The sequence below is a fragment of the Pedobacter sp. genome (assembly GCF_965227205.1).
Classification (GTDB): domain Bacteria; phylum Bacteroidota; class Bacteroidia; order Sphingobacteriales; family Sphingobacteriaceae; genus Pedobacter.
This window is the reverse complement of record NZ_OZ245727.1, coordinates 3921667-4037009: the sequence shown is the minus strand read 5'-3', so window position 1 is coordinate 4037009 and position 115343 is coordinate 3921667. Positions and strand designations below refer to the sequence as shown.

The following is a 115343-nucleotide window of genomic DNA, read 5'->3' as shown; positions in this document are numbered from 1 at the left end:
CTTATTCTATCTAAAATTTTACACGAAAGCCTTCAGCCTAGCATTCTGAATCAGAGTAGAATGCGTTTTTTGAATGATTTTCAAATAAAAAGCCCCCAAAACTTTAGTTCTGAGGGGCTTAATTTTACACGTAATTTTATCTGCGGATGATATTACATCATGCCGCCCATGCCGCCGCCACCCATTGGTGGGTGTGCTGCTGCTCCGCCTTCTTCAGGCTCATCAGCTAAAACAACTTCTGTAGTTAATAACATTGCTGCAATCGAAGCTGCGTTTTCTAAAGCTACACGAGAAACTTTAGTTGGGTCGATAACACCAGCACCAATTAAGTTTTCGTAAACATCAGTACGAGCATTGTAACCGAAATCTGCAGTTCCTTCTTTAACTTTTTGAACTACGATAGAACCTTCAATACCTGCGTTTTCGCAAATTTGACGTAATGGCTCTTCAATAGCACGACGAATGATTTGAATACCAGTATTTTCATCTTCATTGCTACCTTTTAAGTCAGCTAAAGCAGCTACAGCACGAATGAAAGCAACACCACCACCAGCAACAATACCTTCTTCTACAGCTGCACGAGTTGCATGTAAAGCATCATCAACACGGTCTTTTTTCTCTTTCATTTCAACCTCACTAGCAGCACCAACGTAAAGAACTGCAACACCACCAGCTAATTTAGCCAAACGCTCTTGTAATTTTTCTTTATCGTAATCAGATGTAGTAGTTTCTATCTGAGCTTTGATTTGGCTAACACGAGATTTAATATCTTCTGAGTTACCAGCACCATTGATTACAGTTGTATTGTCTTTATCAACAACAACTTTCTCAGCAGAACCTAAGTAAGTTAAATCAGCATTTTCTAATTTGTAACCTCTTTCTTCTGACACAACAATACCACCAGTTAAGATTGCGATGTCTTCTAACATTGCTTTTCTTCTATCGCCAAAACCTGGAGCCTTAACAGCAACAACTTTTAATGAACCACGGATTTTATTAACTACTAAAGTAGCTAAAGCTTCGCCATCTAAATCTTCAGAAATAATAACTAAAGGCTTACCAGTTTGAACAGTCTTTTCTAAAACAGGCAACAATTCTTTCATGTTGCTGATTTTTTTGTCGTAGATTAAAATGTATGGGCTATCTAATTCAGCTTCCATTTTATCTGCATTGGTAACGAAGTATGGAGATAAATAACCTCTGTCAAACTGCATACCTTCTACCGTTTTAACTTCAGTTTCAGTACCTTTTGCTTCTTCAACAGTAATTACACCATCTTTACCAACTTTGCTCATTGCCTCAGCAATTAACGAACCGATAACCTCGTCATTGTTAGCCGAGATAGATGCAACTTGTTTAATTTTATTGTTATCCTCACCAACTGTTTGAGATTGCTCTCTTAAGTTAGCAACAACAGCAGCAACAGCTTTATCAATACCGCGTTTTAAATCCATCGGATTTGCACCCGCAGCAACGTTTTTAATACCAGTAGTAATAATTGCCTGAGCTAAAACTGTAGCAGTTGTAGTTCCATCACCAGCAATATCAGCTGTTTTTGAAGCTACTTCTTTAACCATTTGAGCGCCCATGTTTTCAACCGCATCTTTCAATTCGATTTCTTTAGCAACCGTAACACCATCTTTAGTAATTGCCGGAGAACCGAATTTTTTATCGATGATTACGTTACGGCCTTTCGGACCTAAAGTTACTTTTACTGCATTCGCTAAGATATCAACACCACGTTTCAGGGCGTCACGTGCTTCCACGTTATATTTTACTTGTTTTGACATTTCGAGATTTGTTTTAATGTTTTAGTGTTGGAAAGTTGAAAGATTCAACCATCCGTTTTATAACGTTGCAACATTTAATGTTACAACATTTTAATATTTACCCAACAACAGCGTAGATATCAGTTTCACGCATAATTAGGTAATCTTTACCTTCGTAAGGGAATTCGGTACCACCGTATTTACCATAAATTACAACATCACCAACTTTTACACTAGCTTTTTTACCTTCAGAATCTTCTTCAGAAACAGAAACTACAGTTCCTTTAGATGGTTTTTCTTTTGCAGTATCAGGGATATACAAACCCGATGCAGTTTTTTCTTCTGCCGCAGCTGGTTCAACAATAACTCTGTTCGAACTGCCAGCAATTGGTTTTAGGTTTAACGCCATTTTTTTTATTATTTATTTTGAGTTTACTTTTAATTACTAAGCATACAATTAACACTTATTATGCCAAGTGCCATTGAGGGACAAATTTGCCAATTTTTTAAACAATTGCAGAATGTTGCGTGTCAGCTTGGCAGAGCTCCAGAAATAAATTCGTTCTTAATAAAGATTTGAAAAGGAACATCAGTAGCATTTCGGTTTGGGTTTGCCCCGCTTTCACCGCAAGTCCTCGTTACACTCCGGGCTTTACGCTACAATCGGGTTTAGAAACAAAGGTTGCTTCGCACCTCGCAACAACCACCGTTCAAGAGCTTCATTGCGAGGCACAAAGCAATCTCCTTCTTATAAGTAAGCCATAGCCTATCAACAATTGAGAATCTAAAGCAGCCTATAATGAATGCGAATTCTGTATAAAAAATGTGTTAAAGGAATTTGCTATTCATGCCGTTGGTTGAAACCAATGGTATATAGAAAAAACCAAAGTGCCTTAAAACAAAAAAAGCTTTCCCATTTGAGGAAAGCTTTTAAAATGTTTGGTTTGGTTTAAACTATTTTTTGGTTGTATCTGCTTTTGCAGGTGCAGCCGGAGTTGCATTATTAGTTGCGCCACCACCAATTGGAGAAGGTGTAGGCATTTTATTTAAACGCTCCTGTAATTCTGTGTTACCGGTTGCAGCTGTGCTTCCAGATTTGCCCATTGTAGTAATACCTAATGTTAAAACAACAATAACGGCTAACAAAATCCACGATCCTTTTTCTAAAACATCGCCTGTACGTTGCACACCAAACATATTGCTGGTGCCACCACCTGTTGCTAAACCACCACCTTTAGGATTTTGTACCAATACAAATAAACCTAAAGCTACACACGCAACGATTAATAAAATGATTAAAAGGGTTATCATGATAAAATATATTTTATAATTTCTTTTCTATAGATTGGATAAGGTCGGCAAAGTAACCACTTTTTTCTGGATATTTCAAACTTAATTTTTTATAAGTATCTATGGCCTTGTGGAAAAGCATTTGTTCTATATAAATCTTTGCCAATGTTTCAGAAACTAAGTCGTAATGGTCTTCAGCGCTTTTCTTAGCCTTATTTTCATTATCAATTTGTTCAGGTTTCGGTGGCCTTATACTTGGGTCTTCCTTTAAAAACTTCTCAATAATTTCTGCACCCTTAACATCTTTAACCTCAGCCGAAGGATATTCTGCTAAATGGTCAGCAACTTCAAAAGGCGTTTGAATGTGAAAAATATGCTCTACATATTGCTGCTGAAAAGTTGCCTGTTGTTGTGGTTTTGCCTCCTGTTGCTTTGCAACTGCAGGCGCAGGTTGTGCATAAGGCTGAAATATCTGCTCATGTTCTTTCCTGGTTTTGGCCAGCCACCACAAAAACGTGTATGGCATTTTATCATCATCATATTTTGATAAATAGCTGTTTTCAGGCTCATCAGGAATTACAGTTTCTATGTTGGGTGCAACAGAAATCACATCTGTACTCAACTTTTGTTCAAACGCAAAAAAATCAGCTGATACTACACTTTCAATGTAATCATCATCTTTTATTTCTGTTTGTAAATCTTCTGGCTGTTCTGTTTTTTTCGAAACAAAATCATATGTAATTGGCTTAACAAACGGTTTTACTTCACCAATCTCTTCATAAACTTCTGGTTCTTCTTCACCTTCAATGTATTCGGCTTCCAAAGTTTCAATTTCCGGTAAATCCAGACTTGAATCCGTTTCGTTTAATAGAATTTCTTCTTCAACGGCAATTTCGTCCTCAACCTCCGCTTCTTGCAAAATATTGTACAAAACATTTCCATTGCTGTAAAGTGCTGCCTTCGAAACGAAATCAGCGTCAGCCTTGGCTAAAAGTAAATGAATGGGCTGTGCGTAAGGAAATTGCGCTAACAAATCCAACAAAGCCGGCACATGTGCCTTCCTTACTTTTCCGGGTTGAGCCAATAAATCTGTAAGAAGTTGTTTGTTATTCATTGTTGAGGTTTGCTACTAAGTTAAAAATTGCAGTCGATTTTTAAAATTTTTAGCTACCACTGCGCAAAGGCACGGTTAAAAATATCTTCGGTTAATTGCTTATTTATATTCTCTATTGCCTGTGGCTGAACCGCCTGCAAAGAACCTCCTAGCGGAAAATCAAAAAAACGTGTAAAACTTTCTTCAAAGCTTTCTTTTTCGTGCCCCTCGATATTATTTTTGTATTTAACCGAAATGGTAATGGTTAAGCGGTTGTTAGATGCTGTTGGCGTACTGCTAGATGTTAAAGCCACAGGCTTTATATCGTAACCCGTAATTCTACCCTCAAAAATAGCATCGCCATCGTTTGGCGTAATGCTTAGTTTAGTTTGTGTTCTAATACGTGATTTCAAGGCTTCTGTAAAATCCTGACTTAAAGTTGGAACCACCAAAGGCGCTGCATTTTCAAAAAAGCGTACCGTAACCGTTTTTAAACCTTCGGTTGATGCCCCACTAAATGTATAAGCACAAGAGCTTAATACAGTAATAAGTAGAAATGCAAATATTTTAATTTTCATAAATTCAGTTTCAAACCCAAATGAAAAATTGGCTTATAAATTTAGTTCCTTAATTTTTCTGTAAAGCGTTCTTTCAGATATACCCAATTCCTGAGCGGCAAATTTTCGTTTGCCTTTGTGTTTTTTCAAAGCCTTTTTTATCAAATCAGATTCTTTATCTACCAGAGATAACGATTCTTCAACTTCTTCAGCATCATGCGCAAAATAATCTGAATTATTATTGCTGTTGATGTTATTATTTGATGTTGGGTGTTGAATGGTAAAGGCGTGCTCTTGTCCAGCAGGCAATTCTACATCTCTGTAAAGTTGATTAATATATTGTGGATTATCAGCCAGAACTGTTGCGGTATTACCACCATGCTGGATAATTTCGGCAACAAGCTTTTTTAACTCAACCATGTCTTTTTTCATGTCGAAAAGCACTTTATACAGAATATCTCTTTCCGTAAAATCTTCTTTCGATTGAGCATTTATCGCCATTGGTAAATTACTTCCGGCCTCGTTAGGGATGTAGTTTAAAATTGCTTGTCCGCTAACGTTCCTATCCTTCTCCAACACACAAATTTGCTCAGCAATATTTTTTAACTGACGAACATTTCCCGGCCAGCTGTAATTGGTTAAAATCTGAATTGCTTCTGATTCTAACTGCAATCCTGGAGAACGATATTTATCACTAAAATCGGCAGCAAATTTTCTGAACAACAAATAAATATCCTCTTTACGTTCTTGCAAAGCAGGAATACGCAATGGAACGGTATTTAATCTGTAATATAAATCTTCACGAAATTTTCCGTTTTTAACACGGGTATAAACATCAACATTTGTTGCAGCAATAATACGAACATCTGTTTTTTGTACTTTCGATGAACCTACACGCAAATACTCTCCACTTTCTAAAATCCTTAATAAACGGGCTTGTGTTCCGAGTGGTAATTCGGCTACTTCATCTAAAAAAATTGTTCCGCCATTAGCAACTTCAAAATAACCTTTACGGGCTTCATGCGCACCTGTGAACGAGCCTTTTTCGTGCCCAAATAATTCTGAATCTATTGTTCCTTCTGGAATGGCGCCACAGTTTACAGCGATAAAAGCACCGTGTTTGCGGGCGCTCATTTGATGGATAATTTGCGAGAAAACCTCTTTACCACTTCCACTTTCACCAGTAATTAATACCGACATATCTGTTGGCGCAACCTGACTGGCAATATCTATAGCACGATTAAGCAGTGGCGAATTGCCGATAATACCGAATCGTTGTTTAATATTTTGTGTATCCATTCTTTAGATTTCAATTTTTAGACCAGCCCCGTCATTGCGAGGCACGAAGCAATCTTACAAATTAGGTTAAAGCAACCGCATTAAGATTGCTTCGTGCCTCGCAATGACGAAAACACTAAACTATTTTTCCAATCAGCGTAGCTGAAGTACATCTTTCGATGTAAACATTTGCATATTGCCCAGGTTTAACACCATCAATTGCAGGGAAAATTGCCATCGCCCCGCTATCGCCTCTTCCGCAATAATCTTTATCCGATTTTTTTGATGTGCCTTCAATTAATACACGAACGGTCTTTCCAACCCATTCTTGTAAACGCATTAAAGAGTGTGCTTGCTGTTTTGCTAAAATCTCAGCTAAACGACGTTTTTTAACATCTTCAGGAATATCATCTTCCAATTTACGGGCAGCTAACGTTCCAGGTCTTTCTGAGTAAGTGAAGTTGTAAGCAAAATCGTATTGCACATAATCCATCATACTCAAAGTTTCCTCATGTTCTTCTTCAGTTTCAGTACAGAAACCTGCGATAATATCCGTAGAAATTGCACAACCCGGAATGATTTTTTTAATTGCGTCAATTCGGTTAATATACCATTCGCGGGTATATGTTCTGTTCATCAACTCCAAAACACGTGTATTACCAGACTGAACCGGCAAGTGAATGTAATTGCAAATGTTATCGTATTTGGCGATGGTGTGTAGAACCTCATCGGTAATATCTTTTGGATGCGAAGTAGAAAAACGAACCCTTAAATCTGGACTAACCAAAGCAGTTTGTTCTAATAATTGAGCGAAATTTACCGTTTCTGTTCCGTCTTCAGATGTCCATGTGTAAGAATCTACGTTTTGACCTAAAAGTGTTACTTCGCGATAGCCTGCTTCGAACAAACTTTTTGCTTCTTCAATTATCGAATGTGCATCGCGGCTACGTTCACGTCCGCGGGTAAAAGGAACCACGCAGAACGAGCACATATTATTACAGCCACGCGTAATAGAAATAAATGCTGTAATACCATTGCTATTTAAACGAACCGGACTAATATCAGCGTAAGTTTCCTCACGGGATAATAATACGTTTACGGCTTTATGTCCGCTTTCTACCTGCTCAATTAAGTTCGGCAAATCGCGGTAAGCATCTGGTCCGACAACAACATCTACCAAACGTTCTTCTTCTAAAAATTTAGATTTTAAACGTTCTGCCATACAACCTAAAACACCAACAATTAATTTCGGATTACGGCGTTTTTCTACCCCAAATTGCGAAAGGCGATTTCTAACCCTTGTTTCTGCATTTTCGCGGATAGAACAAGTGTTAATGAAAATCACATCTGCCTGATGATAATCTCCAGTAGTTTCAAATCCAGTTTCTGAAAGAATAGAGGCTACGATTTCGCTATCAGCAAAATTCATCGCACAACCATAACTCTCAATGTATAACTTACGGGCGTCGGCTTTAATTGGTGTATCTAAAATTAAAGCCTCACCTTGCCTAGCTTCATTGTGTGTTTTATCCTGTACTTGTAAATCAATCATTCCTGTAAAAACATTTGGGGATTGCAAAAATACATAAATAAAATTAAAAGTGACAAATTGACATATTTACTTTAAATGTTTACAAAGGGATTATTTTATGTTGATTTAAAGCCGTAGAATTTTAAATTTGTTGGTATGCTAAAAGCCGAAATTAGAAAGCAAGCGTTAAAAGAAAGGTTATCTTCTAGTGATGATGATTATCAGAAACTTAATAAGATGTTACTTAGTCAATTTCAAGCATTGGATTTTAGATCAATTGCAACCATTCATGTTTTTTTACCAATAGTTGAGAAGAACGAACCAAATACATTTTTATTGATTGAATGGCTTGCTGAAAATAATCCTCACATTAAAATAATCGTTCCCAAGGCTGATTTTGAAACCGCTTTAATGACTAACCATGAGTATTTAGGTGTAAATGATTTGCAAAAGAACCTTTACAACATTCTTGAACCGCAAAAAGGAAGCATACATAATCGAGAAATTGATATGGTTTTGATCCCACTTTTAGCTTTTGATAAAATGGGTTACCGGGTTGGTTATGGCAAAGGTTTCTATGACCGTTTTCTGGAAAATATAAATGCTCAAAAAATAGGCTTATCTTTGTCTCCTGCGATTGAAAAAATTGATGATGTGAACGAACATGACATTAAATTAGACTTTTGCATTACGCCAACAGAAATTATAAAATTTTAAGCTTAGCAAATCATGCCACAGGAAATCGTTATTAAAACCGAAAAACAATACGAAGACAACATGATTGCTGTATTTGAATTGCAGGAAAAAGAAGAGCTTACTGCTGAAGATTTAAAGCAAATCGAATTGATGCTGAAAGCCGGAGAGAAATACGAAGCAGAGCATTTGTAATTTAATTGCTTTATTAGGCATATTTACATTTTGACCAGTCGTCATTCCCAATTAAATTGGGAATCCTAAAGCGGCTTGTATTTTGCTTTAAGATTCCCGCCTTCGCGGGAATGACGAGAAACGAAAGAAAATCTGCGAATCTGTGGCAAAACAAACTTAAACCTGTGCTTTAACAAAATCGCTTACCAAATAAGCAATTAATTTCGAAGTTAATTTGCTCACTCTCCCATCTAATAGTCGTGTTGCACCCTCACTTATGTGCAAATAAGAAAATTTGTTTTTGTTCGTTAAAATCAACTTCCTAATATCATTCACAGAAAAACCCGATGGTGTTTCGGCGCTGGCAAGTACGTTTTGAATGCAATCTAAATCTATTTCCAAACCAGCTGTAGAACCAATTGCAGAAAAGAAATCTTCATAGCCCGTACCTTTTAAAATATCATCAAAAAATATTGCCTTTAGCTTTGGGCTTGTTTCAATTTGAGTTAAAATAGCTTCGTTATTGTAGTTTTGATGCAATCCATACATGAAATAATTATCCAGATATTTTTCGCTCAAAGCGTAAGTAAACCCATTTCCACTATGTCTTCCCTCCGATTCTCTTAAATCGGCATGCGCATCGATATTTAAAACATCAATTGGATTTTTTTTTGCTAACGATGTTCCTCTAATAATTGGATAAGCATTGTTATGTCCGCCGCCAATTACGATTGGAATTTTACCTTCTGCAACAATTTTTTCAATTACCGGATGAACCAAATTATCAATTTCACTTACTTTTTTTCTTAAAGCATTAACAGTTGAATCTTCAGGTTCTTCAATTTCAAAATGGCCCAAAACCAAAATTTCTTCGCCAGATAAAAAGCGATTACTCTGAATATTTAAAAAAGCCATTAAAGCTGGTCGCCAGGTTGTAGAAGCGCCCGCAATACCCGAGTTTGCCCGAATCCCAATATCTTCAGGAATACCCAAAAGCACAAATTCAGCATCCGATGATTTCAGCGAATCCAAAGAAGCTGTTACTTGCACCTTTTCGCCAAGTTTGGTTTCTCCATCGCGGTAAATAATCAGATTATTGACATCGCTTTGCGAATATATTTTAAGGCTATCCATTGTAAATTTCGCCATTTAAAATGATGGTCTCTACTTGCGTTTCGCCGAAGCTATAAGGCAAATAGGCAATTGAAGGCATTGGTTTAGTAATAAATAAGTTTGCTTTTTTGCCAATTGCTATGCTTCCGTAATTATTACTGATTTCCATAGCAGCTGCGCCATTTAATGTTGCAGCGTTTATGGCTTGCTCTGGTTGCATTTTTAGTTTTATACATCCTAAAGAAACCACAAAATTCATATTTCCTGATGGCGTTGAGCCCGGATTATAATCGCTTGCTATTGCAACCGGAACGTTTTCAGCAATTAAACTCTTTGCATCAGCAAAAGGTATCCCTAAATAAAACGAACAGGAAGGCAAAAGTGTTGCAATGGTATTTGATGTTTTTAAGCTATTTATGGTTTCTTGGTTGGTTTCTTCAAGATGATCGACAGATACCGCATGGTTTTTTACACCGATTTCAACCGCTCCCGAAACTGAAAGTTGATTGGCGTGAATTTTAGGTTTCAAACCATATTTTGCACCTGCCATTAAAATTTGGTCGGTTTCTTCAACAGAGAAAAATCCTTTTTCGCAGAAAACATCGATGTAATCGGCTAATTTTTCAGCGGCAATTTGTGGTAACATTTCATTAATAATTAAATCGATATAACCTTGATGGTTATCTTTGAATTCCTTCGGATAAGCGTGAGCAGCCAAAAATGTTGCTTTTATCGGAATCGGAAAGTTCCCTTTTAATCGTTGGATTACCCGTAGCATTTTAATCTCACTTTCTACCGTTAAGCCATAACCACTTTTAATTTCAACTGCTCCAGTGCCTTGCAAAATCATATTTTTTAAGCGAAAAGATGCACTTTCAAACAACTCATCTTCTGTAGCTTTTTGAAGTTTACTTGCCGAATTTAAAATTCCACCTCCGGCAGCTGCAATTTCTTCATAAGTTTTACCCTGAATTTTCATAGCAAACTCTTCCTCGCGAGAGGCCGCAAAAACAATATGCGTATGACTATCACACCACGATGGAAAAACATATTTGCCTTTAGCTGAGATTTGAGATGGGAGATTTGAGATTTGAGACGGAATTTCGCTCATCTTCCCAAAATCTTTAATTAAATCATATTCAATTAAAAGCCATGCATTTTCCAAAACAGGCAAATCTTTCATCTCGCTTCCGCGAAGAACTAATTTATCTTTTGGATGCAAGCCAACGAGACCTTTTATATTTGTGATTAGCATTTGGTTAGCGTATTGGTGAATTGTTTAAATTGTTGCAATCGGTTAATCTGCTTTGCAAAACAGTTAACCATTTAATCGATTAACCGTTCAACCAATTCATTCCATTTCCAGCAAAACCGGACAATGGTCTGAATGTATTGCATCGGGTAAAATCCTAACATTTTTTAATCTGCCTTCCATTGGTTTTGTAACTAAGTGATAATCGATACGCCAACCCAAATTTTTACCTCTTGAACCTGCACGATAACTCCACCAAGTGTAATGATGCGGGTCTTTGTTAAAATGGCGGAAAGCATCTACAAAACCATTTTCTAAAAATAATTGCATCCATTCGCGTTCTTCGGGTAAAAAGCCTGATGAATTTGCGTTAGATTTTGGATTGTGAATATCAATTGATGTATGGCAAATGTTGTAATCTCCGCTCACAATTAAGTTCGGAATTTCTTTCCGCAATTCGCCGATATAAACATCAAAAAACTTCATGAAGGCATATTTTTTCAACTGTCTTTCATCTCCACTCGAGCCCGATGGCATGTATAAACTCATCAACGAGAAATCATCAAAATCGGCTCTTAAAATTCTTCCCTCTTTGTCAATCCATTCTTCGCCGCAGCCATATTCTATGTGATTGGGTTTTATTTTTGTTAAGATAGCAACGCCACTGTACCCCTTTTTCTCCGCCGGAAACCAATAATGATGATAGCCCAATTGCTCAACCAAAGCAATAATTTCAGGTATTTGTGATGGCATTGCCTTTACTTCTTGCAGGCAAACCATATCGGCATTTGTAGCCTGCAACCACCCGAAAAAGTTTTTTGTACTTGCTGCCCGAATTCCATTAACGTTATAGGATATGATTTTCATAGTTGATTACCACGATTGAAATTATGGTTTATGTTATTTTCCAAAAGTCCATATAATTTTAAGAACCCATCATATTCATCTTGGAAATTTTTCTTCCTATGGTGTTCTTTTTGATTTTTAATGTAATGATACACTCTTTCTAAAACGGATTCACTAACAGAAAATGTTGCATAACCAGTTTGCCATGAGAAATGGTCTTCTATTAATTTCTCCTGATTTACAAAGTTAGATGTGCTGCCTTTAACTTGCTTTATTACATCTGAAATTGATTTATTTGGATTCAACAAGAAAAGACAATGAATATGATCGGGCATTCCATTTATAGCACTAATTACACAACCTAAATCTGTAAACTGCTTATAGATAAAATCGTAAACTTTACGCTCAATATGCGGAGTGATGTAATGTTGTCTATGTTTTGTTGCCCAAATTGCAGGTACCCAAATCTTGTTGTATGAGTGCGGCATAAATCATCGATAAAATAATGGTTCATGAATTTAACATTTTTTCTTCTACTAATTGCTTCCCAAGATTGAAATCTTGGGCAATATTGCAGGAACGATATTGCTCGTAAAACCTAGTATTTTATGGTTTTGCAGCTTAATCTACCATTTTTATCTTCCAATCACATTCCCAAGATTGAAATCTTGGGCAATATTTCATGAGCAATACTGATAGTGGATTTAGGCTTACGGTTTTGCAACTCAACCCACGGTAATTTTTTTACTAATCACATTCCCAAGATTGAAATCATGGGCAATACTACATAAACAATACCGCTCTTAAATCTAGGGCGATATGATTATGCGTCTTGCAACTCAACCCACGATTTCAATCGTGGGAACATGGCAAGAACATAAAACTATACCTTAACTCCTTTCGCCAACTCCCGCTCCAGCTTCTTCGCTTCTCTCCTTTTCAAAATGGTAATATCCATTTTTACATCACTTTTAGGTCGGTTATTTTTACCGGTTTCTAAAACAGCAATTTTATCAACCATATCTAAGCCAGAAATAATTTCTCCATAAACAGTATAATTCCTATCTAAATGTGGTGTTCCACCGAGGGTTTTATAAACCTGCCTTTGCCACTCCGGAATTTTAAACTTCAACCTTTTTTCTTCTAAACTATTTAATTGCTCATCTGTAAAAACCTTTCCTTGCACCAAATAAAACTGACTTCCGCTTGATGCCTTTTCAGGATTATTATCTCTAGCGGCAGCTAAAACGCCTTTTTTGTGAAATAAGCTATCTCTAAATTCTGCCGGAATGGTATATTTCGGCCCGCCCTCGCCTAATAAAGAATCTGGCCTTGCATTTTTAGAATCCGGGTCTCCGCCTTGAATCATAAAATCTTTAATCACCCTGTGAAATAGAGTACCATTGTAATAGCCCTGCTTGGCAAGTTTTATAAAGTTATCGCGATGCAATGGCGTTTCATTATATAGCTTCACAATGCACTCGCCAAACTCCGTTTTAATTCGGATATATTGATTTTTAGGCTTTGCGGCATAGGCAGATATTACAGAGAAAATGCAGATAAACAATAATAATTTCTTCATTTAAATAGTGTTTAGGGCTAAATTAAGTTAAAAAATGAAATTCAATAAATAAAGAGGTTTAATATTCGGTTTTTTTTGCCTTAACTTTGTAATAATGAAGTTAAAACAAAAAATAGCACTTTCTTTGGCCGTATTCTATGCGGTTAGTGTTATGGGTTTGGCTTTAAGTCTGCATTTTTGCGGCGGCAAATTAGAAAATGTAAAGTTGTTCAGTAGTGAGCTTGCTTGTAACCTTTGCAAAGATATTCCGGCAGAGAAAATAAAAGACGATGGTTGCTGTAAAAACACGCAGGTAACAGTTAAAGTAAAAGATAGCCATCAAACTGCGGCAAAAGTAGAAATGCCAAAGTTATTCTCTATTCAACTTTTTCTTCACCCACAGGTTTTAGAATTTTTGAGCAACATTACTCCCGCATTTTTTAGCAAAATCAGCAACAAAGCGCCGCCACTTTCTACGCGGGTTGCCTTGCATGTTTTCAATTGCATTTTTAGGAATTAGGATTTATCATTTGCCTTTCGGTGCATAAGCATTTCGACACAGGCTCAATGTGACATTTTCTTTAAATTCTAATTCAAAAAATCATGAAAACAATAAAAATATTCAGCATTATTATGCTTCTTTTTGCCGTTAAAGTTTCGGCTCAACAAATATCAACAGCAGATTTACAAGTAACTGGTTTAACCTGCTCAATGTGCTCAAATGCAACACAAAAATCATTAGAAACCTTGGGTTTTATCAATACTGTAAAACCAGATTTAAATAAAAACATCTTCGTTTTAACGTTTAAAAAAGGTGCAGATATTAACATCGATTTAATCCGCAAAAAAGTTCAGGATGCAGGTTTTTCTGTTGGTGGTTTAACTGCTGATTTTACTTTCAATCAGGTTAAGGTGGATGATAAAGGTCAGGCGACAGTGGATGGTAATGTTTATCGTTTCGTAAATGCAAAAAGCAAAACTTTAAACGGAACGGTAAAAGCATCAGTTGTTGATAAAAATTTCATTTCAGGTTCTGCATTTAAAAAACAAGCTGCTTCGGTAAATTCTGATGCTTATGCAAACGGAACGGCAATTGTAAACGGAAAGAAAACTCGTGTTTATCACTTAGTTCTTTCTTAAAATGAGAAGAATATGGATAATGGCACTGATTTTAATTAGTGCCTATAACAACGTGTTTTGCCAGGAATTATATGTTTTTACTGAGCCCGCAAGTAACATGCCCACCAAATCAATTGGTATACGTTTAACCAACGAAGGCATGTTTAACAATCCGGGCTTTGTAAGCAGAACGATTCCGGAAGTGATGTTTGGCTTCAACAAGAACTTGATGGCGCATGCACAAGCGTTCTTATCAGATATGGATGGGCGGTATCGCTTGGAGGGTGGAAGCTTGTATGCAAAATATCGTTTCTTATCAATAGATGAAGCTCAAAGCCATTTTCGAGCTGCCGCATTTGGAAGAATAAGTACAAGCAAAAGACCTGGTTTTAGCAAAGATATCAATCTAGAAGGCGATAACTCTGGTTGGCAAGCTGGATTAATATTTACTCAACTGCTTCATAAGCTTGCGCTTTCTGCAACGTTAGGTTATGCTGATGCTTTCGGGCCATCGGATAAGGTTAACAGATTCAACACCCCGAAGCCAGATAAAATGCTTTCGTATAGTTTATCATCAGGCTATTTAGTTTTACCCTTTGTTTACAAAGATTATAATGAACCCAATTTTAACCTTTATTTCGAAATGTTGGGCAAAACCGACCCTAGTTCGGGTGAATCTTATTTAGATTTGGCTCCCGCAGTTCAGGTTATTTTGAATAGCCGAACCAGAATTGATCTAGGTTATCGCTTCCAGGCAACGGGCAATATAACAAACCGATACTTAAAAAACATGTATCTGCTAAGGGCAGAATTTAACTTTTTTAATGTTTTAAAATAAAATATACAAGATGAAAAAAATCATGATAATGATGGCTATAATTGCCATTGCAACTACAAAATTAACTTTCGCACAAAGTAAAACTGATGCAGCTTTTAATCAATTATTAACTGCTTATTACGATGTAAAAAATGCTTTAGCTACTGATAAAAAAGATTTAGCTGCTGAGAAAGTGAAATCACTATCTGCTAAAGTTGATGCAATTCCGCACAAAGATTTACCAGCAACACAACATACGCTTTGGATGGAACAAGCCAAAATAATCAAAGCTAAAGCGACTGAACTGGCCGCTGGAAAAGACATCAAGGCACAAAGAAAATCTTTTGAATTGATTTCTTCTGCGATGATTAAAACCGTTAGAAATATCAAATTTAATACTTCAACAGTTTACGTTCAGCATTGCCCAATGGCCAAAGCAAGTTGGTTAAATGAAAAAGAAAACATCGAAAATCCGTACTACGGAAGCATGATGTTTGATTGTGGCGATGTTGCCGAAACAATCAAATCGAAATAATGAATCTGCATATCAAAAATATGGTATGCAACCGTTGCAAAATGGTGGTTAAAGCTGAGCTCGAAAAACTTGGCTTTAACCCTATTTCGGTTGAACTAGGTAAAGTTTCACTTTCAGAGAATATTTCTAACGATGATAAATCGAAAATTGCTGAGAAGTTAAATCACTTTGGTTTTGAATTATTGGAGGATAAAAAAACTCAAGTTACCGAGCAGATTAAAACCTCAATTATCGATTTGATTCATTACTCAAAAGAGCCTTTAAAAATTAATCTTTCTGCTTATCTAAGTCAGCAGATTAATATAGAATATAACCAACTAAGTGCTATTTTTTCTGAAGTCGAAAATCAAACCATCGAAAAGTATTTCATCGCTCAAAAAATAGAAAAGGCGAAAGAAATGCTCACTTACGGCGAATTAACGCTTAGCGAAATTGCTTATCAACTAAACTACAGTAGTGTTGCTCATCTTTCTGCTCAATTTAAAAAGGTAACAGATTTAACGCCATCAGCTTATAAAAACCAGACATCAGATAAAAGGAAAACTTTAGATGAGATATAAACTGATATCATTCCGTCAGTTGAAACTGACGGCAAAGAATGCCATGCAAGAAAAGAGGATGGCCGATGATGCGCCATCCATTTCATTGCCGTCGACTTCAGTCGACGGATAAAAATGAAGACAGATGGAGTTTCTAGCCTTTTCTTAACATAAATCAAGCGTCAAAAAACGGTGATGCTGTAACTTTACATTAAAATTCAGCATCATGTCAACCTTAGCACAATTCAGAAGTTTTACCCAACGTTTGCCACAAACGGATTTAATGCCTACTCTTTTTATTGGTCATGGTTCGCCGATGAATGGCATTGAAAATAATGAGTTTAGCAGAAGCTGGACAGAATTGGCAACACATATTCCTGTTCCGAAAGCGGTTTTAGTTGTTTCTGCACATTGGTACACACACGGAACTTTTGTTACTGCGATGGATTTTCCATCAACCATTCATGATTTTGGTGGCTTCCCACAAGCACTTTTCGATGTTCAATATCCAGCACCTGGAGATGCAAAACTTGCAGCAGAAATTCCATCGTTAATTCACTCAACGCATGTTGGCTTAGACCACGACTGGGGTTTAGACCATGGAACGTGGACAATTATTCGTCACATGTATCCAGAAGCAAATATTCCAGTTTTACAATTAAGCATTGATTATACAAAATCGCCAGAACAACATTACGAAATTGCGAAAGAGATTTATGCACTTCGTAAAAAAGGCGTATTGGTTATTGGAAGTGGAAATATGGTGCACAACCTGCGTATGCTAAGCTGGGAGATGATTAATGGCGGCGGCTACGATTGGGCAAATGAAATGAATGATAAATTCAAAAATTTAATCGCCAATGATGACCATAAACCATTAATTGATTACAGAAATTTAGGAAGCGAAGCGATGTTGGCTATCCCAACTCCGGAACATTACCTGCCATTGATTTATACTTTGGGATTAAAAAACGATAAAGAAGAAATTTCGTTCTTTAATGATAAGGCTGTTGGTGGCTCGTTAACAATGACTTCTGTTTTGGTGGGGTAGTTTTAAACGCAAAGGATGCGGAGCTAAGTACAAAGTAAACGAAATTGGGTGTAAAACATATATTTCCAGCCAACTAAGCCAACGCACTATTTCTTCGTTCTACTTTAAAACGGCCTAACATCCCGTACGTACGGGATTGGAGATACACCGTCAAAGCCAAACCACTAACTTCAATACAAAAATTTTCAGCCGGCAATTTTGTGTTTTCACTGGTTTATATTTTTTAATCGGAGTTCAAGCTTGCTTCGCAGGTCTTTTGTTGTCAAAAGAAAAAAGCCTGTCTGGCCAAGACAAATAAACACCCCGCCCTGCGGGCACCCCTCTAGGAGAGGGGAATGCATATCGTATAAACAAAGCCCATAAAAAGTCACGACATCCGTTTAAAATTCTATAACATTTTATGATTATTCTGTAACGCTATTAACTCTTTCAAAAGGTAAATTTGTATTATGACACATACCTATCAACTTACCGGCATGACTTGCGGTGGTTGCGAAAATAAAGTAAAAAGTAATCTTTGGGTTTTGCCTGATGTTACCTCGGTTGAGGTTTCTAAGGATACAAATTCGGCAACCATCAGCATGGATAAACATATTGGTTTAGATACTTTGCAGCAAGCTTTAGGCGGGGCAGAAAGTAAATACCAAATAACGGCGAACAGCCATAGTGAATTGGTGGAAGAAACAAAATCATGGGCAATAACTTATAAGCCAATTTTGTTGATTTTTGGTTATGTAACAGCCGTTTCCTTGCTGGTTTCGTGGCAAGATGATACCATAAACTTAATGACTTTCATGCGCATTTTCATGGCTGGATTTTTCTTAACGTTTTCTTTTTTTAAGATGTTAAACTTAAAGGCTTTTGCCGAAAGCTACATGATGTATGATATCGTGGCAAAGAAATTTGGTGCCTGGGGCTACATTTATGCTTTTATCGAACTCGGTTTGGGTTTAAGTTTTGCACTTAACTTATCACCTGTTATTGTAAATTGGGTTACTTTAATTGTAATGACAGTTAGTATTCTTGGCGTATTGGAAAGCGTTTTAAACAAGAAAAAAATTCAGTGTGCTTGCCTTGGTGCCGTTTTTAATTTACCGATGAGTACTGTTACCATTGTTGAAGATGCAATTATGATTGCAATGAGTGCCACAATGTTGATTTTGATGTAGTCATTTTCGCATGAGGAGTGTGAGGAAATATAAGCTAGGGTATCGAAATAGTATTTGTGATGTGTGCTAAGTGATGTTTTCCATGCCAGGCATACATACCCAACATATTCGCTAATGTAAGTTCTTTTCCCTGAGCCGGATGAATATATCTACGTTGATAATCATCCAATTTCAATGTTTTAAGAAATGCCACCCAACGTTGGTGTAAGCTCACCAAAAGTGCAACAGACATCTGAATGCCCCCATTTTTTGCTTCCTCGGTTTCAGCCCAACGCTCTTCGTAGTAAGGTCTAATGATTGGAATGTCTTCTGTTAAGGCCTGCTTAAAACGGATATATGCATTCATATGGCTATCGGGAATATGATGAACCACTTGCTTTAACGTCCAACCATCCGGACGATAAACCTGATTTAATTCTTCATCACTTAAATTTTCTGTTGCTTTTTTGATTTGATTGGGTAAAGCTTCAATTTCCGAAATCCAGATAGCAGCTTGTTCTTCATCGAATATTTCTGGCATTACAAATTGCCCGATTGGGTATTTAAGTTTTTCTAAATCCATGTGGGAAAAATAGGAATTTTATCATAATTGTCATACTGAGCTTGTCGAAGTACTTAAGTGGTCTTCGATAAACTCAGACTGACATATTGAGCTAATAGAATTTTTCTAAAAACCCTTAAATCCTGTTCTACATCAGCTTCTTCAACCATTTTAGCAATCCCAAATTATAAGGAGGATAAATCATTTTGGTCATGCCAAACTTCGATTGGAAAACAACTGCTCTTTCATGAGAGAAGTTTTTGAAGCCAAATATTCCATGACTACTTCCTATCCCACTACTATTTACACCACCAAAAGGAAGATTGGGATTGCTGATATGTACCAAAACATCATTAACACAAGTACCTCCAGAACTGGTTTCATTGATGATTTTTTCTTGATTCTTAGCACTATCAGAGAAAATGTAAAGCGCTAGTGGCTTATCTTTTGAGTTCACAAAATCTATAGCATTCTGTAAGTTTTTGTATTTAATTATAGGTAAAACCGGACCGAATATTTCCTCTTGCATAATACTATTTTCGGCGCTTACTGAAGTCAAAACGACTGGATTAATGGTTAAAGATTCTGGGTTTGTTTCTCCGCCAAATTCTAGTATAGCGCCCTCGATTACCGCCTTTTTTATTAAGCCATCCAACCTATTAAATTGTTTCTCGCTGATGATTTTACCAAAAACCTCGTCGTTAATTTTTCCATAGTTAAAAAACATTTTATCAGCCGCTACTGTAAAATGGCTTACAAATTCTTTTTCCAGCTTTTCATCAATTAAAACATAATCCGGAGCGATACACGTTTGCCCAGCGTTAACCAGTTTGCCCCAGGCAATCTTTTCAGCAGCCTTTTTTAAATCACAAGAATCATCAATGATTGCCGGAGATTTTCCACCTAATTCTAAAGTAACCGAAGTAAGATTTTTTGCCGCAGCTTCCATTACAATCTTTCCAATGGCTGTACTTCCGGTAAAGAAAATATGGTCGAATGGGAGTTTTAATAATGAAGTTGAGGTTTCGGCATCGCCCTCAAAACAAGCGATTTCTCTCTCTTCAAAAGTATTTGATATAATTTTATGGATAACGCTAGCTGTTGAATTACTTAACTCCGATGGTTTTAAAATGGCACAATTTCCGGCTGCAATTGCAGAAATCAACGGACTCATAATTAATTGTAAAGGATAATTCCATGGGGCAATAATTAAACAAACGCCTTTTGGTTCGTAATAAATCTTATTGCCTGCAAATAGATTACTCATGGTTTTACCAACAGATTTTGGCTTCATCCAGCCACTTAGTTTTTTTATCGCATGGTCTATTTCAGCATAGGTAAAAAACAATTCGGTTACGGCAGTTTCAAACTTACTTTTGCGCAAATCTTTATCCAAAGCAACATAAATTTCCTCTTCAGCAGATTCTAGAGCTTGCTTAAGTTTTTTGAGTTTAGCAATTCGTGTTTTTGAATCCGTTTTCCGTAACTCAAATTTGTATTTTTGTTGTAAATCGAAAACTGATTTTATTTTTTGATCCATTGAGTTGTTTGTCATCTTGAGCTTGTCGAAAGGTAATGTTAAGTCTTCGATAAACTCAGACTGACACAATATTCCCTTGTTAAATTTAGTTAAAATCAATTCATTTCATCAAAAACTCATCCATTTAAACCATATTGCAAATAATTTTAAACATCAGCAATGAAGAAGTTGTTTCTCCTTTTCACGTTCTTAATTCCAATTGTTACTTATGCCCAAACCATTAAAACGGATGTATTGGTTTTGGGTAATTCAAATGCCGCATTTGCTTCAGGAATTCAAGCATCAGAATCGGGTGTTAACGCTATAATTTTAACACAAAGTGATGGATTTAAATTAAGTAATTATAAAAACTTACCACAAACCGGAGTAACCAAGGCTTTCGAAAAAAGGGCAAGAAAATCTTTAAAAATTGCAGATAGTGTTGCGCTGCCTGAAATAACCAATCAAATTTTAAATGCTGTAGTTAAAAATTGGTCGGATAGTTCTAAACTTTTAGATGTGATTAACAACACACCGTATTATGAGTTAAAACGCTCAGGAAGTGGCTGGGAAGCAAAACTTAAAAAAGAAAAAAGCATTAGAGCAAAGGTTTTAATTGTTGCAGATGATATTGAGAAAATTCTTCCAGCATTAAAAGTGGCTAGTTTAAAAGCGGCAGAAGCTAACGAACTAAATTATTCAGAAAATTTATATCGCACTACAATTGGGGGATTAAACGGAACATCAGATTTTCTATCGCTTTACAATTTGCTAATTCCAAATCAGGAAAATATCCTTTACATAAAGCCTGATAATCTGGAAATTGGACAAGCAGCTGGAGCAACCGCAGCTTATGCGGCGTTTTTTCAGACTAAAACCAGCTTATCTAACTTAAAAAGAATACAAGGTGAACTGTTAAGTTACAAACTTCCGTTATTACCTTTTGAAGATGTAAAAATTGCAGACTCTAATTGGTTAGCAATACAAAAAGTTGGCATAACCGGGATTCTAAAAGCGGAGATTAAGGGCGGGAAAGTATTTTTCAATCCAGAGAATGTAGTTACTTATGATGAAATTAAGCAGCCAATTAAAGATTATTATTACAAAGCGCAAATTTGGTTTGATGACCATCAAAATATTCCATTCAATTTAGAAAACACAATCTCGATGGTTTGCTATGTTGGCAATAAAGCTGTTGATGCCACAAAAATTGAAATAGAAAAGAAATGGAATAAAAACTATAAGTTTTCTTCCAGATTTGATTTAAAAAAGGTTTTAACGCGACGAGAATTTTCAATTATCATCAATGAATATTTGAAACCTTTCGATGTGGTAAATGTGGATAGAACAGGAAGAGTGATTCGATAATTTTTTAACCACAGATGCACACAGATAAACACGGAAGACACGGAAAATCTTTTCAGTCCCGTTCGTGTAAACCTGTGTTTCCGTAGCAACCTTTTTGATAAATAACTATCGGATAAAACCTCTCCCAGTTGGCGTAAGTGAAGCTACTTCCGTCCTTTGTTTCCCTCTCCTTAAGGAGAGGGATTGAACAGTTCTTGCTAACACCTCAACCTTTCCTAGGGAGAGGTACTTGTAACATTTCCATTTCCTTCTAGTTTTAGCAACTGCATTATCTAAATTGCGGCATCCAAACTAAATTCATGAAGAAATATTTACTTTTTCTACTGTTATGTACAGGAGAATATGCTTTTGCGCAACAAATTGCACCGTTAACTGTCGAAAAAATAATGCGAGACCCAAAATGGATGGGAACTTCACCAACAAATTTTCGTTGGACAGCAGATAGCAAAACTTTGTACTTCAATTGGAATCCTGAAAATAAGACTAAAGAAGAATTATATAAAATTTCAGCTTCATCTACAAAACCATTAAAAGCTATTGATAAGGAAGACGAGAAATTATTGGGCTTAAACTATATTTACAACAAAGATAAATCTTTAGGTCTTGTTGAAAAAAGTGGCGATATCTACCTTCAGAATTTCAAAACCAAAAAAGAAACGCGATTAACCAACACTATGGAAAGGGAAAGCAGCCCTGTCTTTTTAACCAATGGTGATATCGCTTACCAACTAGGAGATAATATTTTTCAGCTGGATTTGAAAACAGCTGAGACCAAACAAGTAACCAACTTTGTTAAAGGCAAAGCTGCAGGTAGAACACCTGCAAAACCTGCAACCGAGCAAGATAGCTGGCTAAAAGCTCAACAAACAGAGTTATTCGATATTATTAAAAAAAGAAATGCTGAAACACGTGGTGGTGGTGCTCGTGGAGGAAGAAGTCGATTTGGTTCATCCTCTACTGATACAAAATCTTTAAAACCACTTTACACTGATGATAAGTTTCTTAACGGTGTGGTAATTAGTTCTGATGGGCGGTTTGTAACTTATAAATTGACTACTCCGGCACAAAATAATCACAGCACCATTGTACCAAATTATGTTACTGCTTCGGGTTATACGGAAGACATTCCCGGAAGAACAAAGGTTGGTGAAAATGAAAACATTTCTCAGGGATTTATTTTCGACACACAAAGAGATACCGTTTATGCCATTCAAACTGCAACCATTCAAGGAATCAAAGACATCCCAGATTTCTATAAAGATTATCCGAAGCAATTAGATTCACTGAAAAAGAAAAATGCCGACAGGCCTGTGAACTTTTTTGGTCCGCTTTGGAACGAAAATGGCAGTACTGGAATTATGGTTGCAACTTCTGCGGATAATAAAGACCGATGGATTTTAAAATTAGATGCATTAACAGGAAAATTTGATTTAATCGACCGTCAACATGATGAGGCTTGGATTGGAGGCCCCGGTATCAGTGGGTTTTTCCAAGGCAGCACTGGCTGGGTTGATAATAACCGTTTTTATTATCAAAGCGAAGCAACGGGTTATTCGCACTTATATGTTGTAAATGTTTCAACTGGAGATAAAAAACAACTGACCTCTGGTAAATGGGAAGTTCAATCTGTTCAACTTTCTAAGGACAATAGCACTTTTTATTTTAAAGCAAATAAAGAGCATCCAGGAATTACCAATTTCTTTAAGATTAGCGTAAACGGCGGTGAACCTGTTCAAATTACTACCATGAAAGGTTTAAACGACATTACGCTTTCTCCTGATGAAAAGTATGTTGCCATCAATTATTCATACCTAAATAAACCAGGAGAATTATACATTCAGCCTAATAAGGCTGGAGCAAAAGCCGTAAAAATTACCGAATCTGCCTCTGCTGAATTTAATTCTTATAAGTGGCGTGAGCCAGATATGGTTTCGTTCAAAAATCGTTACGGTGCTGATGTTTATGCAAGAGTTTATAAATCTGAAAATCCTCATCCAAATCATCCAGCAGTTGTTTTTGTTCATGGTGCGGGTTATCTTCAAAACGTTCATTTTGGCTGGAGTACTTACTTCCGTGAGTTTATGTTTAATAATTTACTGGCTGATAATGGTTACACAGTCATTGATATCGACTACACCGCAAGTTCAGGTTATGGCCGCGACCACAGAACCGGAATTTACCGCCACATGGGCGGAAAAGATTTAACTGACCAGGTTGATGGTGTTAAATTTTTGGTTGAAAAGTATGGCGTTAACCCAAAGCATGTTGGTTTGTATGGTGGTTCGTATGGTGGTTTTATCACGTTAATGGCGATGTTTAACGAATCGGATGTTTTTGCAAGTGGTGCTGCTTTGCGTTCCGTTACCGATTGGGCACATTACAACCATGGCTATACTTCGAATATTTTAAACGATCCTTTTAACGACCCTATTGCTTATAAAAAAAGTTCGCCGATTTACTTTGCTGATAAGTTAAAAGGAAACCTATTAATGGCACACGGAATGGTTGATGTGAATGTTCATTTTCAGGACATTGTTCGCATTACACAGCGTTTCATTGAGTTAGGCAAAAACAACTGGGAACTTGCAGTTTATCCTGTAGAAGACCATGGTTTTATTGAACCCAGTAGCTGGACAGATGAATATAAGCGGATATTTAAATTATACGAAAATACTTTGAAGAAATAATTTAAGAGGTTGTGTAGTTAAACAATCTCTTCTTACTATGTCACGTTGAGCTTCCCGAAATATCGGGACGTGTTGTCGAAACGCTCAAAGGTATTTTTATATGTCCTTCGACAAGCTCAGGATGACTAGGTTTATAGAAATAAAAACTATCTTATAAAAGAAATGCCTTTGGGAACCACTCCAAAGGCATAATCAACCTAAACCTCAAACTAAACTATGAAAAATCTTTTGTCGTTTCCGACTATATATTTTGTTTCCGCGAAGCGGAGAATATTAACAATTTCAATAAGAGAATAAATTAAATATTGTTTCTCTTTTTGGTGGTGCAAAGGTAAGAACAATTATTTAATTACAAAATATTTTTTTAAAAATATTTATATAATACAAATCTATGACAAAAGCTTGTGCTACGGAAGGAAAGAAAAACGAGACAAACTACTTAAAATCAGATATTTGAATGTGTTCTTTGCAGAAATCATATTCCTGAATTTGGTTTGAACCAATTATTGTTAAGCGCTCTTTTGTAAAGTTTTCTATCAATTCAAGATACCAATTAATACCCTGAACGTCTAAATTACTGGTTGGTTCATCTAAAAATAGAATTGGAGAATCAGAACAACATGCCAATGCAAGCTTAGTTCTTTGTTTCATTCCCGAAGAAAAATATTTAATTTGTTTATTAACAGATTTTTCTAAGCCCAAAACGGAGACTAGCGATTGTGCATCAACACCCGGAACGAAATTTTTAAACTTAAAGTGGAAATCAATAATTTCTCTTAGGGTAAAAGTTTCAACCAATTCCAGATACGGAGCTGCCAAACTGATGTATTTGTAAATGTCCTCAACCGCAATGTCTCCAGTATCAAAGAAAGAAATATTTCCTTCAGATGGTGTTAGACTTCCTGTTAAAACACTTAATAAAGTAGATTTCCCTGAGCCATTCGGACCTAAAATAGCGTAACTATTTCCTGTATTAAATTCAGCACTCAGATTTCTAAAAATCCATTCTTTATTAAACCTTCTACCAACGTTATCTAAAACTATCTTCATTTATTGAGTATCAGGATTTGGAAAGTGTTTTAGACATGCAAACGCTATTGTCTACACCAATATATTGTCCGTAATTAGGTGTAATCTGGTATCCAACTTTTTGATAAAGCGAAATGGCTTCTGGTTGCCTTTTTCCGGTTTCTAAAACGCATTTGGAAAAGCTCAATTCAGCAGCCCAATTTTCCAATTCAGTTAAAATTTTGGCAGCATAACCTTTTTTTCTGTAATCAGGATGAACAAACATCCGCTTAACTTCAACTGCAGTATCTGAGAATGGTTTTATTGCTCCGCAAGCTACAGGAGTTTGATTTTGATAAGCAACAACAACTTCTTTAATTGCATCAACTTTGTTAAATTGAGCATAGAAAGTATGTTCAGCGCCATCTCTAATCGCTAAATCTTTATCCAACAAAATCACCAATTCTCTAAAATCGGTATTATTTGAATCCGTTCTGATTAGCGTTAAATCACTCATGAACATTGCTTATTTACCACCTTAGACACCTAAGAAAATTTAAGATTGTGCCTTCTAACCTTTGCCTCCTAAACTAGCTACCCATGCCAAAGCCTTTCATTACACCTCTGTTAGAGTTGCGAATGAAATCTACAATCTCATCACGAATTTCAGTTGGCTTGAACTCCGCTTCAATCATATCTAAAGCTTTGGTTACGTTATTATGTTTTACGAAAAGTACACGATAAATTTCCTGAATCTCATCAATCTGTTCGTTTGTAAAACCTCTTCTTCTTAAACCAACAGAGTTGATACCTGCATAAGAAAGTGGTTCGCGTGCAGCTTTAACATATGGAGGAACATCTTTACGAACCAATGAACCGCCTGTTACGAAAGCGTAAGAACCAACTTTAACAAATTGATGGATTGCTACCAAACCAGCCAAAACAACATTGTTTCCAATGGTAATGTGACCAGCTAAAGTTGTGCTATTTGAGAAAATACAGTTATTTCCAACCTCACAATCGTGAGCAATATGAGAATACGCCTGAATTAAGCAATTGCTACCAATTACCGTTTTCCATTTGTCTTTTGTACCACGGTTAATGGTTACACACTCACGGATGGTTGTATTATCACCAATTTCTGCAGTGGTAACTTCTCCGGCAAATTTCAAATCCTGTGGTTCGCCAGAAATTACTGCACCTGGAAAAATACGACAGTTTTTACCAATGCGAGCACCATCCATAATGGTTACATTAGAGCCAATCCAAGTTCCTTCGCCAATAACAACATCTTTATGTATTACAACAAATGGTTCAATTACTACGTTTTCGGCAATTTTTGCCTGGGGATGTATGTATGCTAAAGGTTGTATCATTATTGAGCAGGTTCTGTTTGTTTAACTTTTGAAATTTGAGCCATCATTTCGGCTTCCACAACTATTTTCTCGCCAACCATTCCAACACCTTTCATCTGAGCAATTCCTCTTCTGATTGGTTCAAGTAAATCGCAACGGAAAACAATTGTATCGCCAGGAGAAACCTGAGCTCTGAAACGTACGTTATCTATCTTTAAGAAATAAGTAAGGTAGTTACTCGGATCTGGAACAGTACTTAAAACTAAAATACCACCAACCTGTGCCATCGCTTCTATTTGGATTACACCCGGAAAAACAGGTGCGCCCGGAAAATGGCCTTTAAAAAACTCCTCGTTCATGGTTACGTTTTTAACGCCTACAACGTGGTTTTTAGAAAGTTCAAGGATTTTATCAACAAACAAAAAAGGTTGACGATGAGGCAAAATGTCCATAATTTGAACAATATCTAACAATGGTTTTGCGCTTGGATCGTACACTTTTTGGATTTTCTTATTTTTTTCTTTTTTAATCGCTGCCTTTATCTTTTTCGCAAAAGCAACGTTTGCAGCATGACCAGGCCTCGCTGCCATGATATGGCCTTTTAGATGCATACCTACCAAAGCCAAATCGCCAATCATATCCAACAGTTTATGTCGGGCTGGCTCATTTTGGTAACGCAACTCCATATTATTCAGGATTCCCTGTGGAGCAACATCAATATCTTTACGGTTGAAAAGCTTTGCTAAATGATTTAATTCATCTTTAGTTACTTCTTTATCAACAATTACAATGGCATTATTTAAATCGCCACCTTTTATTAGGTTATGCTGTAACTGATATTCTAACTCGTGCAGGAAACAAAAAGTTCTGCAAGAAGCGATTTCTTTTTTAAACTCGGCAATAGTATTAATACCAGCATGTTGACTACCTAAAACCGGGGAATTATAATCAATCATACAAGTAAAACGGTAGTCATCCAAAGGCATGGCTACAATTTCTACTTTCCTATCAGATTCTGTGTAAGTAATGTTGTGCGGAATGGTAAAGTATTCACGATCGGCATTTTGCTCAATTGTTCCAACTTCTTCCAATAAATCAATAAACTGGATAGAGCTGCCATCCATAATTGGCGTTTCAGGTCCATCTAATTTTATTAAAACGTTATCAAGATCCATTCCTACTAAAGATGCCATAACATGCTCAACAGTACTTACACTTGCACCATTTTGGGTAATGGTTGTTCCGCGTGAAGTATCGGTAACATTATCTGCATCTGCATCAATAATTGGCTGACCTTCCAAATCTACACGCTGGAATTTGAAGCCATGATTTTCTGGCGCAGGGCAAAAAGTTAAGGTAACATTAGCACCGGTGTGTAAACCCACGCCCGAGGCTGATATCGCTTTGTTAATCGTTCTTTGTCTAACGTTCATTGTTTATTGTATTCTTTTCGATTTCAGATGTAAGTCTTTTTATTTCTTCTTCGAGTACGTTTATTCTTTTCTCAACATCTGGCAGATGTTTAAAAATAACTGAAGCACGCATCCAATTACGCAAAGGTTGCGCCGGGCTGCCATGCCATTGTTTGTTTTCTTCGGTAATGTTAAAATTGATTCCGGCTTGCGCACCAATTTGTGTTCCCTTTGCTAACGTTAAATGTCCGGCAATACCAACCTGTCCACCAATAACGCTGTTTGGACCTATTTTAGTACTACCAGAAACGCCGGATTGAGCTGCTAAAACAGTATTTTCTCCAATTTCTGCATTGTGGGCAATTTGGATTAAGTTATCAATCTTTGCACCTTTTTTAATTATTGTAGAACCCATTGTCGCTCTATCAATAGTTGTATTCGCACCAATTTCTACATCATCCTCGATAATAACATTACCAATCTGAGGAATTTTATTGTAGGTGCCATCTTTTTGGGGAGCAAAACCAAAACCATCGCTACCGATAACCGTATTTGAATGGATGGTTACTCTATTGCCAATAACTGAATTATGATAAATTTTAACACCTGGAAAAAAAGTGCTGTTCTCTCCTATTTTAGAGTTTGCGCCAACAAAAGTTTGTGCGTTTAATTTACAACCATCGGCAATTTCTACGTTTTCAGCAACGTAAGCAAAAGCATCAATAAAAACATTCTTACCAATTTTTGCTGTCGGATGAACAAATGCCATTTTATCTATCCCCGTTTGTTCAGCCTGAGCATTCATTGCTTCGTTATACTTATCTAACAGCACAGTAAAAGAACTGTACGGATTTTCTACACGAATTAAAGTACTTGTATATTCCTGAGTCGGACTAAAAGTTTTAGATACGATAACTACCGAAGCCTTAGTGGAATATAAAAAATTCTCGTACTTTGGATTAGAAAGAAAGGACAAAGAGCCTTCTTTACCATCTTCTATTTTAGAGAGTTCGCTAACGGTTACATCGGGGTTACCATCTATGGAACCATTTAAAAACTCGCTTATCTGCTTGGCAGTAAATTGCATCGTACAAAGGTAAATGTTAAATTGATATGAACAAAAAAACCTGTAAGGGTTAAATGGTGTATATTTTACACAATAATAAGACTTAAAACGGCTCTAAAAACTAAATATTTTGTTAAATAAACTTAAATCCCACGAGGATAACAAAGAATATATTTTTCTACAGTTTTTTGTAACGACTCTAAGTTTGATAAATCTGAAGCTTTGGCTATATCAACAATATCGTTATTTTTCATTAGAATTTTAATATTGCCAACGCCTGCATTATATGCTCTATTTTGTATAGAATCGGTAAAAACAAAATAATTAGCCTCATCAGCACTTATACCCAATAAATCTACGGCAGCATTTTGTAAGAAAGAAACCCTGTCTTCACTTGCTTTCTCATTACTCATTTCAACCTTATATAGATTTCTGGAAGTAAGCATTTTACATAAGGTAGATAAAATTTTATCAGGATGCTGAACCCAAACTTTTACCGCAGCATAAATATCCTGATCATCTAAATTGGTAAAATGCTCCAAATTCTCAGGGTTCTCAAAAAAGTTATTTTCATTGATATCATTCTTCAGAAAATAATTTAACGATGGCGATGCAAATAATTCCTTTCCTGCGGCGGCCAAATACTTTGCTCTTTCTAAAAGCTTAACCAAAATCATCTCGCCAGAAATAACCGTTTTATGCAAATAAACCTGCCAATACATCAACCTGCGGGCAATTAAAAATTTCTCGATAGAGTAAATGCCCTTTTCTTCGATAACCAAATCGTCATCATAAACATTAAACATTTTAATAATTCTATCGAAACTAATTACCCCTTCGCTTACTCCGGTAAAAAAGCTGTCGCGATTTAGGTAATCCATTCTATCTAAATCCAGCTGACCAGAAATTAGCTGATGCAAAAATCTTTTAGGATAAGTGCCATTAAAGATTTCTATAGCATGAGTTAATTTTCCGCCAAAATGCTGGTTTAAATCATGCATCAGCTTTGCTGAAATATCTTCGTGCTTGATTCCGGTGACTAAAGAATGCTCAAGTGCATGAGAAAAAGGACCGTGACCGATATCGTGTAGTAAAATAGCCAGTATTGCCGATTCCTCTTCACCTTCGGTAATTACATGCCCTTTACTTTTTAAAAGAGCGATGGCAAGGCTCATTAAATGCATGGCACCAAGCGCATGATGAAATCGAGTGTGCAAAGCGCCTGGATAAACCAAATGCGTCATCCCAAGTTGCTTGATGTATCGCAATCGCTGAAAACTAGGATGCGAGATTACATCGTAAACCAGTTCGCTATGAATACTTATAAATCCGTAAACCGGATCGTTTATTATTTTTTTCTTATTCAATCGTTAAAAATAGTTAAATAGATAGATACGGTACAAAAATTGCTATTTTTATTTATAGTTTGATTTACCTGCCAGAATATAAAGGCACTACTTACCCTATTTTTACAAAAACATGCAAGAAACTAAAATATTGTGGGCCGATGATGAAATCGACTTGCTTAAACCTCATATATTATTACTAAACGATAAAGGTTATACTGTTGATACTTTTACCAATGGAAATGACGCTTTAGAAGCATTTGGAAAATCGCATTTTGATTTGGTTTTTTTAGATGAAAACATGCCAGGAATGACGGGCATTGAAACTTTATCGGCCATTAAAAATCTAAATCCTGATGTTCCGGTAGTGTTGATTACCAAAAGCGAGGAAGAAAATTTAATGGAAGACGCGATTGGTAGTAAGATTGATGATTACCTGATTAAGCCTGTAAATCCAAAACAAGTGTTGCTAACCATTAAAAAGCTGATTGATAATAAACGCCTGGTTAGCGAAAAAACCTCAATGGCTTATCAACAGGATTTCCGCAGGTTGGGAATGACTTTGAGCGATAAGCTGAATTACGAAGAGTGGGTTGATGTTTATAAAAAAATCGTTTTCTGGGAATTAGAACTTGAAAAATTAGACGATCCGCAAATGCATGAAATTTTAACCATGCAAAAGCAGGAAGCAAATACTCAATTCTCGAAGTTTATAGAAGAGCATTACTTAGGCTGGATTAAAGAAAAAGATAAAGCACCGCTACTTTCTAACGAATTGTTGAAGAAAAAAGCTTTTCCTCATATTAATGACACAACTCCGGTATTTTTTATATTGATTGATAACCTTCGTTACGACCAATGGAAAATCATTAACCCGCTGATTTCAGAATATTTCCGCATAGATGAAGAAGATATGTACACGAGTATTCTTCCAACAGCTACGCAGTATGCTCGTAATGCTATTTTTTCTGGCTTGATGCCTTTAGATATGGAAAAACGTTTCCCTGCATTATGGCAAAATGATGATGATGAGGGCGGAAAAAACATGCATGAGGAAGAATTTTTAGCAGACAACATCAAACGTAGTTTACGTAAGGATTGCAAATTCAGTTACAATAAAATTTTAACTTTTGAACAAGGTAAAGAGTTGGTAGACCAAACCAATAATTTATTGAAAAATGACTTTAATGCTATCGTTTTCAACTTTGTTGATATGTTAAGTCATGCCCGTACAGATATGCAAATGATTCGTGAATTGGCGAATGATGATGCGGCTTATCGTTCACTAACATTATCTTGGTTTGAGCACTCACCTTTGTTTGATTTGTTGAAGAAAATTTCTCAAAAACAGGTTAAAGTTGTTATCACAACCGACCACGGAACAATTCGTGTTAAAAAACCAGTTAAAGTAATTGGCGATAGAAGTACAAATACTAATTTGAGATATAAACAAGGCAGAAACTTAAACTTCAATGCAAAAGAGGTGTTTTTGATTAAAAACCCACATGATGCTTTATTGCCAAAGGTTAACATCAGCAGCAGTTATATTTTTGCTCGTGAGGATAGTTATTTCGTTTATCCAAATAACTACAACCAATTTGTTAATTATTACAATGAAACGTTCCAACATGGTGGAATTTCTTTAGAGGAAATGATTATTCCGGTGGTTACTTATTCACCGAGATAAACCTTGTCTTCCTGAGCCTGTCGAAGGACGAATAATAATAATCTTCGACAGGCTCAGATTGACAAGTTGATAAAAGGCAAAAGCAATGCAATTATGTATTACTTTTGCCTTTATTTTTTTACAATGGAATTAACAGTTAACAGTTTAGCAGATTTACCAAAAACAGCTCAACAGCTTTTAGATTTTGCCGGAGATGAAAAGATTTTCATTTTTAACGGCGATATGGGTGCAGGTAAAACCACATTTATAAAAACATTTTGCGCTGTTTTAGGCGTTGCTGATGTTGTTTCTAGCCCAACCTATTCTATTGTTAACGAATACGTAAGTCCTAAAGGTTCTGTTTATCATTTTGATTTCTACAGAATTAAAAACATACAGGAAGCTTATGATTTAGGTTACGAGGAATATTTCTACGGCGGTGGAATTTGCCTGATTGAATGGCCTGAACTTGTAACTGAGTTACTGCCTGATAATTTAATTAGGGTAGATATAAGTATTATTGATGATAATCAGCGAATATTTCGTTTTTCTAAAGGATAGAATTATATATCAATTAATTAACAGTTTTTCCTTATCTTGAACAACCTAAAACAATAAACATTTTTTACAACATCATGGCTACAGGATTACGCGAAGGAATGGCCGATATAGCTCGTCAGGGTTTACTACAAACTCAAGAGGCAACGCTAGAAACCCGAAATAGAAAGAATAATCTAAACATCGGAATCCCCAAAGAAATCTCTTTTCAAGAAAATAGAATTGCTTTAACACCATTATCTGTTGCATTATTGGTAAACAATGGTCACCGGGTTATTTTAGAAAGTGGTGCGGGAAAAGCAGCAAATTTTTCTGATACAGAATATGCGGAGCAAGGTGCTAAAATTGCCTACGATAAAAAAGAAGTTTTCGATTGTGATATTCTGGTTAAAATAGCTCCGCCCATGTTGGAGGAAATAGCCTTGATGCACAAAGGGCAAACGCTAATTTCATCTTTACAAACCGGAACCTTAAAACAAGAATATCTTAAAGCTTTAATGCAAAAAAAGATAAATGCTTTATGTTTTGAACATCTACGGGATGAGGGAAATGTTTTAAGTGTAGTTAGGGCAATGAGCGAAATTGTGGGCTCTACATCAATATTAATTGCAGCTGAATATTTAAGCAATGTAACCGGAGGAAAAGGCTTAATGCTTGGTGGTTTTACAGGGGTGCCACCAACAGAAATTGTAATTTTAGGTGCTGGGACCGTTGGCGAATATGCCGCCAGAACTGCGCTTGCTTTAGGTGCAGAAGTAAAGGTTTTCGATAGCTCGATTTATCGTTTACGACGCTTACAAAATAACTTGGGCAACAGCCGTGTTTTTACTTCGGTTATGCAGCCAATTGTTTTAAATAAAGCAATTGTAACCTGCGATGTTGTAATTGGCGCCATTCGTGCAAGCCACGGAAGAAGTCCGTGTATTGTGATGGAAGAAACCGTTGCAAGAATGAAACCGCATTCAGTTGTTATTGATGTGAGCATTGACCAGGGTGGTTGTTTTGAAACCTCTGAAGTTACAAACCATACGAACCCGGTTTTTAGAAAGTATGATGTAATTCATTATTGTGTTCCAAATATTGCATCGCGTGTTCCAAGAACAGCATCTTACGCACTAACAAATATTTTTGCCCCGATTTTATTAGATATTGGTGAGTTTGGAGGCCTAATGAATATGGTTTGGAATAATCCAGGCATTCGTGAAGCGTTATATATTTATCAAGGGAACGTAACTAATAAAGATTTGGCAGATATGTTTAATTTGCCTTTTAAGGATTTAGAATTGCTGGTTGTTTCTAATCAATAATGTTTCCTTTCCGTCATTGCGAGGCACGAAGCAATCTTAAAACAAAGAATAACAACTGGAAAAGATTGCTTCGTGCCTCGCAATGACGACCGATTTAAGCTAGTGTAACTATGAAATTAAAATTCTTCATTTTTCTTCTATTCACCTCAATATCTGCTTTAGCTCAAACTAAACCCGAAGTACCACAAAAACTTGTTGTTGTAAATTCTTACAATCAATATCTGGCCTCTATTAAAATCAATCCAAACAATGAGCTTGTTGAGATTAAAAAAGCCATTCCTAATATAAAGCTTGACATCCGCTATGCGACTAAAAATAATTTTATGCAGCAGGTTATGTATAAGCAAGCAAGAGCTTTTGCCCGTAAACCTGTAGTCGAATCTCTTAAAAAGATACAGCAAGAACTAAATAAAAAAGGCTTAGGTCTGAAAATTTTTGATGGTTATCGCCCTTATAAAATTACAGTAGAATTTTATAAGAAAGCGAGTGATAAAAACTTTGTGGCAAATCCTGCAAAAGGCTCAAAACATAACAGAGGTTGTGCGGTAGACTTAACTGTTATCAATTTAAAAACGGGTAAAGAAGTAGAAATGGCTACACCTTACGATAGCTTTTCGAAAGCTGCTGCCACAAAATATGAACCAGTATCAGATGTGGTTCGAAAAAATCGTGAATATTTAATTTCAGTTATGAAGAAAAATAAGCTAAACGTTTTAGATAACGAATGGTGGCATTACGATTTTCAAGGCTGGGAAAATTACGATATTATGGATATTCCGTTTGAGAAATTGTAGATAACTACAAATGATGCGGAACGCCATATTGATCCATTTTAACTTTCGCTTTATCGCCTTTTACATTTAGGCGAAAAATAAAGTCATAATCATCATCAGTTAATTCTTCTCTCGGGCGTTTTCCGCCAAAAGCCTCAATAATCTCTAAAACTGTATTTGAGTGGCCGGCAATTATAATTTTCTTGCCTGCATAGTTTGTTTTAACGCTATCAACAAGTGCTTTAATGTCGTTATACTCGATAACTTTTGGGATAATCAGCGAATCTAAAGTTTGTCTGGTTCTTTTGTATGGCGTGGTGTAAGCTGCATCAAATTTTACTTTTGATAAAAATTTTGCCAAATCTCCAGCTCTTCTTGTTCCTTCATTCGATAAATCAGGATTTTTCTCCTGTGGATTCGATTTATCTTTTTCTGCATGTCTAACTACCCAAACTTCGGTAGTTTGAGCCTGTACATTTATCAGAAATAAAAATGATAATGATAAGAGGAAAAAAAACTTTTTCATTGCTTTTGATTTTGGTTATAAATATTGAAAAAATTATCGGCTTGAAGAAAATAATATTCTTTAGAGAAACTAACCGATAGCCGCTATCAACTTCCTGATTTGTTCTTCAGAATGCCAGCTAGAAATAATTACTCTGTTAATTGATGTATTATTCGTGCCCGGATAAGGAAAAGAAGAAATTAAAATTTGTTTCTGCAGAAGCTTATTGGCTAAATCAGCATCGTTAAATAAAAATGCCGGAAAATTTGGCTCGAAAGTGCAGTTTGTATTTATCCCATTCTCAAATACAGCAATGTTTTCATAAAGCTTTGTTTGTGCATTTCGATAAATTTCTGCGCCATTTGTAAACGCAAACAAACCGGCGGCGGATGGTGGCGATGCACCAATAAATGTATTTGTTGATTTTAGCTGATTAACTATTTTTTCTGAACCGAGAATTAATCCTGCATCAACGCCCAATGCTTTAGCCATTGATGCAACCACTACATTTTCTACATTATTAAGTTTTGGAAGTTTAATGTAGGCACCAAAACCGTTATTATTTACACCAATTCCATGAGAATCATCAACTATTAAAATAATGTTTTTGTCTTTCTCAATTTCATCTAAAAAGTTAAAATCATAAACCTCTGGAATAAGATTATTCATAGAGTTGCTAATTAAAACCCAATTTTTTTCCGGAGCAGCATTTATTTTCTCAACTACATGTTTCGACCAATCTGTAAAAGTTCCAACCGCATCGGGTTGTTTTTCTTGCCAAAGTGCCGGATGTGTAGAAGGCGCATAAATTACCGAACCAAAATTTGAGAGTTCTTTTACCGTTAGTTGTGCAGCCAAATAACCGCTTGATGTAATTAATGCGGCTTCTGCATTAAATCTATCGGCAGCTTCTATTTCTGCATCATTATAAATACCAAGTTGAATGTTATTACTCCTGCTTGTACCATTGTTCAAACCAAATTTCTTTATCCCATCAACATATAATTTAATGAAATCTTCGTTTTGAGGAATACCAAGGTAAGCCGTTCCGCCAAAGTATAAATATACCTTGCCAGATAGATTTATTGTACTGGATAAGGGTTGATTAATGCCCGTAAAATCTAAATTCATTTATTTAATAGCTTCTGCCTAAAGTATCATTTGCCGCTTTAATAATAGATTTTGAGCCACCATCATCGTGGTAAAACTCCCAAAACATTATTCCGTTTGCAACATCTTTAGCAAGTTTAGCTTTTTTCTTTGTAGTTGTAACACCGTTGTAATAATATTTTGTGCTGCCAACAACAGCCGAATCGATATTCACATTAGCATTAGCTGCAACAATATCCCGATACGCAAGTGCAGAATTTGAGGTATTTTTACCATAAGCCGGAATTCCGAGAACAGCTTTCTCTTTTGGCATTCCTCTGGTGGTTAACCAATAATTTAAGCTTGCAACCGCCATATTGTAAGATGCATGCTGAAAAGGCTCTGTTTTATCCCAACCAATTCCATCGTAAACCATAATATTAAAAAAATCAATTAGTGGAAAAACCTCTGATTTCATACCATCTCTAACGCTACCCGCATAAACTCCGGGTGTAATGGCGGCACTTAAAAATTTGTTGTATTTATGGAGTGAATCAGAAAGTTCTTTAATTAATAACACAAAATTATCAGCAGAACCATCTGCCGTGCTTGGATATTCCCAATCCATATCTACACCATCCAAATTATTTGTTTTGGCAAAATTGGTTACATTTTTTACAAATAAGCTTCGTGATGTTGATGTAGAAGCCATTGTTACAAAAATACTTCTTGTCCCAGAAACAGAAATACCAAATTTTAATCCGTTAGATTTTGCTCTTTGCATAACCGTATTGAAACGTGTTGGTTGCTCTAAAGCAGCTAAAGAACCATCGGGATTGGGATTTAGAAACGCGTAGAATAAGTGGGTAATCATCTTATACTTCGCTGGGTTAATTGTTTCCGGATCGCGGTAGCTTGGAAAGTAAGAAACAATCTTGAAAGAGTTATCTGGCGTGTAAGGAACAAGTGGTGCAGTCGGCTCAGGCGAAACCGATTCTCCTTTTTTACAGCCGCTAATTCCGAGTATCAAAATCAGCACATGCCATAGTAATATTTTTTTCATAGGTTAGGTTTTTAGGTTTCTGTTACATACGCAATGCGATTAAATCATTAGTAATTGGTTTTATATTTTGATTAGAAATTATCGTGGATATAAGTCACAATCCTTACCATTTCTGCTCTTACTTCAGCCGTAGGCTTAATAAAATTATTGTTCATGAAAGAATAAATGTATGTTTTGCCTTTTTTGGTGATAACGTAACCACTTTGATTATGAACGCCACCTAAAGAACCGGTTTTGCCAAAAACAAAAGGCTTATCAGTTTTAGGATATGCATTTTTCAAAGTTCCGCTTTTTCCGCCTGCAGGCATCATATCAAAAAGTTTTTCCGGATTATTAACTAAATGATAAATGGAATCCAACAGGTAAACATTATCCCTTGGCGTAAATAAATTCTGGCGAGATAATCCCGAACCATCAATCCATTTAACTTTATCTGGTAAAAAAGATAAATGATTTTTTGTTACATGCTGAATCGCTTTTGTGGTACTTAACGTGTCGCCAATTTGATTAGAGATTACCAAAAGCAAATGTTCGGCTATGAAATTATCGCTTGGCAACATCATGTGTTTTAAAACAGAATCTCTTTTAGCTCCGGCTAAAGTTTTAGCATTAGCAGGCATTTTCATTTTTACTATACCTACAGTTTTGTGCAAAGTATCAGACAACACCTCTACAGTTGTTTGTGGACTAGTTTTATAAGGGTTTTGTTGATTGTAATTTGGTTTTACCGCAACCGCTGAGTAATGAAAATCGTTTGTAAGGAAATCTCTGGTTACCCTAAAATCTCCGGTTGTTTTGGTAGAATCTACAGCAAAACAGTGTGCAAAAACCTTTGGTACAATATTTATTTTATTCGGATTAACATAGCTTGAAGTAACCATGTTATCCATAATTGGTAACTCGGTAATTTCGGGTTGGTAATAAAAATCATAATCATCCCAAGCCCAACCATCGCCAAAAAAAGTTCCTGAATACCTACCTGGTGCAAAAAATAATTTTTTAGTTGATGATTGCAGGAAATTGTAAGCTGATTTATCCTTTACATTAAACTGTAAAAATGAAGGATCGCCAGTTCCCCAAAAAATTAATGAATCGTTTTTTTCGATGTAGCGTAACGCAGGCATAACATCTGGAATCATTTTTAAACTTGCAAAAAACGTGTAAAGTTTTGTGTTAGATGCTGGTGTAAAATACTTGTCGGCATCTTTCTCAAAAATCATTTTTTTCTCGCCTAAATTATACAGCGCAAAACCAACCTGATATTGCTTTATTACATCATTGTTTTTAAACTCTTTAGAAACCTTGCGGGCGATGATTTTATCGGCAGAACAGCCAAATAATAAGCTTGTTAACAGTGTTGATGTAGCTACGACAATATTCAATAATCTGGTGGAAATCATCTTTAAAGTTATTATAAATTATACAAACTAATTCGTTAAATTTAATATAATGTTAACCAAATGTAAATCGGCTTTAATTTTAAGGTTCTGCGCCTTAGTTATTTGCATGCTTTTTTTGCTACCAACAAACAAAAGCCATGCACAGGATTTTCATTTTATGGATAAGCAGAAAAAAATGTCGTTTGCTTTTAAACTTATTAAAAACCTTATTGTAGTTCCGGTTTATGTAAATGGTAAAGGACCGTATGATTTTGTGTTGGATACAGGCGTTGGTCCGATGATAATTACCGACCCATCAATTATCGATTCATTGGATTTTACCCTAATGAGAAAAATTAAAGTTTCTGGCTTGGGGCTAGAAACGGTTGAAGCTTTTGTATCGCAAAATGTTAGCGCCCGAATTAGCCGGGCAAAGATGGATCATATTCCAACCGCAATTTTAAAAGAGGATTTATTTAACCTTTCGGGCCATTTAGGCACCAAAATTTACGGATTACTGGGTTTTAGCTTTTTTAACAGTTTCGTAGTAGATATCCGGTACACCACAAATAGAATTTTCATCAGCAATCCAGATGTGAAAATAAAATATAAAGGTAGCAAGATTCCAATCTCAATAGAGAACATGAAAGCTTACGTGTATGCTGATGTGGAAGTTCCTGATAGTGGAATTGTACAGGCTAAGTTTTTGATAGATACTGGTGCAAGTCATGCTTTATCAATGGAAATGTTAAATGGAAATATGTTTCCGCAACCCTTTGTAAAAATAAAGGCCAATTTAGGCATGAGCTTAAGCGGGCAAATTAAAGGTTATTTAGGTCGGATAAAACAGTTTTCAATCGGTAATTACGATTTTAAGGATGTGATTTCAGGCTTTCCGGATTATCACGTTATTTCAGAAAAAATTGACTTAAAAAGCCGCAATGGAAACCTTGGCGCAGAGCTTTTAAGGAAGTTCAATATTCAACTAAACTATCGTGATGGTTTTATGTATGTAAAACCAAATAGCTTTTATAATACTCCGTTTGAGCATGACATGGTCGGAATGGTAGTTTATCTCGACCAAAAAAATTATACCAGATACATTATTGGCGAGGTTGATGAAAATTCTCCAGCTGAGAAATCGGGTATTTGTCCAAATGATGAAATTATTGGGGTAAACTTTAGGTCGATGGATACTTACACCTTAAATGACCTTGCCAATCTTTTTAAGTCTGGCTCTAACCGAAGTGTGATATTAGAAATTTACCGCGATGAAAAAGTTATCTATAAAGTAGTTCACCTCGAGCGTCGTATTTAATTGGTAATTTTCAGGTTACAACACCAAAGCTAATTTTATTGCCTTTAAATTAGCGGCTCAGATTTTCTCCTATGTTTAAAAAGTTAATCCCTCTTGTTTTACTTTGCGCATCAAGCTTTTTCGTTAATGCTCAAAATGTCGATTCGCTAACCATTGTTAAAACAAAGTGGCAAAAAACAAGGTTGGCGAAACAGGTAAAATTATTTACACATCATTTTAATACCAATAATTTATTCTCTGCAAACCAAAATATTTCTTTCGTTGAAGTAAAAAATAGTGGTAAAAAAGCGGTATTTGTTATCGGTGCTGAAGAAAAAACACTTGTAAACACCAGCGATTTTGCATTGAGAGGTACAGCAATTGCTGCCATTAACGGAAATTTTTTCGATGTAAAAAACGGAGGCTCGGTAGACTTTGTTAAAGTTGATGGCAAAACCATTAATACAAACCGACTGGAAAAGGATAACGCAAGAGCGAGACATCAAAAAGCGGCAATTGTGATTCGCGATGGAAAAATTTCTGTAAAAAAGTGGGATGGGACAGCTGACTGGGAAACCAAATTAACAGAAAAAGATGTGATGCTTAACGGCCCGCTTTTAACCTTTAATGGCGAAGATGAAATTTTGGATTCGGCTGCTTTTAACCGTTTGCGTCATCCAAGAACTTGCATCGGCATAAAACCCAATGGTAAAATTATACTGTTAACTGTTGATGGAAGACATGAAAATTCTGCCGGATTAAGCCTTTTCGAGCTAACGAAAATTATGAAATGGCTAGGTTGTAAAACGTCAATAAATTTCGATGGCGGTGGTTCAACAACTTTATGGACAAGCAAAAATGGTGTAATTAATTATCCAAGCGATAATAAAAAATGGGATCATGAAGGTCAGCGGAAAGTTGCCAATGTAATTATGGTTAAGAAAAAATAAATTATTTTAGCCCAAAATTCAGCTTCATTCGTTTAATAAATATGATAAAATACTTTTGGCTCGTTATAATTTCATCAACTCTGTTTTTAGCATGCCAATCGGGCAATAAAAGAACCAACCCCAAACTTAGAGATTTTACTTTCGAACCAGTAAAAGGTATTCGTTATGTTGAAGCAAAAAGACGCTTTAGCGGTGGCTTATCTTTTAACGAGCAAGGTTTTATGCAAAAACCATCATGGATTATTGAAGTTGCGGCAGAAGATACAATGATGGCTTGGAGCCCGCAGAAGCAAATAATGCAAAAATTTTACCTGCAATACGATCATGGCAACTTATATAATTTTGCCGAAGAGTGGTTTAAGGTAAAAGCAATTACTAAAGATAGTTTGGTTTTTCAACGCGTTCAGGTAAATAATAAGGTTGTTGCTAACGATTTCCGCTCGGATGTAAACATGACGTTTTATGCTCAGGATTACATTAAAAATAAGCTTAAAAAATCGGTAGAAGATTTGCAAAAACCAACAAAAGCAGACACTGCATTTATTAAGAAATTATCAGCAAAAACGAATCTGAATAGCGATAGCGCTTTCGCGGCTACTGAGAATGTTCAGTTTATACCAAAAAGCAAAATTGTTAAGGTTACTAAAACTGAAGAGGGTGCCGATAAACTAAGTGGCAGAACAGCATCTTACAACTATATGTTTCCAAAATACCGCATTGAAATAGATAGGGCTTATAAAGATTTTACCTATCAGTTTAGTGCAATTGTTGATGTTAATGGAGGCATTCATGTAAAAGCCGTTCATGGTATTTTAGAAGGACAAGAAGAACAGAAAAAAGAGGTTGTTCAAGGTATTGCCGATATCTACATCCGTAACTTGTTTTATGTAGTTCCAGGTAGCACTTTAGGTATCCCACATAACAGCGAAATTACAATAGGTGTTTTAGGCAAGGCAATTAAAAAGCCCTAATAATCATTCGGTTACAAATTTTTAACGTTAAAAAAATGTTAAAAATTTATTTTGATTTTAAAAATTAAAACCTACCTTGCGTTCTTAATTTTAATATTTAATACAATGCAAGAAGGCACAGTAAAATTCTTCAATGTAACTAAAGGTTTTGGCTTTATCGTACCTGCTAACGGCGATAGCGAAATTTTTGTTCATTCAACAGGTCTTATCGACGAAATCCGTGAAAACGACAAAGTACAATACGAAGTTGCAAACGGTAAAAAGGGCTTAAATGCCGTTAATGTGAAAGTAATTTAATTAACTATCATATTTACAAAAAAGCCTCGACAACATCGGGGCTTTTTCATTTTTAAATTTTTCTAATCAAATTCCTTTCAAGAATTCAATGCTTTGCTAAACTTTTTGATTCAAGTTCTTTCTCAAAAGGTAATCCATAAAAATTAGAGCAAGTATTACATCAACACCAATAAATACATATACAGTTGTTGGTGTTAAGTAATCCTGAATATTAAAATTTGTAGAAAAGTATTTACTAAAATTAGGCATTGTAAAACTCGTGGTCGAAACTACGTATCCAAAAATTGCCAGTAAAGGAAGCAGAAAAAACAAAGAAACACCATAAACAATTCGGGTATCTACCTTTGTTCTTAATGCAACCGGGGCTGGTTCTAACGCAACACTTTCCATAACATTTCGCGTAAAAGACATCGATGGCGCATCAATTTCAAGCTCATTTAAAGTATTGTTAATGCTCAACAAATCTTCATACTGCTGCTTAATATCGCTATTGTCAGCTATTTTTAGTTCAATATCTTTTTGCTCGGCCTCCGTTAAGTTGCCGTCAATATAATCCCAAAGTTGTTGTTCTATCAAGTTCATAATAACTCCTTTACTTCATCTTTTAACAAAAATTGCAATTTTTCTTTAAGTCGTTGCCTTGCTCTGTATAATTTTACTTTTACTGTATTGGCTTCCATGTTCAAAACCTCTGCAATTTCCTCCAAGCTTTGTTCGCCTTTATAAAACATGGTTATTATTGCTGCGTCGTCGGGTAATAAAAGCTTAATTGCTTCATTTAAAAACCCGTGACTATCTTTCTGCTCGTAAACATTTGCACTGAAACCTGATATATGATTTTCCAGCTGTAAAAATGTTTCTTCGTCATTTATAGATGATGTATCTAATCTTTTCTTCCGCAGAAAAGTCATTGCTGTTGTATATGTAATTGTATACAACCAAGTGCTAAATTTAGCAGTTTGTTTAAAACTACCCAAAGCTTTATAGGCTTTTACAAAGCAATCCTGAGCAATTTCTTCTGCATCTTCCCTGTTTTTTGCAAATCGCAGCGCAAGTGTAAACACAAATCGTTGATGACGCTTAACCAACACGGCATATTGCCCCGTGTTTCCAGTTAATACATCATTTATCAATTCTAAATCTGTAAGCTCTTGCTTCATGCTTTTTGTAAGACAACAAGATAAGCAACCAGGTTACACATCAATTTTTAAATTTTACTTTTTTGATTTTTTTTGAAAATGAAAGTTTGTGTCTAATGGCTTCCTTAGCCCCGCTTTTCGTTACAAGTCCGCACTCGTACCTCGCTTGCGGGCTTTTCACTTCAATCGGGTTTAAATAACTTCTACAGAAATTCTTGGGAAAGCTTAACCACCCCTTGCCCCCAATGTCATTAACTAAAGGAGAAAACAAAAAATAGTCATCCTGAGTGTAGTCGAAGGACAAATATTTTTGTTTTTCGACTATGAAGAAGGTCTTCGACTACGCTCAGACTGACAAAGGCTTTTCATAAGTTAATGACATTGCCCTTGCCCCTCCTAATTAGGAGGGGAGTAGTATCTGCAATTATAAACTGTATCTGTCATTTTTAAGTTTATGCTTTTAACCCGTTGCCATTTGCTCAATTTTATATCACTACTACCCAACTCCCACCTTATTTTCAAGGAGGGTTGGGGGTGGTTCTTATAAAAAATGCTGTTAAGATTTGCTATATTCATTACCATTGTTTTCAACCAACGGATATAAAAAGCTAAAAATATTTAATGTGCTGCAAAAAATTTCAATCCGGCAATTGAGCCAATTAACGTACAAATAAAAAATATACGCCAAAATGTTGCGGGCTCGTTAAAGTAAATTATGCCAATAATTACGGTGCCGACAGCGCCGATGCCCGTCCAAACCGCATAAGCGGTGCCCATTGGTAAAGTTTGCGATGCTTTGTTTAAAAGCAAAAAGCTTAATGCAATACAAATGAAAAACCCGATACTCCATTTAATATTGCTAAAGTTGTTTGATAATTTTAAGCATGTTGTAAACCCAACCTCCAATAAACCTGCAATAATTAATATAATCCAATTCATAATAATGTGTTTTGGGCAAATTTACCGCACATTATTCAGGCAGAGTTTTACAAATGTTAAATAATGAATTTATTTTACGGCAGCTCTTATCCTGCTAAGTGTAACTTGCGTTACGCCTAAATATGAAGAAATGTGTTTTAACGCAACACGTTTAATAAGTTCTGGAGATTGAGTTAAAAAATCTTTATAACGTTCTGCAGCTCCTTTAAAAGATCGGTCGATTAACCTTCTTTCGGTTGCGATTAATTCTTGCTCAGCAATTTTTCTACCCCAATTTGCAATTTCTAAATCCTCATTATAAAGCAAAAACAAATGTTTAGTATTAATTTGAATGAGAACAGAATCCTCTAACAACTCAATGTTTTCGTAGCCCGGCTTATTGTTTATATAACTATTAAAAGAAAAAAGGATGCTCCCACTCTGCCCAAACCAAAAGGTAATTTGCTGGTTTTCGCCATCAGAATAAGCCCGGGCAATACCGCTTTCCAGAATATAGAAATTAGATTCAATTTTATCGGAATGGATTAATATAGATCCTTTTGGATAATTTACAACAGAAACATAAGCTGAGATTTTCTCGACCGCAGCTTTACTTAAAGAACCGAAAGCCGCTAATTTTTGTAATTGATTAACCAAAACGATTTAATTTTTTATAAAGCTATAATTTTTTTGCAGGCTTGCTGTAACCTGATTTAAAAGTGTGTTGTCATAACACACAGAACACGGTTCAAGACGAAAGAAATTAAAATATCCACAATAAAAAATAAAAATCATGACAGGTATATTAGTCCCAATTACAATGTTTATAGGCGCATTCGCAATGGTATTTGGAATTCGCTATTTATCAAACAAAGAAAAAATGGCAATGATCGAGCGAGGTATCGATCCGGGAATTGGAAAGTCAACACCGCGACCATATTTAAGCTTGAAGTTCGGCTTGCTATTGGTTGGTTTAGGTATAGGATTATTGGTTGCCTTATTTACGGTTCGCAGCGTTTTCGGTCCAAATATGTCGCACCAGGAAGAAGGCCAATCAGTAGCTATTTACTTCGGATGCTTAGGCGTTTTCGGCGGATTAGGTTTGATAACTTCATTCCTTATCGAAAAGAAAGCCCTTGATAAGTAAACGCATAAAACAGCCATTTACTACAGTTATCCTCATGTTTCGGATGTATTTTCTCTTACTAATGCTAATGTCTTCGACATTGGCATTAGTTGCACAGGAATCAAATTTCACTATTAAAAATGTTAAGTTTAAAAGTGAAGGAGTTTCTTTATCGGGCACAATTTTTACACCCAAAAAGCCTTATTCGGCAGTAATTATTGTTCATGGTTCTGGTCAGGAAAAACGGATGACTGAGTTTGCTACGAAATTAGCAAACAACGGAATTATAGCTTTTACCTATGATAAACGTGGTGTTGGTGAATCTGGTGGGGTTTACGCCGGACCAGAAGTTGGAACCAATAACATTGATTCTGCTAATCTAAATCTATTGGCGATTGATGCCAGTTTAGCCACGAACATTTTATTAGCGCATTTGCCAACTAAACATTTACCAATTGGTCTTATAGGATTCAGTCAGGCTGGTTGGGTAATTCCACTTGCGGCAGAAAAGAATAGTAAGGTAAACTTTATGGCTTTGTTTAGTGGGCCTGTAGTTACTGCCAGAGAACAACTTAGATTTCAATTCTTTACACAAGGAAACGCTAATTTTTGGGAAACACATAGCGAAAGCGAAATGCGTAGTTATATATTAAATGCCCCAGATAAATACCAGTTCGTTGATACTGACCCTCGTAGCGCATTATCGAAACTTTCAATTCCAGGATTGTGGATTTTTGGAGGAAAAGATATTCAGATTCCAACGCAATTATCAATAGAAAACATTGAATACCTCAAAAAGAGTGGTAAAGCTTACGAATACCAAATATTCCCTGCTTTGGGCCATAACACCACACCAGCAAGAAATTCAGAGCCTTTTGATATGGCGATTAACTGGATTAAAACTAGGGTTGGTAAAAAATAAATGTAATGGCTTTTACTGAGGTTTATTAATCACCGCAACCGTTAACCGACTTATACAATTCATTTTCCCACGTTCATCGTAAATTTTAATATCCCAAATATGGGTTTTCGCTCCGCGATGAATTACGGTACAAATTCCTTTTACTAAACCACTTTTAACCGGACGCAAATGGTTCGCATTTACCTCTAAACCCACTGCCACATATTTTTCTGGATCGATACACATATATGATGCAATGCTACCAAGGGTTTCCGCTAAAACTACAGATGCGCCTCCATGTAATATACCCGCTGGCTGGTGCGTACGTTCATCAACAGGCATGGTTCCAATAATAAAATCTTCTCCTATTTCGGTAAATTTAATATCAAGCAAACCGCCAATATGGTTTTTTGGACGGCTGTTTAATTCATCAACAGTAAAATTTTTAAACCACATGGTAACGCTCTTTTAATATGCTTACATGATGGATTACATGACCGGCAATGATAAATAAAATAGACTTAACATTAATTTCTCTTGATGATGCAGTTCCTTTGCGATTTAATTCTTCATCATTTAAACTGCGAAAAAGATAAAGATTTGCTTTCCTCAAAGCCGCAAATTCTTCAATCATATCTTCATAATTACGTTCGCTAAAACGGGCATTTAAAACATAATCGTCTTCATCAAAACCAGGCAAATGCTGCTTTTCATTTCTGGCGAAACACGTAAGTCTATAAGTTAATATGCGTTCAGTGTCGATTATATGACCAAGCATTTCCTTTAAAGTCCATTTACCTTCGGCGTAAGCAAAGTTTTCTTTTTCTTTGTTAGATTCGAATAAAACCGGAATACTGAAAATCTGTTCCTCGAGTATTTCAAAAATATCTTTATCTACTTTGCTAATGTAGGTTTCGCCCCAAATTGGGTATTCATTAGGCTGTGGTCGGTTCATATCTTAAACTGCTTTTTAATATAATTCTAAAGGTTGTGCCTTTACCTAATTCTGAGTCTTTTACAAAAATTTCTCCGCTATGGTAATTCTCTACAATACGTTTTGTTAAGGATAAACCTAAACCCCAACCTCTTTTTCTGGTGGTGTAACCGGGTTGAAAAACAGCATCGAATTTAGAACGAGGTATACCTTTTCCTGAATCGGTTACATCAATAAACACCTGCTCTTTTGCTAAGTTTTCGATAATGTTTACTGAAATTGAACCTTCATTTTCAATTGCATTTGCTGCATTTTTTAATAAATTTTCTATAACCCAATCAAAAAGCGGAATATTGAGCATCGCCCTCACCTGTTCATCTCCGGTGATGGTAAATTTTACTTTATCCGAAGTTCTCACCTTAAAATAATCAATAAAATTATTGATGACGACATACACTACATGGTCTTCGAGTATCGGTTTAGAACCTATTTTAGAAAAACGGTCAGTAATAATTTCAAGGCGTTTAATATCATTCTCCATTTCAGCAATTAATGGATCGTCTTCCGCATCGAACTTCGATTTCATGAGTTCTACCCAAGCCATTAATGATGATATTGGCGTACCAAGTTGGTGCGCAGTTTCTTTTGCTAAACCAACCCAAACATGGTCTTGCTCATCTCTTCTTGCCGAACTGAAAGCCGCGTAGGCAGTTAAAAGGAAAAGAAAAATAACGCCCATTTGTATATATGGGAAATAGCGAAGTTGGGTTAAAACAAAAGAATCTTTATAATATGCTTTATATTCAAGGCCAAAAACATTCATGATTGCAGGTTTATGCTGCATTTTCATTTTGGTAAGCTGGTTAACAAAATACAGGCTATCATAAACCAATTTGTCATTATCAGGGTACATGGTCTTTGTGCTATCTAATCCCGTAGCTGAAATAATTAAGCCTTCATTATTGGTTAGTATTACTGGTGTTTTGGTGTTTTGCCTAATAGTTTCTACCATTCCAACCAACAAATCGTTATCCATTAAAAGCATAGAACGCTCTTGCACTTTAACCCATAACTGAAACTGGTTTGCTTCCTCTCGCTCCATTTTCTTCACGAAAGAATCGGTGTAAAACACTGAGGCAATGCCGATTAAAATGGCAAAAATGAGAAGGAAAAACTTCCAGCGGCGTTTCTTTTCGTATGGATTCATGCTTTGGGTAGCCAAATTACAAATAACAAAACGAAAAAAACATAAAACCATTATGCTTTTTCTAAAACCAACGGGCAATAATCTCAAAAGCAAAATAGCTTCATCAAAGATGAAAATACTATAAAACGAATGAAAAACCTATCTTTGTGCCAAGTATAGTGCTTAAAGCTTAGCGCAAGGATTACCCTCCTATTCTTTGCTATTAACACCCTGCTATTTGCTTAATCATGGAGAAAAAAGTTAGAGTAAGATTTGCGCCAAGCCCAACTGGAGGCTTGCATTTAGGCGGCGTTCGTACAGCCTTATTTAATTATCTGTTTGCTAAAAAACACAACGGAACTTTTGTTTTACGTGTAGAAGATACCGACCAAACTCGTTTTGTAGAAGGTGCAGAAGAGTACATCGCAAACTGTTTAGATTGGTGTGGCATTACCCCAGATGAAAGCCCTAGCAAACCAGGCAATTATGGCCCTTATCGTCAAAGCGAACGCAAACCAAGTTACCGTAAATTTGCAGAGCAATTAATTAGTGATGGTTACGCTTATTATGCCTTTGATACTCCGGAAGATTTGGATGCAAAACGTAAAGAAATTGCTAACTTCCAATACGGGCAGGCTACGAGAATGCAGATGCGTAACTCTTTAACACTTACAATAAGCGAAGTTGAAGAATTACTTGCTGCAAAAATACCTCATGTAATCCGTATAAAAGTTCCAGAAAACGAAAACGTACATTTTAACGATTTAATTCGTGGTGATGTAAGTTTCGATACATCAATTGTTGATGATAAAGTTTTGCTTAAAGCGGATGGAATGCCAACTTATCATTTAGCTGTTGTAGTAGATGATAAAGCAATGGAAATCAGTCACGCTTTTCGTGGTGAAGAATGGTTGCCATCTGCACCAGTTCATATCTTGCTTTGGAAATACTTGGGTTGGGAAACCGACATGCCGAAATGGGCGCATTTACCACTAATTTTAAAACCAGATGGACACGGAAAATTAAGTAAACGCGATGGAGACCGACTTGGTTTCCCGGTTTATGCAATGAACTGGACCGACCCAAAAACCGGAGATGTTACCAAAGGATTTAAAGAACTTGGTTTTTTACCAGAGGCTTTTATAAACATGCTTGCGCTTTTAGGCTGGAATGATGGTACTGATCAAGAGCTTTTCCCGCTTGCAGAACTTGAGCAAAAATTTGATGTTGAAAGAATAAGTAAAGCCGGTGCAAAATTCGATTTCGAAAAAGCAAAATGGTATAACCATGAGTGGATTAAGCAATTTCCGGTTGCCAGTTTACAGTTGCCTGTTAAAACGGAATTGCAAAAAGCAGGTATTGAAGTTAAGGATGATTCCTTTTTAAGCACTGTAATCGATTTGATAAAAGACAGGTGCACACTATTACCTGATTTTGTTACTCAAAGTCGTTACTTTTTTGCAACGCCTGCTGAATATGATGTTGCATCTGTTAAACCAAAATGGACGCCAGAGAAAGCTGCCTTTTTCAATAGTTTTGCCCAAAGTTTAGAACTAAATGATGCGATTTCTGCAGAAGCAGCTTTTAAAGCATTGGCAGAAGAAAAAGGATTTAAGCCCGGCGAATTAATGTTACCATTTAGAATCATGTTAGTTGGTGGTAAGTTTGGTCCAGGAGTTTTTGATATTGCGGTTTTGCTTGGTTTAGCGGAAACTAAAGCGAGAATTTCAAAAGCCATTGATGAATTTAATAGCTAATTAGAACTTAAATATTTGGGAGCCCGGAAATAAAAATCTGGGCTTTTTATTTTTAAGATTCCCGAAAGGAATAATTCAACACAAAATATTTACTTTAGTATTCATTTTAGAGTTAATTTTAATCATAAAATATATAATACATGCAGTGGTTTGGTAAAGGTAGCAACAACGTTGAAGACGGACGAGGTGGCGGAGGCGGAAGAACCGTTTTAGGAGGTGGTGTAGGTATCATCATCGTGGTTTTAGGTTTAATATTTGGCAAAGATTTAACAGGCTTAGTTAGCCAGTTGCCACAAACAGAAAACACGCAAGCAAAACAAGGCGTTCCGGCAAATGATGCTCAGGCTCAATTTATTTCTGGTGTTTTAGAATCAACTGAGCAGGTTTGGGATAAAGAATTTCAAAACATGGGCAAAACTTACAAACAGCCAAAGTTGATGTTGTTTGAAGGACAGGTTCAAACTGCTTGTGGCGGGGCAAGTTCTGCAGTTGGCCCATTTTATTGCCCCGGAGATCATAAAGTTTACATCGATTTATCATTTTATGATGAATTGAAAAACCGTTTTGGTGCTGCTGGCGATTTTGCCCAGGCTTATGTGATAGCGCATGAAGTTGGTCACCATGTTCAAAATCTTTTAGGTATTTCTGATAAATTACAGCAAGCTCGTGGAAGATTGAGCGAAACCGAATACAACAAACTATCAGTTAAGTTAGAGCTACAAGCTGATTTTTTTGCTGGTTTGTGGGCACATCAAGCACAAAATCTTAAAGATTTTAGGTTAGATGCAGGCGATATCGAAGAAGCTTTAACTGCAGCTAACGCAATTGGTGATGATAAATTACAAAAACAAGCTACAGGAGAAGTTACGCCAGATTCTTTTACTCACGGAACTTCCCAACAACGTATGTTCTGGTTTAAAAAAGGTTTTGAAACCGGAGATATAAGTCAAGGCGATACATTTAACAGCCGGGAATTATAAACGATTGCGGTCATCTGTAAAAACATCCCAAATAAAAATTATTTTTAAAACTTTTTTAAAACAGGATTGTTTGTTTACAGTTAATGGCAATTTTATGCATAAACCAAGCAAAATATTCAGGCTTGCCTAATGAATTTTAAAAGATGATCCTTATTGTTGATGACAGGCCTGAAAACCTAATTTCTTTACAAAAAGTGCTTCAAGCTCACAATTTTGAGGTTGAAACCGCCTCTTCGGGAGAGGAAGCACTAAAAAAAGTTTTAAAGAATAATTATGTACTGATTATTCTTGATGTTCAAATGCCAGACATGGATGGCTTTGAAGTTGCTGAAGCCATTTCGGGTTTTAGCAAAGCAAAAGATACTGCAATCATATTTCTTTCGGCTGTTAATACAGAGTTGAAGTTTATCACCAAAGGTTATTTAAGTGGTGGCTTAGATTATATAACCAAACCGGTTGATATTAATGTTCTATTGCTTAAAATAAAAACCTTTTACCGCATTTACGAACAGAACAGAAAGCTATCGGAAATTCAGGAAAAACTGCTTGAAGAAATTGAATTCCGTAAGCAAGCTGAACATAAGAAAGATGAATTTATCAGCATTGCGAGCCACGAATTAAAAACTCCATTAACCAGCGTTAAAGGTTATATCCAATTACTGCAGCGAAGCTTAAACCGCGACGATAAAACAATGGCTCAAAACCATTTGGAAAAAGCAAGCATTCAACTGGAAAAACTAAATGAACTCATTGTTGATTTGTTGGATATCTCAAAAATTGAAAGCGGCAAACTAAAGTTTAACATGCAATCATTTTGTGCAGATAATATGCTAAACAATGCAATTGAGATGTTGCAGCAATCTAATCCCGACTTTAAAATACACAAAATTGGCCAAACCAGCGAAATGGTTTTTGCTGATGAAATGAGGATAGAACAGGTTGTAATTAACTTCATTACAAATGCAATTAAATATTCTCCTGGCACAAATCAAATTAATGTAACCATCAACATTATCGATGAGAAGCTTTACCTCGCTGTTAAAGATTTTGGCATCGGCATCCCTAAAGAACAACAAAGCAAAATTTTCGATAAATTTTATCGCGTAGAAGAAAACAGCAATCGTTTTAATGGTTTAGGCATAGGTCTTTACATCTGTTCAGAAATAATTAAACGCCATGGCGGAACTATAGGTGTAAAAAGCGAGAGAGATGAAGGATCTGAATTTTACTTCATCATACCAATAAAACAACACGAAGACACAACAAATAATCCCGAAGACATCAACAATAATGAAAACAACTCTTAAAAATAATTTACGTTTAGGTCTTGGGCTTTCGTTAATTATTCTTTTCATAAGTTCTCTTGCTTCTTATGTTAGTATTAGTAACCTTATTAAAAGCACAGAACTGGTCAAACACAGCGATGAAGTAATTTTGGATGCTGAAAGAATTATTTCCTCACTTAAAGATGCGGAAACTGGCCAACGAGGATTTTTATTAACAGGAAATAAAGTATTCTTACAGCCTTATTATGGCGCAAGTGATACCGCAGCAGCAATTCTAAACCGTATAGAGCTAGCCACAAAAGATAACCTGATACAACAAAAAAATGTTGCTGTGCTAAGGGAAATCCTGCGTAAGCGTATGGGCATCATTAAATCTACGGTAGAAATTAAAAGTGTAGGCGGGCAAATCGATCCAACTGTTTTATTCCAGGGCAAAGTTTACATGGACAGCGCAAGAGTGACCGTTTCGAAAATGGTAAAAGAAGAAAAGCGTTTACTTGACTCCAGAACGGCTGAGCTAAATAAACTTACATCCTATACACCTATTCTAATTCTTATTGCTGCAATACTTGCCATTTTAATTACGCTATTCTTTTACAGAAAAGTTTCTGTTGATTTTGATGAACGCGTTAAGCTTCAGCAAGAGATAGAAAGCAAGAAATATGAAATGGAAAAACGCATTATTGCCATTAAAGAAATTGCGCATCAAATTTCTGAAGGTAAATACGGCGTTAAGATGGAAGGCCAGACAAAAGATGATATCGGAGAATTAGCCGAATCGCTTAATACAATGTCGTTTTCATTAAAGAAATCTTTTGATACGCTTGCCGAAAATGAGTGGCTTCAAACTGGTGTTGCTAACCTAAATGTAAAAATGGTTGGGGAAAAGGATGTTTTCCACTTGGCCGACGATATTATTGACTTTTTGGCCGGCTATACAAACAGCCAAATTGGTGCAATTTATTTGTTTAAAGATGATGGCTATTTGCACTTAAAAGGCCAATACTCGTTAAGGAAAGACCAATTGCCAGCAATGCTTGAAATTGGCCAGGGACTTGTAGGCCAAGCCGTAAAATCTGGAAAACCGATTTTATTAGATGAGGTTCCGGATAATGACTTAACCATCATTTTCTCATCAGGGAAAATTACACCTAGCCAATTGTTAATATTACCGATTATTCGAAATGGAATTACTATTGGCGGCTTAGAATTAGGTTCTATTACACCTTTTGGTGAGATACAAAAGCATTTCCTAAATTTAGTATTATCTGATGTTGGTTCTGCCCTGCTTGCGGCTCAGAACCGGATGAAATTGCAACAGCTTTTAGAAGAAACGCAAGCTCAATCTGAAGAATTACAAGTTCAACACGAAGAACTTGAAGGTATGAATGCCGAACTTGAAGCGCAGGCACAAAAACTACAGGCATCTGAAGAAGAATTACGTGTTCAACAGGAAGAACTGCTGCAAAGCAATCAGGAATTGGAAGAAAGAAGCAGCTTGCTCGAAGAGAAAAACGAACTGATTGAAGAGCGCAATGTAGAAATTCACCAAAAAGCAGAAGCACTAGAATTAAGTACTAGATATAAATCTGAATTCCTTGCAAACATGTCGCACGAGTTGCGCACACCTTTAAATTCAATTTTGCTATTATCAAGATTAATGGCAGAAAACGAAGCGATGGATAGAGAACATCAGGAATATGCAGAGGTTATTCAAAGCTCTGGACAAGGTTTGCTTAGTTTGATTGATGAAATACTGGATCTTTCTAAAATTGAGGCCGGTAAAATGGAACTTGACAGAAGCAATGTTAGTGTTGATAGCATTATTACCAACTTAACTTCGCTTTTCAATCCGGTAGCTAAAGAAAAAAGTTTAACCCTTATTATTGATAAAACGAATACAGTTCCAGAGTTTTTCCATACCGATAAAATGAGGTTGGAACAAATCTTGAAAAATCTGCTATCAAACGCTATAAAATTCACAGCGAAAGGTTCGGTTAGATTAAACATTGGAAAGAACGAAAAATTAAACGCGTTAACTTTTAAAGTTACTGATACTGGTGTAGGCATTTCGCCAGATAAACAAGCAATGGTATTCGAGGCTTTTCAACAAGCCGATGGCTCTACCAGACGTAAATTTGGTGGAACCGGATTAGGTTTATCAATAAGCCGCGAACTGGCTAAACTTCTTGGCGGTCATATAGAACTAAAAAGCGCCGAAGGCGAAGGAAGTATATTTACCCTGACCTTGCCAATTGATAAAAACAAAGGTTTGGACATTACTCAGGGTATTATTGAAAAACCTGTAGTTACTACGCATGAAATTCAAGCTCCAAAGATTAGTAATCTTACCGTTGCAAACATCCCACAAGAGGTTGATGATGATAGAGATAACATTCAGCCTGATGATAAGGTAATTTTAATTGTTGAAGATGATACCCCGTTTGCCAAAACGCTTTTAGATTTCACCAGAAAAAGAAATTATAAGGGTTTGGTAGCGGTACGTGGAGATGTTGGTATTGAACTTGCAAAAGCATACAAACCGATTGCAATTTTATTAGACATTCAGCTGCCAATAAAAGATGGATGGCAGGTTATGGAAGAACTTAAATCTGATCCGCAAACACGTCCGATTCCTGTTCACATTATGTCTTCTTTGCAAGTTAAAAAAGAGAGTTTACTGAAAGGTGCTGTTGACTTTATAAACAAACCTTTTGCATTTGAGCACATGCAGGATATTTTCCAAAAACTGGAACATGCTTTAAGTCGCCACCCTAAAAAGGTTTTAATTGTAGAAGAAAATGAGCAGCACGCCAAAGCGTTGAGTTATTTCCTTAGCAATTTTAACATCCAAACAGAAATTGTAAACCAGGTAAGCGAAGGCGTTTCTGCTTTACACAAACCCGATGTAAACTGTGTTATTTTAGATATGGGCATTCCTGATAAAAATGCTTACGAAACTTTAGAAGTTGTTAAGAAAACACCTGGTTTAGAAAATTTACCGATTATAATTTTCACCGGGAAAAATTTATCCAAAGGAGAAGAAAACAGAATTAAGCAATATGCTGATTCGATAGTTGTGAAGACTGCGCATTCTTATCAACGGATATTAGATGAAGCTGGTTTATTCTTGCATTTAGTTGAAGAAAAAAGCAAGGATAAAGTTAAGAAATCATCGAAATTTACTGAACTACAGGATGTTTTAAAAGGCAAAACGGTTTTAGTTGCCGATGATGATGTGCGGAACATCTTTTCGCTTACTAAAATGTTAGAGCAGCACAATATGCAGGTAATTGCTGCAACTGATGGAAAAGAAGCGCTCAAATTATTAGATGAAAACCCATCTGTTGATGTGGTGCTTATGGACATGATGATGCCGGAATTAGATGGATATGAAACCACTACAGCAATCAGGCAGAATCTAAAATATCGCAATTTGCCTGTTTTAGCCGTTACTGCTAAAGCGATGATGGGCGATAGGGAAAAATGCATCGCCGCAGGAGCATCAGATTACATCAGCAAACCTGTAGATATGGATCAGCTGGTTAGCTTGTTACGTGTTTGGTTATACGAAAATCATCATAAATCTTAATACTATTTACATTATGCCTCAAAAATTAATACTTATAATTGATGATGATAATCGAAACATTTTTGCACTGAAAGCTGTTCTAAAATCGAAAGGTTTTGGCTGTTTATCTGCTCCAAGCGCACAGGAAGGCTTTTCAATTATAGAGAATAGCGGAAAGGTTTCTGTTGTATTGATGGATATGATGATGCCAGATATGGACGGATACCAGGCAATGGCAGCCATGAAAAAATCAGAGAAAATGAGAAATATTCCGGTTTTGGCTGTTACAGCACAAGCAATGGTAGGCGATAAAGAACGTTGCCTTCGTGCAGGTGCATCAGGCTATGTGTCTAAACCAATTGATGTTGATGAGTTAATGTTGCAAATAGAAGAGGTTACAAATAGGTGATTGGTGATACAATAGATAATGAACAAGTAGAATTGTTGCTTAATGATGTTCTGGAAGTTTATGGTTACGACTTTCTGGAATACTCACATGCATCGATAAAGAGAAGAATTTCCAGACTTTACGCCCTTGATAATTTTGTAAGCTTTGCTGAGTTTAGGTACACAGTTAAAAGCGATAAGAAATACTTTAAACGCTTTTTAGAAGAAATTACGGTTAACGTTACAGAAATGTTTCGCGATCCATCATTTTACAAAGCGCTCAGAAATGATGTTTTACCAGCTTTGGGCACTTATCCTTTTATTCGCATTTGGGTGGCTGGTTGCTCTACTGGCGAGGAAGCATTTTCGCTTGCAATCTTACTTAAAGAGTTAAATTTGCTCAACAAAAGCTTAATTTATGCAACTGATATTAATCCATCGGTTTTAGAGAAAGCCAAAAAGGGCATGTTTCCAATAAATTACTTAAAAGGTTACTCTGAAAACTATCTTCAATCTGGCGGAACAAAAGATTTTTCATCTTATTACACAGCGAATTATTCATTGGCAAAGTTTGATGAAACTTTAAGTTCTAAAATGATTTTTTCTACGCACAACCTTGTTTCCGATCGTTCTTTTAACGAATTTCAGTTAATATTATGCCGAAATGTTTTAATTTATTTTGATAAAGATTTACAGCATAAAGTGTTTCAACTATTTGATAGTAGTTTAGAAAAATTAGGTTATTTAGCATTGGGAAGCAAAGAGAGCTTAGATTTTTGGCCAAAAGCGAAAGGATATAAAAGAATCAGAACTGAAAAAATATGGCGCAAACTGTAAATCAAATTACTTGCAGTGCTTTAGTTATCGGTGGCTCTGCCGGTAGTTTAGATGTTTTGCTTGAGATTTTTCCCCTGCTTGATGCTAACCTCGATTTCCCAATCATTTTGGTTACGCACAGAAAATCGGGAAGCGATTCTTTGTTAAGCGATTTGTTGCAAAGCAGAACAGCATTAAAAGTTCACGAAATTGATGAAAAGCAGGAAATTTTGCCTGGCAATGTTTACATTGCGCCCGCCGATTATCATTTGCTTATCGAACAAAATCATACTTTTTCTTTAGATTATTCTGAAAAAATAAATTATTCACGACCGTCGATAGATGTTACGTTTCAGTCTGCAGCTGAGGTGTTTAAGCAAGAATTGGTTTGTATTTTACTTTCTGGTTCAAATGCAGATGGGGTTGCCGGATTAAAAATTGTAAACAATTTCGGTGGTTTGGTGGTTATACAGAATCCTAAAACAGCAATTATGCCTTATATGCCGCAACAAGCATATAATGAAGTTAAACCAATTATAGTTTTAGATAGCTTTGAAATGTCATCCTTTATAAATTCCTTAAATAAAAAAGAAAATTAAACCACAATTTAAAAATAATTATGGGCGTAAGTAAAAAAGTATTTGTATTCGATGATAACAGAGATATTTTAGATCTATGCACCTTCATTTTAGAGGATGCTGGTTATGAAATTAAAACCTCTGAAAGTGCGGATGAAATTGAGCGACAAGTTTCTGAGTATATGCCCGATATAATTTTTATGGATAACTGGTTGCCAGAGTTAGGTGGCGTTGAAGCAACTAAAGCCATTAAAAGCCATCCGGAACTAAAGCATATTCCTGTTATATATTTCTCTGCAAATAACGATATTTCTTCACTTGCAAAACAAGCTGGTGCGGATAGTTATTTATCTAAACCTTTTGATATTGCTTCATTAGAGGCAATTGTAAAGAAACATTTAAGCTAAGGTTAGCTCTTTCCCCAAATTCTTGTATTTAAATCAAGTTCCTGTACTATTTCGTACATAAATTTAATTGCATCAATATCCTGATTGAGCAATTCAGGGTTGAGCAAAGTTTTAAATACAGGTGCTTCAAAATAATTTCTATCCAAAGGGAAAGCAATATTCATTCTGTTATTAATAAAGGATAACGAAATGGTATTTTTCGAATTACTATTCAATTTTAAAATCCGTTCCATCATTGCCGGTGTTAAAATGTAACGGGCTTCTACCTGGTCAGTAGAGTTTGTTATAAAGTTTTGATTAAAAAAGCTATTTTCAAGCTCTACTAAGGTATTATTGCCGAAAGAGAATAAATTTTTTGAAAACCAAGCACCCATTTTGCCAAATAAATCTTTAGGCCTAACTACAGTAACAGCCTTAAAGTTTTTATTAAAATCAGCTACGAAAATTATTCCTCTAAATATGTCGTGCCACTCTGTTCGAGTACCGTTTTTTGTTTGTACTTCTGTTTTATATTCAGCATGTATTTCGGCAAAGTAGAAACTTGTTTTATCAACTTTGCCGCTAATTAAATCTTCGGTGTGGTAACGATCTGGTTCTTGCGTAAAAAGCTGTGTGATTTCGAACTCGCTTGATGAAATACCCAACCCAGGCTGAATTGTCAAGCTATCGTTTATATGCTTAAGCGCACCGCCAATTACATCAATTTTAAAGGCCTGTTTATATGCAGCAAGTTCATCAGAAATTTTATACAGCAATACGCCTGCATAAATACCAGGAACTAGACCGATGAGTATAGAAAAGCCTCCTAAACCAAAATAAAAACCAGCAAAGATTAATATTGCCGCTAATGCGATAAATAAATAACCTTTTTTTTGGGTTGAAGCAATTTTCTGGCGGTTAACCTCTAAAGCAGCAAGTACATTTTGTAGTGCTGCATTATTTGCAACATCTACCATTAACTATTAAAAAGTTCTTTTGCGCTGATGTTTTTGCGTTCCTCTTCAGCAGTTGCTAGCACAGGAGTTGGATGGAAATTCAACATACCGGCAAACATATTGCCCGGAAACATCATAATTGCATTATTGTAATCGGTTACCGCAGAGTTGTAAGTTCTTCTTGCCGCAGCAATTTGCTCTTCACTTTCGGTCCAAGTGGTTTGTAAATTAATAAAGTTTTGGTTGGCTTTTAAATCCGGATAATTTTCTACATTAACCATTAAGCCTTTAACGCTAGAGCTTAATTGCGCATCTATCTGTGCTTTTTCTGCATCGCTAACATTTGGCGAAGTCGCTTTGCTACGCAATTCTACAATTTTTGTTAAAGTAGATTGCTCGTAGTTGGTATACTGTTTTACTGTTTCTACAAGATTCGGAATTAAATCAAATCGCTTTTTAAGCATTACATCAATCGCTGAAAAAGCATTAATAACTTGATTTTTTTTACCAATTAGTGAGTTATAAAAGAATATTCCGAAGAAGATAATTACGGCAATAATAATGAGGGCAATAATCATAGGTTTTTAGTTTTACGTTTGTGATATAAATATATGAAAAGGATTTATTTATAACTGATCCTTTTTAAGCTGTCTTTCTCTTTGTTTGCGGCGTTCTAATCTCTTTTTTTTACGTAAGTCATGACTCGCTTTCATCGCCTTAAAATTATCGATATGAGCCTTCATTACCCTTTGTTTTTCTTCGGTTATGCCAACACTGTGTTTTATACCAATAAAAAGGCTTTTCCAAATGAGGTTGAAGAAAGATGTATTTTGTGGGCGATGATAATCAACAGTTGCAGAAATAAATTTTCCATCCGGCCCAGGATTTTCAGAGTTAATAATTAATGCATTTGCCAAAATCGAAAGCAAACCTCTCGTAACCAGGTGATCCTTTTCCGGATCATTTTTCATCAAAGCAACCGATAAATCAAAATATGAAAAATCTACATTTCCTTTCGATCCAAAATCATCGGCCTTAAAATTAAACCGAAGTCGGTTAACATTGCCACGATTAATTCTAACCAAGCCTAAAGGTTTTGTAATTTGATTTAATACTCTTGCATTAAAATTCTGCAAAATTCCAGAGTAAGAAAAATCACCCACTCGAGAAACTAAATCGAATTTAAAATTCAAATCTAACTTTCCCTGACCAAGTAAATATGTACTTAAATCTGCCTGCATCACTGGCTTTTTCGCTTTTACGTTTTCAATGTTTGTAACATTCGAGATTTCTCCAGCTGTATGCTCAAAAGAAATTCGGCCTCTTTGCTGGCTCTCCTCATTATAAACCGCATAGCTGATGTCAATATCCTTCAATTTAATTTTATCTATTAAAACTGGCGCTGGAATATTTTGCAAAAGCTGATGCGGATATTTCCCAATTCTGCTTTCCTTCTCACGATTAGGCAAGCTATTATCATTAAAAACGGTAATGTAACCGTTTGCAATATCCATCTCTTTAGCTCTTAATTCTTGTTTGCTGATGTAGAGTGGCAGATTTATACCATTCAATGCAATATCATTCATCAGAATATTAAACCTATCCTTTGAATAACCTGCAACTTTACCAAATTTCATTTCATCATACTTCGGCTCGAGCGCAAATTTATTTACACTTAATTTTCCTGTTGATGCTGTAAAATCTAATTGGTTCAGCTTGATGTTATACATACTATCCGGCGTGGCATAATCGTAGTTTTTCAGATTTAGCAATACATCTTTAAGTAAGTAAATCCTTGTTGAGTCTTCGAAAGAGGTAGAATCGACCAGTAAATCAACTAAAGTAATATTGAAATCATCAATAGAAAAAATATCAAACTTATTTACATTTTTATTTACATAATTAAAGCTGGCATCTCTAAAAAGGATTTTTTTTATGCTGAATTCTTTTAAGCTTTTGGAGATAAATGTATACGGCGACTTTATAGGCTTTGGTGCTCTATTTTCATTAAAATCCAATTGTCTGTTAACCATATAAACTTCAGGGTTATCAAACAAAATTTCGTCAATCTGAAGTTTTTTTTCCCGATAAAGCGTAATAGGATGAAAATGTTTAACAGCAAGTTTTTTTAGAGAAACCGTGTAAAGATTATTTGGCGCACGTTTTAAAGCAACCAATTGATTGTAACGAGTGGTATCGGCAGTAATTTTTACGTCTTGCAAAGTTGCGCTACCGGTAAAAATATTTGTGCTTACTTTAGTAAATGTTATTGTGTAAAGGCTATCGGTAGAATTGTATAATAACGTTTTAATTTGCTGCGTAAGCAGCGGACGAGATTTAACATTCAGAAACCAGGCAATGCCTGCAAGTACAGCAAAAAGAATGAGTAAACTTACTCCAACCCATTTAAAAATTGTAAAACGTCGTTTTTTTGTTGCAGGCATTTAAAAATTAGTGGGATAGTTTGTCGTAGCAATATACATTTAAAACATATTGCTTAAAAGCATCAGCCTAATTTTTTTGATTTTTTGCTTTACGAGCCTCACGGCGATCTGCTCTTTTTTGTTCTCTCACTTTTTTAGCAACTACCTTTTGCTGCTTAACCGGATCTTTTTCTGGTACAATACCAACGCCCACAATATCTTTTATACCAACGAAAATGGTTTTCCACATCAGGTTAAAAAAGGAAGCCGAGTTTATTCTGGTATTCGTCATTGTAGCGGTTCTTGGCGCCTCACCTTTTTTTGGATTTTCATCCTTTACCAAAATTGTATTCGCTAAAAAGGATAATAAGCCCTTTTTCTTGATTCCTTCTCCATCAATATTATCAGATAATAATTTCACTTTCAGATTACTGTAAAGCATACTCATAGAGCCTGATGCTGAACGTAAGTTTCCGTTTGCCTTGAAACTAACCTGCTGTACGTTGCCACTTTCAATTTCTATTAAGCCAAGATTTTTCGATAATGAATTTAAATTTCTAAAATCGAATTTGCCCAAACTTCCGCTGTAAGTAAATGCACCATTGTTATCAGCTAGGTTAAAATCAATCTTAACGTTTAATTTTCCGCTACCCATTAAGAGGGAGTTAAAATCTGCAACTGCATGATGGTTTTTCGTCAACCTTAAACTATCATTGGTTACATTTAAAATATTTCCGCTAAGCGATTTAAAATCAACAGCACCAATTTTTTTACTTGCCGGATTGTATTCTGAATATTTTAAATCGACATCTCTTAAACTTACCGTATCTATAATTATCGGGATATTTAGCCTTTTTAAAGCCATGTGCGGAAAGTTTTTTCCTTTATCAAATCCTGGAGGCGGCGGCGATTCGCGACTCATGAAAACTTCAACAATTCCGGGTCCGATTTTTAAAGATTTGGCATATATTTTTTGCTCCGTGTTTAATCCGATAAAATCTACACCGTTAAATTCAATTTTATTAAAAGATAAATTATAGCGGTCTTTCTGAACTTTGTATTTTCGGGCAAAAGCCAATTCTGGGTAAAGCGGTATAAGCTTTAAACCCTTAACAGTTATTTTTTTCGTTGCGGCAGAACCGGAAATTGTATCAACTTTCATCGAGTACATTTTATCTTTTGTTATCGATTTATAACCCGCCAGTTTGAATGAAATATCTTTTGTATAGTAAAATCTTGTGGTATCGTTTCCAGAGAGAGAGTCTAAAAGGAAATCTTTCACATTGATATCTAAATGCTTAATAGAGTTTTTGGTTTTCTTTGGTCCGCTTTTATTGACGTAGTCGAAATCTGCATCAACAATTTTTACAGAATGAATCTGAATAGATTTAAGCGATTTTGAAATTTGTTCATATAACGTTTTTTCAACCTTTGCCGTATCGGTTTTTTTAGGCACTTTATTAAAAATCATATTGATGGATGGTTTATCCAGCAATATTTCGTTAACATCAATTCGTTTCTTAAAATAAGCCGTTAATAAACTAACTCGTGTTATTTGTAATTTCTTAAGCTTTAATTCAAAAGTGTGTGCGGGTGCGAGTTTTAATGCTTTTAAACTATCAAAAACAGATGTATCGGGCGTAAGCGTAACATCACGAAGTGCCAAACTGCCTGTTATTACATTTAAATTGATACTCTTAAAATCAATATTGTATAAATGATGAGAACCATTATAAACACCTTCCTTAATTTTTTCAGTAAGAATTGGTTTCCAACGAGCGCTGATAAACATAGCTGCGAAAGCTAAAATCAAAATTAATCCACCCAGAATACTGGCTATCCAAATCCCAATTTTATTTCTGCGTTGTGCTGTCATTTGTAATGGTTTATCGATAAGTAACAGATTTACGGCAGAAAGGTTTTTTTACGGATTCTGTAACAAATGTTTTAAACTTCATTTAAAGGCTAGAAAAACAAAAAGCCCTTGAAAATTAATTCAAGGGCCTTAAGTATGATATTATTTATAGTTTACTTTACACGCTCAACGTATTCGCCTGTACGTGTATCAATTTTAATTTTATCGCCTTGGTTAACAAACATTGGCACTTTAACTTCTACCCCATTTTCTAAAGTAGCAGCTTTTAATGCATTTGTAGAAGTATCACCTTTTACTGCTGGCTCTGAATAAGTAATTTCAAACTCGGCAAAATTAGGTAACTGACCCATAATAGCTTCATCACTTTCCATAGAAACGATAACGCTCATGCCTTCTTTTAAAAATTTAATAGCCGAACCGAATAAAGATTTCTCTACGTTATATTGTTCGTAAGTATTGTTATCCATTACAACTAAGTAATCACCATCTTCGTACAGATATTGATAATCACTTGTTTCTACGCGGCAAATTTCTACAGCCTCGTCGGTATTCATACGGGCTTCAACAATTCTACCCGATTTAATGTTACGGAATTTACCTGTGTAAAAAGCTCCGCCTTTACCTGGTGTACGGTGATTCCACTCATCAACAGTAACCAATTCGTTGTTTACACGCAGAATGTTACCTGTTTTAATTTCTGATGCTTTTGCCATATTATGTTATCCGATTTGGATTTATATTTTAATTTTTGTGTCGCCAAAGGTAAAATTATTTTGGCAAAAACCTATAAAGGTTTAGAGGTTTAAGGTTTGTGGAATAAGGTATTATTCTTACTTCACCCTTTCCATATAATCACCGGTTTTGGTATCAACCTTAACCTTATCTCCTTGATTAATAAATAACGGAACCCTGATTTCTGCACCGGTTTCTACGGTTGCGTACTTTTGGGCACTTGTAGATGTATCGCCTTTTACAGCAGGCTCGGTGTAAGTAACCTCAAGCTCTACGCTATTTGGCAATTGGGCAACAATAGGTTCTTCGCTTTCGAAAGCAACGGTAACATTCATTCCTTCTTTTAAAAACTTAATAGAGCTACCGAAAAGTAATTTTGGGATGTTATATTGCTCGAAGGTGTTATTATCCATCACAACTAAATAATCGCCATCTTCATACAAATATTGGTAATCGTTGGTTTCTACTCTACAAATGGTTACTTCTTCATCTGTACGAAAACGATATTCTACAATTTTTCCGGTTTTTACGTTACGCATACGAGCCTGATAAAATGCTCTTAAATTCCCGGGTGTGCGGTGAATGTATTCTTCTACGCTTACCAACTCTCCGTTAAAGCGCAATACATTTCCGCTTTTTACTTCTGATGCTTTTGCCATTACTTAAATCTGTTCTGTTAATCGAACATCAAAGTTAAAAAAAGGATTGCTGATTTGAAATTAAACCATAATTAATCGATTTGGTAGAAAGATTATTGTTCGTAGTTCTTCCAAATAAAAAACCACCCTTCCTCAATGTCAATAACATAAGAAAACCCATTGTCAGTCTGAGCCTGTCGAAGACTCATTACATAGTCGAAAAACAAAAATATTTGTCCTTCGACAAGCTCAGGATGACAATATTTTTGTTTTCTCTTTAAGTTAATGACATTGAGGGCACAGAGTGGTAAATTTTGGCCGCTTGCTTTTAAAATTAACCCAAGAACTACAAGCTTCTGTTAAATAAACCCGACAGAAGTGGAAATACTTTTAATATAGCCGCAACCGTGAATTTACTGTTAATGCTGAGGCACGAAGCATCTGAAACCTATAAAACAGATGCTTCGTGCCTCAGCATAAAAGAGGTTTATTAAAAGATTATAACGAATGGCGGGGCCGAAAACCGCCAAAAGCATCATCCATTCCTTTCCAAATAATTAAATAGCTGAAAATTATACATTTTAATATGATTATAGTTTTTGACTATATCGTTATCAATAAATACAATGAACAATTAGTAATTCCGGGTTGATTGAGACTTCTTTTCGCCGTACCTTTGTGGCACAAAATTAAAGACGAAAAATTATGGCAATAGTAGGTAAAAAATTCCCGAGTGTTAGTATTGATGCAATGTCAGACATGGGCGATGACTTGAAAATCAACGTATTTGAAGAAGCGGTTAGTAAAAACAAAAAAGTTATTTTATTCTGGTATCCAAAAGATTTTACTTTCGTTTGCCCTACAGAATTACACGCTTTCCAGGCGGCATTACCTGAGTTTGAGCAAAGAAATACAATTGTAATTGGTGCATCTTGCGATACTAATGAAGTTCACTTCGCTTGGTTAAATACTCCAAAAGATAACGGTGGTATTGAAGGTGTTACTTACCCGATTTTAGCTGATACACACAGACAATTATCTGGTATTTTAGATATTTTGGACCAAGAAGTTAACTACGACGAAGAAGGAAACGAATCTTTCTCTGGTTCTAATGTTTCTTTCAGAGCTACTTATTTAATTGATGAAACTGGTAAAGTTTTCCACGAAAGTGTAAACGATATGCCTGTTGGTAGAAACGTTAAAGAATATTTACGTTTAATTGATGCTTATGCTCACGTTCAAAAACATGGCGAAGTTTGTCCTGCAAACTGGGAAGAAGGAAAAGAAGCAATGAACGCAAACAGAACTGGCGTTGCTGAATATTTAGCGGCTAACTAATTAAATAAAACGTTATGTTTTTAGAATTAACAGAAGATAATCTTCAACAGTATTTAGCCGATAACTCGAAAGTTATGGTTCAGTACGCCGCATCTTGGTGTGGTAACTGCAGAATCATGAAACCGAAGTTTAAAAAACTGGCTGCTGAAAATGAAGATGTAGCTTTCTTAATTGTTGATGCCGAGAAACTTCCAAACTCACGCAAATTTGCAAACGTTGATAATTTACCAACTTTTGCAGCTTTTGAAGGTGGTAATTTGGTAGACCAAGTGCAAACCAACAAAGCGGAAGGTTTAATTGACCTTTTTAACAAGATAAAATAATGAAGATTCCGGTTATTAGACAATTATTTCAAAACACCACTCCACAACAATTGGAGACAACTTTAGAGGTTTTAGAAACTTTCTGCGAATTCAGAGGCGTTAGCGAACACGAAGTTGATGTTGCTGGCGAAATGATTACCAATATTTGTGGTGCACTTGAGGTGCATCAAATGGTAAGCGAAGGCACTGCTGAAAAAGATGCTCTTAACGCTTTTGGCCAAAAAGTAATGGGTTCGATTGATAGATAATTTTCTTTAATCAGGCTCTTTAAAATACAACCCCTTTGCAGAATTGCAAAGGGGTTTTTGTTTTTTTCTCTTCGCCATGCTGTCCCGAATATTCGGGATCTGCATCTATAATGCTTTGTCAACTTACATCATTAAGACCCTGAAATAAATTCAGGGTGACGACCGTATTAGACATGATTCATAAGAAAATTTTAGGCATCACGTCATTGCGAGGCACGAAGCAATCTTACAACGGTAGCTGCTAAACCCATCGCATTAAGATTGCTTCGTGCCTCGCAATGACGACCGTTTCAAAAAAAAGGTCTGTGGATGACACAGACCTTAGTAACTTAAATAGGTTTTCAACTTAGATGTTCCTAAGTCTTCTTAGATGGCAAACTACGCCAAATTCCTACCAGCGTTTACGATACCAAATACCGTTCTTACCGCCAATTTCTCTAAAGCCGTTTGGTCTTTTTCGTTTTGGTCGTGCTGTAGTTTTTCTAAAGCGAAATGCTGAATTAAAACCAATGGCAAAATAATTTTTTCGCGGGTGGCGATAGATTTTTTATCAACTGGATAATTTGCCATTAAAACTTCTTGTCCTGACAGTTTTAAAAGCATCTCCTTCGTTAATTCAAACTCGTTGTGTAGTTGAGTCCAGAAAGCACCAAATTCCTTATCATTAGCTAAATGAGCTGTAATTACAAAGTCTGATTTGCTCATGCTCATCATACAGTTATCAACAATGGTTTTTAAATAATCAGAATCTTCGTAAACCTTAACTACTTTATCCCAGTTGCCGGCTTTCTCCTGGTTCTTCATTGCGGTTCCCATGCCGTAAAAACCAGGAACATTTTGTTTCAACATACTCCAAGCTGTTACAAAACTAATTGCTCGTAAATCTTCCAGTTTCATTTCGCCGCCACCATTTCTTTTTACCGGACGACTGCTGATATTGGCCTGAGAAAGTAATTTCAAAGGAGAAAGTTTTTCAAGATAACTTACGAAAAGTGGGTGCTCACGTAAATCGACAAATGCTTTATAACCATCTTCTGCCATTGCATCAAGCAAGGTTTTATTCTCCGGGTCTAAAAGTACATTGTGTTTTTCCTTTAAACCTGATGAAATACCAGCATTAATTAATTGTTCGATGTTAAACTCAGCGCTTTCAACCGAACCGTATTGAGAACTAATCGTCTGACCCTGAACAGTTAACTGGATATTTTTATTTGCAATTTCCTTACCCATTGAGGCATAAAAACGATGCGTTTTGCCTCCACCGCGAGAAGGCGGACCGCCGCGACCATCGAAAAACGCCAATTGGATATTGTGCTTTTTTGCCACTTCAGAAAGTGAAGTTTTTCCGTTAAAAATAGACCAGTTTGCCATTAAATAACCGCCATCTTTTGTACTGTCAGAATAACCAAGCATAATATCTTGTTTATTACCACGACTTGCCAAATGCGCTTTATAAAACGGATTGCTGTAAAGTGTATCCATAATTGCTCCAGCACCTTTTAAATCGTTTACGGTTTCAAACAGCGGAACAAAATCAATGGTTAAGGCATCTTTACTCCAGCCATTCCAAAGGAAAAGTTCTATAAGCTGCAAAATATCACTCGCTTGCTGACAATTACTAATAATGAACCTATGGCAAGCTTTCTCGCCGTTGCGTTTTTGAATGCCTTTAATTTCTTTAATCGTTTGGATGGTATCTTCAATCAAAGCATCAGCTTCTGTAACATAAACTGGTGTTGCCTCTTTAAACGAAATCAAGTTCAGTTTTTCAGCTTCAGATAGTTTATCGTAATCTTCAGGATATAAAGAAGAAATTGGTTTATTCTGGCGGCAATAAGCGTGTACATTTCTCAAAACACGGCTATCCTGACGAATATCTAACGAGGCAAAATAGTTTCCGTATAAATCAATTTTACGGATCAAATCATTCACTAAATCAACAAACAGACCATCGTGCTCTTTTAACAAAGTGTCTTTAATCTGATTAAGATTTTCTCTTAATTCATCAGATATATCATGGAGTTCGCAGGTTTGATCGAATGCATTTTTGTAAAGCACGTCATGAAGCTTTGCAATGTTTTCTTCCACCCCTCTAAAAGTAATACGGCGCTTAATTACCCTAAAATCACGATAGTAACAACGGAAAAGGATTTGGCGCAACATTTTAGAAACCTCTAAAGTTGTATCTGCGTGGATGTTTGGATTTCCATCCCTATCGCCACCCGGCCAAAAACCCAATTCTAAAATCTTCTTGGTTTCTAAATTATATTCATCAAGATTCTGATCAATTTCTTCCTGAATATTTGCCGCAGCGAAATAGAATGTATTTTCCAAAAACCAGGCTAAGTTTAATGCTTCATCAACAGGCGTTGGCGACTTCTTGTTAAAAAACGGTGTTTTACCCAATTGCTGCAAAAGAGAATTCATCGATATAATATCGTTATCTCTAATTGCCTTTGTTAAATCGGTAATAATTGCTAAAACGCTACCCGGATAAAACTGAGTTGGATGTGCTGTTAAAACCAAACGTAATGAAAGCTCATCTATAAGTTTCTCAATTTTAGCCAACGTTGGTTTGTTATCAGCGTTCTTTTTTAAGATAAAAGCAAGCGTACTTTGCTCGTCTGTAGTGTTTAATTTTGTAAAAGAAGCATCTTCAACGGCATCAAAAAGTACAACCTGACGCTCTATGTATTGGATAAAACGGAACAGCAAATCGATAATATCTTTGCGTTCAGTATAGCTGGTAAACTTGGCAAAAAACTCTTCAATAATTTGAGCTGGTTTTTGTCCGTTTGCAATGCCATCTTCGCAACTTTTGAAAAATAAAGGCAACAATGTACCTGTATCTTTAATTTTGTAAAATGGAAGAGTTAAAAACAGACTGTTAAAGAGTTCAAATTTTGAGATAACCTCATTATTGAAAATGGATTCACGCTGTGTTGTTAAACGGAGTTTAGGCATAACTTAAGCAATAGTTTTGTATATGGTAATACTACAAAAAATGCGTAAGGTATTAAAATTCTAAGGCTTACAATTTGGATAATTGTAGAATAAATTTTAATTTTAGAATCTTATTTGGCTACTTAGTAGTTGAGTAAGAACATTTGCAATGTTTAAGGGCATTGCATTGATTGTTAATTTTTTGGGTTAAAACAGCCGATGTAATAAAATACACCGGCTGTTTTTGTTTTTTAGCATTATTTACATTGTTGTCTTGCGAATTTTAGTGCGCATCGGTAACAATGTTTGCATTTTTCTTAAACTTTTGAAGATACAATAGCGGAATTGAGAATAACATTATCAAACCTGCAACCCAATAAGCATCGTTGTAAGTAAGTAACATGGTCTGTTTAATTACAGTGCCTTCAATTGCTTTCATTGCCATTAGTTTCGCATCGATAAATGAAGAACCCTTAGCCATAAAGTTGTTGGTTAAAGCACTCAATTTCTGAACAAAAACCGGATTGTATTCATTAATGTTTGTAAGCAGGTTACTTCTATGGAAACCCGAACGGATATGGATTAAAGTTGTTAGTGCCGCAATACCAAACGAACCTCCCAATTGTCTGCTCATGTTGTTTAATCCCGAACCCTGACCAATCTCAGCACCTGATAAATCCTGCATCGCTAACGTAGTTAACGGAACGAACAATAAAGCCATACCGAAACCTCTGATTACCAACGGCCAGAAGAAATCGCCTGTTCCAGATGCTAATGTAGATTTGCTCAACATCCAACAGAAAACGAAAAATAAAAACATTCCTCCTGTTGCCATAAACTGAGCCGGAACTCCTTTTTTAAGCATAATACCGATAAAAGGCATCATCGCAATTGTACAAATACCGCCCGCTATAAATAGCTTTCCAGTTTGTAAAGGCGTAAATCCTAAAAGGTTTTGTGCAAAAACCGGGAACACGAAAACAGAACCGTATAATCCAAAACCTAAGATAAAAGAAGTAAACATACCGATAGAGAAGCTTCTCTTCTTCATAATGCGAAGATTTACAATTGGGTGGTCGGTTGTGGTTTCTCGCCAGATAAATAGTAATAGTCCAAAAACTGATGCAACCGCTAATGCTGTGATGTATGGTGTAGAAAACCAATCTTCGCTCTCTCCTTTTTCTAATACAGTTTGCAAACTACCTACAGCAATTGCCAAAAGCGCAATTCCCCACCAATCAACAGGTTTTCCCTGCCCGTCTTTGGGCGTTTCTCGAATATAGGTGTACGTACAATAGGCGGCGAGTATTCCGACGGGAATATTTACGTAGAAAATCCAAGGCCAATCGGCAATTTCTAAAATATAACCACCAATTGTTGGGCCAACAGTCGGGCCAACAACGGCACCTAAACCAAATAATGCTGTTGCAATACCTACATCTTCACGTGGCCAGGTTTCAATTAAAATTGCTTGTGCTGTCGAAATCAAACCACCACCAGCAACGCCCTGCAAAATCCTGAACAAAATAAGCTCATTTAATGATGTTGCGTTACCACATAAAAATGAAACGAGCGTAAAAACGATAATAGAGGTTAAGAAATAATTTTTACGTCCGAAACGACTGCCTAACCAACCCGACATTGGCAGGATGATTACATTCGCAACGGCATATCCAGTAGATAACCAGGCAATATCCTCTAAGGTAGCGCCCAGGTTTCCCTGTATTTGAGGGATTGCCACGTTTACGATGGTTGTATCAATCAGCTCCAATAATGAGGCTGTGATTACCGTAAAAGTAATAATCCACTTTTTTAAACCTACTTCGGCCATTTTTAATATTAATTAGTAGAAACTGATGCTTTTACACTCATTCCCGGGCGTAACTTAGCTAACAATTCTTTTGATGGATGAATTTTGATTTTTACAGGAATACGTTGAACAACTTTTACAAAGTTACCTGTAGCATTATCTGGAGGTAATAAAGACCCTTTTGCACCAGTAATTGGAGAGAAATTGTAAACTTCGCCTTGAATTTTTTCATCAGGATAAGCATCAACTTCGATTTCTACTTTTGAACCAGATTTTATTTTCTCTAATTGAGTTTCTTTAAAGTTAGCCGTTACGTAAATGCTGCCATCGTTTACAACAGAGAATAAAGACTGACCCGCTTGAACCAATTGGCCTTTTTGAACATTCTTTTTAGAAACAATACCTGTAGCCGGAGCTTTAATATCTGTATATGATAATTGAAGTTTTGCAAAATCAATATCGCTTTGGCGTTGGCTAATTACATTACTGCTAACTGCTAACTGCGATTGAGTTGTTCCAACTTGTTTAACAGCAGCATTGTATTGGTCTTGAGCTGCCTGAAATGCTGCCTGTGCAGATTGTCTTGCTGCTTCTGCAGATTCTTTATTGGCTTTTGCCTGGTCGAAAGCTTGCTGCGTAATCGAACCATCTTTTACCAAGTTTGCGTAACGAGCGTAATCCTTTTGGGCTAAATTAACTTTAACATTTGCTGCCTGTACATTTGCTCTGGCCGATTCTACATTTGCTTTAGCCGTGCTTGTATTGGCTTGTGTTGCTACAATTTGCGATTGCGCAACGCCTACACCTGCATTAGCTCCTTTTTGACCAGCCTGAGTTTGCTCTAATTTAATTTTAAAATCAGCATCATCAAGTTTAACTAAAATTTGACCCTCAGTTACGTGTGTATTTTCTTCGAAATTAATGTCTTTTACATAACCACTAACACGAGCAACAACCGGACTGATGTCGCCATCAATCTGTGCATCATCCGTATCTACGTGTTTGCTAAAATAATTCCACTCCGTGATACCAAAAACGATACCTATTATAAGTAAAACACCCAAAATTATAGGTACTACTTTGCTTTTCTTTTTATTTTCAGTTGTCATTGCTGTATTTATTGCGTTATTTTTCCTGTTGATTTTAGTAATGTATAGTAAGCCAAACCTGCATCAGCTTTAGCTATTTCTAAGTTTATTTTTGCCTGATATAATAAAGTTTCAGCATCAATTCTATCTGTAACAGATGCTACATTGTTTTTATATTTTGAAGCCAGTAACTTATCATTCTCAGTAGCCTGGGCAATAGAAGTTTCTAAAACCTGAATCTTATTCATCGCTACCTGATAATTTTGGAAGTTTTTATTGATATCCGTTTTTACGTTATCAGATAAAATATCTTTTTGAATGCTGATTTCGCTTTGCTGAATTTTAGCCTCAGTAACTTTATTTCTGTTGGTCCAAATACTACCAATATTCCAGCTAACCGTTGCGCCTAAAGTTATGGGCATTAAGTATTGGTTTACTGGCGGAATAAAACTACCACTTGGGTTAATGTAGTACAAGTTTGCACCCACACCAACAGTTGGTAATGTATTTGCCTTTATGGTTTTAATGCTGTAATCAGCAACTTTGTTCTGAACATCGAGTTGTTTCAACTCCTGGCGATTTGCCATTGCCAATGTAATGTAATCGTTTAAAGAACTTGCTGACTTTAAACCAGCATTTGGGTCGCTGATTTTAACTTCAGTGTCTTCCGGTAAACCTAAAAGGATATCAAGATTGTAGTTGATAACCTTGCGATTGCTTTCGATATCCAGCTGCGTAAGCGTAACATTTGCTTGTTGCAATTGAAAACGCAACACATCGTTTTTAGTTACAATACCTTGTTCGAAGAAACGTTGTGCTTGCTTAATTTGAGCCGCAATTGATTCTAAATTCTGACCAACCACTTTTTTACTTTGCTCTACTTTATATAACGCGTAATAAGTGCTAATTACGGCGTAAGTGATTTCTTCCTTGCTTTTATCTGCATCTAAACGAGCGACATCAGCTAATAATTTGGTCGATTCTTTTGCGTATTTTAACTTTCCGCCACCGTAAACCAATTCTTGCACTGCCGCTGTTCCAACAAAAGCATCCGCTCTGCGTGGTAATTGTAAAGATGAACCACCGCCAGGCAAAGTAAAAGTACTCGTCGGAATTTCTGCGTGATTATACATAAAACTCGCATTTGCTGTTGGCAGTACATTATCTTTCACAATCGCTAACTGTGCCTCGGCTTGCTCTATTTTATTTTGAGATAATTTTAAGTTTTTACTATTGGCTATGCCAAGTTCAATTGCCTGATTGATATTTAGTTCTTTTGAGCTTTGTGCAAATAAAGCCGCCGGAACTAATGATGCCACAAGCATTAATCTAATCGATTTGGGTATCATTTTTTTGTTGTTAAATAAACTGTTACAAGATTTTGTAAATGAGCAATGGCTCGCTCTTTAATAAGTTTGTTATCCTTCGGGTTGCTTAAATCAATAACCTCGCCCTGAGAAATTTTATGTGGCGCAATTACAACATTGGTCAGCGTACCCATAATTGTCGAAATCACCATTCTTACATCCACATTATTAAAACTACCATCCTCAATTCCATCAATAATGATTCTATCCAAAATCAACATATTGTGGCTCATGGCATTTTTAATTTTGTCGTACATTTCAGGCCTCTGCGTAAGCGAAAGCTCTCTATGCATCATTTTATGAAAGGCAATGTTTGAGAATATTCTATTAGCATAACCCTCTATCACTTTGTGTAATTTTTGTAGCGATGAAATTTTGTCTTCGTTAATGATTCTTAACTGAGATGCAAATCCTGCAATCCTGTTATTCATTATCTCTACAAAAACTCCCTCTTTCGAACCGAAGTAATAATTAATCATCGCCATATTGGCGCCTGACTCTTTCGAGATTTGTCTGGTAGAAGTTCCTTCATAACCAGTTTCGCAAAACAACTTTTCAGCTGCTTCTAAAATGGCTTGCCTTTTGTCTACTTTTTCTGTTTTCATTTCTTTATTAGATGGCACAAAATTAATCAAACGATTGATTAATTTCCAAATGTTTACATACATCTTTTACATTATCTTGATAAAAGCTTAATTTTAAGAGAACTAAATTTTTCTAAAATGAAAAAACGCTCAATTTTTTGTGCTGTAATTGTCTTCCTAGCTGCTTATTTACTATCATTTCAAAATGTAAAAAATGTTAATCAGCAAAGCTGGATAAGGATAAATTTATTAGGTTATTCCCCTACCGGGATAAAAATTGCGATTTGGGCAAGTAAAGAAAATGTTAGTCCTACATCATTCGAGATTTTGGAAAAATCTTCAGGAAAAGTTGTTTACACTTCTAAACTGATAAAAAATTTTGGCGCTTACGGTCCGTTTAATCAAACTGCTCGACTAAATTTTTCGGATTTTAAACTTAAAGGCGTTTTTCTAATTCGGGTAAATAATATCACATCTCCTGATGTTATTATAAATGATGAAGTTTATAGAGGCGCTGCGGATTTCTGTCTACGCTACATGCGCCAACAAAGAAGCGGGTATAATCCATATTTAAAGGATAGCTGCCATACTCATGATGGTTTCGTATTATATGGCGAAAAAGCGGGTATTAAAGATAGTACTCATTTCGATGCTTCCGGTGGTTGGCACGATGCAAGCGATTACTTGCAATATTCAACAACCTCTGCAAATGCAACTTATCATTTGCTTATGGCCTATCGGGATTTTCCTCAGGTTTTTACAGATGAGAAAAAAGCAAATGGATTGGATGGAAAAAATAATATTGCCGATGTTTTAGATGAAGCTAAATGGGGATTAGATTGGTTGCTCAAGATGCATCCTAAAAAGAACATTATGTTTAATCAACTTGCCGATGACCGTGACCATATTACCATGCGTATTCCGAAGGAAGACAACCAATACGGCAAAGGCTTTGAAAGACCTTTGTACTTTATATCTGGAGAGCCGCAGCAACGTGGAAAATTTTTAAATAACACTACCGGAACAAGTTCTACGGCAGCTAAATTTAGCAGCGCATTTAATCTTGGAGCTTATTTATTCAATAAAACTGACGTTAATTATTCAAAAAAACTTAGAGACAAGGCTGGTACGGCAATACGATTTGCCTTGAAAAAACCTGGAGTTACACAAACCGCGTCGGTAAAATCACCTTATATCTACGCAGAAGATAATTGGGTTGATGACATGGAACTTGCCGCCGCAGCTTTGAATTTCAACAAAGCCAAAACGGTTAAAAATAATTTATTGGCTGCTATAAATTTTGCAGAGAAAGAGAAAGTTACGCCCTGGATGGCAAAAGATACCGCAGCTCATTATCAATATTACCCATTTATAAATATTGGGCATTACGAACTTGCAAAACAATTGGATGGTGAGGAAAAACTCAAAATAACGGATTATTATAAAGCCGGAATAAATGAAGTATGGAATCGAGCAAAACAAAATGCTTTTTATCGTGGTGTTCCGTTTATTTGGTGCAGCAATAATTTAACGGTTTCATTTGCCATTCAATGTTCGTGGTACGCAGATTTAACTGGTGATAATAGTTTCGCAGAACTTGAACAAGCGAACTTCGATTGGCTTTTTGGTTGTAATCCGTGGGGAACAAGCATGGTTTACGGTTTGCCAAGCTGGGGCGATACACCTACCGATCCGCATTCAGCTTTTACACATTTAAAAAATTATCCTATTGATGGAGGTTTAGTTGATGGTCCGGTTTACACCAACATTTACAAGGGTTTAATTGGAATTAAGCTTGCAGATGAAGACGAGTATGCCCAATTCCAAAGTGATTTGGCTGTTTACCACGATGATTATGGCGATTACAGCACCAATGAACCTACGATGGATGGAACTGCCTCATTAATTTATTTACTTGCGGCCAAGGAGGCTGCGTTGAAGCCAAAAAAGTAGAAGCCTCCGACATTGGAGGCCAAACCAAATACTTAGGCGCAATTGTTCGTGGCGATACTACCAAAAAACAAATTGCCTTAGTTTTTACTGGTGATGAATTTGCAGATGGCGGAACATCAATACAAAAAACCTTAAAAGATAGAGGTATTAATGCTTCATTTTTTCTAACTGGAAATTTTTATCGGAATAAATCTTTTAAAAGCATTATTAAAAAAATAAAAGCTGACGGACATTATCTCGGAGCGCATTCAAATAAACATTTATTGTATTGCGATTGGCAAAAAAGAGATAGTCTATTGGTTACACAAAGTGAATTTAAAGATGATTTATTAGCTAATTACAAAGAAATGGAACGCTTTGGCGTTTATAAACAAAATGCGTTGTACTTTCTTCCACCTTACGAATGGTATAATCAATCTATTTCAAATTGGACTAAGGCTCAAGAACTTCAACTAATTAACTTTAGTACGGGTACACGTTCAAATGCCGATTACACCTATCCTGAATTAGGTAAGGCGTATAGAAATAGTGATGAGATTTTAAAGTCAATCAAAACATATAATGAAGTCCAATCAAATGGTTTAAACGGATTTATATTGTTGCTTCACATTGGTACAGACCCAAGAAGAACCGATAAGTTCTATAATCACCTTGATGAGTTAATAACTTATTTGCAGCAAAACGGTTATGATTTAGTTAGAATTGATAATTTATTAAACCATTAAACGCCTAACGCCAAGTAAAATTTAAAATAAATATTAACTTTGCCTCAAATATTAAAAAAATGAGTGTACAAGAAAACAGCAACAATAATTTCAACTGGCTTTATTACGCATTAGGTTTATTCTTCGGTATTTTAACAGGAGCTATAATAACTCAAAGTTATATTTTTGCTCTTTTAGGTGGTGTACTTGGATTATTAAGCGCTGGCTTATTTCTAAACGCTATTGTTAAAGGCAGAAAATACTAAATCGAGTTTTCGGTTTTACCTTCTGTTTATTATTAAATTTCTAAAACTCAGCAAATGAGGAATATTTTCATTGTTGTTTTCGCTTTACTATGTTTTACAGTAAAAGCTCAAGATGCTTCAACAAGTGAAGTAAAATTTCCGGTTGCAGATCCAAGTCCTGCGGATATCGTTTATTACCCATTAAACGCCGCTAAAGTAAAAGCAGACGATGCAACCAAGCCAATTGTTAAAGTAATCTATTCTCGTCCGCAAAAAAAAGGACGTGATATTTTTGGTGTACTAGAGCAGTATGGAAAAGTTTGGCGTTTTGGCGCAAACGAGAGTACAGAAATTCGCTTCTTCAAAAAAGTAACCATCGGTGGCAAGAAAATTAAAGCTGGGGCTTATAGTTTATTTGCCATTCCAAATAAAGATAGCTGGACAATTATCGTAAACAAGCAAACTGATAAATGGGGTGCTTTTAGTTATGATGAAACAAAAGACGTTGTACGTGTAAATGTACCTGTTAAAACCCCTAGTAAACCAATTGAATATTTTTCTATCACCTTTAATTCAAAAGAAGGTGGAATAAATTTAGTAGCGGGTTGGGATAAAACTCAAATAGAGCTACCAATAAATTTTTAAGAAATTACATGAAGGCTTCAGAAAATTCTGAAGCTTTTTTTTGCCTTAAATTTCTGAAACTATATCGTAAAAATTTGCTGTAAAAATAAAAAGCAAACTCCAATCCTGGAAGCTTGCTTTTTTCTATCATTATTAACCTATCAGGTAAAACTTCTACAAAGTCTAACTTGAAAGTGTCTGTAAAAATAGCGTTCAGTACATATAAAAAATATGTAAAAATCACTTTTTTGTATTTTAATTTAGTCTACTTTTCTTGTATTTTGAAGGCGTAATTTTAAAATTATTTTTAAATAATCTGATAAATGAGCTTGGGCATTCAAACCCGATCATAGTCACAATTTCATTTAATGAATAGTTCGAATACTGCAATAAATCCTTTGCTCTTTTTAACCTAATCTGAACCAGATATTGATAAGGAGTAATATCGTAAGCCTCTTTAAATGTTTTTAAGAAATGATTTACAGATAGACAGCAATGTTCAGCAACACCTTCTAGCGTTATGTTTTTATTAAAATTGCTGCTCATGTATTCTTTCGCAATCGTTAGTCGCTTTAAAACATCTTCTTTTGTTTTTGTCCGAACAAAACTTAACTTATTAATACGCAGGTTAAACTCCTCATCATAAATTTTATAATAATTTAAAAGCGTATCGTGCATGTACTCGTTAATCAACCGCTCATCGTTTAATCCTTCATCAAGATAATTTTTAAGCTGGTTAACGTTTTGCTTAATATCCTCAGAAAAAGGAAAAATTGACTCATTAAATGTGTGTGCATCAAATTTTCTGCCTGTCTGATATTGGTTATCGTTTACAAGTGATTTATTAAATTCGTTTATAAAAGTTTCTGTAAATGATAACGAAAATGTTCTAACCGGAGTTGGAGATTCTATTTTACTGCTAAATTTAGTTCCTGCATTAAGAACAGCAAAGCTATCCGGGTAAATGTTTAAACTGCTGTTTTGTAAACCAAAATTTTCACTTCCTCCAAAAACAAATTTTATTGTGTAATTGGTGTTTTTATGTTGGTAAGAAGCATCACAGGAAGTTTCACTAACAATCATATTTCCGTTAGTTAATACTTTAGAGTATTTCATCGATTTGGAAAGAAATTATTTGTGCAACAATTGATTTTATAAAATTGAGGCGTGCGAACATTAAACCACAAGGTTTCTAATGAGCAAATCAAATAATGATTAGAAAGTTGGTTTAAGTGGTTCACAAATATGATTTAGAGTTTGGTAAAATTAAACGCTAAAGCAAAATAATGCACCACCCAAAAAGGGGGATATTTTAGAAAAGATTGGAAATCAGATAAATCGCTTTTGTTTAGCTGCTTTTATCGCTTCTGATTTGGAATTTACATCAAGCTTAATGTAAATGTTTTTTACATGGCTCCTAACCGTTTCCTGATCGATAAATAATTCTTTGGCGATTTGAGGTTTTGTTTGTCCATTTGCAATGCGATCTAAAATCTCAGTTTCTCTCTTTGTTAATGGAGAATTAAGATTTTTTTGAAAGGAGTGCATCACAATTCTTGCTACGTTCGTGCTCATGGCCCCACCGCCTGTGCTAACCTCTCTAATCGCATCAATAATTTTTGAAGAACTCGAATTTTTGGTCAGGTAGCCTCCTGCGCCTAAAGTTAAAGCCTCAAAAACTTGTTCAGGAGAATCAAAAACGGTTAAAATAATGATATTACTCTTAGGTAAGGATTTCTTAATAAGTGGAAGCGCTTCAATACCGCTGGTTCCAGGCATTTGCAAATCGAGTAGAATTACATCCGGATTATCTTCTACCAATTGTTTTTTAGCTAAATCATAAGAGGAGTAGGAATTTATTACATCAAAATCCACCTCATCGTTTAAAATAGATTCATAACCCATTCTAAGAATATCATCATCTTCAATTAAAATAATTCTTATCCTTTTGCTCATTTCTCTGTTAGTAAACCTATTTGACGCTAATTTCCGAAATTTGTAACACAAATATTTGTAGAAATTAAAATATCTGTGCCTTTTCCTGGCTCTGAAATAATTTTAACCTCAGAGTTTATTCTGTTGCTCCGCGTTTTTATGTTGTTTAATCCCCTACCATCTTTAACTTGTTGTAAGTTAAATCCTATTCCATCATCTTTGGTTAAAATATCGATGTTTTTTTGATTATTTCGGGTAATTGAAACAATAATATTTTGTGCCTTAGCATGCTTTAGAATATTATTTAGCATTTCCTTGAAAATAAGCGTCAAGTTTCTGTTGAACTCCATCGAAAGATTTATCTTTTCATGTTCTGGCAATATACCTTCTACTTTAAAGGTTATACCGGTATTTTGAAACAAATCAATACCAAAGTTTTTAATATGATTTAAAATTGCCAACAAATTATCACTCTTCGGGTCTAAAGCCCATAAAATATCTTTCGTGCCGCTGTATAATTGTCCGGTATTTTCTCTTATCAAACGAATAAGCTCCTTTTGATCGGTTTGTTTATCATCAACTTTTTTATCTAAAATCTCTGATAAAACATTAATTCTGGTCAGCTTATTCCCGATATCATCATGAAAATCTTCGGCTGTTTGCTTTCTTATTTTTTCCTGTTCCTCAATTTTTATCCTTTCTAACTGGATTTTCTTCCGCTCCTTCGCTTTAAAGGTTAAAAAGAAAATGAACCATATTAAAAGGATTAACAAAACAAAAGCAAGGATTTTAAATAAAATTGTATCGTAAAACGGAGAAACTATAGTAAAGCTGAAACGTTCTATGTTTGATGCCTTTCCATCGGCAATAGCGTAAACTTCAAAAGTGTAATTACCCGGTTTTATTGATGAATATTCGATTTCGTTACTGCTAATTGGTGCGCTAAAATCTGCATCTACACCAACCATTTTGTAGCTATACAACACATTATCTGGGTTGGATAAATAAATGGCTTTAAAATTAATGGAAAGATGATTTTGGTTATAGGTAAGCGTTTGGGGTTTCCCCTTAATTATTTCTGGTGTAATGTAGATATCTTTCTTTTTATCGCTTTTATGAAAAACCTTTATAAAATCTAAATAAATGTGCGGTCCGATTTTGCCTGCAGAACTTGTATTGGTTTGGCAACGAATTAATCCGTTTACGGTACCAATAACCATACTACTTTTATAATTGATTATTGCTCCCTGGTTGCACTCAATAACCAAAGGACTGTTCCCTAGAACTTCGTATTTATCCGTTTTTTTATTAAAACTAAGTTTATTTATGCCTCGTCCGGTTCCAATCCATAAATAGTTGTTACTATCAGGCGCCATGCTATACACATCGTTTGAGTTTAAACCACTGCCTACGGTGTACTTTTCTACCGCTTTAGTATTAGGATTCCATGATACAATCCCATCTCCAAGAGTTGCAAATAAAATTTTATTATTTTGCTTAGTGATGTTTAATACATAAACGCCATCAAGTTCTTTAATTTTAAAATTCTTATCTACCTTTTTGTTTTTCAGTAAATAAACACCTGTTGATGTACCCAGAAAAATGCTATCGCCCTGTAAAGCGTAAATGCAAGAATTGTAACCGCTAAACCCTTCTATCAACTCTGTTTTACCATCTTTTATGTACAGGGTTTGCATAGAACTGTTAATCAAATATGCTCCATGGCTATCTTGCGTCATAGAGTGGAAATCGGATGTACCGGGTTTAAGTTTTTGAGTAAACTTTAAACCATCGTATTTCCACAGCCCTTTATCCTGAGCAGAAACCCAAACGTTTTTATCTCTATCTGTATAAGTAAAAAGGATATTTCTATTTCTTAGTTCCGGATTAGAAACGGGTTCTATTTTCGTTCCATCGTACTTTAAAAGGCCTTTGGTAATAGTCCCAATCCAAAGGTTATTCTTTTTATCAGCAGAGAGACTGCTTATCGGGAAGTTTAGGTTTTGTCCTTTGAAGGTAACGTATCGTATAAATGCATCACCCTCATATTTATAAAGTCCATCGCTAAAACACGAAACCCACATGTTGTTTTCATCATCCTTAAACACATCGTGAACACGGTTATCGCTTAAACCATTGGTATCATTAAAATAAATAGTGGTTTTATTTTTATTCAGTAAGTATACGCCTCTATCTGTTCCTACCCATAAACCTTCTTTACTATCTTGCGCTATTGTGTAGTAATTAAATGAATTATCGTGAACGAATATCCGACTTAATTGCTTGTTAATTAATGAATAAACCCCCATCTTGTTTGAAAGAACAAACATTTTATTTGAATCTTTTTCATCAAAGAGAATTTTAGAAATATATGTGGATGCAATATCTGCAGGGAATTCCTGATATAATTTCCATGATGTATTTTCTCGTTTGTAAATGCCTTTTTCCCAAACAAAGGCAAATAAGTCTCCTTTTTTGTTTGTTGATAAACAAGTTAGATTAGCATCTTTCAGCTCAGAAAAAACAGGTTTGCCCTTAAAAATTTTAAATAGTTTACGATTGCTTAAACCCCAAACCGTTCCGCTTTTATCTTTTTTTAGTTGAGATATATAACTGTTAGATAATATGGCTTTGATTTTTCCTTCGGATAAAATATTCAATCCGAATTCGGTACCGATGTAAACTTGGCCGTTATCAGCCTCAACAATACTGGTGATTGAGTTAGAAATCAATCCATCAGCTTTGCTGTAAGAAGTAAATGTTTTGCCATCGAAATTACTAACGCCGCCAAAAGTGCCTAGCCAAAGGGTTCTGTTTTTAGCCTGATAAATTACACTTACCTGCGATTGTGGCAAACCTTCTTTCAGCCCATATCTGGTAAAATTATAGCTCTGAGCATAAATCTTAATGTTGCAAAACAAAAAGAAAATTATGATTTTGATTATAAAGCCTTTACTTCGCATGGGGATGCAAAATAAGCATAATTTATTTCAATAAATGAGTGGAGTTAAAGGCTAATCTCTAAGCGCCACCCATGTATGGATCGGTTTGCGTTACCATTCCTGTTTCTATTTTTCCAGCGTAGCGATGCTTGAAAACACTATTACCTGTTTGAATAACACTGAAATCGTACCAGTTTGCGTTTTTTGATGAATTCAGCACTACACTTGTAACCGACTTAGGTTTTAAACTAACTGTTTTTAGCTGGGCTTTATATTTGTTATCAATAATTTGAATATTGATTGGTGATGTACCACTATTTTCGAGTGCAAAAATTAAATTTCCACTTACTTTTTTAGTTACAAGGCCTGTAATTTCTGGCTTAGCATTGATAACTAAATCTGCGTTCTTGTTGTTTCCTTTAAAGCTTCTGTAGAACCCATTTGGTCCGTGAATGGCGAAATCATAAATTCCGTTATCAAAATCATCAATGCTGATTTTATCGGTTAAAACATCGCCACTTTTAACTGCATAAGCCCACGTTTTACCAATTACACCTTTGTAACTGGAAATTGTATTCATGTTAAACGGTGCACCAACAGTTTCAACTTCGCTACCAAACAACGTTTTAGCCGACTGAAATTTAAGCTCAACGATATTATTTTTAATCGATGCGTCTACATTTAACTGATATGGTAATGCGCATGCCGGTTTTGTTCCGCTTTCTTGTTTCGGAGCAAATTTAGATGTTTCTGAATCGAAATTTTCGTATCGGTTTATTTTAGCAACCTCGATCTTGTTTAATGCGGTTGGACCAGCCTGTGCAGGTTTGTTTTTGGCATTTACAATATTTGTAACTACCGTTTCACGCTTTAAAGGTTCTGGCGATTTTATTTCCTCTCCATTGTAAGGCCTGAAAACAGATGTCAGGTCACCGCAGAAATTCCTTCTCCAATCACTAATATTATTGCTTTTGATAGTTTTTCCCGTTTTTTTAGAAAGCCATTTCTCCATAAACATTAAGGAAGAGGTATGATCAAAAACCTGAGAATTTACAAAACCACCTTTGCTCCAAGGCGATGCGACAACCATTGGCACTCTGTATCCCAAACCAATCGGACTACCTTTTCTATTTTCGTAATCAGGGGCAAAATTTATCCCTTCAGATACTTTTCCGCTTGAAGGATCATCTGGATTTGGAACTACAAATGGCGGTTGGTGGTCAAAATAACCATCATTTTCATCGTATGTGAGGACAAAAATCGTTTTCTTCCACACTTCCGGATTTTTGGTTAAAATATCGAGCGCTTCGCTAACGTACCAGGTTCCATAAAGTGGCGAACTTGTATGATCTGAAAAGCGTTGCGGCGCAACCAACCAAGAAACTGTTGGCAATTTTCCGCTATCAACATCTTTCCTAAACTGATGAAAAATATCTCCTTTCGGGATGTTAATTGTTTCCTTATTTCCTTTGTCGTTTGTAAAGGTGAAAGGTTCAACCTCAATGTAATCTTTTTGAGAAATGTTGGTTGTAAATGCCTTGTCGATTAGATTTTTTTCTCTTTGAGATAATTTATCGTACTTTGACTGAACTTCGGCAGGTGTTAATGCTGGTTTTACGGTATTATCTCCATTTTTTCTAAAATAAGCCGATAATTTCACATTATGACGGCTTACATATTCAACAGGATTATCTCCATAGTTGCCGCACCAATCATCAATTTCTCCTTCTGGGAGTTTTGAAGTCCAGAGTTCGTTTTGATAAATGCGCCATTCTATTCCGTTATCTTCTAATTTTTCCTGGAAAGTCGGCCAATCTACAAACACATTATTTTGCGATTCTGCCTGATCGTTATTTACAACAGCAACTCTGTTTTGATTTTGTTCTGCTCGCACCGTTCCGGTAAAAAAGAAAAGGCGATTCGGCGTAGTTCCAGTTAACGATGAGCAGAAATGTTGATCGCAAACGGTAAAAGCATCGGCTAAAGCATAGTAAAATGGAACATCATTTCTATCATAATAAGATAATGTCATTGCTGTTTTTACAGGAAACCATTTATCGTATCTTCCACCGTTTCTTGCCGCAACCTGATCATTCCACGAATGTGGCAAACCACCTTGCCAGGTTATTTTAGTTTTATTTATATCTACATGAAATGGTGCATAGGTATATCCCTGACCGTCTTTTTGCAGCCAAACCTTATTTCCATCCGGCTGAATATGTGGGTGCGGATCGTTGAAGCCACGCACACCTTTCAATTTACCGAACATATGGTCGAAAGAACGATTTTCCTGCATTAAAAAAACGATATGCTCTGCATCATAAAATGTGCTGCCCGGTTCGGCATTAATTGCCATTGCTTTAAGCACCGAGGCATTTGCAAGCCCGGTTGTACCAGCTAATAATGCTGCTTTTTTTAAAAACGCTCTACGAGAATCCATTGGTTTTAAAATACTTAAAATGGAGGATGGAAAGGCACCATTATCCCTTTTCCATCATCCATTTACATTTTCAATTACTTTTGATAAACCCTAACATAATCTACTTTCATTGTCGCCGGGAAAACGGTTTCATCGATTCCTTTTTTACCACCCCAGCCGCCACCAACGGCCAAATTTAAAATTAAGTGGAAGTTTTGGTCAAATGGCCAATCGCCTGCGCCTTTGCCGGTATTTTTAAAGGTTAAATATTTCTGATCATCTATGTAGAAATCCATTCTGTCTTCAAACCACTCAACCGCGTAAACATGATATTCGGTGTAAGGGTTAGCAACTTTTAGTGCTTTGCCAACCTGAGTATTTTTTATGTGATTAAATTTTTCTGTATGTACGGTTCCGTGTACGCTATCCGGATCGTAACCAACGTGCTCCATAATGTCTATTTCGCCGCTTTTTGGCCAGCCACCATATTTTCCATCGGTTGATAAACCCCAAAACGCCGGCCATAAACCTCTGCCTTTTGGTAAAATCATACGGGCTTCTGCCCTACCATATTTAAAATCGAATTTACCTTTAGTAACCAAACGAGCAGAAGTATATTTATTTCCCTCCTTTTCGGCTTTTAAAGCGGTAATATTTAAGTTGCCCTTTTTAACAATAGCATTTGCACTATCTGCATCGGTGTAATATTGCAGCTCGTTATTTCCCCAGCCTTTGCCGCCAATATTGTAAGACCAGTTTTTTGCCAAAGGAAGTCCTGCATCGTTAAATTCATCGCTCCATTTAAGTTTCCAACCTTTTGATACAGGTGTTTTCTTCAATTCTTCAAAAAGTAATTCTGGTTCGTTGGTTGTAATAAATTCTACATTATGAGCCAATAACCATTGCATTTCTGGAGCAGTATTTACTGTCCAAGCGTTTACAGTTAAGCCTAGTTTCTGTGCATTTTCTATCCAGTTATCTTTTTGGTAAACGCTGTAATGGTAATCTGCACCTGTTAATTTATCAGCTTTCATTTGCTCGGCGCTAACATCACCTCTTAAATATGCAACTTTTGCTTTTGGGAGCAATTCTAAAACACGTTTACAATAATCGTAATCGAAACTGATGTATTCTGTCCAGTCTGTAACTTTTAGTTTTTTTACCATTTCAACGCATTTGTTTGTTACTTCAATTCCGCGTTCTTTGCTAATTAGTGATGGTTTTATTTCTAAAATTAGCTTTGTGGTTTTTTGCTTCTTTCCGGCTTGCAGATAGCTTTCTAAAGTTGGAATTTTCTCGCCATTGCTCATGGTTTTGGTTAATAACTCCTCGTATTTAACCGTTTCAATTTTCAATCCCTGAAATTCAGGATCGTGATTTACAACTAAAACGCCATCTGCAGTCATCCAAACATCAAACTCAGAACCATAACAACCTAAGCGAACAGCCTCATTTAATGCTGCAATAGAATTTTCTGGCAGTTTATTCTTTTTCCAGGCACCGCGGTGTGCAATTACCTGATTTTTGTTCCAGTTAAATTTTTGTGCGAAAGAGGCTGTAAAGATGAATACCATAAAGGCTGAAATAAATATTCGTTTCATATCTGATTTTGACGATTTTTTTGACCCAAAAGTATGGGTTTGTAGTTAAAGTTAGTTAAGTTTTGTGTAACCATAGTATTAATCAATTATTTTTTGACAACCATGCTATTGCGAAAAACCGTTGTTAAATAAACCCGATTGTAGCGGAAATAAAAAGCTTTTTCTGCTTTATTGGAGCAAAAAGCGGGGCTTAAACTGCTATGAAATGCTGAAACCTTCATTTTCAAATAAAAATAGAGCAACTAATAAACAAATTATATTATTCGCGTTACCATATTAGTGGTTTAGCGCAATTGATTGGATTTATTTTTACATTTACGTTGATATGGTGAGCAATAACTATAATGAGCTAATCAGAAAAATAGATGAATTTATCCGTAAGTTTTATTTGAATAAAATTTTACGGGGAAGCATTTATTGTGCGGCGATTTTGCTTGCTCTATATGTGCTCATTTTTATAGGTCTTTACTATTTGAATCCCGGTGCAGGGTTTAAAACTTTTGTTTTCTTCTCGTTTTTGATAGTTGCCATTGTTATAATTGGTTTGCTGATTATTAAACCTTTGCTTGCAATGCTTAAGTTAGGCAAGCATTTGTCTTTTGATGAAGCTTCGGTAATTATTGGCAACCATTTTAGCGACATTAAGGATAAACTTCTGAATACGCTTCAGCTGCATAGATTATCTGAAAATTTACCCGAGAACAAACTTATTCTGGCGAGTATAGACCAGAAAATTTTTGATTTAAAACCGGTTCCTTTCAGTACCGCAGTACGAATTAACGATAACAGAAAATACCTTAAATATTTATTTATTCCTTTATCGATTATTTTATTGATAGCTGTTTTAGCGCCAACAATTTTAAAGGAAGGCACAAATAGTTTTTTTAAATATGATGAATACATTGCGCCTAAAGCACCTTTTAATTTTACCGTTTTAAACAAAAATTTAACGGTTACACAGGGTGATGATTTGACTATTAATTTGAAACTTGAGGGCGATGAGCTTCCGGCGGAAGTTTATGTAGAAGACGGAAAAAATACTTATAAGCTTACTAAAGAAAATATTAGCCGATTTAATTATAACGTTAAAAATATTCAGGGCGATAAAAAACTTATTTTTAAAGGCGGCGGTTTCAGCTCGGCTGAATTTACGGTTAGCGTTAAACCTCGCCCGGAATTGTTAAATACTTCGGCTACTTTAAATTTTCCCGCCTATCTTGGCAAAAAACCTGAAACTGTTAATAATGTTGGCGATATTCTTTTACCTGAAGGCACAAAAATAACCTGGAACTTTAAAACCGGACAAAGTAATTCGGTTCTTTTTACCTTAAATGATAAGCAGCAGGTAATTAAAGTTTCTGATAACAATGCTTCTTTTATTGCTACGATTAGGAATAACGCTAAATACAGCATTACGCCACAGAACGATTTTGTAACCATAAGGGATTCACTTTCTCACCAAATTACGGTGGTTAAAGATCAGGTTCCGGCTATATCTGTTGATGAAAAAAAGGATTCGATAAGTAATAAAGCATTGTATTTTAGCGGACAAATATCTGATGATTACGGCTTTAGCAGATTGAGTTTTAAATATAATATTAAAGAACGCAATAAAATTATTAGCACGGTTTCTAAAAATATTCCGATAAAAACCAATGTTACTGAAAATAGCTTTTTCTATTTCTGGGATTTAAAAAATGTAACGGCTAAACCCGGACAAGAAATAGAATACTATTTTGAAGTTGCTGATAATGATGGTGTTAATGGCGCAAAAATTACCCGTTCAGAAATAAAAGTATTTAAACAACTTACCAAACGCGAAACCGCTGAACAAACGAATGCTAATAATCAGGCGCTTAAGCAAAAAATGCAATCGGCCATTAGATTAGCCGGAACGATAGAAAAGGAAAGTAAAAAAGTTGCTCAAAGTTTGATTGATAAAAAACAGATTTCTTTTGAAGATAAAAAGCAGATTGAACAGCTGTTGGATAAACAAAAGCAACTTGAAGAAGCCGTTAAAGAGATTAAAGATTTAAATCAGAAAAACACACAGCAACAACAAGAAAATCAGGCAGAAAACCAGGATTTGCAAGAGAAACAAAAACAGATTAATGATTTGTTTAATAATGTTTTGGATGAAAAAACTAAGGAACTTTTGCAAAAGCTTCAGAATTTGATGAATGAGCGAAATAAAGATCAAACGCAAAACGAACTATCGAAAATGCAGCTTGATAATAAAACCCTTAAAAATGAGCTTGATAGAATTTTAGAACTTTACAAACAGCTCGAATTTGAGCAGAATTTGCAAAACGATATTGATAGATTAAGTGATTTGGCGAAGCAACAAAAAGAGCTTGCGGCGCAAACAGCTGATAAAAAACAGGATAATGAATCTCTGAAACAAAAGCAAGATGCTTTGAATAAGGAGATGAAAGACATTAAAGATGATTTAAAAAAGCTGGAAGACAAGAATCAATCGTTAGAGCGGCCGAACCCTTTTGAAAACCCTGAAAAAGATATACAGGATATTCAAAAACAGCAGCAAGATGGCAAAGATGCTTTAGATAAAAAAGACAGCAAATCTGCAAGCCAAAAACAGCAAAAAGCTTCGGAACAGATGGAAAAACTTGCTCAGAAAATGAGTGAAATGCAACAGCAGGGTGAAGAAATGGAGAACAATCTGAATGCTAAGGAGTTGCGAAGATTGTTGGAAAATTTGCTGAATACATCTTTTGATCAGGAAAAAGTGATGCTTGCGTTAAAACGAATGAATGCTTCTGATCCATCTTACACAAGCAACGTTCAAAAACAGCGCAATATTAAAGATAACCTTAAAACGATTTCTGATAGCTTATATAGTTTAAGCAAGCGTGTTCCTCAAATAGAATCTACTGTAAACGAGGAAATGAATAAGATCAATTTTAACCTTGATAAAAGTTTGGAAAGTTTAGGGGAACGCAGAACGCCTGAAGCAAATAGGTATCAGCAATTTACCATGACCTCGATAAACAACCTTTCTTTAATGTTAAGTGAAGCCTTAAATCAGTTGCAAAACATGCAAAAAAATTCAAAAGGTGGAAAAGGAAAGCAGAAACAAGGGATGAAGCAATTGTCGCAAATGCAAGATCAGCTTAATAAGAATATGCAAAAAGCGAAGGAGCAAATGCAAAAATCTGGCGGTAATCAGGGCACTGTTGGCAAAGGAGAAATGAGTCAGGAGTTTGGGAAAATGGCGCAGCAACAACAAATGATTAGGCAAGCTTTGGAAAAAATTAATCGTGAAGAGAATAAAGATGGCAAAGGCAAACTTGGAAACTTAAATGAAGCCATTAAGGAAATGAAGGAAACTGAAAGTGATTTGGTTAACAAAAAGCTTCAGCAAGAAACGATGAACAGGCAAAAAGAACTTTTAGTTAAGTTACTTGATGCTGAAAAAGCAGAAAAAGACCAGGAAGAGGATGATAAACGTGAAAGCAAGGCTGCTAAGGAATTTCCGCCATCGTACAAAAAAATGGTTGATGATTATAAAAAGCAATTCCAAAATGGAAGTGATGTGTTGCAAAAGCTACCTCCAACCTTAAATTACTATTATAAAAACAGGATTGCTGAGTATTTGAAATCTTTGAATATGGTGAAGTAGGTTTTTATCATAGATTATAAACCAGCTCGTCATGCTGTCCCGAATGTTCGGGATCAGCATCTACTCTATATAAGACCTTGAAATGAATTCAGGGTCACGATCGTTCATTCTAAACGGCTATTCGTGGGTAACTATTATTTCTTAAATTTGCAGCCTTAAACACTTCGAAAATGCCTGCAATTTCTTTTTTTACTGAATCAATAAGCTATAACTTACCTCAAAAATTAAAGGTTAAGAAGTGGATTAAAGCAACAATCGAAAAAGAGGGGTTTAAGCTGCAGGAACTTAATTTTATTTTCTGTAGTGATGAATATTTGCTTGGTATAAATCAACAATATTTAAATCACGATACTTACACTGATATTATCACTTTCGATAATTCGGAAGAAGAGAAACAAATTGTTAGCGATATCTTTATTAGTATAGAGCGTGTAAAAGAAAATGCTAAAACTTTCAAAACTAACGATTTTGATGAGGTTTGTCGCATCATGATACACGGAACGTTACACCTACTTGGCTATAAAGATAAAGGCAAAGCTGCTAAAACACTTATGACTCAGAAAGAAGATGAGTATTTGGCTTACAGAGCTGACATTGGCTTAATTTAAATAAGTAAATACCATTTCAGCTTTTCCAATACAGATTTCAGCACTGATTTCCCGAATGGTCGGGATAAACAGTTCATGGCAATGACCTAAAACGCTAGCAAAAGCTACTGTTAAGATAAGTTACTGTACCACAGTTAATTAAACCCGATTGAAGCGTAAACCAAAAGCTTTTTCAGCTTTTGTTGTAGCAAAAAGCGGGACTACATTCTCCTATCCTCACAGGAATTTGCTTTCCAAATTCAATTTTTATTTCGGTTTCGTCTAATAATTACGGGCGTTCGTCTATAATATTTCCAATCTGGTATAATACAGCGATTTACTGTGCAACGTTTTTGCCCAATTGCAGTCTTATATTCAAACAACAACAAAAGGATTTAAGAAATTTAAAATATAAAAATCATGAAAAACTCTATTAAAAATTTATTCGCAGCAGCTTTAACAACAATTATTTTAGGTGCTACAGCTGTAACCGTTAGCGCAGCTGAAAAAGGTAATAGCTACACAAATTTAACATCGGTAAAAAACATCAGCAAAATTAAAATCAGTGGAAATGTGAAATTGATTTTGATTCAAGATGCTAAAGAAAGTGTTGAGGTTTATGATAATTACTACACTAAAAATGCACTTGTGCAACAGCAAAATGGTGAGTTAAGAATCAGCTCTTTTAATACTGAAGCTTTAACAGTTATTGCACACGTAAATAACATCACTAATATCGAGGCATCAAACAGTGCATCTGTTAAAACTGCTGGAAACTTCAATTTATTAAACCTTAATTTGGTTTTAAATGATAAAGCAACAGCAGATATTACTGCAAATACTTTAAGCTTAACAACCAATGTTAATGGTGCAAGCGCACTTAACTTAAAAGGAAATACTGAAAGTTATAATGCGGTTTTAAGTTCATCGGCAAAGGTTGGTATGAATGATTTTACTGCAATTGATAGCAATGTAAGCGCAGCTCCAACTGTAGTGTACAGCGCAAATCGTTTTGAAGATATAAAATTAGAATTATTGGAAACGATAATCTAAATAAAGATAAAGTTTAGTTTTAGTTAATGATAGAAGCAGCGGCGGAGCGATTCCTCCGCTGTTTTGTTTTATAGTGGTTTTTAATAATCAATATTCTGCCATATTTAGCGCTAAAATTATGCTTTAGAAACACAATTTATTCTCACAAATATTTTATCCGTACTTTTGTAGCAATTTTCCTTTATAAATTCGAAACACAAAGAAATTGAGCACACTAATTGCGGCAGAAGGCTTAGGTCATGGTTATCATGATGAATGGCTATTTAAAAATTTAACCTTAGGTATTAACTCTGGTCAACGTGTAGCGTTGGTTGGAATTAATGGCGCTGGTAAGAGTACACTTTTAAAATTATTAGCAGAAAGATTCCCTCCGCTTGAAGGTAAAATTGTAAAAAATAAAGCTGTTAAAATTGGTTTTTTAGATCAGGAGCCACAATTTACCGAAGGTTTTTCTATTAGTGATCATATATTTTCTTTGGAGAATAAACAACAACAGTTGATTAAGGAGTATGAAGAATTAATTGAAGACCCGAATCCTGATGAGAAAACGCTTAATCGTTTATACGAGGAACTAAGCGAACACAATGCCTGGGAATACGAACATGAGATTAAGACCATTTTGAATAGAATGGGCATTACTCATTTGCAGCAAAAAATATCTACCCTTTCTGGCGGACAAAAGAAACGTTTGGCTTTGGCTAAGTTACTGATTGAAGATCCTGAAATTTTAGTTTTAGATGAGCCAACCAACCATTTAGATATAGATACGATTGAATGGTTAGAAAAACTTTTAACTACTGGACAAAAAACAATTCTTTTAGTTACCCACGATAGATACTTTTTAGATAATGTTTGCAATACAATTGTTGAGTTAGATAGAGGTAAGATTTTTAACTACAACGGAAATTATGCTTACTTCTTAGAAAAGAAATCAGAAAGGGAAGCTTTAGACGCAACGGTTTTACATAAGAACCAACAGCTATTAAAGAAAGAATTAGAGTGGATGAGGCGCATGCCGCAGGCTCGTGGTACGAAATCTAATGCCAGAATCAATGCTTTTTATGATTTAGAAGAAAAAACTAAGAAAAAGTCTGATAATCAATCTGTTAACCTTCAAATGAAGATGTCTCGTCAAGGTGGAAAGATAATTGAACTTGAAAATATAGCAAAAGCCTTTGAAGGTCGAGAGATTATAAATGATTTTAGTTACACCTTTAAAAAAGGTGATAGAATTGGTTTGGCTGGAAAAAATGGAACAGGCAAATCTACACTTCTTAATATTATAACTAGTCAATTAACCCCCGACGCAGGTACGGTTGATACTGGAGAAACGACAGTTTTTGGTTACTATAAACAAGGCGGTTTAACATTCGATCCGAAAGAAAGAGTAATTGATATTGTGAAATCGGATGCTGAATATATTAAGATGGCAGATGGTTCTGTGATTACTGCTTCTGCCCTATTAACACTTTTTCTTTTCCCGCCAAAGAAACAACATGGCATGGTAGAGAAATTAAGTGGTGGTGAAAAGAAGCGTTTGAACCTGATGAAGGTTTTAATGCAGAATCCAAACTTCTTAATTTTAGATGAGCCTACAAATGATTTAGACATTGATACATTAAATGTTTTGGAAGAATTTTTAGAGAATTTTCCAGGTATATTAATGTTGGTTTCTCACGATAGATATCTGTTAGATAAAATGAGTGACCAGTTATTTATCATGGAAGGCGAAGGTGTTGTTAAAATTTATAATGGAAATTATTCTGAATATAGATTGAGTTTAGAACAACCAAAAAAGGTTGAATCTAAAAAAGCACCCGCTCCTATTGCAGAAAATATTCCTGCCAAGGCAACTAAAAAATTAAGTTATAAAGAGCAAAAAGAACTTGAAGAATGTGAGAAAGGTATAGAAGAAACAGAGGTTGAGATTGCAAAATTAACAGATATTTTACTTTCAATCGACGCATCTAATTATGTAAAAATTCAAGAGGTTTCTCAAGAAATAGAAGTCTTAAGAAAACGTTTGGATGAATATACATTTAGATGGTTAGAACTTTCTGAAAACTAATAATACACTTTAATAATCCGCGTTGTTTCACGTGGAACATTATTGTTTAAAACAGATAAAATTTACGTTCCACGTGGAACATTAATAAAAAGATTACGATGTTTTCTAAATATGATTTGATTGTTGTTGGTGCAGGACACGCAGGATGCGAAGCTGCTGCTGCTGCTGCCAACTTAGGATCGAAAGTTTTGCTAATTACCATGAACATGGGAACTATAGCTCAAATGAGCTGTAATCCAGCAATGGGTGGCGTTGCAAAAGGGCAAATTGTGCGTGAGGTTGATGCAATGGGTGGTTATTCTGGTATAATATCAGACAAATCGACCATTCAATTCAGGATGCTTAATAAATCAAAAGGGCCTGCGATGTGGAGTCCAAGAGCGCAAATTGATAGAATGAAGTTTGCTGAAGAATGGAGGTTAGCTTTAGAAAACACGCAAAATCTTGACATGTGGCAAGACAGTGTCGTTGGATTATTAGTTAAGGATAATACCGTTTACGGTGTTAAAACATCTCTAGGAATTGAAATAGAAAGTAAAGCCGTTGTCCTTACAAATGGTACATTTTTAAATGGAATAATCCATATTGGAGAGAAGAAATTCGGAGGCGGTCGTACAGCAGAAAAGTCATCAACAGGTATTACAGAACAGTTGGTAGAACTTGGTATGGAAGCTGGTAGAATGAAAACCGGTACCCCACCCCGAGTTGATGGAAGAAGTTTGGATTATACCAAAATGGAAGAGCAATGGGGAGATAATGATAAAAGCAAATTTTCATTTACAGATACTGTTGTTTCTACAGACCAACGTTGTTGCTGGATAACTTATACGAATAGTGATGTACACGAAACTTTAAAAGAAGGCTTCGAAAAATCACCAATGTTTACTGGTAGAATTAAAGGTTTAGGTCCGAGGTATTGCCCATCTATTGAAGATAAAATCAACAGATTTGCAGAGCGAGACAGACATCAAATATTTGTAGAACCAGAAGGATGGAACACTTGCGAAATTTATGTAAATGGATTTTCAACATCACTTCCAGAAGATGTTCAATTTAAAGCTTTGCGATTAATTCCAGGTTTTGAACAAGCAAAAATGTTTAGACCAGGTTATGCCATAGAGTATGATTTCTTCCCACCTACCCAATTATCTTTAACATTAGAAACCAAACTAATTAATAATTTATTTTTAGCTGGTCAGATAAATGGAACGACAGGTTACGAAGAGGCAGCTTGTCAAGGTTTCATGGCTGGTATAAATGCACATCAAAAAATTAATGATAAGCATGAATTAATCATGAAACGTTCTGAAAGTTACATCGGCGTTTTAATTGATGACTTAGTAACTAAAGGTACCGAAGAGCCATACAGAATGTTTACTTCAAGAGCAGAGCATCGTTTATTATTAAGACAAGACAATGCTGATATTCGCCTCTCTCCTATTGGTCATCAGTTAGGTTTAATTTCTGATGAACGTTTAGAAAAGGTAAATCAAAAAGTTGCAGCTGCTGATGCTTTAGTTAAGTTTACCAGAAACCAGGGAATAGAAATGGGAGATGCTAATCCTATGTTAGAAAGTTTAGGTTCTAGTGCATTAAATCAAAATGTAAAAATTCATAGTTTGATTGGCAGACCACATGTTGGTTTAAAGGATATAATTAAAGTTAGTAAACCTTTGGCTGAAGCAACAAAAGATTTAGACGAAGAAACGATTGAACAAGCCGAAATTAAAATTAAGTATGAAAGCTATTTTGAAAAGGAAAATGAAATTGTAGCGAAAATGCTAAAGATGGAAGACAAAGAAATTAAACCAGATTTTGATTATAATAAAATTGTATCCATTTCAAAAGAGGCCCGAGAAAAATTATTTAAGATAAAACCGAGAACTTTAGGTCAAGCTTCTAGAATTTCAGGTGTTTCTCCATCAGATATATCAGTTTTAATGGTTTATATAAATAAATAACTGATAATCAATAAGTTATCTTAAAAATATTCAGCTTTAAATAAAGCGACAGAATCAAATAAAAAAGTTTTTTAATGTTATTATTCAAAAAACACTAAAAATCTATTAGAACGTTTAAAATATGCCAAATTTAAAACCTCAGTATTTTAACTTAATAATTTTAATTGCGCTCGTGGTAATTTTAGAATTTTTAGGTTGTGCTTCTCCCCAACCCATAACTGGAGGTCCACAAGATAAAATACCGCCGAAGGTTTTAAGTATGACTCCGAAAAATTTAACGAGAAATTTTAATGCTAAAAAAATTGTAATTCAATTTGATGAATATTTTAAAATTGTTGATGAATCTAAGGAATTTTCAATTTCTCCAGAATTAGAGAAAGCTCCAATTTTAAAAATTAAGAAACGAGCTTTAGAAATTTCGATAGCGGATACACTTGAAAAAAATACTACATATACTTTAAACTTTGGTAAGGCAATTGCCGATATAAACGAAAGCAACGTTTTAAAAAACTTCTCTTACGTTTTTTCAACTGGTCCAGAGATTGACTCTTTATCACTTAGTGGAAAAGTAACAAATGGATTTACTGGAGAAGATGAAATGGATGTAACTGTTTTTATTCTTCCTGTAGAACGAGATACACTCTTTGGAAAGAAACGTCCTTCAATTTACACATTAACGGATAGCTCAGGAAACTATAAATTAAACAATTTAAGAAAAGGAAAATATAAAGTTTACGCTTTAAAAGAGATTAAAGGTGGTGGAGATAAAATATATCAGCAAATAACAGATGAAATTGGTTTTTTAAAAGAACCCGTTACCATTGATAAAAATGTAGAGAATATTAATCTTACTGTTTTTAAAGAATTAGCTCCAGAATTTAGAGTTACAGAAAACAAAATAAATACGGATGGTAGCATTAGCTTAAACTTTACACAGCAGCTTAAAAAACCAGAAATAACAGTTACAGACCCACCAGCAATTGATGCTGGGAAAAGAGTTGTATTCAGCAAAAATAACGATACAGCTAAAGTTTGGTTAAATGATTTAAGTTTCGACTCCGTAAAAGTTGCTATAAAAGATGAAGGTAAGATATTGCAAACTGTTAATTTAAGCCGTTCGAAAAGAGATACTTATACAAGAGATTTAACACCAACGGATAATGCAGGAACCGGAAAGCTTAATCCATTTCAACGTTATACATTAAAATTTCCTGTCCCTATAACTGGTGCAGATGCTTCAAAAATTACCTTGTTAGATGATTCTATAAAAAGAACTAATTTTCAGCTAGTAAAGGACAGCACAGATTTCTTGAAATACTATATAACTTTCCCTTGGAAGGCGAAAAGAAATTACGATATAAAGTTTGCAGCTGGTGCTTTTACAGGCATTTTTAACTCCAAAAATAAAGAGTTTACCAAGAAATTCACTTTAGATGCTACAGATAATTATGGAAACCTGGCACTAAATGTTTCCATTCCAGACACAAGTAAAAGCTATATTGTAGAAATTTTAAACGATAAAAAAGCACTGATTAAATCATACGTTATCAGGTCAAATATTAAGCTAAATTTTAATAATTATCCGGCAGCCAAGTATTTAATAAGAGTAGTTTATGATGAAAATAAAAATGGTATTTGGGATACAGGAAATGTAAAATCTGCAATTCAACCTGAAAAAATTTGGTATTCAAAAGATGAGATTTCTTTAAGACCAAACTGGGATATTGAAAATAACTTAGCTATTCCTCCCCCACCAAAAGAATAATTTATGGGTTAGTAAACCAACCAGAATACATGATATAATTATCTGGTAACTTATTCAATAAAGCCTTTTGCTCATCAGTAATTGGCTTTATTTTTTTTGCAGGAGTTCCGGCATAAAGGTAACCACTCTCGCAAATTGTATTTTCTAAAACAACTGATCCTGCAGCAATAATACAATACTCTTCAATTACAGCATTGTCCATTACAATCGCACCCATACCAATTAGTACATTATCCTGAACGGTGCAGCCATGCACAATTGCATTATGCCCAACAGATACCCGATTACCAATATGTGTTGATGCTTTTAAGTACGTAGCATGAATTACTGCACCATCTTGGATGTTAGACTCATTACCAATCGTAATTGCGTTTACATCTCCTCTAATCACCGCATTAAACCAAACAGAACAATTATCACCAATCATTACATCTCCAACAATTGTTGCATTTTCTGCAATAAAGTTATCTTTTCCTATTTCCGGGTATTTATTTTTTACTGGTAGTATTAATGGCATATTTAATTTGTTTCATTTTTTTTAGCTATTTAGTTGTTTTGTTTATATACGGCTGATTTGTAAAGTCTAAAAAACTAACAAACCATAACCAACAAACTAAAATACAGTATCAATTAGTTCCTTAGCATGATCTGGATAATCTGTAGTAAAATGTAATCCTCTACTTTCTTTACGTTGCATAGCAGATTTAATTACCAAATAAGCTGTCTGAATTACATTTCTTAACTCGCATAACTTAACAGAAACCTTGTTTTTCTTATAAAACTCTTCTGTTTCTTGATGAATTAAAAATAATCTTCTGTGGGCTCTTTCTAAACGAAAATCTGAGCGAACAATACCAACATAATCTCCCATAATTTTTTGTAACTCACGAAGATTATGCGTTACTAAAATATCTTCATTACTTTGTGTAACACCTTTAGAATCCCATTCAGGTATATTATCAGGAATTACATTATCCTTAAAATTTTCAATGGCATCCTGATAAATTCTATGCGCAAAAACTGTAGCTTCTAACAAAGAATTTGAAGCTAAACGATTTGCTCCATGTAAACCAGTTGAAGAACATTCTCCACAAGCATAAAGGTTTTTAATAGATGAACGACCATATTCATCAACCAAAATACCACCACACATATAATGAGATGCAGGCGTAACTGGTATATAATCTTTAGTCATATCAATACCAATTGATAAACACTTTGCATAAATATTAGGGAAATGCTTTAAAATATCAGCTTTCTTCCGCATGGTAATGTCTAGAAAAACAAAATCATCACCAGATTTTTTCATTTCATTATCTACAGCTCTTGCAACGATATCACGAGGTGCTAAAGATTTACGTTCATCATATTCTTGCATAAATTCCTCGCCATTTTTACGACGAAGTACACCTCCAAAACCACGAACAGCTTCAGAAATTAAGAAAGAAGGATACTCTCCTGGATGATATAAAGCGGTTGGATGGAACTGAATAAACTCCATATTCCTAACTTTTCCTTTAGCACGATAAACCATTGCCATACCATCGCCGGTAGCAATTACTGGATTTGTTGTAGCAGAATATACATGTCCGGCACCACCAGAAGCCATAACCGTTATGTTTGCCACAATCTTTTCCACATCGTTAAGCTCTGTGTTAAAGGCATATATACCGTAACAGTTAATATCTTCGGTACGTTTATCAACAAACTCACCAAGGTGGTGCTGGGTAATTAACTCCAATGCAAAGTAGTGTGTTAATATCTCTATGTTAGGATTCTCGTGAATTTCTTGTAGTAAAACACGTTCAATTTCGTAACCTGTGATGTCTTTATAGTGCAATACACGGTGTTCTGAATGGCCACCTTCTTTAGCTAAATCATAAAAACCAGAGTTGTCTTTATCGAAGTTTATACCATAATCGATAATCTCTTGAATACGCTGAGGTCCCTCTTTTACAACGATTTCCACAATATTTTTATCGCATAAACCATCGCCCGCAATCAGTGTATCTTCTATATGTTTTTCAAAAGAATCATCTTTATCAACAACAACAGCAACACCACCTTGAGCGTATTTTGTATTCGACTCGTCTTCGTTAGATTTTGTAACAATTAAAACCTTACCAAACTTTGCAGCTTTAAGTGCAAAACTCAAACCCGCTATACCTGAACCAATTACCAGAAAATCAACCTTTCTCATTAATAAAAACTTTTACTTTATCCACTATGTTAACAAATATTGAATAAGTGTTAACTCTATGTCTAAATTATGCTAACAAATAAATTTGAATGTTTAAAGCTACTCTAAAAAGACAATTTGCCACAATCTTTTACCCAATTTTTAAGCACCTTTGTACAAGTAACTAACTTTTCACACACTTATAAACAATTAACATTCCAATATTGATAAAATTTAAGGCTGTTTTAGATCATGCTGAAAATCAATCTTATGATATTACAAAAATGTAATCTAAATGTTAGTAAACGATTAACAACTTATCTAAAAGAATAATTTTACGAAACTTGCCAACAATACTAACACACTAATAAACAAACAAGATTTATTTATTTAAAATAACTTATTAATTATTGAAGTGTGGAAACTGCTATCTTTGAGCAAGCTTCAAAACCAAATAAAAAATTGTTAAAGATGATGGATACCTTAGAAGAAATAAATATCAAAGGATTTGTTGAGGAAGATATTGACCCGACACTTGATTTATTTGCAGAAATAGAAAAATTAAAAAAAGAGAAAAATGCGATTATTCTGGCTCATTATTATCAAGAGCCTGATATTCAGGATATAGCAGATTATATTGGAGATAGTTTAGGCTTATCTCAGGAAGCAGCTAAAACAGATGCAGATGTAATTGTATTTGCAGGAGTGCATTTTATGGCAGAAACTGCAAAGATTTTATCACCAAATAAAAAGGTTTTATTACCTGATGTAAAGGCTGGATGTTCGTTGGCGGATAGTTGTCCACCACATTTGTTTAGAAAGTTTAAGGAGAAATATCCTGATCATCTGGTAATTACCTATGTAAATTGTACAGCTGAGTTGAAGGCTTTAAGTGATATTGTTTGTACCAGCACTAATGCAGTTCAAATTGTAGAAAGTTTACCTAAAGACCAGAAAATTATTTTTGGTCCGGATAGAAATTTGGGAGCTTATGTTGCCAAGAAAACTGGTAGAGATTTAGTTTTATGGAATGGAGCATGTATGGTTCATGAGATTTTTTCTCAGGAAAAAATTACAAAACTAAAAGAACGCCATCCGAATGCTAAATTTATTGCACATCCGGAATGTGAAGAAGTGGTTTTGAATATGGCGGATTACGTTGGTTCTACCACAGGACTTTTGAAATATGCAATCAGTAATCCGGCTACAGAATTTATCGTGGCAACTGAAAGTGGAATTATCCACCAGATGGAAAAAGCTTGTCCGGATAAAACATTTATTCCGGCGCCGCCGAATAATAGTTGTGCATGTAACGATTGCCCATACATGAAGCGAAATACTTTAGAAAAACTATATTTATGTATTAAAAATTGTTCTCCAGAAGTAACTGTGCCTGAACATATTATAGAGCAAGCTCGTAAACCAATTCAAAGAATGTTGGATATTTCAGCAGAATTAGGATTGTAATAAAGAAAGTCGTCATTGCGAGGCACGAAGCAATCGTAAAGCTTTGGGTTTTATGAATAGCGAACGTTGTAGGATTGCTTCGTACCTCGCAATGACGGAAAAATAATGATATGAAAATAACAGAAATTCTAAAAAACTATTCTGGCTTGCTTTGGCTGCTACTCGGTATAACCGTTGGTAGTATTGTTGGTTTAATTTTTGGGAAAAGTGTTGAAAGTATAAAACCACTAGGTGATATATTTTTGAATTTGTTATTTACAGCAGTAATTCCATTGGTATTTTTTGCAGTTTCTTCTGCAATCGCGAATATTGATAGATCAAAAAAACTAGGAAAACTGCTCACCATTATGGTACTTGTTTTCTTATCAACAGTGTTGATTTCTGCGTTATTAACCTTAGTAGCAACATGGATTTTTCCTATTCATCAGGAACTTGGAAATAATACTTTACCGTTAGAGAACGAGAAAATTCAATCATTTGGAGAGCAGATGACACAACTTTTAACAGTTGGTGAATTTTATGAAATAGGTAGTCGTAAAAACATGCTTGCATTAATTATCTTCTCCGTTTTAGTTGGATTTTCAACTTTATATTCTGGAAAAGAAGGTGATGGTTTTAAGAACTTTTTAGTTTCAGGAAATGAAGTAATGAAAAAGCTTATCATCCTGATAATGAAGTTAGGACCAATCGGTTTAGGTGCTTATTTTGCATATCAGGTTGGTGTATTCGGACCGCAACTTTTTGGTACTTATGCTAAAGCTTTAGGATTGTATTATGGTGTTGGTGCATTTTATTTTATCGTATTTTTTACCTTATTCGCATTTATTGCCGGAGGTTTTAAGGCTATAAAAGTATTTTGGAAAAATAATATTGTGCCATCACTAACGTCAGTTGGAACGTGTAGCAGTATTGCAACTATACCTGCAAATCTCGAAGGTGCCAGAAAAATGGGTGTTCCGGCTTATATTACAAATGTTACTATCCCGTTAGGTTCAACCTTGCATAAAGATGGATCAAGTATAAGTTCAATAGTTAAAATAGCGGTTGTTTTTGCAATCTTTGGTAAAGATTTAACAAGTATTGATACCATTCTTTTGGCTTTAGGAATTACTGTTTTGGTAAGTATTGTTGAAGGCGGAATACCAAATGGAGGTTATATTGGCGAGTTATTAATGATTTCGGCCTATCAACTGCCGCCCGAAGCTTTACCACCGGCAATGATAATTGGTACATTGGTAGATCCGATGGCTACTTTATTAAATGCTACGGGAGACAACGTAGCTGCTATGTTAATAGCCAGATTTACAGAAGGTAAAAACTGGATGGAAAGTAATAGTTAAGTTCACATAGCTGAATTTATTTCAGTAGCACTAAAAAAAAAATAAAATCGGGGGCTTCGCCCTTTTATTGCAAAAAGTAAAAATATGTTTGAAAATAAAGAACGCACAGATATAAACGAATTAGGTGAATTTGGCTTAATTAAGCACTTAACAACTAATTTTAAAATAAAAAATGAATACTCGGTAAAAGGAATAGGAGATGATGCTGCAGTTTTAGATGCAAAAGGAAAACAAACCTTAATTTCAACAGATTTATTGTTGGAAGGCATTCATTTCGATTTGGCTTATGTGCCTTTAATGCATTTGGGCTACAAAGCTGTTCAGGTAAATTTGAGCGATATCTATGCAATGAACGGTAAAGCAAGCCAAATTACTGTTTCAATAGGTTTATCAAGCAAATTCCCTTTAGAGGCTGTTGAAGAAATTTATAAAGGTATTGAGTTGGCTTGTAATAAGTACAATATCGATTTAATCGGTGGCGATACATCGTCAAGTAAACAAGGTTTGGTAATCAGCGTTACAAGTATTGGTTATGTTGATGCTGATAAAGTTGTGTACAGAAATGGCGCACAGGAGAATGATTTACTTTGTGTTTCTGGCGATTTAGGTGGCGCTTATGTAGGCTTACAAATCTTAGAAAGAGAAAAATTAATCTACCTTGAAAATCCGCAAATTCAGCCAGATTTGGAAGGAAAAGATTATATCATCGAAAGACAGTTAAAACCGGAGGCAAGGATGGATATTGTAGCTTTACTAGAGGATATGAATATTAAACCTACTTCGATGATTGATGTTTCGGATGGTTTAGCTTCTGAAATTTTACATCTTGCAACGCAAAGCGATAAAGGAATTACTATATACGAGGAAAAAATTCCGCTAGACCCAATGACTTATGAAACTGCCCGCGAGTTAGGATTAGATCCAACAGTTTGTGCTTTAAGTGGTGGTGAAGATTATGAATTATTGTTTACCATCAGTCAGGATGACTACAAAAAACTGAAACACGATGTAGATATAACCGTTATCGGTCATGTTACAGATAAGAATTCAGGCTGTAAAATGGTTTCAAAATCAGATAATGTACACGAGTTGAAAGCACAAGGCTGGAATGCTTTTAATAAGTAGAAAAGATATTTATACGCTATGCTTTGTCATTCAGAGCATAGCGATGAATCTGTATCAGATTTGCACTGAATTAGTACAAGCACCGAACGATGTGTTGTGGTTACATTAACGTTAGTTTTTCATCGCTTGGAGATTCCTCGTACCTCGGAATGACAAACAGTTGAGAATGACTTTTTGATTAAGAATAGTCTTAAATTATTCGACGATGAAAATACTATCATTAAAAAAAATCCAATGTGGATTTTCAAGTTCGATTAATGCATTCTTTTTAGCTCGACTCCAACCTTTTATTTCTTTTTCTCTTTCAATAGCATGTTCAATGTATTGGTGTCTTTCAAAAAAGATAAGATAATGACAATTGTACTTTTTAGTGAATGAAAATTTATTTTTGCCTTCAATATGTTGTTGTAACCTAATTGCTAAATCATTAGTGACACCGGTATAAATTACCGTTCTACTTTTATTTGTTAAGATATAAACAAAATAATTGTGGCTCATGATGTTGTTAATTTAGATTACTAACTTTTGCTTCGTGCCTCGCAAAGACGAATTTTCATATTATTCCTCCTTTTTCTATCGGTTGATGTCCTCACCGAACGAAACAAGCTTACTCATCTTCTAAATACTTCCCATCAATTTGCTTTGTCGCTTTAGCCCCAAGTTTTTTTATTTTTTCTGAGGTATTTACCAGATTTCCAGAACCGTCTGATAGTTTATTTATGGCTTTATCATATGCATCCTGGCCATTTTTGATGTGTTTACCTATAGATTCCATATCCGAAATAAAGCCGACAAACTTATCGTACATACTACCACTTAACCTGGCAATTTCGAGCACGTTTCTATTCTGTCTTTCCTGTATCCACATACTTGCAATAGTGCGTAGAGTTGCCAACAAAGTTGATGGACTAACAATAACCACTTTTCTATCCCATGCAAAATTGAAAAGTTCTGCATCTTTTTGAACCGCAATACTAAAAGAGGATTCTATCGGTACAAATAGCAGCACAAAATCGGGAGAATTGATTTTATACAAATCCTGATAGTTTTTTGCAGACAATTCCTGAATGTGATTCTTAATCGAAGCTAAATGCTGTTTTACATAGCCTTCACGCTCTTCATCAGTTTCTGCCGATACAGAACGCTCATAAGCCACCAAACTCACCTTAGCATCAACCACAAGATGTTTACCATCTGGCAAATCAATAACCACATCCGGTTGGTAGCGACCGCCTTCGGCGGATACTAGCGAAGCTTGAATGCGATATTCCTGATCTCGAACCAAACCCGAGCGTTCTAAAACCTTTTCTAAAATAACCTCTCCCCAATTTCCTTGCTTTTTACTATCGCCTTTCAAGGCTTTGGTTAAGTTATTAGCATCTTCCTGTATTAATTTACTCTGTATTTGAAGTTCAGAAATTACGCCCTTTAAAATGTTTCGTTCATCAGATTCGGCTTTGTAAACCTTTTCAACTTTTTCCTCAAAAGCCTTTATGTTTTCTTTCAACGGATTTAAAATCAAATCTAAATTTGTTCTGTTCTGTTCAACAAAACGGATGGATTTCTCCTCTAAAATTTTATTGGCAATCAGCTCAAAATCTTTGTTAAATTTCTCTTGACTTTGCTCCAAACTTGCTTTTTGGTCTGCAAGCTTTTCCTTTTCTGCCTGATAGAAAGAACGTGTTCCTTCTAGTTCTCGGTTCGCATCGGCTAATCTATCACGTTCTATTTGCAATTCATCTATTAATCGCTGTTGTTCTTGCTTTAGTAATGTGGTGATGTGTTCTTTTTCTGTTGATAAATTAGAAGCACGTTCATCAGCCTTAGCCAGGCTAATTTTTAATACTTCGTTTTCAGATTTTAATTTTTCAAAGTCCTCAACAGAAATTAAGGATATTCCAGATTGTGGTTTCTTTAGAAATAATAGCACTAAAACAATCAAAATAACAATTAGCAACGCAATACCAGCAACTTCCATAATGATAATTTTTTTAGTAAAAATCGAAATATAAAACTGTTTTACCAAAATAATTTGCTTTGATCCATTTAATATTTGATGATCTTTTGCTTTTAAAAATTCTTAATCTGCTAATCTGTGGCTTACTTTTATTATTATTGATTTTCAGAATTAATAATGAGCGAATTAACAATCTTAATTTCTTGTCCAGATAAAGTTGGCTTGGTAACAAACATTACCCGTGTTTTAGCGGCGCACCAGCTAAATATCGTAGCCATGCGAGAATTTGTTGATGAAGCAAACAAAGCTTTTTTTACTCGTATCGCTTGCACCGGAGATTTAGATGAACCAAAAAAATTAGAAGAAAAACTGCTCGAAAATTTACCAGATTCTTCTGAAGTAAGCTTGATAAATCACGCAGAGAAGCAAATTGCTGTTTTGGTCACAAAAGAATATCATTGCCTTGCAGAAATTCTGGTAAAAAATCAATTTAAAACACTCGGAGCAAATGTTAAGTGCGTAATTGGCAATTATGAAGGCTTAAAAGATTTTACAGAAAGTTTAGGTATTCCGTATCATTACATTTCTCACGAGAACAAGGATAAAAGCACTTTTGAAGCAGAAGTTAAAGAAGTTATCAATCAGTTTGAAGTTGATTACATTGTTTTGGCAAAGTTCATGAGAATTTTATCACCAGATTTTGTAAAGGACTACGCAGGAAAAATAATAAATATCCATCACTCATTTTTGCCAGCATTTATTGGTGCAAATCCTTATAAACAAGCTTTTGAACGTGGTGTAAAAATTATTGGTGCAACAGCTCATTTCGTTACTGATAATTTAGATGAAGGTCCGATAATTACCCAACACACAACGCATGTCGATCATAATTTTGGGGTAAAGGAAATGGTTAGAGCCGGAAAAGAAATTGAGAAAAAAGTACTTTTAGAAGCACTGGAACTAATCTTTGAAAACCGGGTTTTTGTAAGCGGAAATAAAACGATTGTGTTTAAATAGATGATATGAGTTGTAAATTTCTAATGTTTATACTATTTTTTCCATCAATTCTTCTTGCACAAGAAAGGCAGGAAATTAAGGTTTTTGGAGTTACTACAGTAAGCTTAAATGTTTTTTATTTAAATATTAAGAAAGACAAAAACATCATTGAAGTTTCTTACAAAATTCAGGATAGTTTGTCTTCAAAGGTAAAATATGATAAGGATTACATTGCTTTAAACAATGGACCGAAATCATATATTTATGAAGAAAGTACAGGAGCGGTTAGCCAAAAATATCTTGACAGATTGGGAGAAATATTTAAGCAATATTACATTTATACAAAAGACAGCCTACAGCTTTCTATTAATAAATATGAAGCATATTCGAACTTGATTAGTGATGTTATAAAATTTTCTAAAGGAAAGATACCAGAAGATACAAGATCAATTCTTGATGGAACCTCACTCAAAATTGATATTATTGAAGGAAATATCACAAATACAATTCAATTAAATTCGCCAGATAAAGAATACAGTCCACTTATAGCTAAATTTATAACCGAAACATTTGATCTTTTTAGAAAAGGAAAAAATGATAAATACCTCACTCAAAAAAGAACATCAGGATATTAACTTTTCAAAACCAAATCAGCAACATCAGCTCCGGTTTGGCTACCCATAGCAACGCCCATACCATTACACCTAACTGCACAGAAAACATTTGATGTGGTTTCAGTTATTATTGGCGAGAGATTTTTTCCAAAAGCCATAATACCACTCCATTGATAATCTATTTCAAAATCAACACTTGTTAAAATAACTTCCTTTAATAGATTATATAAAGTATCCTGAACTTTCGCTGTTAAGCCTAACTCAGTTGTTTCTTCTGTTTTAAAATCGAGATTTCTTCCGCCACCGAGTAAAATTCTATCATTAATATTTCTGAAATAATAATAACCTTTATCATAATGAAAAGTACCGGCAATTTTTAAATTTTTAATCGGCTTGGTAACCAAAACCTGTCCTCTACCGGGTATTACATCTAAACCAGGAATCAATTTATTAACGAAAGCATTTGTAGTTACAATTACCTTATCGCCCCTAAAATTGCCTTGCCTCGTTTTTACAAAAGGTCTGTTTTCGTCAGTCGAAATTTCCTCAACTTCGCAACTATTAAAAATAGAAATACCCAATTGCTGGGCGTATTGAATCAGAGCAAACATCATTTTACCAGTATCTATTTGGGCTTCATATCGGTTTTCTATAATACTTTCTACACCATTAAAACCAAAGGTTTTTATCTTACTGTTATTTACTTTAAATGCTTCAGAACCAATTATTGGCTGTATTAATTTGTTGTAATGTTCAATTTTAACTACACAATCAGTAGACAAAATTTTATCATCGGGCTTGAATAATTCAAAACCACCTAATTGTTTATAATCAATTATATCATCGCCTAAAATGCCTCTTAATTTTTGCAATCCTTTCCAGCGTTTTTCGATTAAATCAGCAAGTGCACCAGTACCGCAAATACTTTCTTGTTCTATCAGTTCAGAAATGCTTCCAAAGCAAGCAAAACCAGCATTTTTTGTGCTTGCACCTGATGGCAAAAAGCCGCTTTCTAATATCGCTATTTTTAATTTCGGTGATGATGTTTTAAGATGAATAGCCGCATTTAAACCCACAATTCCGCTTCCAACAATAATTATATCAAAATCAAAAAAAGAAGTTTTTTCCCAGTAAGAGAATTGATTATTCATATTTAAAAATAGCACAAAAATGTTGGTTTTTAATATGGGATCGCTTTTTGATATATCAGTAAACGAAAAACATACACAAAAGAAAATGGGAGTTTATTTAATATTAATCGTCCCGGTATTATTGCTGAGCATGTTTGTGCAATGGCGATTTAGGAACAAATTTTCTAAATACGCAGAGATGCAATTAAGCTCAGGTTTATCGGGGAAGGAAGTGGCAGAAAGGATGTTGCATGATAATGGAATATTCGATGTGAAGGTGATGAGTACCGAAGGACAGTTAACAGATCATTATAATCCGGCAGATAGAACCGTAAATTTAAGTACCGATGTTTACTACAGCCGTAGCGTTGCAGCGGCAGCAGTAGCCGCACACGAATGTGGTCATGCAGTGCAACATGCAAAATCATATACGTGGCTAAATTTGCGCAGTACAATGGTTCCGGTGGTTAGTATATCATCGAATTTATTGCAATGGGTACTATTAATTGGAGTAATGCTGATGGTTTTTGCCGTGACACCAATCGTATTAGCAATTGGAGTTGTAGGTTTAGCATTGGTTACCATATTTAGTATTGTAACCTTACCAGTCGAATTTGACGCCAGCAATCGTGCTTTAGCCTGGTTAAAAAACAATCAAGGCGTAATGCAAACGCAAGAAGAAAATACGCAAGCAAAAGATGCTTTGTGGTGGGCCGCAATGACATATGTTGTAGCAGCCATTGGTGCATTGGCCAATTTACTTTATTACGCGTCAATGCTTTTTGGCAGAAGTAGAGATTAAGATATTTTCATCTACTTATGAAAATTGAAAAGCGGTTCGGAATTAATTTTTCGGCCGCTTTCGCATTGAAAGAACCTTTCATTTAGTGACATTGAATATTTTAAACTTTGAGGGGAACTCCCCTCCTTTTTAAGGAGCGTGTAATCCCGATTATTCGGGAGGTGGGGGGTGGTTTTTGCCTGATAGTTATTTTAAAATTAAATTTTTTGAAGCGCAAAACCTGTGGTGCTTCGGTTAATTCAGTCCCGCCAATACTTCAATCTTTTGGCAAAACTTACAAAGTCTCTGCTTGAATGTACCTTAATAGACTTCGTAAGTTTGGTAAGCCAAAAGTATTTCCGTTTATGTCGGGGCTATTTTACAAAAGTGGTAGTACTTCGTGTTTCTAACGCCGACTATTTAGTAAAACATTAGAGTTTAAAAATATGAGGGGAACTCCCCTCCTTTTTTCAAGGAGGGGTTGGGGGTGGTTCTATTTAAAAACCTGCTACAAACTTATTTTAACTCTACTATATTTAATCATGGTTTTAAATTTAGCTTCGCTGAACGTCCAAAGAATTAGCTTCGCTGAGCACTACGTGGTTCTCGGCTTCGCTCGAAATGACGGGCAGGGATGTCACCAACTATACCGTCATTTCGACTTTATGGAGAAATCTTTTAAAGTTATTTGAGCTACTGGTTTTAACACTTAGATAAGCAGGCCCAGCCTTTGAAAAACAGACCTTTGTTCTTCAAACCCGATAGAGCTAAATAGCCCGGAGCGAGGTACGAGGCGAGGACTATAAGCGATAGCGGGACTTTCGGCCGCCAAATACCCCAAAACTTTGTTTTACAAAAAATTAATTTAATCTGTAAGGTGCAATCAATTGAAATTCGGGAATTTCTACCTCAAACTCGGCATCATCAACCAAACGGTTCATTAAATAGGTGCCTTGCATGCTACCCATATCGGTTTTTAAATTACAACCCGAAACATAAACATGGCTTTCGCCTGGCTGAATAATGGGTTGCAAACCAACAACACCTTCGCCTTCAACTTCTCGGCGACTGCTGTTTGAATCGAAAATAAACCATTGGCGACGCATCAGCTGAACAGGATAATCGGAAAGATTTGAGATTTCTATGCGGTAAGCGAACATAAAATGTTCATTCGCCGGATTTGAATATTCCGGTTGATAAATGGTTTCTACTGAAACTTTAACGCCTTCTGTAATTGCTGTAACCATGATGATTGTAACGAATATAAGAAAAGCCTTTCAAAAATCAAGCCATTACGCTAGCGCTATCGTAGTCGGCAAATTTTTCTGCCACTTCGTCTAAAATACCGTGAATGTTCGCATAATCTGGCTCCGAAACCAAGCGCATTCTGTAAGGTTTAAAATCTGGCAAGCCTTTAAAATAATTTGAATAATGACGGCGCATTTCGAAAATTCCGGTTTTTGGACCTTTCCATTCAATAGATTTATCTAAATGTGTGCGACAAACGTTTATGCGTTCTTCAATTGTTGGGCCGGCCAAATGCTCGCCGGTTTTAAAGAAATGCTTCACTTCGCGAAAAATCCATGGATAACCAATCGCAGCACGACCGATCATAATTCCATCAACTTCGTATTCCATTCGCCAGTTTGCTGCTTTCTCAGGGCTATCTACATCCCCATTTCCAAAAATTGGAATTTTAATGCGTGGATTGCGTTTAATTTCTCTAATTAAAGACCAATCTGCTTCGCCTTTATAAAGTTGTGCCCTGGTTCTACCGTGAATGGTTAATGCCTGTATTCCAACATCTTGAAGTCGCTCAGCAACTTCATAAACGTTTTTACTATCATCATCCCAACCCAAACGTGTTTTTACAGTTACTGGCAAGTGCGAAGCTTTAACAACAGCCTCAGTCATTTTTACCATTTTGTCAATATCGCGAAGCAAGCTAGAACCTGCGCCTTTGCAAACCACATTTTTAACCGGACAGCCATAGTTAATATCAACCAAGTCAGGATTTGCGGCCGAAGCAATTTCTGAGGCTTCACGCATGTGTTCGATATCACCACCGAAAATCTGAATTCCTATTGGGCGTTCGTATTCAAAAATATCGAGTTTTTGAAGGCTTTTTGCGGCATCGCGAATTAAACCTTCAGAAGAAATAAATTCTGTGTACATTAAATCTGCACCGTTTTGCTTACATACATAACGGAATGGCGGATCGCTTACATCTTCCATTGGAGCAAGCAATAATGGGAATTCACCTAAATCTATATTTCCTATCTTAACAGACATTTTCTATCTTCAACGATTAATAAAACATACAAAGGTACAAATAATGAATGTTGTAACACCTAAGAAGGAAGAAATCAGCCCTTTCCTACAATTACTTTTACTTTTAGCTTACGCGATTATAGGTGGTATTGTATTTTCGATTTTATCTGTAGCAGTCATTTTCCTAATACATGGCATGGCTATAATTAAAGATTTTGCCTTAATTACCTCCGGAGATCCAAAATATACAGATGCATTAAAAATTTTACAAATCGGTACATCAATCGGCATGTTTATTTTGCCGCCAATTGCCCTTGCATTAACAAACGGAATAAAAACATCTGTTTTTTATGGCTTTAGAAAGCCAAGTATTTTGTTGCTACTTTTGGTATCAGCTATTATGATTGTTTCTATGCCTTTAATGGAATGGACAGCCATCTGGAATCAAAAAATGAGCTTTCCACCAAGTTTGAAGTGGATAGAAGACTGGATGAAAGAAAGCGAAGAAGCAGCAATGAAAATGACGATTCAATTGTTAACCGTAAGAAACAATTGGGATTTTGTTGTAAACCTGGTAATGATTGCCGTTATACCTGCCATAGGCGAAGAACTAATGTTTCGTGGTGGGGTACAACGCTCAATTAATAATATGTTTGGAAATCACCATGCGGCAATATGGATTTCTGCAATTATTTTCAGCACCATACACATGCAATTTTATGGTTTTGTACCACGAATGCTTTTGGGTGCAGGTTTTGGATATTTATACTACTACAGTGGAAGCATTTGGTATGCAATGTTAGCGCACTTTTTAAATAACGCTTACGCGGTTTGCGTTTCGTTATACTTGCAAAAAAATAATATTCCGTTAAATAAAGCTGATGAGCCTTTAGGTTTTCCGTGGTATGGCTATTTAATTAGTGCAATAATTACCATAGCTTTGTTTAAATTTTTTAAAGATACAGCACAACGTGAGCGAAAACTGGGTTAAAGTATACACAACCGGCGATGCATTTGCAGCCGAAGTATTAAAGCAAGGATTAATAGAAGAAGACATTCCTGCGGTTGTAATAAACAAACAACTATCTGCTTACAATATTGGCGAAATTAATGTTTTGGTAAGCAAGGCCGATTTCGATAAAGCCATTGAATATATTGTTAAAAATGAAATTGAATAAGGTTTTGCAAGTCTTTCATTATCTATCTACCATTTTCCACCATACATTATGAAAACCAGAGCAATAACAGCCTTCTTTTTTACAATTGTAATGCTTGGTTCCATCTTTTTGGGCTCTTATACTTTTTCGGCTTTTTACCTTATTCTAAGCGTACTTTCTTTATTCGAATTTTATAAATTAATTAAAAATTCTGGTATTCGTCCGCATAGAAACATTGGTTTGGCTGCCGGCGCTTTAATATTTTTAATGGCTGCAGGCTTGCATTATTTGCAGTACGATGTTAAATATCTTTTGCTTTGTATTCCGTTAATATTCTCAGTTTTTATAACCGAATTATACAAGAAAAACAAGATTCCTTTTGCCAACATTTCCTACACTTTTGTCGGTTTTGTTTACGTAACCATTCCGTTTTGTTTTTTTCACGCTTTGGGTTTTCTACGCGATTGGAATAATTACGATTTTCACTTACCATTAGCTTTTCTGTTAATGCTTTGGGCAAACGATACCGGAGCGTATATGTTCGGCGTTAAGTACGGAAAGCGCAAATTGTTCGAGCGCCACTCGCCTAAAAAAAGTTGGGAAGGTTTTTTTGGTGGAATGTTTACCAGTGCATTAGTTGCTTATGGTTTGTCGTTTTTATTCACCGAAAATACACCAGTTGTTTGGGTTGGTATGGCAATTTTAATTGCAAGTTTTGGCACCTTGGGCGATTTGGTAGAATCTATGTTGAAACGTAGTTTGGATACCAAAGATAGCGGCGGTTTGCTGCCCGGACATGGCGGCTTGCTCGATAGATTTGATGGCTTACTCCTTGCAGCACCAGTTGTTTACGCTTATTTATACCTGATTTTGTATTAAAATTTGAAAAGCCACTGAAGTACAATAGAACTTCCTTCAGTCCGGCTTTTTGCTACAATCTTTTAAAAACTTCTGTCATGCTGAGGTACGAAGCATCTGTTTCATCTATTGCAGACGACCGCGATTCATCGTTACTGCAATTTTAAAAGGATTTTCGCTTCAATCTGGTTTATTTAACCCAATTCTGTGCTCCTATTTAATGGCAAAAGTCGAAACCACGTAATAATCGCGATTAACTTTAAAGCCTGTATTACTTTGAATTTCTTCGTTTTTCTGCTCCGATTTTATAACATCAAATGCAGCATCTTTTAAAACTTTATGTGTTTTTTGTTCATCATAAAGTTCGAAACCAAATTTGGTAAAAGGCAAAGTTTTCATAAAGGTTTTATCTGCAAAAGAAATAACTAATAAACCTTCAGGTTTTAAAACCCGCTTAATTTCTTCAAGATATTGAATAGGATTTTGCCAGAAATAAATGGTGTTTACGGTAAATATTTTATCAAAAAATTTATTGTCGAAAGGTAATGTTGAGCCATTTGTTAAATGAAAAGAAGCTTGGTTTTTTTCAATAAAAGAAGCATTAATTTTCTCCGCCTCGGCAATAATGGTTTTAGAAATATCTGCTCCGAAATAAGTCAGATTTTCTGCAAGTCCTAAAATATCAGCAACATGAGCTGCATTACCATGACCAATCTCTAAAACAACATCATGCGGTTTGAGCTGCAAAGCATCAATTGCACTTTTCGTCATCCCGATATTGCTCACGTTCATCATTTCTCCGGTTTTTACACCGTATTCTCCATCAGGGCAACTTAGTTGGCGGGCAATTTCCTTTAAATGTTCTTCGGGTATTTCATTTTCCATAATGCAATTTAATCAGATAAATGGAACAAAACCTTACATCATTCTCAAAAATTCTTACAAAATATTATCTATTTAATTACCTGAACAGGTTTCTTATTATCATCAATGGCAACAAAAGTAAAATCTCCATGAACCGCTAATTCTCTACCTTCGGCATACATTTGTTCTATATAAATTTCAACATTAACTTTTAAACTTGTATTGCCAACTTTAGTAACCTGTCCAATTAATTCAATTATCGTTCCGGCAGG

General features: G+C 35.4%; 108 protein-coding genes (1 of these 108 running past the window's edge). 52 read left to right on the top strand and 56 right to left on the bottom strand.

Annotated elements, in window-relative coordinates; translation table 11 throughout:
* Nucleotides 1-152 precede the first annotated feature (152 nt).
* Nucleotides 153-1790, bottom strand: a complete 1638-nt coding sequence (gene groL, locus ACO05K_RS17470; RefSeq protein ID WP_421945698.1) for a chaperonin GroEL — start codon at nt 1788-1790, stop codon at nt 153-155.
* A gap of 97 nt (nt 1791-1887) precedes the next feature.
* Nucleotides 1888-2178 carry a co-chaperone GroES gene (locus tag ACO05K_RS17465; protein ID WP_025141798.1) on the bottom strand — a complete coding sequence of 97 codons (291 nt, stop codon included), beginning with the start codon at nt 2176-2178 and terminating at the stop codon, nt 1888-1890.
* Between the two features lie 167 nt (nt 2179-2345).
* Between ACO05K_RS17465 and ACO05K_RS17460 the strand changes: the two genes are divergently transcribed.
* Nucleotides 2346-2534, top strand: coding sequence for a hypothetical protein (locus tag ACO05K_RS17460; protein ID WP_421945697.1), 189 nt, complete (start codon nt 2346-2348; stop codon nt 2532-2534).
* 189 nt (nt 2535-2723) lie between these two features.
* Here the strand turns inward: ACO05K_RS17460 and secG are convergent, their stop codons facing one another.
* From secG to miaB, 5 genes are all read right to left on the bottom strand, one after another.
* Nucleotides 2724-3080, bottom strand: a complete 357-nt coding sequence (secG, locus tag ACO05K_RS17455; RefSeq protein WP_421945696.1) for a preprotein translocase subunit SecG — start codon at nt 3078-3080, stop codon at nt 2724-2726.
* Nucleotides 3081-3093: 13 nt separating this feature from the next.
* The gene (locus ACO05K_RS17450; RefSeq protein WP_421945695.1) at nt 3094-4173 is read right to left on the bottom strand and encodes a hypothetical protein; all 1080 of its coding nucleotides are present in this window, start codon (nt 4171-4173) and stop codon (nt 3094-3096) included.
* A gap of 53 nt (nt 4174-4226) precedes the next feature.
* Nucleotides 4227-4730: an LptE family protein gene (locus tag ACO05K_RS17445; RefSeq protein ID WP_421945694.1), complete on the bottom strand. Its 504-nt coding sequence runs from the start codon at nt 4728-4730 to the stop codon at nt 4227-4229.
* Nucleotides 4731-4763: 33 nt separating this feature from the next.
* Nucleotides 4764-6008 (bottom strand): sigma 54-interacting transcriptional regulator, encoded by a 1245-nt coding sequence (locus tag ACO05K_RS17440; protein WP_421945693.1) that lies wholly within the window; start codon nt 6006-6008, stop codon nt 4764-4766.
* Nucleotides 6009-6123: 115 nt separating this feature from the next.
* A complete protein-coding gene (miaB, locus tag ACO05K_RS17435) occupies nt 6124-7539 on the bottom strand; it encodes a tRNA (N6-isopentenyl adenosine(37)-C2)-methylthiotransferase MiaB (protein WP_421945692.1) in 1416 nt (471 codons plus the stop codon).
* 135 nt (nt 7540-7674) lie between these two features.
* On the opposite strand from miaB, the gene ACO05K_RS17430 reads away from it, so the two are divergent.
* Together ACO05K_RS17430 and ACO05K_RS17425 are read left to right on the top strand one after the other, a co-directional pair.
* The gene (locus ACO05K_RS17430) at nt 7675-8235 is read left to right on the top strand and encodes a 5-formyltetrahydrofolate cyclo-ligase (RefSeq protein WP_421945691.1); all 561 of its coding nucleotides are present in this window, start codon (nt 7675-7677) and stop codon (nt 8233-8235) included.
* A 12-nt stretch (nt 8236-8247) separates the two neighbouring features.
* On the top strand, nt 8248-8406 hold the full coding sequence (locus ACO05K_RS17425) for a hypothetical protein (RefSeq protein ID WP_157255332.1): 159 nt from the start codon (nt 8248-8250) through the stop codon (nt 8404-8406).
* 156 nt (nt 8407-8562) lie between these two features.
* Here the strand turns inward: ACO05K_RS17425 and ACO05K_RS17420 are convergent, their stop codons facing one another.
* From ACO05K_RS17420 to ACO05K_RS17400, 5 genes are all read right to left on the bottom strand, one after another.
* The gene (locus ACO05K_RS17420) at nt 8563-9534 is read right to left on the bottom strand and encodes a formimidoylglutamase (protein WP_421945690.1); all 972 of its coding nucleotides are present in this window, start codon (nt 9532-9534) and stop codon (nt 8563-8565) included.
* A complete protein-coding gene (gene hutI / locus ACO05K_RS17415) occupies nt 9512-10753 on the bottom strand; it encodes an imidazolonepropionase (protein WP_421945689.1) in 1242 nt (413 codons plus the stop codon). The genes ACO05K_RS17420 and hutI overlap by 23 nt, the downstream gene beginning before the upstream one ends.
* A 96-nt stretch (nt 10754-10849) precedes the next feature.
* Nucleotides 10850-11617 (bottom strand): exodeoxyribonuclease III, encoded by a 768-nt coding sequence (locus ACO05K_RS17410; RefSeq protein ID WP_421945688.1) that lies wholly within the window; start codon nt 11615-11617, stop codon nt 10850-10852.
* The gene (tnpA, locus tag ACO05K_RS17405; protein WP_421945687.1) at nt 11614-12084 is read right to left on the bottom strand and encodes an IS200/IS605 family transposase; all 471 of its coding nucleotides are present in this window, start codon (nt 12082-12084) and stop codon (nt 11614-11616) included. The genes ACO05K_RS17410 and tnpA overlap by 4 nt, the downstream gene beginning before the upstream one ends.
* 395 nt (nt 12085-12479) lie before the next feature.
* Nucleotides 12480-13178: a peptidylprolyl isomerase gene (locus ACO05K_RS17400; RefSeq protein ID WP_421945686.1), complete on the bottom strand. Its 699-nt coding sequence runs from the start codon at nt 13176-13178 to the stop codon at nt 12480-12482.
* Nucleotides 13179-13272: 94 nt separating this feature from the next.
* On the opposite strand from ACO05K_RS17400, the gene ACO05K_RS17395 reads away from it, so the two are divergent.
* The 7 genes from ACO05K_RS17395 (at nt 13273) to ACO05K_RS17365 (ending at nt 18387) form a co-directional block, all read left to right on the top strand.
* Nucleotides 13273-13677, top strand: coding sequence for an HYC_CC_PP family protein (locus tag ACO05K_RS17395; protein ID WP_421945685.1), 405 nt, complete (start codon nt 13273-13275; stop codon nt 13675-13677).
* An 83-nt stretch (nt 13678-13760) separates the two neighbouring features.
* Nucleotides 13761-14297, top strand: a complete 537-nt coding sequence (locus ACO05K_RS17390; RefSeq protein WP_421945684.1) for a heavy-metal-associated domain-containing protein — start codon at nt 13761-13763, stop codon at nt 14295-14297.
* A 1-nt stretch (nt 14298) separates the two neighbouring features.
* A complete protein-coding gene (locus tag ACO05K_RS17385) occupies nt 14299-15114 on the top strand; it encodes a hypothetical protein (protein WP_421945683.1) in 816 nt (271 codons plus the stop codon).
* Nucleotides 15115-15124: 10 nt separating this feature from the next.
* Nucleotides 15125-15628: a DUF3347 domain-containing protein gene (locus ACO05K_RS17380; RefSeq protein ID WP_421945682.1), complete on the top strand. Its 504-nt coding sequence runs from the start codon at nt 15125-15127 to the stop codon at nt 15626-15628.
* Nucleotides 15628-16188 carry a helix-turn-helix domain-containing protein gene (locus tag ACO05K_RS17375; RefSeq protein WP_421945681.1) on the top strand — a complete coding sequence of 187 codons (561 nt, stop codon included), beginning with the start codon at nt 15628-15630 and terminating at the stop codon, nt 16186-16188. Before ACO05K_RS17380 ends, ACO05K_RS17375 begins: the two co-directional genes overlap by 1 nt.
* A 205-nt stretch (nt 16189-16393) precedes the next feature.
* Nucleotides 16394-17218, top strand: a complete 825-nt coding sequence (ygiD, locus tag ACO05K_RS17370) for a 4,5-DOPA dioxygenase extradiol (RefSeq protein WP_421945680.1) — start codon at nt 16394-16396, stop codon at nt 17216-17218.
* 449 nt (nt 17219-17667) lie between these two features.
* Nucleotides 17668-18387: a heavy-metal-associated domain-containing protein gene (locus ACO05K_RS17365; RefSeq protein ID WP_421945679.1), complete on the top strand. Its 720-nt coding sequence runs from the start codon at nt 17668-17670 to the stop codon at nt 18385-18387.
* A 34-nt stretch (nt 18388-18421) separates the two neighbouring features.
* Here the strand turns inward: ACO05K_RS17365 and ACO05K_RS17360 are convergent, their stop codons facing one another.
* The gene (locus ACO05K_RS17360) at nt 18422-18949 is read right to left on the bottom strand and encodes a YfiT family bacillithiol transferase (protein WP_421945678.1); all 528 of its coding nucleotides are present in this window, start codon (nt 18947-18949) and stop codon (nt 18422-18424) included.
* Between the two features lie 127 nt (nt 18950-19076).
* Nucleotides 19077-20468, bottom strand: coding sequence for an aldehyde dehydrogenase family protein (locus ACO05K_RS17355; RefSeq protein WP_421945677.1), 1392 nt, complete (start codon nt 20466-20468; stop codon nt 19077-19079).
* Nucleotides 20469-20627: 159 nt separating this feature from the next.
* On the opposite strand from ACO05K_RS17355, the gene ACO05K_RS17350 reads away from it, so the two are divergent.
* Both ACO05K_RS17350 and ACO05K_RS17345 read left to right on the top strand, forming a co-directional pair.
* Nucleotides 20628-21815, top strand: coding sequence for a hypothetical protein (locus ACO05K_RS17350; protein ID WP_421945676.1), 1188 nt, complete (start codon nt 20628-20630; stop codon nt 21813-21815).
* Nucleotides 21816-22114: 299 nt separating this feature from the next.
* Nucleotides 22115-24502, top strand: a complete 2388-nt coding sequence (locus ACO05K_RS17345; protein ID WP_421945675.1) for a prolyl oligopeptidase family serine peptidase — start codon at nt 22115-22117, stop codon at nt 24500-24502.
* 435 nt (nt 24503-24937) lie between these two features.
* Here the strand turns inward: ACO05K_RS17345 and ACO05K_RS17340 are convergent, their stop codons facing one another.
* From ACO05K_RS17340 to ACO05K_RS17315, 6 genes are all read right to left on the bottom strand, one after another.
* Nucleotides 24938-25552: an ABC transporter ATP-binding protein gene (locus ACO05K_RS17340; RefSeq protein WP_421945674.1), complete on the bottom strand. Its 615-nt coding sequence runs from the start codon at nt 25550-25552 to the stop codon at nt 24938-24940.
* Nucleotides 25553-25562: 10 nt separating this feature from the next.
* Nucleotides 25563-26027 carry a GNAT family N-acetyltransferase gene (locus tag ACO05K_RS17335; protein WP_421945673.1) on the bottom strand — a complete coding sequence of 155 codons (465 nt, stop codon included), beginning with the start codon at nt 26025-26027 and terminating at the stop codon, nt 25563-25565.
* Nucleotides 26028-26100: 73 nt separating this feature from the next.
* On the bottom strand, nt 26101-26886 hold the full coding sequence (gene lpxA, locus ACO05K_RS17330; protein WP_010599175.1) for an acyl-ACP--UDP-N-acetylglucosamine O-acyltransferase: 786 nt from the start codon (nt 26884-26886) through the stop codon (nt 26101-26103).
* Entirely contained in the window at nt 26886-28298 is a 1413-nt protein-coding gene (locus tag ACO05K_RS17325) for a bifunctional UDP-3-O-[3-hydroxymyristoyl] N-acetylglucosamine deacetylase/3-hydroxyacyl-ACP dehydratase (protein ID WP_421945672.1), read from the bottom strand. The genes lpxA and ACO05K_RS17325 overlap by 1 nt, the downstream gene beginning before the upstream one ends.
* Complete coding sequence (lpxD, locus tag ACO05K_RS17320; RefSeq protein ID WP_421945671.1) at nt 28288-29364, bottom strand: UDP-3-O-(3-hydroxymyristoyl)glucosamine N-acyltransferase; 1077 nt, start codon at nt 29362-29364, stop codon at nt 28288-28290. Before lpxD ends, ACO05K_RS17325 begins: the two co-directional genes overlap by 11 nt.
* Before the next feature lie 122 nt (nt 29365-29486).
* Nucleotides 29487-30710 (bottom strand): HD domain-containing protein, encoded by a 1224-nt coding sequence (locus tag ACO05K_RS17315; protein ID WP_421945670.1) that lies wholly within the window; start codon nt 30708-30710, stop codon nt 29487-29489.
* Nucleotides 30711-30822: 112 nt separating this feature from the next.
* Here ACO05K_RS17315 and ACO05K_RS17310 point away from each other — a divergent pair, with 112 nt between their 5' ends.
* From ACO05K_RS17310 to ACO05K_RS17295, 4 genes are all read left to right on the top strand, one after another.
* A complete protein-coding gene (locus tag ACO05K_RS17310) occupies nt 30823-32376 on the top strand; it encodes a PglZ domain-containing protein (protein ID WP_421945669.1) in 1554 nt (517 codons plus the stop codon).
* A 123-nt stretch (nt 32377-32499) separates the two neighbouring features.
* Nucleotides 32500-32916, top strand: coding sequence for a tRNA (adenosine(37)-N6)-threonylcarbamoyltransferase complex ATPase subunit type 1 TsaE (tsaE, locus tag ACO05K_RS17305; protein WP_421945668.1), 417 nt, complete (start codon nt 32500-32502; stop codon nt 32914-32916).
* Nucleotides 32917-32990: 74 nt separating this feature from the next.
* Nucleotides 32991-34220 carry an alanine dehydrogenase gene (locus ACO05K_RS17300; RefSeq protein ID WP_421945667.1) on the top strand — a complete coding sequence of 410 codons (1230 nt, stop codon included), beginning with the start codon at nt 32991-32993 and terminating at the stop codon, nt 34218-34220.
* A 110-nt stretch (nt 34221-34330) separates the two neighbouring features.
* Nucleotides 34331-35014: a M15 family metallopeptidase gene (locus ACO05K_RS17295; protein WP_421945666.1), complete on the top strand. Its 684-nt coding sequence runs from the start codon at nt 34331-34333 to the stop codon at nt 35012-35014.
* Nucleotides 35015-35018: 4 nt separating this feature from the next.
* Here ACO05K_RS17295 and ACO05K_RS17290 read toward each other — a convergent pair whose 3' ends face one another.
* The 4 genes from ACO05K_RS17290 to ACO05K_RS17275 form a co-directional block, all read right to left on the bottom strand.
* Nucleotides 35019-35519: a phosphoglycerate mutase family protein gene (locus tag ACO05K_RS17290; RefSeq protein WP_421945665.1), complete on the bottom strand. Its 501-nt coding sequence runs from the start codon at nt 35517-35519 to the stop codon at nt 35019-35021.
* Between the two features lie 69 nt (nt 35520-35588).
* Complete coding sequence (locus ACO05K_RS17285; protein ID WP_421945664.1) at nt 35589-36629, bottom strand: aminotransferase class I/II-fold pyridoxal phosphate-dependent enzyme; 1041 nt, start codon at nt 36627-36629, stop codon at nt 35589-35591.
* A 4-nt stretch (nt 36630-36633) separates the two neighbouring features.
* Nucleotides 36634-37650, bottom strand: a complete 1017-nt coding sequence (locus tag ACO05K_RS17280; protein WP_421945663.1) for a glycosyl hydrolase family 18 protein — start codon at nt 37648-37650, stop codon at nt 36634-36636.
* Between the two features lie 71 nt (nt 37651-37721).
* On the bottom strand, nt 37722-39050 hold the full coding sequence (locus tag ACO05K_RS17275) for a D-alanyl-D-alanine carboxypeptidase (RefSeq protein ID WP_421945662.1): 1329 nt from the start codon (nt 39048-39050) through the stop codon (nt 37722-37724).
* 106 nt (nt 39051-39156) lie between these two features.
* On the opposite strand from ACO05K_RS17275, the gene ACO05K_RS17270 reads away from it, so the two are divergent.
* From ACO05K_RS17270 to ACO05K_RS17255, 4 genes are all read left to right on the top strand, one after another.
* The gene (locus ACO05K_RS17270) at nt 39157-40347 is read left to right on the top strand and encodes an aspartyl protease family protein (RefSeq protein WP_421945661.1); all 1191 of its coding nucleotides are present in this window, start codon (nt 39157-39159) and stop codon (nt 40345-40347) included.
* A gap of 71 nt (nt 40348-40418) precedes the next feature.
* On the top strand, nt 40419-41276 hold the full coding sequence (locus tag ACO05K_RS17265) for a phosphodiester glycosidase family protein (RefSeq protein WP_421945660.1): 858 nt from the start codon (nt 40419-40421) through the stop codon (nt 41274-41276).
* Between the two features lie 41 nt (nt 41277-41317).
* Nucleotides 41318-42247 carry a hypothetical protein gene (locus ACO05K_RS17260; protein WP_421945659.1) on the top strand — a complete coding sequence of 310 codons (930 nt, stop codon included), beginning with the start codon at nt 41318-41320 and terminating at the stop codon, nt 42245-42247.
* A gap of 105 nt (nt 42248-42352) precedes the next feature.
* Complete coding sequence (locus ACO05K_RS17255) at nt 42353-42544, top strand: cold-shock protein (protein ID WP_025141747.1); 192 nt, start codon at nt 42353-42355, stop codon at nt 42542-42544.
* Between the two features lie 96 nt (nt 42545-42640).
* Here the strand turns inward: ACO05K_RS17255 and ACO05K_RS17250 are convergent, their stop codons facing one another.
* From ACO05K_RS17250 to ACO05K_RS17235, 4 genes are all read right to left on the bottom strand, one after another.
* Entirely contained in the window at nt 42641-43126 is a 486-nt protein-coding gene (locus ACO05K_RS17250) for an anti-sigma factor family protein (RefSeq protein WP_421945658.1), read from the bottom strand.
* On the bottom strand, nt 43123-43704 hold the full coding sequence (locus ACO05K_RS17245) for an RNA polymerase sigma factor (protein ID WP_421945657.1): 582 nt from the start codon (nt 43702-43704) through the stop codon (nt 43123-43125). Before ACO05K_RS17245 ends, ACO05K_RS17250 begins: the two co-directional genes overlap by 4 nt.
* A 597-nt stretch (nt 43705-44301) precedes the next feature.
* On the bottom strand, nt 44302-44622 hold the full coding sequence (locus ACO05K_RS17240) for a DMT family transporter (RefSeq protein WP_421945656.1): 321 nt from the start codon (nt 44620-44622) through the stop codon (nt 44302-44304).
* Nucleotides 44623-44691: 69 nt separating this feature from the next.
* On the bottom strand, nt 44692-45258 hold the full coding sequence (locus ACO05K_RS17235; protein WP_421945655.1) for a Crp/Fnr family transcriptional regulator: 567 nt from the start codon (nt 45256-45258) through the stop codon (nt 44692-44694).
* Between the two features lie 136 nt (nt 45259-45394).
* Between ACO05K_RS17235 and ACO05K_RS17230 the strand changes: the two genes are divergently transcribed.
* Entirely contained in the window at nt 45395-45748 is a 354-nt protein-coding gene (locus ACO05K_RS17230; RefSeq protein WP_421945654.1) for a DUF6249 domain-containing protein, read from the top strand.
* A 67-nt stretch (nt 45749-45815) separates the two neighbouring features.
* Nucleotides 45816-46649 (top strand): alpha/beta hydrolase family protein, encoded by an 834-nt coding sequence (locus ACO05K_RS17225; protein WP_421945653.1) that lies wholly within the window; start codon nt 45816-45818, stop codon nt 46647-46649.
* Nucleotides 46650-46661: 12 nt separating this feature from the next.
* Here ACO05K_RS17225 and ACO05K_RS17220 read toward each other — a convergent pair whose 3' ends face one another.
* From ACO05K_RS17220 to ACO05K_RS17210, 3 genes are read right to left on the bottom strand one after another with little or no spacing between them, the layout of a single operon-like run.
* A complete protein-coding gene (locus ACO05K_RS17220; RefSeq protein WP_421945652.1) occupies nt 46662-47084 on the bottom strand; it encodes a hotdog fold thioesterase in 423 nt (140 codons plus the stop codon).
* Nucleotides 47074-47583: a DinB family protein gene (locus ACO05K_RS17215; RefSeq protein ID WP_421945651.1), complete on the bottom strand. Its 510-nt coding sequence runs from the start codon at nt 47581-47583 to the stop codon at nt 47074-47076. The genes ACO05K_RS17220 and ACO05K_RS17215 overlap by 11 nt, the downstream gene beginning before the upstream one ends.
* Nucleotides 47564-48769 carry a sensor histidine kinase gene (locus ACO05K_RS17210; protein WP_421945650.1) on the bottom strand — a complete coding sequence of 402 codons (1206 nt, stop codon included), beginning with the start codon at nt 48767-48769 and terminating at the stop codon, nt 47564-47566. Before ACO05K_RS17210 ends, ACO05K_RS17215 begins: the two co-directional genes overlap by 20 nt.
* A 227-nt stretch (nt 48770-48996) precedes the next feature.
* Between ACO05K_RS17210 and gltX the strand changes: the two genes are divergently transcribed.
* The 8 genes from gltX to ACO05K_RS17170 all read left to right on the top strand — a co-directional run bounded on the left by gltX (nt 48997) and on the right by ACO05K_RS17170 (nt 58530).
* Nucleotides 48997-50505, top strand: a complete 1509-nt coding sequence (gene gltX, locus ACO05K_RS17205) for a glutamate--tRNA ligase (RefSeq protein ID WP_421945649.1) — start codon at nt 48997-48999, stop codon at nt 50503-50505.
* A gap of 140 nt (nt 50506-50645) precedes the next feature.
* A complete protein-coding gene (locus ACO05K_RS17200; RefSeq protein ID WP_421945648.1) occupies nt 50646-51485 on the top strand; it encodes a neutral zinc metallopeptidase in 840 nt (279 codons plus the stop codon).
* Between the two features lie 143 nt (nt 51486-51628).
* Nucleotides 51629-52792 (top strand): hybrid sensor histidine kinase/response regulator, encoded by a 1164-nt coding sequence (locus tag ACO05K_RS17195; protein WP_421945647.1) that lies wholly within the window; start codon nt 51629-51631, stop codon nt 52790-52792.
* Nucleotides 52776-56363 (top strand): response regulator, encoded by a 3588-nt coding sequence (locus ACO05K_RS17190; protein WP_421945646.1) that lies wholly within the window; start codon nt 52776-52778, stop codon nt 56361-56363. Before ACO05K_RS17195 ends, ACO05K_RS17190 begins: the two co-directional genes overlap by 17 nt.
* A gap of 13 nt (nt 56364-56376) precedes the next feature.
* Nucleotides 56377-56751, top strand: coding sequence for a response regulator (locus tag ACO05K_RS17185; protein ID WP_421945645.1), 375 nt, complete (start codon nt 56377-56379; stop codon nt 56749-56751).
* Nucleotides 56748-57566 carry a CheR family methyltransferase gene (locus ACO05K_RS17180; protein WP_421945644.1) on the top strand — a complete coding sequence of 273 codons (819 nt, stop codon included), beginning with the start codon at nt 56748-56750 and terminating at the stop codon, nt 57564-57566. The genes ACO05K_RS17185 and ACO05K_RS17180 overlap by 4 nt, the downstream gene beginning before the upstream one ends.
* On the top strand, nt 57551-58144 hold the full coding sequence (locus ACO05K_RS17175) for a chemotaxis protein CheB (RefSeq protein ID WP_421945643.1): 594 nt from the start codon (nt 57551-57553) through the stop codon (nt 58142-58144). The genes ACO05K_RS17180 and ACO05K_RS17175 overlap by 16 nt, the downstream gene beginning before the upstream one ends.
* Before the next feature lie 20 nt (nt 58145-58164).
* Nucleotides 58165-58530 carry a response regulator gene (locus ACO05K_RS17170; RefSeq protein WP_421945642.1) on the top strand — a complete coding sequence of 122 codons (366 nt, stop codon included), beginning with the start codon at nt 58165-58167 and terminating at the stop codon, nt 58528-58530.
* Nucleotides 58531-58532: 2 nt separating this feature from the next.
* Here ACO05K_RS17170 and ACO05K_RS17165 read toward each other — a convergent pair whose 3' ends face one another.
* The 6 genes from ACO05K_RS17165 to efp (ACO05K_RS17140) all read right to left on the bottom strand — a co-directional run bounded on the left by ACO05K_RS17165 (nt 58533) and on the right by efp (ACO05K_RS17140) (nt 65155).
* The gene (locus ACO05K_RS17165) at nt 58533-59486 is read right to left on the bottom strand and encodes a DUF3137 domain-containing protein (protein ID WP_421945641.1); all 954 of its coding nucleotides are present in this window, start codon (nt 59484-59486) and stop codon (nt 58533-58535) included.
* Nucleotides 59486-60043 carry a LemA family protein gene (locus ACO05K_RS17160; protein WP_421945640.1) on the bottom strand — a complete coding sequence of 186 codons (558 nt, stop codon included), beginning with the start codon at nt 60041-60043 and terminating at the stop codon, nt 59486-59488. Before ACO05K_RS17160 ends, ACO05K_RS17165 begins: the two co-directional genes overlap by 1 nt.
* 48 nt (nt 60044-60091) lie before the next feature.
* Nucleotides 60092-61909 carry a hypothetical protein gene (locus ACO05K_RS17155; protein ID WP_421945639.1) on the bottom strand — a complete coding sequence of 606 codons (1818 nt, stop codon included), beginning with the start codon at nt 61907-61909 and terminating at the stop codon, nt 60092-60094.
* Nucleotides 61910-61976: 67 nt separating this feature from the next.
* Nucleotides 61977-63764, bottom strand: a complete 1788-nt coding sequence (locus ACO05K_RS17150) for a hypothetical protein (protein WP_421945638.1) — start codon at nt 63762-63764, stop codon at nt 61977-61979.
* A 152-nt stretch (nt 63765-63916) separates the two neighbouring features.
* On the bottom strand, nt 63917-64477 hold the full coding sequence (gene efp / locus ACO05K_RS17145) for an elongation factor P (protein ID WP_421945637.1): 561 nt from the start codon (nt 64475-64477) through the stop codon (nt 63917-63919).
* Between the two features lie 117 nt (nt 64478-64594).
* Nucleotides 64595-65155, bottom strand: coding sequence for an elongation factor P (gene efp / locus ACO05K_RS17140; protein WP_421945636.1), 561 nt, complete (start codon nt 65153-65155; stop codon nt 64595-64597).
* A gap of 684 nt (nt 65156-65839) precedes the next feature.
* Here efp (ACO05K_RS17140) and ACO05K_RS17135 point away from each other — a divergent pair.
* Genes ACO05K_RS17135 through ACO05K_RS17125 form a run of 3 tightly spaced genes read left to right on the top strand, consistent with a single transcriptional unit; the run spans nt 65840 to nt 67043 of the window.
* On the top strand, nt 65840-66472 hold the full coding sequence (locus ACO05K_RS17135) for a peroxiredoxin (protein WP_010599334.1): 633 nt from the start codon (nt 65840-65842) through the stop codon (nt 66470-66472).
* Nucleotides 66473-66486: 14 nt separating this feature from the next.
* Complete coding sequence (locus ACO05K_RS17130) at nt 66487-66795, top strand: thioredoxin family protein (protein WP_421945635.1); 309 nt, start codon at nt 66487-66489, stop codon at nt 66793-66795.
* Entirely contained in the window at nt 66795-67043 is a 249-nt protein-coding gene (locus tag ACO05K_RS17125) for a DUF6952 family protein (RefSeq protein WP_421945634.1), read from the top strand. The genes ACO05K_RS17130 and ACO05K_RS17125 overlap by 1 nt, the downstream gene beginning before the upstream one ends.
* Before the next feature lie 378 nt (nt 67044-67421).
* Here ACO05K_RS17125 and ACO05K_RS17120 read toward each other — a convergent pair whose 3' ends face one another.
* The 5 genes from ACO05K_RS17120 to ACO05K_RS17100 all read right to left on the bottom strand — a co-directional run bounded on the left by ACO05K_RS17120 (nt 67422) and on the right by ACO05K_RS17100 (nt 74856).
* Nucleotides 67422-70007, bottom strand: coding sequence for a phosphoenolpyruvate carboxylase (locus ACO05K_RS17120; protein WP_421945633.1), 2586 nt, complete (start codon nt 70005-70007; stop codon nt 67422-67424).
* A 262-nt stretch (nt 70008-70269) separates the two neighbouring features.
* Nucleotides 70270-71817: a DHA2 family efflux MFS transporter permease subunit gene (locus tag ACO05K_RS17115; RefSeq protein ID WP_421945632.1), complete on the bottom strand. Its 1548-nt coding sequence runs from the start codon at nt 71815-71817 to the stop codon at nt 70270-70272.
* 8 nt (nt 71818-71825) lie between these two features.
* On the bottom strand, nt 71826-72905 hold the full coding sequence (locus ACO05K_RS17110; RefSeq protein WP_421945631.1) for an HlyD family secretion protein: 1080 nt from the start codon (nt 72903-72905) through the stop codon (nt 71826-71828).
* Nucleotides 72906-72913: 8 nt separating this feature from the next.
* Entirely contained in the window at nt 72914-74233 is a 1320-nt protein-coding gene (locus ACO05K_RS17105; protein WP_421945630.1) for a TolC family protein, read from the bottom strand.
* Entirely contained in the window at nt 74230-74856 is a 627-nt protein-coding gene (locus ACO05K_RS17100; protein WP_421945629.1) for a TetR/AcrR family transcriptional regulator, read from the bottom strand. Before ACO05K_RS17100 ends, ACO05K_RS17105 begins: the two co-directional genes overlap by 4 nt.
* Before the next feature lie 117 nt (nt 74857-74973).
* On the opposite strand from ACO05K_RS17100, the gene ACO05K_RS17095 reads away from it, so the two are divergent.
* The 4 genes from ACO05K_RS17095 to ACO05K_RS17080 are packed head-to-tail and all read left to right on the top strand — an operon-like array spanning nt 74974 to nt 78382.
* Entirely contained in the window at nt 74974-76788 is a 1815-nt protein-coding gene (locus tag ACO05K_RS17095; RefSeq protein WP_421945628.1) for a glycoside hydrolase family 9 protein, read from the top strand.
* Nucleotides 76737-77513: a polysaccharide deacetylase family protein gene (locus tag ACO05K_RS17090; protein WP_421946307.1), complete on the top strand. Its 777-nt coding sequence runs from the start codon at nt 76737-76739 to the stop codon at nt 77511-77513. Before ACO05K_RS17095 ends, ACO05K_RS17090 begins: the two co-directional genes overlap by 52 nt.
* A gap of 59 nt (nt 77514-77572) precedes the next feature.
* Nucleotides 77573-77758 (top strand): hypothetical protein, encoded by a 186-nt coding sequence (locus ACO05K_RS17085; RefSeq protein ID WP_290240722.1) that lies wholly within the window; start codon nt 77573-77575, stop codon nt 77756-77758.
* Between the two features lie 54 nt (nt 77759-77812).
* Nucleotides 77813-78382, top strand: a complete 570-nt coding sequence (locus tag ACO05K_RS17080) for a DUF2911 domain-containing protein (RefSeq protein ID WP_421945627.1) — start codon at nt 77813-77815, stop codon at nt 78380-78382.
* A 234-nt stretch (nt 78383-78616) separates the two neighbouring features.
* On the opposite strand, the gene ACO05K_RS17075 is transcribed toward ACO05K_RS17080, so the two are convergent.
* The 5 genes from ACO05K_RS17075 to ACO05K_RS17055 all read right to left on the bottom strand — a co-directional run bounded on the left by ACO05K_RS17075 (nt 78617) and on the right by ACO05K_RS17055 (nt 87258).
* The gene (locus tag ACO05K_RS17075) at nt 78617-79477 is read right to left on the bottom strand and encodes a helix-turn-helix transcriptional regulator (protein WP_421945626.1); all 861 of its coding nucleotides are present in this window, start codon (nt 79475-79477) and stop codon (nt 78617-78619) included.
* 213 nt (nt 79478-79690) lie between these two features.
* A complete protein-coding gene (locus ACO05K_RS17070) occupies nt 79691-80317 on the bottom strand; it encodes a response regulator (protein ID WP_421945625.1) in 627 nt (208 codons plus the stop codon).
* A gap of 26 nt (nt 80318-80343) precedes the next feature.
* The gene (locus ACO05K_RS17065; protein WP_421945624.1) at nt 80344-83217 is read right to left on the bottom strand and encodes a ligand-binding sensor domain-containing protein; all 2874 of its coding nucleotides are present in this window, start codon (nt 83215-83217) and stop codon (nt 80344-80346) included.
* A 100-nt stretch (nt 83218-83317) separates the two neighbouring features.
* Complete coding sequence (locus tag ACO05K_RS17060) at nt 83318-85678, bottom strand: phosphocholine-specific phospholipase C (RefSeq protein WP_421945623.1); 2361 nt, start codon at nt 85676-85678, stop codon at nt 83318-83320.
* 74 nt (nt 85679-85752) lie between these two features.
* Nucleotides 85753-87258, bottom strand: coding sequence for a glycerophosphodiester phosphodiesterase family protein (locus ACO05K_RS17055; RefSeq protein ID WP_421945622.1), 1506 nt, complete (start codon nt 87256-87258; stop codon nt 85753-85755).
* 325 nt (nt 87259-87583) lie between these two features.
* Here ACO05K_RS17055 and ACO05K_RS17050 point away from each other — a divergent pair, with 325 nt between their 5' ends.
* The 6 genes from ACO05K_RS17050 to ACO05K_RS17025 all read left to right on the top strand — a co-directional run bounded on the left by ACO05K_RS17050 (nt 87584) and on the right by ACO05K_RS17025 (nt 98332).
* Nucleotides 87584-90898, top strand: a complete 3315-nt coding sequence (locus tag ACO05K_RS17050; RefSeq protein WP_421945621.1) for a DUF4175 family protein — start codon at nt 87584-87586, stop codon at nt 90896-90898.
* 170 nt (nt 90899-91068) lie between these two features.
* Nucleotides 91069-91506 carry an rRNA maturation RNase YbeY gene (gene ybeY, locus ACO05K_RS17045; protein ID WP_421945620.1) on the top strand — a complete coding sequence of 146 codons (438 nt, stop codon included), beginning with the start codon at nt 91069-91071 and terminating at the stop codon, nt 91504-91506.
* A 399-nt stretch (nt 91507-91905) separates the two neighbouring features.
* Nucleotides 91906-92538, top strand: a complete 633-nt coding sequence (locus ACO05K_RS17040; RefSeq protein ID WP_421945619.1) for a GIN domain-containing protein — start codon at nt 91906-91908, stop codon at nt 92536-92538.
* 205 nt (nt 92539-92743) lie between these two features.
* The gene (locus tag ACO05K_RS17035) at nt 92744-94606 is read left to right on the top strand and encodes an ABC-F family ATP-binding cassette domain-containing protein (RefSeq protein ID WP_421945618.1); all 1863 of its coding nucleotides are present in this window, start codon (nt 92744-92746) and stop codon (nt 94604-94606) included.
* Between the two features lie 98 nt (nt 94607-94704).
* Nucleotides 94705-96567, top strand: a complete 1863-nt coding sequence (mnmG, locus tag ACO05K_RS17030) for a tRNA uridine-5-carboxymethylaminomethyl(34) synthesis enzyme MnmG (RefSeq protein WP_421945617.1) — start codon at nt 94705-94707, stop codon at nt 96565-96567.
* 121 nt (nt 96568-96688) lie between these two features.
* Entirely contained in the window at nt 96689-98332 is a 1644-nt protein-coding gene (locus ACO05K_RS17025; RefSeq protein WP_421945616.1) for an Ig-like domain-containing protein, read from the top strand.
* A gap of 1 nt (nt 98333) precedes the next feature.
* Here the strand turns inward: ACO05K_RS17025 and ACO05K_RS17020 are convergent, their stop codons facing one another.
* Entirely contained in the window at nt 98334-98849 is a 516-nt protein-coding gene (locus ACO05K_RS17020) for a gamma carbonic anhydrase family protein (RefSeq protein ID WP_421945615.1), read from the bottom strand.
* 96 nt (nt 98850-98945) lie between these two features.
* Nucleotides 98946-100532, bottom strand: a complete 1587-nt coding sequence (nadB, locus tag ACO05K_RS17015) for an L-aspartate oxidase (RefSeq protein WP_421945614.1) — start codon at nt 100530-100532, stop codon at nt 98946-98948.
* A gap of 453 nt (nt 100533-100985) precedes the next feature.
* On the opposite strand from nadB, the gene nadA reads away from it, so the two are divergent.
* From nadA to thiL, 3 genes are all read left to right on the top strand, one after another.
* Nucleotides 100986-101978, top strand: a complete 993-nt coding sequence (gene nadA, locus ACO05K_RS17010) for a quinolinate synthase NadA (RefSeq protein ID WP_421946306.1) — start codon at nt 100986-100988, stop codon at nt 101976-101978.
* A 110-nt stretch (nt 101979-102088) separates the two neighbouring features.
* Nucleotides 102089-103318, top strand: a complete 1230-nt coding sequence (locus ACO05K_RS17005) for a dicarboxylate/amino acid:cation symporter (RefSeq protein WP_421945613.1) — start codon at nt 102089-102091, stop codon at nt 103316-103318.
* A gap of 84 nt (nt 103319-103402) precedes the next feature.
* Complete coding sequence (gene thiL, locus ACO05K_RS17000) at nt 103403-104443, top strand: thiamine-phosphate kinase (RefSeq protein ID WP_421945612.1); 1041 nt, start codon at nt 103403-103405, stop codon at nt 104441-104443.
* 195 nt (nt 104444-104638) lie between these two features.
* Here thiL and ACO05K_RS16995 read toward each other — a convergent pair whose 3' ends face one another.
* Both ACO05K_RS16995 and ACO05K_RS16990 read right to left on the bottom strand, forming a co-directional pair.
* On the bottom strand, nt 104639-104941 hold the full coding sequence (locus tag ACO05K_RS16995; protein WP_421945611.1) for a GIY-YIG nuclease family protein: 303 nt from the start codon (nt 104939-104941) through the stop codon (nt 104639-104641).
* 109 nt (nt 104942-105050) lie between these two features.
* Nucleotides 105051-106421, bottom strand: coding sequence for a DNA recombination protein RmuC (locus tag ACO05K_RS16990; RefSeq protein WP_421945610.1), 1371 nt, complete (start codon nt 106419-106421; stop codon nt 105051-105053).
* 156 nt (nt 106422-106577) lie between these two features.
* Between ACO05K_RS16990 and purU the strand changes: the two genes are divergently transcribed.
* Nucleotides 106578-107417 carry a formyltetrahydrofolate deformylase gene (gene purU, locus ACO05K_RS16985; protein WP_421945609.1) on the top strand — a complete coding sequence of 280 codons (840 nt, stop codon included), beginning with the start codon at nt 106578-106580 and terminating at the stop codon, nt 107415-107417.
* Between the two features lie 23 nt (nt 107418-107440).
* Entirely contained in the window at nt 107441-108031 is a 591-nt protein-coding gene (locus ACO05K_RS16980) for a hypothetical protein (RefSeq protein WP_421945608.1), read from the top strand.
* On the opposite strand, the gene ACO05K_RS16975 is transcribed toward ACO05K_RS16980, so the two are convergent.
* Nucleotides 108028-109161, bottom strand: a complete 1134-nt coding sequence (locus ACO05K_RS16975; protein WP_421945607.1) for an NAD(P)/FAD-dependent oxidoreductase — start codon at nt 109159-109161, stop codon at nt 108028-108030. The genes ACO05K_RS16980 and ACO05K_RS16975 overlap by 4 nt on opposite strands.
* A gap of 85 nt (nt 109162-109246) precedes the next feature.
* Here ACO05K_RS16975 and ACO05K_RS16970 point away from each other — a divergent pair, with 85 nt between their 5' ends.
* Nucleotides 109247-109942 carry a zinc metallopeptidase gene (locus ACO05K_RS16970; protein WP_421946305.1) on the top strand — a complete coding sequence of 232 codons (696 nt, stop codon included), beginning with the start codon at nt 109247-109249 and terminating at the stop codon, nt 109940-109942.
* An 839-nt stretch (nt 109943-110781) separates the two neighbouring features.
* On the opposite strand, the gene apaG is transcribed toward ACO05K_RS16970, so the two are convergent.
* Both apaG and dusB read right to left on the bottom strand, forming a co-directional pair.
* Nucleotides 110782-111168: a Co2+/Mg2+ efflux protein ApaG gene (gene apaG / locus ACO05K_RS16965; protein WP_421945606.1), complete on the bottom strand. Its 387-nt coding sequence runs from the start codon at nt 111166-111168 to the stop codon at nt 110782-110784.
* Nucleotides 111169-111205: 37 nt separating this feature from the next.
* Nucleotides 111206-112213 (bottom strand): tRNA dihydrouridine synthase DusB, encoded by a 1008-nt coding sequence (gene dusB, locus ACO05K_RS16960; RefSeq protein ID WP_421945605.1) that lies wholly within the window; start codon nt 112211-112213, stop codon nt 111206-111208.
* A 43-nt stretch (nt 112214-112256) separates the two neighbouring features.
* Here dusB and ACO05K_RS16955 point away from each other — a divergent pair, with 43 nt between their 5' ends.
* Genes ACO05K_RS16955 through ACO05K_RS16945 form a run of 3 tightly spaced genes read left to right on the top strand, consistent with a single transcriptional unit; the run spans nt 112257 to nt 114228 of the window.
* Nucleotides 112257-113183: a CPBP family intramembrane glutamic endopeptidase gene (locus tag ACO05K_RS16955; protein ID WP_421945604.1), complete on the top strand. Its 927-nt coding sequence runs from the start codon at nt 112257-112259 to the stop codon at nt 113181-113183.
* The gene (locus ACO05K_RS16950; protein WP_421945603.1) at nt 113164-113370 is read left to right on the top strand and encodes a putative signal transducing protein; all 207 of its coding nucleotides are present in this window, start codon (nt 113164-113166) and stop codon (nt 113368-113370) included. The genes ACO05K_RS16955 and ACO05K_RS16950 overlap by 20 nt, the downstream gene beginning before the upstream one ends.
* A 48-nt stretch (nt 113371-113418) precedes the next feature.
* Entirely contained in the window at nt 113419-114228 is an 810-nt protein-coding gene (locus ACO05K_RS16945; RefSeq protein ID WP_421945602.1) for a phosphatidate cytidylyltransferase, read from the top strand.
* A gap of 192 nt (nt 114229-114420) precedes the next feature.
* Here ACO05K_RS16945 and ACO05K_RS16940 read toward each other — a convergent pair whose 3' ends face one another.
* Both ACO05K_RS16940 and ACO05K_RS16935 read right to left on the bottom strand, forming a co-directional pair.
* A complete protein-coding gene (locus ACO05K_RS16940) occupies nt 114421-115092 on the bottom strand; it encodes a class I SAM-dependent methyltransferase (RefSeq protein WP_421945601.1) in 672 nt (223 codons plus the stop codon).
* A 68-nt stretch (nt 115093-115160) separates the two neighbouring features.
* Nucleotides 115161-115343: the final stretch of an acyl-CoA thioesterase gene (locus tag ACO05K_RS16935; RefSeq protein WP_421945600.1), read on the bottom strand. The gene runs 204 nt beyond the window's last position; the window shows 183 of its 387 coding nt (coding positions 205-387); the start codon falls outside the window, past its right edge; its stop codon occupies nt 115161-115163.

Bases quoted from the DNA above. Each gene is read 5' to 3' on its own strand.
- groL (WP_421945698.1), bottom strand. From the start codon at position 1,790: ATGTCAAAACAAGTAAAATATAACGTGGAAGCACGTGACGCCCTGAAA.
- ACO05K_RS17465 (WP_025141798.1), bottom strand. From the start codon at position 2,178: ATGGCGTTAAACCTAAAACCAATTGCTGGCAGTTCGAACAGAGTTATT.
- secG (WP_421945696.1), bottom strand. From the start codon at position 3,080: ATGATAACCCTTTTAATCATTTTATTAATCGTTGCGTGTGTAGCTTTA.
- ACO05K_RS17450 (WP_421945695.1), bottom strand. From the start codon at position 4,173: ATGAATAACAAACAACTTCTTACAGATTTATTGGCTCAACCCGGAAAA.
- ACO05K_RS17445 (WP_421945694.1), bottom strand. From the start codon at position 4,730: ATGAAAATTAAAATATTTGCATTTCTACTTATTACTGTATTAAGCTCT.
- ACO05K_RS17440 (WP_421945693.1), bottom strand. From the start codon at position 6,008: ATGGATACACAAAATATTAAACAACGATTCGGTATTATCGGCAATTCG.
- miaB (WP_421945692.1), bottom strand. From the start codon at position 7,539: ATGATTGATTTACAAGTACAGGATAAAACACACAATGAAGCTAGGCAA.
- ACO05K_RS17430 (WP_421945691.1), top strand. From the start codon at position 7,675: ATGCTAAAAGCCGAAATTAGAAAGCAAGCGTTAAAAGAAAGGTTATCT.
- ACO05K_RS17425 (WP_157255332.1), top strand. From the start codon at position 8,248: ATGCCACAGGAAATCGTTATTAAAACCGAAAAACAATACGAAGACAAC.
- ACO05K_RS17420 (WP_421945690.1), bottom strand. From the start codon at position 9,534: ATGGCGAAATTTACAATGGATAGCCTTAAAATATATTCGCAAAGCGAT.
- hutI (WP_421945689.1), bottom strand. From the start codon at position 10,753: ATGCTAATCACAAATATAAAAGGTCTCGTTGGCTTGCATCCAAAAGAT.
- ACO05K_RS17410 (WP_421945688.1), bottom strand. From the start codon at position 11,617: ATGAAAATCATATCCTATAACGTTAATGGAATTCGGGCAGCAAGTACA.
- tnpA (WP_421945687.1), bottom strand. From the start codon at position 12,084: ATGCCGCACTCATACAACAAGATTTGGGTACCTGCAATTTGGGCAACA.
- ACO05K_RS17400 (WP_421945686.1), bottom strand. From the start codon at position 13,178: ATGAAGAAATTATTATTGTTTATCTGCATTTTCTCTGTAATATCTGCC.
- ACO05K_RS17395 (WP_421945685.1), top strand. From the start codon at position 13,273: ATGAAGTTAAAACAAAAAATAGCACTTTCTTTGGCCGTATTCTATGCG.
- ACO05K_RS17390 (WP_421945684.1), top strand. From the start codon at position 13,761: ATGAAAACAATAAAAATATTCAGCATTATTATGCTTCTTTTTGCCGTT.
- ACO05K_RS17385 (WP_421945683.1), top strand. From the start codon at position 14,299: ATGAGAAGAATATGGATAATGGCACTGATTTTAATTAGTGCCTATAAC.
- ACO05K_RS17380 (WP_421945682.1), top strand. From the start codon at position 15,125: ATGAAAAAAATCATGATAATGATGGCTATAATTGCCATTGCAACTACA.
- ACO05K_RS17375 (WP_421945681.1), top strand. From the start codon at position 15,628: ATGAATCTGCATATCAAAAATATGGTATGCAACCGTTGCAAAATGGTG.
- ygiD (WP_421945680.1), top strand. From the start codon at position 16,394: ATGTCAACCTTAGCACAATTCAGAAGTTTTACCCAACGTTTGCCACAA.
- ACO05K_RS17365 (WP_421945679.1), top strand. From the start codon at position 17,668: ATGACACATACCTATCAACTTACCGGCATGACTTGCGGTGGTTGCGAA.
- ACO05K_RS17360 (WP_421945678.1), bottom strand. From the start codon at position 18,949: ATGGATTTAGAAAAACTTAAATACCCAATCGGGCAATTTGTAATGCCA.
- ACO05K_RS17355 (WP_421945677.1), bottom strand. From the start codon at position 20,468: ATGGATCAAAAAATAAAATCAGTTTTCGATTTACAACAAAAATACAAA.
- ACO05K_RS17350 (WP_421945676.1), top strand. From the start codon at position 20,628: ATGAAGAAGTTGTTTCTCCTTTTCACGTTCTTAATTCCAATTGTTACT.
- ACO05K_RS17345 (WP_421945675.1), top strand. From the start codon at position 22,115: ATGAAGAAATATTTACTTTTTCTACTGTTATGTACAGGAGAATATGCT.
- ACO05K_RS17340 (WP_421945674.1), bottom strand. From the start codon at position 25,552: ATGAAGATAGTTTTAGATAACGTTGGTAGAAGGTTTAATAAAGAATGG.
- ACO05K_RS17335 (WP_421945673.1), bottom strand. From the start codon at position 26,027: ATGAGTGATTTAACGCTAATCAGAACGGATTCAAATAATACCGATTTT.
- lpxA (WP_010599175.1), bottom strand. From the start codon at position 26,886: ATGATACAACCTTTAGCATACATACATCCCCAGGCAAAAATTGCCGAA.
- ACO05K_RS17325 (WP_421945672.1), bottom strand. From the start codon at position 28,298: ATGAACGTTAGACAAAGAACGATTAACAAAGCGATATCAGCCTCGGGC.
- lpxD (WP_421945671.1), bottom strand. From the start codon at position 29,364: ATGCAATTTACTGCCAAGCAGATAAGCGAGTTTTTAAATGGTTCCATA.
- ACO05K_RS17310 (WP_421945669.1), top strand. From the start codon at position 30,823: ATGCAAGAAACTAAAATATTGTGGGCCGATGATGAAATCGACTTGCTT.
- tsaE (WP_421945668.1), top strand. From the start codon at position 32,500: ATGGAATTAACAGTTAACAGTTTAGCAGATTTACCAAAAACAGCTCAA.
- ACO05K_RS17300 (WP_421945667.1), top strand. From the start codon at position 32,991: ATGGCTACAGGATTACGCGAAGGAATGGCCGATATAGCTCGTCAGGGT.
- ACO05K_RS17295 (WP_421945666.1), top strand. From the start codon at position 34,331: ATGAAATTAAAATTCTTCATTTTTCTTCTATTCACCTCAATATCTGCT.
- ACO05K_RS17290 (WP_421945665.1), bottom strand. From the start codon at position 35,519: ATGAAAAAGTTTTTTTTCCTCTTATCATTATCATTTTTATTTCTGATA.
- ACO05K_RS17285 (WP_421945664.1), bottom strand. From the start codon at position 36,629: ATGAATTTAGATTTTACGGGCATTAATCAACCCTTATCCAGTACAATA.
- ACO05K_RS17280 (WP_421945663.1), bottom strand. From the start codon at position 37,650: ATGAAAAAAATATTACTATGGCATGTGCTGATTTTGATACTCGGAATT.
- ACO05K_RS17275 (WP_421945662.1), bottom strand. From the start codon at position 39,050: ATGATTTCCACCAGATTATTGAATATTGTCGTAGCTACATCAACACTG.
- ACO05K_RS17270 (WP_421945661.1), top strand. From the start codon at position 39,157: ATGCTTTTTTTGCTACCAACAAACAAAAGCCATGCACAGGATTTTCAT.
- ACO05K_RS17265 (WP_421945660.1), top strand. From the start codon at position 40,419: ATGTTTAAAAAGTTAATCCCTCTTGTTTTACTTTGCGCATCAAGCTTT.
- ACO05K_RS17260 (WP_421945659.1), top strand. From the start codon at position 41,318: ATGATAAAATACTTTTGGCTCGTTATAATTTCATCAACTCTGTTTTTA.
- ACO05K_RS17255 (WP_025141747.1), top strand. From the start codon at position 42,353: ATGCAAGAAGGCACAGTAAAATTCTTCAATGTAACTAAAGGTTTTGGC.
- ACO05K_RS17250 (WP_421945658.1), bottom strand. From the start codon at position 43,126: ATGAACTTGATAGAACAACAACTTTGGGATTATATTGACGGCAACTTA.
- ACO05K_RS17245 (WP_421945657.1), bottom strand. From the start codon at position 43,704: ATGAAGCAAGAGCTTACAGATTTAGAATTGATAAATGATGTATTAACT.
- ACO05K_RS17240 (WP_421945656.1), bottom strand. From the start codon at position 44,622: ATGAATTGGATTATATTAATTATTGCAGGTTTATTGGAGGTTGGGTTT.
- ACO05K_RS17230 (WP_421945654.1), top strand. From the start codon at position 45,395: ATGACAGGTATATTAGTCCCAATTACAATGTTTATAGGCGCATTCGCA.
- ACO05K_RS17225 (WP_421945653.1), top strand. From the start codon at position 45,816: ATGTCTTCGACATTGGCATTAGTTGCACAGGAATCAAATTTCACTATT.
- ACO05K_RS17220 (WP_421945652.1), bottom strand. From the start codon at position 47,084: ATGTGGTTTAAAAATTTTACTGTTGATGAATTAAACAGCCGTCCAAAA.
- ACO05K_RS17215 (WP_421945651.1), bottom strand. From the start codon at position 47,583: ATGAACCGACCACAGCCTAATGAATACCCAATTTGGGGCGAAACCTAC.
- ACO05K_RS17210 (WP_421945650.1), bottom strand. From the start codon at position 48,769: ATGAATCCATACGAAAAGAAACGCCGCTGGAAGTTTTTCCTTCTCATT.
- gltX (WP_421945649.1), top strand. From the start codon at position 48,997: ATGGAGAAAAAAGTTAGAGTAAGATTTGCGCCAAGCCCAACTGGAGGC.
- ACO05K_RS17200 (WP_421945648.1), top strand. From the start codon at position 50,646: ATGCAGTGGTTTGGTAAAGGTAGCAACAACGTTGAAGACGGACGAGGT.
- ACO05K_RS17195 (WP_421945647.1), top strand. From the start codon at position 51,629: ATGATCCTTATTGTTGATGACAGGCCTGAAAACCTAATTTCTTTACAA.
- ACO05K_RS17190 (WP_421945646.1), top strand. From the start codon at position 52,776: ATGAAAACAACTCTTAAAAATAATTTACGTTTAGGTCTTGGGCTTTCG.
- ACO05K_RS17185 (WP_421945645.1), top strand. From the start codon at position 56,377: ATGCCTCAAAAATTAATACTTATAATTGATGATGATAATCGAAACATT.
- ACO05K_RS17175 (WP_421945643.1), top strand. From the start codon at position 57,551: ATGGCGCAAACTGTAAATCAAATTACTTGCAGTGCTTTAGTTATCGGT.
- ACO05K_RS17170 (WP_421945642.1), top strand. From the start codon at position 58,165: ATGGGCGTAAGTAAAAAAGTATTTGTATTCGATGATAACAGAGATATT.
- ACO05K_RS17165 (WP_421945641.1), bottom strand. From the start codon at position 59,486: ATGGTAGATGTTGCAAATAATGCAGCACTACAAAATGTACTTGCTGCT.
- ACO05K_RS17160 (WP_421945640.1), bottom strand. From the start codon at position 60,043: ATGATTATTGCCCTCATTATTATTGCCGTAATTATCTTCTTCGGAATA.
- ACO05K_RS17155 (WP_421945639.1), bottom strand. From the start codon at position 61,909: ATGCCTGCAACAAAAAAACGACGTTTTACAATTTTTAAATGGGTTGGA.
- ACO05K_RS17150 (WP_421945638.1), bottom strand. From the start codon at position 63,764: ATGACAGCACAACGCAGAAATAAAATTGGGATTTGGATAGCCAGTATT.
- efp (WP_421945637.1), bottom strand. From the start codon at position 64,477: ATGGCAAAAGCATCAGAAATTAAAACAGGTAACATTCTGCGTGTAAAC.
- efp (WP_421945636.1), bottom strand. From the start codon at position 65,155: ATGGCAAAAGCATCAGAAGTAAAAAGCGGAAATGTATTGCGCTTTAAC.
- ACO05K_RS17135 (WP_010599334.1), top strand. From the start codon at position 65,840: ATGGCAATAGTAGGTAAAAAATTCCCGAGTGTTAGTATTGATGCAATG.
- ACO05K_RS17130 (WP_421945635.1), top strand. From the start codon at position 66,487: ATGTTTTTAGAATTAACAGAAGATAATCTTCAACAGTATTTAGCCGAT.
- ACO05K_RS17125 (WP_421945634.1), top strand. From the start codon at position 66,795: ATGAAGATTCCGGTTATTAGACAATTATTTCAAAACACCACTCCACAA.
- ACO05K_RS17120 (WP_421945633.1), bottom strand. From the start codon at position 70,007: ATGCCTAAACTCCGTTTAACAACACAGCGTGAATCCATTTTCAATAAT.
- ACO05K_RS17115 (WP_421945632.1), bottom strand. From the start codon at position 71,817: ATGGCCGAAGTAGGTTTAAAAAAGTGGATTATTACTTTTACGGTAATC.
- ACO05K_RS17110 (WP_421945631.1), bottom strand. From the start codon at position 72,905: ATGACAACTGAAAATAAAAAGAAAAGCAAAGTAGTACCTATAATTTTG.
- ACO05K_RS17105 (WP_421945630.1), bottom strand. From the start codon at position 74,233: ATGATACCCAAATCGATTAGATTAATGCTTGTGGCATCATTAGTTCCG.
- ACO05K_RS17100 (WP_421945629.1), bottom strand. From the start codon at position 74,856: ATGAAAACAGAAAAAGTAGACAAAAGGCAAGCCATTTTAGAAGCAGCT.
- ACO05K_RS17095 (WP_421945628.1), top strand. From the start codon at position 74,974: ATGAAAAAACGCTCAATTTTTTGTGCTGTAATTGTCTTCCTAGCTGCT.
- ACO05K_RS17085 (WP_290240722.1), top strand. From the start codon at position 77,573: ATGAGTGTACAAGAAAACAGCAACAATAATTTCAACTGGCTTTATTAC.
- ACO05K_RS17080 (WP_421945627.1), top strand. From the start codon at position 77,813: ATGAGGAATATTTTCATTGTTGTTTTCGCTTTACTATGTTTTACAGTA.
- ACO05K_RS17075 (WP_421945626.1), bottom strand. From the start codon at position 79,477: ATGAAATACTCTAAAGTATTAACTAACGGAAATATGATTGTTAGTGAA.
- ACO05K_RS17070 (WP_421945625.1), bottom strand. From the start codon at position 80,317: ATGAGCAAAAGGATAAGAATTATTTTAATTGAAGATGATGATATTCTT.
- ACO05K_RS17060 (WP_421945623.1), bottom strand. From the start codon at position 85,678: ATGGATTCTCGTAGAGCGTTTTTAAAAAAAGCAGCATTATTAGCTGGT.
- ACO05K_RS17055 (WP_421945622.1), bottom strand. From the start codon at position 87,258: ATGAAACGAATATTTATTTCAGCCTTTATGGTATTCATCTTTACAGCC.
- ACO05K_RS17050 (WP_421945621.1), top strand. From the start codon at position 87,584: ATGGTGAGCAATAACTATAATGAGCTAATCAGAAAAATAGATGAATTT.
- ybeY (WP_421945620.1), top strand. From the start codon at position 91,069: ATGCCTGCAATTTCTTTTTTTACTGAATCAATAAGCTATAACTTACCT.
- ACO05K_RS17040 (WP_421945619.1), top strand. From the start codon at position 91,906: ATGAAAAACTCTATTAAAAATTTATTCGCAGCAGCTTTAACAACAATT.
- mnmG (WP_421945617.1), top strand. From the start codon at position 94,705: ATGTTTTCTAAATATGATTTGATTGTTGTTGGTGCAGGACACGCAGGA.
- ACO05K_RS17025 (WP_421945616.1), top strand. From the start codon at position 96,689: ATGCCAAATTTAAAACCTCAGTATTTTAACTTAATAATTTTAATTGCG.
- ACO05K_RS17020 (WP_421945615.1), bottom strand. From the start codon at position 98,849: ATGCCATTAATACTACCAGTAAAAAATAAATACCCGGAAATAGGAAAA.
- nadB (WP_421945614.1), bottom strand. From the start codon at position 100,532: ATGAGAAAGGTTGATTTTCTGGTAATTGGTTCAGGTATAGCGGGTTTG.
- nadA (WP_421946306.1), top strand. From the start codon at position 100,986: ATGGATACCTTAGAAGAAATAAATATCAAAGGATTTGTTGAGGAAGAT.
- ACO05K_RS17005 (WP_421945613.1), top strand. From the start codon at position 102,089: ATGAAAATAACAGAAATTCTAAAAAACTATTCTGGCTTGCTTTGGCTG.
- thiL (WP_421945612.1), top strand. From the start codon at position 103,403: ATGTTTGAAAATAAAGAACGCACAGATATAAACGAATTAGGTGAATTT.
- ACO05K_RS16995 (WP_421945611.1), bottom strand. From the start codon at position 104,941: ATGAGCCACAATTATTTTGTTTATATCTTAACAAATAAAAGTAGAACG.
- ACO05K_RS16990 (WP_421945610.1), bottom strand. From the start codon at position 106,421: ATGGAAGTTGCTGGTATTGCGTTGCTAATTGTTATTTTGATTGTTTTA.
- purU (WP_421945609.1), top strand. From the start codon at position 106,578: ATGAGCGAATTAACAATCTTAATTTCTTGTCCAGATAAAGTTGGCTTG.
- ACO05K_RS16980 (WP_421945608.1), top strand. From the start codon at position 107,441: ATGTTTATACTATTTTTTCCATCAATTCTTCTTGCACAAGAAAGGCAG.
- ACO05K_RS16975 (WP_421945607.1), bottom strand. From the start codon at position 109,161: ATGAATAATCAATTCTCTTACTGGGAAAAAACTTCTTTTTTTGATTTT.
- ACO05K_RS16970 (WP_421946305.1), top strand. From the start codon at position 109,247: ATGGGAGTTTATTTAATATTAATCGTCCCGGTATTATTGCTGAGCATG.
- apaG (WP_421945606.1), bottom strand. From the start codon at position 111,168: ATGGTTACAGCAATTACAGAAGGCGTTAAAGTTTCAGTAGAAACCATT.
- dusB (WP_421945605.1), bottom strand. From the start codon at position 112,213: ATGTCTGTTAAGATAGGAAATATAGATTTAGGTGAATTCCCATTATTG.
- ACO05K_RS16955 (WP_421945604.1), top strand. From the start codon at position 112,257: ATGAATGTTGTAACACCTAAGAAGGAAGAAATCAGCCCTTTCCTACAA.
- ACO05K_RS16945 (WP_421945602.1), top strand. From the start codon at position 113,419: ATGAAAACCAGAGCAATAACAGCCTTCTTTTTTACAATTGTAATGCTT.
- ACO05K_RS16940 (WP_421945601.1), bottom strand. From the start codon at position 115,092: ATGGAAAATGAAATACCCGAAGAACATTTAAAGGAAATTGCCCGCCAA.